This window comes from Streptomyces camelliae (assembly GCF_027625935.1).
Taxonomy (GTDB): domain Bacteria; phylum Actinomycetota; class Actinomycetes; order Streptomycetales; family Streptomycetaceae; genus Streptomyces; species Streptomyces camelliae.
In genome coordinates this window covers 684901-800243 of sequence record NZ_CP115300.1, presented here as the reverse complement: position 1 = coordinate 800243, position 115343 = coordinate 684901, and the positions used below count along the sequence as shown (strand labels likewise).

Annotated in this window: 92 protein-coding genes and 11 pseudogenes (1 of these 103 running past the window's edge); 51 read left to right on the top strand and 52 right to left on the bottom strand. The window is 70.8% G+C overall.

Annotation, left to right across the window (positions count from 1 at the left end; all coding sequences use genetic code 11):
• Window positions 1-703: the 3' portion of a formate dehydrogenase accessory sulfurtransferase FdhD gene (fdhD, locus tag O1G22_RS03850; protein ID WP_270079975.1), read on the top strand. Its footprint begins 134 nt before the window's first position; 703 of the gene's 837 nt are visible here — the last part of the coding sequence; its start codon lies beyond the left edge, outside the window; the stop codon is at window positions 701-703.
• A 288-nt stretch (window positions 704-991) separates the two neighbouring features.
• Here fdhD and O1G22_RS03845 read toward each other — a convergent pair whose 3' ends face one another.
• Together O1G22_RS03845 and O1G22_RS03840 are read right to left on the bottom strand one after the other, a co-directional pair.
• Window positions 992-1945, bottom strand: coding sequence for an IS481 family transposase (locus tag O1G22_RS03845; protein ID WP_270079974.1), 954 nt, complete (start codon window positions 1943-1945; stop codon window positions 992-994).
• A gap of 124 nt (window positions 1946-2069) precedes the next feature.
• Complete coding sequence (locus tag O1G22_RS03840) at window positions 2070-2987, bottom strand: LysR family transcriptional regulator (RefSeq protein WP_270079973.1); 918 nt, start codon at window positions 2985-2987, stop codon at window positions 2070-2072.
• A 184-nt stretch (window positions 2988-3171) separates the two neighbouring features.
• Here O1G22_RS03840 and O1G22_RS03835 point away from each other — a divergent pair, with 184 nt between their 5' ends.
• The gene (locus O1G22_RS03835; RefSeq protein ID WP_270079972.1) at window positions 3172-5670 is read left to right on the top strand and encodes an ATP-dependent Clp protease ATP-binding subunit; all 2499 of its coding nucleotides are present in this window, start codon (window positions 3172-3174) and stop codon (window positions 5668-5670) included.
• 27 nt (window positions 5671-5697) lie between these two features.
• Here O1G22_RS03835 and O1G22_RS03830 read toward each other — a convergent pair whose 3' ends face one another.
• Window positions 5698-6183 carry a GreA/GreB family elongation factor gene (locus tag O1G22_RS03830; RefSeq protein ID WP_270079971.1) on the bottom strand — a complete coding sequence of 162 codons (486 nt, stop codon included), beginning with the start codon at window positions 6181-6183 and terminating at the stop codon, window positions 5698-5700.
• Between the two features lie 108 nt (window positions 6184-6291).
• On the opposite strand from O1G22_RS03830, the gene O1G22_RS44755 reads away from it, so the two are divergent.
• Window positions 6292-6369 carry a 50S ribosomal protein bL37 gene (locus O1G22_RS44755; protein ID WP_373305753.1) on the top strand — a complete coding sequence of 26 codons (78 nt, stop codon included), beginning with the start codon at window positions 6292-6294 and terminating at the stop codon, window positions 6367-6369.
• 130 nt (window positions 6370-6499) lie between these two features.
• Window positions 6500-7963, top strand: coding sequence for a phytoene desaturase family protein (locus O1G22_RS03825; protein WP_270079970.1), 1464 nt, complete (start codon window positions 6500-6502; stop codon window positions 7961-7963).
• Window positions 7964-8053: 90 nt separating this feature from the next.
• Here the strand turns inward: O1G22_RS03825 and O1G22_RS03820 are convergent, their stop codons facing one another.
• Window positions 8054-9208 (bottom strand): sensor histidine kinase, encoded by a 1155-nt coding sequence (locus O1G22_RS03820; RefSeq protein ID WP_270079969.1) that lies wholly within the window; start codon window positions 9206-9208, stop codon window positions 8054-8056.
• A 168-nt stretch (window positions 9209-9376) separates the two neighbouring features.
• Between O1G22_RS03820 and O1G22_RS03815 the strand changes: the two genes are divergently transcribed.
• Complete coding sequence (locus tag O1G22_RS03815) at window positions 9377-9742, top strand: hypothetical protein (RefSeq protein WP_270079968.1); 366 nt, start codon at window positions 9377-9379, stop codon at window positions 9740-9742.
• Window positions 9743-9750: 8 nt separating this feature from the next.
• Here O1G22_RS03815 and O1G22_RS03810 read toward each other — a convergent pair whose 3' ends face one another.
• Both O1G22_RS03810 and O1G22_RS03805 read right to left on the bottom strand, forming a co-directional pair.
• Entirely contained in the window at window positions 9751-10341 is a 591-nt protein-coding gene (locus O1G22_RS03810) for a YdeI/OmpD-associated family protein (protein WP_270079967.1), read from the bottom strand.
• 210 nt (window positions 10342-10551) lie between these two features.
• The gene (locus O1G22_RS03805) at window positions 10552-11301 is read right to left on the bottom strand and encodes an SDR family oxidoreductase (RefSeq protein ID WP_225100135.1); all 750 of its coding nucleotides are present in this window, start codon (window positions 11299-11301) and stop codon (window positions 10552-10554) included.
• A gap of 295 nt (window positions 11302-11596) precedes the next feature.
• On the opposite strand from O1G22_RS03805, the gene O1G22_RS03800 reads away from it, so the two are divergent.
• Entirely contained in the window at window positions 11597-12889 is a 1293-nt protein-coding gene (locus tag O1G22_RS03800) for a hypothetical protein (RefSeq protein WP_270079966.1), read from the top strand.
• A 225-nt stretch (window positions 12890-13114) separates the two neighbouring features.
• Here O1G22_RS03800 and O1G22_RS03795 read toward each other — a convergent pair.
• Window positions 13115-13452 (bottom strand): annotated as a pseudogene (locus O1G22_RS03795) (alpha/beta hydrolase fold domain-containing protein); the annotation flags it as partial.
• A gap of 304 nt (window positions 13453-13756) precedes the next feature.
• Window positions 13757-14410: a hypothetical protein gene (locus O1G22_RS03790; protein WP_270079965.1), complete on the bottom strand. Its 654-nt coding sequence runs from the start codon at window positions 14408-14410 to the stop codon at window positions 13757-13759.
• A 562-nt stretch (window positions 14411-14972) separates the two neighbouring features.
• Here O1G22_RS03790 and O1G22_RS03785 point away from each other — a divergent pair.
• Window positions 14973-16034: a cobalamin-independent methionine synthase II family protein gene (locus tag O1G22_RS03785; RefSeq protein WP_270079964.1), complete on the top strand. Its 1062-nt coding sequence runs from the start codon at window positions 14973-14975 to the stop codon at window positions 16032-16034.
• 122 nt (window positions 16035-16156) lie between these two features.
• Here O1G22_RS03785 and O1G22_RS03780 read toward each other — a convergent pair whose 3' ends face one another.
• The 3 genes from O1G22_RS03780 to O1G22_RS03770 form a co-directional block, all read right to left on the bottom strand.
• The gene (locus O1G22_RS03780; RefSeq protein WP_270079963.1) at window positions 16157-16846 is read right to left on the bottom strand and encodes an SAM-dependent methyltransferase; all 690 of its coding nucleotides are present in this window, start codon (window positions 16844-16846) and stop codon (window positions 16157-16159) included.
• Window positions 16847-16908: 62 nt separating this feature from the next.
• Window positions 16909-17622 carry an LmeA family phospholipid-binding protein gene (locus tag O1G22_RS03775; protein WP_270079962.1) on the bottom strand — a complete coding sequence of 238 codons (714 nt, stop codon included), beginning with the start codon at window positions 17620-17622 and terminating at the stop codon, window positions 16909-16911.
• Between the two features lie 636 nt (window positions 17623-18258).
• On the bottom strand, window positions 18259-19410 hold the full coding sequence (locus O1G22_RS03770; RefSeq protein ID WP_270079961.1) for an erythromycin esterase family protein: 1152 nt from the start codon (window positions 19408-19410) through the stop codon (window positions 18259-18261).
• Window positions 19411-19502: 92 nt separating this feature from the next.
• Here O1G22_RS03770 and O1G22_RS03765 point away from each other — a divergent pair, with 92 nt between their 5' ends.
• Window positions 19503-20219, top strand: a complete 717-nt coding sequence (locus O1G22_RS03765) for a TioE family transcriptional regulator (protein ID WP_270079960.1) — start codon at window positions 19503-19505, stop codon at window positions 20217-20219.
• 158 nt (window positions 20220-20377) lie between these two features.
• Window positions 20378-21394 (top strand): hypothetical protein, encoded by a 1017-nt coding sequence (locus O1G22_RS03760; RefSeq protein WP_270079959.1) that lies wholly within the window; start codon window positions 20378-20380, stop codon window positions 21392-21394.
• 156 nt (window positions 21395-21550) lie between these two features.
• Here O1G22_RS03760 and O1G22_RS03755 read toward each other — a convergent pair whose 3' ends face one another.
• On the bottom strand, window positions 21551-22465 hold the full coding sequence (locus O1G22_RS03755) for an SDR family oxidoreductase (RefSeq protein WP_270079958.1): 915 nt from the start codon (window positions 22463-22465) through the stop codon (window positions 21551-21553).
• A gap of 82 nt (window positions 22466-22547) precedes the next feature.
• Here O1G22_RS03755 and O1G22_RS03750 point away from each other — a divergent pair, with 82 nt between their 5' ends.
• The 5 genes from O1G22_RS03750 (at window position 22548) to gap (ending at window position 29223) form a co-directional block, all read left to right on the top strand.
• Window positions 22548-23114 (top strand): TetR/AcrR family transcriptional regulator, encoded by a 567-nt coding sequence (locus O1G22_RS03750; RefSeq protein WP_270079957.1) that lies wholly within the window; start codon window positions 22548-22550, stop codon window positions 23112-23114.
• 133 nt (window positions 23115-23247) lie between these two features.
• Entirely contained in the window at window positions 23248-24906 is a 1659-nt protein-coding gene (locus tag O1G22_RS03745) for a penicillin-binding transpeptidase domain-containing protein (RefSeq protein WP_270079956.1), read from the top strand.
• A 500-nt stretch (window positions 24907-25406) separates the two neighbouring features.
• Entirely contained in the window at window positions 25407-26858 is a 1452-nt protein-coding gene (argG, locus tag O1G22_RS03740; protein WP_225100120.1) for an argininosuccinate synthase, read from the top strand.
• Window positions 26859-27146: 288 nt separating this feature from the next.
• The gene (locus tag O1G22_RS03735; protein WP_270079955.1) at window positions 27147-28103 is read left to right on the top strand and encodes a GlxA family transcriptional regulator; all 957 of its coding nucleotides are present in this window, start codon (window positions 27147-27149) and stop codon (window positions 28101-28103) included.
• Between the two features lie 121 nt (window positions 28104-28224).
• Window positions 28225-29223: a type I glyceraldehyde-3-phosphate dehydrogenase gene (gene gap / locus O1G22_RS03730; protein ID WP_270079954.1), complete on the top strand. Its 999-nt coding sequence runs from the start codon at window positions 28225-28227 to the stop codon at window positions 29221-29223.
• Between the two features lie 778 nt (window positions 29224-30001).
• Here the strand turns inward: gap and O1G22_RS03725 are convergent.
• Window positions 30002-30313: pseudogene (locus O1G22_RS03725) on the bottom strand (TIM barrel protein); the annotation flags it as partial.
• 3 nt (window positions 30314-30316) lie between these two features.
• On the opposite strand from O1G22_RS03725, the pseudogene O1G22_RS44750 reads away from it, so the two are divergent.
• Together O1G22_RS44750 and O1G22_RS03715 are read left to right on the top strand one after the other, a co-directional pair.
• Window positions 30317-30439: pseudogene (locus O1G22_RS44750) on the top strand (LacI family transcriptional regulator); the annotation flags it as partial.
• A 155-nt stretch (window positions 30440-30594) separates the two neighbouring features.
• Window positions 30595-32025: a cation:dicarboxylate symporter family transporter gene (locus O1G22_RS03715; protein WP_428986475.1), complete on the top strand. Its 1431-nt coding sequence runs from the start codon at window positions 30595-30597 to the stop codon at window positions 32023-32025.
• Between the two features lie 39 nt (window positions 32026-32064).
• Here O1G22_RS03715 and O1G22_RS03710 read toward each other — a convergent pair whose 3' ends face one another.
• Both O1G22_RS03710 and O1G22_RS03705 read right to left on the bottom strand, forming a co-directional pair.
• Window positions 32065-33141 (bottom strand): fatty acid desaturase family protein, encoded by a 1077-nt coding sequence (locus O1G22_RS03710; protein ID WP_270079952.1) that lies wholly within the window; start codon window positions 33139-33141, stop codon window positions 32065-32067.
• Window positions 33142-33282: 141 nt separating this feature from the next.
• Window positions 33283-34157, bottom strand: a pseudogene (locus tag O1G22_RS03705) (LysR family transcriptional regulator).
• Window positions 34158-34312: 155 nt separating this feature from the next.
• Between O1G22_RS03705 and O1G22_RS03700 the strand changes: the two are divergent.
• A complete protein-coding gene (locus tag O1G22_RS03700; RefSeq protein WP_270079951.1) occupies window positions 34313-34732 on the top strand; it encodes an SRPBCC family protein in 420 nt (139 codons plus the stop codon).
• 34 nt (window positions 34733-34766) lie between these two features.
• On the opposite strand, the gene O1G22_RS03695 is transcribed toward O1G22_RS03700, so the two are convergent.
• The 4 genes from O1G22_RS03695 to O1G22_RS03680 form a co-directional block, all read right to left on the bottom strand.
• The gene (locus O1G22_RS03695; RefSeq protein ID WP_270079950.1) at window positions 34767-35822 is read right to left on the bottom strand and encodes a maleylacetate reductase; all 1056 of its coding nucleotides are present in this window, start codon (window positions 35820-35822) and stop codon (window positions 34767-34769) included.
• A 65-nt stretch (window positions 35823-35887) separates the two neighbouring features.
• Window positions 35888-36802 carry a dioxygenase family protein gene (locus tag O1G22_RS03690; RefSeq protein ID WP_270079949.1) on the bottom strand — a complete coding sequence of 305 codons (915 nt, stop codon included), beginning with the start codon at window positions 36800-36802 and terminating at the stop codon, window positions 35888-35890.
• Between the two features lie 149 nt (window positions 36803-36951).
• The gene (locus O1G22_RS03685; protein WP_270079948.1) at window positions 36952-37611 is read right to left on the bottom strand and encodes a response regulator; all 660 of its coding nucleotides are present in this window, start codon (window positions 37609-37611) and stop codon (window positions 36952-36954) included.
• The gene (locus O1G22_RS03680; RefSeq protein ID WP_270079947.1) at window positions 37608-38783 is read right to left on the bottom strand and encodes a sensor histidine kinase; all 1176 of its coding nucleotides are present in this window, start codon (window positions 38781-38783) and stop codon (window positions 37608-37610) included. The genes O1G22_RS03685 and O1G22_RS03680 overlap by 4 nt, the downstream gene beginning before the upstream one ends.
• A gap of 190 nt (window positions 38784-38973) precedes the next feature.
• On the opposite strand from O1G22_RS03680, the gene O1G22_RS03675 reads away from it, so the two are divergent.
• Together O1G22_RS03675 and O1G22_RS03670 are read left to right on the top strand one after the other, a co-directional pair.
• The gene (locus O1G22_RS03675; protein ID WP_270079946.1) at window positions 38974-39894 is read left to right on the top strand and encodes an ABC transporter ATP-binding protein; all 921 of its coding nucleotides are present in this window, start codon (window positions 38974-38976) and stop codon (window positions 39892-39894) included.
• Window positions 39891-40736, top strand: a complete 846-nt coding sequence (locus O1G22_RS03670) for an ABC transporter permease (RefSeq protein ID WP_270079945.1) — start codon at window positions 39891-39893, stop codon at window positions 40734-40736. Before O1G22_RS03675 ends, O1G22_RS03670 begins: the two co-directional genes overlap by 4 nt.
• A 30-nt stretch (window positions 40737-40766) precedes the next feature.
• On the opposite strand, the gene O1G22_RS03665 is transcribed toward O1G22_RS03670, so the two are convergent.
• Entirely contained in the window at window positions 40767-41423 is a 657-nt protein-coding gene (locus O1G22_RS03665; protein WP_270079944.1) for a hypothetical protein, read from the bottom strand.
• A gap of 46 nt (window positions 41424-41469) precedes the next feature.
• A complete protein-coding gene (locus tag O1G22_RS03660) occupies window positions 41470-42627 on the bottom strand; it encodes an SMI1/KNR4 family protein (RefSeq protein ID WP_270079943.1) in 1158 nt (385 codons plus the stop codon).
• Between the two features lie 281 nt (window positions 42628-42908).
• On the opposite strand from O1G22_RS03660, the gene O1G22_RS03655 reads away from it, so the two are divergent.
• From O1G22_RS03655 to O1G22_RS03635, 5 genes are all read left to right on the top strand, one after another.
• On the top strand, window positions 42909-43802 hold the full coding sequence (locus tag O1G22_RS03655) for a polysaccharide deacetylase family protein (protein WP_270079942.1): 894 nt from the start codon (window positions 42909-42911) through the stop codon (window positions 43800-43802).
• A gap of 111 nt (window positions 43803-43913) precedes the next feature.
• The gene (locus O1G22_RS03650) at window positions 43914-45365 is read left to right on the top strand and encodes a purine-cytosine permease family protein (protein ID WP_270079941.1); all 1452 of its coding nucleotides are present in this window, start codon (window positions 43914-43916) and stop codon (window positions 45363-45365) included.
• Window positions 45366-45551: 186 nt separating this feature from the next.
• Window positions 45552-46223 (top strand): acetate uptake transporter, encoded by a 672-nt coding sequence (locus O1G22_RS03645; RefSeq protein ID WP_270079940.1) that lies wholly within the window; start codon window positions 45552-45554, stop codon window positions 46221-46223.
• An 84-nt stretch (window positions 46224-46307) separates the two neighbouring features.
• A complete protein-coding gene (locus O1G22_RS03640; protein WP_270079939.1) occupies window positions 46308-47045 on the top strand; it encodes a hypothetical protein in 738 nt (245 codons plus the stop codon).
• 120 nt (window positions 47046-47165) lie between these two features.
• Window positions 47166-47747 (top strand): TetR/AcrR family transcriptional regulator, encoded by a 582-nt coding sequence (locus tag O1G22_RS03635; protein WP_270079938.1) that lies wholly within the window; start codon window positions 47166-47168, stop codon window positions 47745-47747.
• Between the two features lie 34 nt (window positions 47748-47781).
• On the opposite strand, the gene O1G22_RS03630 is transcribed toward O1G22_RS03635, so the two are convergent.
• Together O1G22_RS03630 and O1G22_RS03625 are read right to left on the bottom strand one after the other, a co-directional pair.
• On the bottom strand, window positions 47782-48111 hold the full coding sequence (locus tag O1G22_RS03630; RefSeq protein WP_270079937.1) for a TfoX/Sxy family protein: 330 nt from the start codon (window positions 48109-48111) through the stop codon (window positions 47782-47784).
• Between the two features lie 86 nt (window positions 48112-48197).
• On the bottom strand, window positions 48198-48782 hold the full coding sequence (locus O1G22_RS03625) for a TetR/AcrR family transcriptional regulator (protein WP_270079936.1): 585 nt from the start codon (window positions 48780-48782) through the stop codon (window positions 48198-48200).
• Between the two features lie 131 nt (window positions 48783-48913).
• On the opposite strand from O1G22_RS03625, the gene O1G22_RS03620 reads away from it, so the two are divergent.
• Window positions 48914-49345: a tautomerase family protein gene (locus O1G22_RS03620; protein WP_270079935.1), complete on the top strand. Its 432-nt coding sequence runs from the start codon at window positions 48914-48916 to the stop codon at window positions 49343-49345.
• Window positions 49338-50348 carry a zinc-dependent alcohol dehydrogenase gene (locus O1G22_RS03615; protein WP_270079934.1) on the top strand — a complete coding sequence of 337 codons (1011 nt, stop codon included), beginning with the start codon at window positions 49338-49340 and terminating at the stop codon, window positions 50346-50348. Before O1G22_RS03620 ends, O1G22_RS03615 begins: the two co-directional genes overlap by 8 nt.
• Window positions 50349-50773: 425 nt before the next feature.
• Here the strand turns inward: O1G22_RS03615 and O1G22_RS03610 are convergent.
• The 3 genes and pseudogenes from O1G22_RS03610 to O1G22_RS03600 all read right to left on the bottom strand — a co-directional run.
• Window positions 50774-50884: pseudogene (locus O1G22_RS03610) on the bottom strand (IS982 family transposase); the annotation flags it as partial.
• 77 nt (window positions 50885-50961) lie between these two features.
• Complete coding sequence (locus tag O1G22_RS03605; RefSeq protein WP_270079933.1) at window positions 50962-51828, bottom strand: trypsin-like serine peptidase; 867 nt, start codon at window positions 51826-51828, stop codon at window positions 50962-50964.
• A gap of 133 nt (window positions 51829-51961) precedes the next feature.
• A complete protein-coding gene (locus O1G22_RS03600) occupies window positions 51962-53455 on the bottom strand; it encodes an RICIN domain-containing protein (RefSeq protein WP_270079932.1) in 1494 nt (497 codons plus the stop codon).
• Between the two features lie 311 nt (window positions 53456-53766).
• Between O1G22_RS03600 and O1G22_RS03595 the strand changes: the two genes are divergently transcribed.
• The 5 genes and pseudogenes from O1G22_RS03595 to O1G22_RS03580 all read left to right on the top strand — a co-directional run.
• Window positions 53767-55692, top strand: a complete 1926-nt coding sequence (locus O1G22_RS03595; RefSeq protein WP_270079931.1) for a glycoside hydrolase family 97 protein — start codon at window positions 53767-53769, stop codon at window positions 55690-55692.
• A gap of 56 nt (window positions 55693-55748) precedes the next feature.
• Window positions 55749-55989 (top strand): annotated as a pseudogene (locus O1G22_RS44745) (IS1634 family transposase); the annotation flags it as partial.
• A gap of 406 nt (window positions 55990-56395) precedes the next feature.
• Window positions 56396-59086, top strand: coding sequence for an RICIN domain-containing protein (locus O1G22_RS03590; RefSeq protein WP_270079930.1), 2691 nt, complete (start codon window positions 56396-56398; stop codon window positions 59084-59086).
• A 142-nt stretch (window positions 59087-59228) separates the two neighbouring features.
• Window positions 59229-60788 carry an alpha-L-arabinofuranosidase B gene (locus tag O1G22_RS03585; protein WP_270079929.1) on the top strand — a complete coding sequence of 520 codons (1560 nt, stop codon included), beginning with the start codon at window positions 59229-59231 and terminating at the stop codon, window positions 60786-60788.
• A gap of 68 nt (window positions 60789-60856) precedes the next feature.
• Window positions 60857-61831 (top strand): annotated as a pseudogene (locus O1G22_RS03580) (arabinofuranosidase catalytic domain-containing protein); the annotation flags it as partial.
• A 404-nt stretch (window positions 61832-62235) separates the two neighbouring features.
• Here the strand turns inward: O1G22_RS03580 and O1G22_RS03575 are convergent.
• The 8 genes and pseudogenes from O1G22_RS03575 to O1G22_RS03540 form a co-directional block, all read right to left on the bottom strand.
• Window positions 62236-62505: pseudogene (locus O1G22_RS03575) on the bottom strand (SDR family NAD(P)-dependent oxidoreductase); the annotation flags it as partial.
• Window positions 62494-62967 (bottom strand): annotated as a pseudogene (locus O1G22_RS03570) (alcohol dehydrogenase catalytic domain-containing protein); the annotation flags it as partial. The pseudogenes O1G22_RS03570 and O1G22_RS03575, both read right to left, overlap by 12 nt.
• A gap of 140 nt (window positions 62968-63107) precedes the next feature.
• Window positions 63108-64004, bottom strand: coding sequence for an amidohydrolase family protein (locus tag O1G22_RS03565; RefSeq protein ID WP_270079928.1), 897 nt, complete (start codon window positions 64002-64004; stop codon window positions 63108-63110).
• Complete coding sequence (locus O1G22_RS03560) at window positions 64001-64390, bottom strand: L-rhamnose mutarotase (RefSeq protein ID WP_270079927.1); 390 nt, start codon at window positions 64388-64390, stop codon at window positions 64001-64003. Before O1G22_RS03560 ends, O1G22_RS03565 begins: the two co-directional genes overlap by 4 nt.
• Window positions 64387-66399, bottom strand: a complete 2013-nt coding sequence (locus O1G22_RS03555; RefSeq protein WP_270079926.1) for a DUF8034 domain-containing protein — start codon at window positions 66397-66399, stop codon at window positions 64387-64389. The genes O1G22_RS03560 and O1G22_RS03555 overlap by 4 nt, the downstream gene beginning before the upstream one ends.
• Window positions 66400-66471: 72 nt before the next feature.
• Entirely contained in the window at window positions 66472-67374 is a 903-nt protein-coding gene (locus O1G22_RS03550; RefSeq protein ID WP_270079925.1) for a carbohydrate ABC transporter permease, read from the bottom strand.
• 55 nt (window positions 67375-67429) lie between these two features.
• Complete coding sequence (locus O1G22_RS03545) at window positions 67430-68344, bottom strand: carbohydrate ABC transporter permease (protein WP_270079924.1); 915 nt, start codon at window positions 68342-68344, stop codon at window positions 67430-67432.
• Window positions 68341-69702: an ABC transporter substrate-binding protein gene (locus O1G22_RS03540; protein WP_270079923.1), complete on the bottom strand. Its 1362-nt coding sequence runs from the start codon at window positions 69700-69702 to the stop codon at window positions 68341-68343. The genes O1G22_RS03545 and O1G22_RS03540 overlap by 4 nt, the downstream gene beginning before the upstream one ends.
• A 338-nt stretch (window positions 69703-70040) precedes the next feature.
• Between O1G22_RS03540 and O1G22_RS03535 the strand changes: the two genes are divergently transcribed.
• The 3 genes and pseudogenes from O1G22_RS03535 (at window position 70041) to O1G22_RS03525 (ending at window position 71681) form a co-directional block, all read left to right on the top strand.
• Window positions 70041-70838, top strand: coding sequence for a FadR/GntR family transcriptional regulator (locus O1G22_RS03535; protein ID WP_270086312.1), 798 nt, complete (start codon window positions 70041-70043; stop codon window positions 70836-70838).
• Between the two features lie 56 nt (window positions 70839-70894).
• Window positions 70895-71106: pseudogene (locus O1G22_RS44495) on the top strand (fumarylacetoacetate hydrolase family protein); the annotation flags it as partial.
• Window positions 71107-71120: 14 nt separating this feature from the next.
• On the top strand, window positions 71121-71681 hold the full coding sequence (locus tag O1G22_RS03525; RefSeq protein WP_270086311.1) for a beta-galactosidase trimerization domain-containing protein: 561 nt from the start codon (window positions 71121-71123) through the stop codon (window positions 71679-71681).
• Window positions 71682-71877: 196 nt separating this feature from the next.
• On the opposite strand, the gene O1G22_RS03520 is transcribed toward O1G22_RS03525, so the two are convergent.
• The 12 genes from O1G22_RS03520 to O1G22_RS03465 form a co-directional block, all read right to left on the bottom strand.
• On the bottom strand, window positions 71878-72585 hold the full coding sequence (locus tag O1G22_RS03520; protein WP_270079922.1) for a FadR/GntR family transcriptional regulator: 708 nt from the start codon (window positions 72583-72585) through the stop codon (window positions 71878-71880).
• Window positions 72576-73589 carry an aldo/keto reductase gene (locus tag O1G22_RS03515; protein ID WP_270079921.1) on the bottom strand — a complete coding sequence of 338 codons (1014 nt, stop codon included), beginning with the start codon at window positions 73587-73589 and terminating at the stop codon, window positions 72576-72578. Before O1G22_RS03515 ends, O1G22_RS03520 begins: the two co-directional genes overlap by 10 nt.
• Before the next feature lie 61 nt (window positions 73590-73650).
• The gene (locus O1G22_RS03510; RefSeq protein ID WP_270079920.1) at window positions 73651-74739 is read right to left on the bottom strand and encodes a sugar kinase; all 1089 of its coding nucleotides are present in this window, start codon (window positions 74737-74739) and stop codon (window positions 73651-73653) included.
• Entirely contained in the window at window positions 74736-75368 is a 633-nt protein-coding gene (locus tag O1G22_RS03505) for a bifunctional 4-hydroxy-2-oxoglutarate aldolase/2-dehydro-3-deoxy-phosphogluconate aldolase (RefSeq protein ID WP_270079919.1), read from the bottom strand. The genes O1G22_RS03510 and O1G22_RS03505 overlap by 4 nt, the downstream gene beginning before the upstream one ends.
• Window positions 75365-76126 (bottom strand): SDR family oxidoreductase, encoded by a 762-nt coding sequence (locus O1G22_RS03500; RefSeq protein ID WP_270079918.1) that lies wholly within the window; start codon window positions 76124-76126, stop codon window positions 75365-75367. Before O1G22_RS03500 ends, O1G22_RS03505 begins: the two co-directional genes overlap by 4 nt.
• Window positions 76123-77166 carry a zinc-dependent alcohol dehydrogenase gene (locus tag O1G22_RS03495; RefSeq protein ID WP_270079917.1) on the bottom strand — a complete coding sequence of 348 codons (1044 nt, stop codon included), beginning with the start codon at window positions 77164-77166 and terminating at the stop codon, window positions 76123-76125. The genes O1G22_RS03500 and O1G22_RS03495 overlap by 4 nt, the downstream gene beginning before the upstream one ends.
• Window positions 77163-77600, bottom strand: coding sequence for an RbsD/FucU domain-containing protein (locus tag O1G22_RS03490; RefSeq protein ID WP_270079916.1), 438 nt, complete (start codon window positions 77598-77600; stop codon window positions 77163-77165). The genes O1G22_RS03495 and O1G22_RS03490 overlap by 4 nt, the downstream gene beginning before the upstream one ends.
• Window positions 77591-78493, bottom strand: a complete 903-nt coding sequence (locus O1G22_RS03485) for an amidohydrolase family protein (protein ID WP_270079915.1) — start codon at window positions 78491-78493, stop codon at window positions 77591-77593. The genes O1G22_RS03490 and O1G22_RS03485 overlap by 10 nt, the downstream gene beginning before the upstream one ends.
• Entirely contained in the window at window positions 78486-79811 is a 1326-nt protein-coding gene (locus tag O1G22_RS03480) for an L-fuconate dehydratase (protein WP_270079914.1), read from the bottom strand. The genes O1G22_RS03485 and O1G22_RS03480 overlap by 8 nt, the downstream gene beginning before the upstream one ends.
• Before the next feature lie 94 nt (window positions 79812-79905).
• On the bottom strand, window positions 79906-80946 hold the full coding sequence (locus O1G22_RS03475; RefSeq protein ID WP_270086310.1) for an ABC transporter permease: 1041 nt from the start codon (window positions 80944-80946) through the stop codon (window positions 79906-79908).
• Between the two features lie 4 nt (window positions 80947-80950).
• Window positions 80951-82516, bottom strand: a complete 1566-nt coding sequence (locus O1G22_RS03470) for a sugar ABC transporter ATP-binding protein (protein WP_270079913.1) — start codon at window positions 82514-82516, stop codon at window positions 80951-80953.
• Between the two features lie 47 nt (window positions 82517-82563).
• Window positions 82564-83622, bottom strand: a complete 1059-nt coding sequence (locus O1G22_RS03465) for a sugar ABC transporter substrate-binding protein (RefSeq protein WP_270079912.1) — start codon at window positions 83620-83622, stop codon at window positions 82564-82566.
• Window positions 83623-84088: 466 nt separating this feature from the next.
• On the opposite strand from O1G22_RS03465, the gene O1G22_RS03460 reads away from it, so the two are divergent.
• The gene (locus O1G22_RS03460; RefSeq protein WP_270079911.1) at window positions 84089-86320 is read left to right on the top strand and encodes an alpha-L-fucosidase; all 2232 of its coding nucleotides are present in this window, start codon (window positions 84089-84091) and stop codon (window positions 86318-86320) included.
• Between the two features lie 174 nt (window positions 86321-86494).
• Window positions 86495-88438: an RICIN domain-containing protein gene (locus tag O1G22_RS03455; RefSeq protein ID WP_270079910.1), complete on the top strand. Its 1944-nt coding sequence runs from the start codon at window positions 86495-86497 to the stop codon at window positions 88436-88438.
• A gap of 221 nt (window positions 88439-88659) precedes the next feature.
• Here the strand turns inward: O1G22_RS03455 and O1G22_RS03450 are convergent.
• Window positions 88660-89664, bottom strand: a pseudogene (locus tag O1G22_RS03450) (RICIN domain-containing protein); the annotation flags it as partial.
• 448 nt (window positions 89665-90112) lie between these two features.
• On the bottom strand, window positions 90113-91090 hold the full coding sequence (locus tag O1G22_RS03445) for a quinone oxidoreductase family protein (RefSeq protein ID WP_270079909.1): 978 nt from the start codon (window positions 91088-91090) through the stop codon (window positions 90113-90115).
• A 174-nt stretch (window positions 91091-91264) separates the two neighbouring features.
• On the opposite strand from O1G22_RS03445, the gene O1G22_RS03440 reads away from it, so the two are divergent.
• From O1G22_RS03440 to O1G22_RS03380, 13 genes are all read left to right on the top strand, one after another.
• Window positions 91265-91609, top strand: a complete 345-nt coding sequence (locus tag O1G22_RS03440) for an ArsR/SmtB family transcription factor (protein WP_225100090.1) — start codon at window positions 91265-91267, stop codon at window positions 91607-91609.
• A gap of 195 nt (window positions 91610-91804) precedes the next feature.
• Entirely contained in the window at window positions 91805-94021 is a 2217-nt protein-coding gene (locus O1G22_RS03435; RefSeq protein WP_270079908.1) for an MMPL family transporter, read from the top strand.
• A gap of 355 nt (window positions 94022-94376) precedes the next feature.
• Window positions 94377-95582: a sensor histidine kinase gene (locus O1G22_RS03430; protein WP_270079907.1), complete on the top strand. Its 1206-nt coding sequence runs from the start codon at window positions 94377-94379 to the stop codon at window positions 95580-95582.
• Window positions 95579-96259: a response regulator transcription factor gene (locus O1G22_RS03425; RefSeq protein ID WP_270079906.1), complete on the top strand. Its 681-nt coding sequence runs from the start codon at window positions 95579-95581 to the stop codon at window positions 96257-96259. The genes O1G22_RS03430 and O1G22_RS03425 overlap by 4 nt, the downstream gene beginning before the upstream one ends.
• A gap of 286 nt (window positions 96260-96545) precedes the next feature.
• A complete protein-coding gene (locus O1G22_RS03420; RefSeq protein ID WP_270079905.1) occupies window positions 96546-96854 on the top strand; it encodes an isocitrate lyase/phosphoenolpyruvate mutase family protein in 309 nt (102 codons plus the stop codon).
• Window positions 96851-97192 (top strand): isocitrate lyase/phosphoenolpyruvate mutase family protein, encoded by a 342-nt coding sequence (locus O1G22_RS03415; protein WP_270079904.1) that lies wholly within the window; start codon window positions 96851-96853, stop codon window positions 97190-97192. Before O1G22_RS03420 ends, O1G22_RS03415 begins: the two co-directional genes overlap by 4 nt.
• Window positions 97193-97335: 143 nt before the next feature.
• A complete protein-coding gene (locus O1G22_RS03410; RefSeq protein WP_270079903.1) occupies window positions 97336-99000 on the top strand; it encodes an alkaline phosphatase family protein in 1665 nt (554 codons plus the stop codon).
• A 387-nt stretch (window positions 99001-99387) separates the two neighbouring features.
• On the top strand, window positions 99388-100164 hold the full coding sequence (uppS, locus tag O1G22_RS03405; protein WP_270079902.1) for a polyprenyl diphosphate synthase: 777 nt from the start codon (window positions 99388-99390) through the stop codon (window positions 100162-100164).
• Between the two features lie 238 nt (window positions 100165-100402).
• Window positions 100403-104560, top strand: coding sequence for a bifunctional nitrate reductase/sulfite reductase flavoprotein subunit alpha (locus O1G22_RS03400; protein ID WP_270079901.1), 4158 nt, complete (start codon window positions 100403-100405; stop codon window positions 104558-104560).
• A gap of 390 nt (window positions 104561-104950) precedes the next feature.
• Window positions 104951-106297 carry a magnesium transporter MgtE N-terminal domain-containing protein gene (locus tag O1G22_RS03395; protein WP_270079900.1) on the top strand — a complete coding sequence of 449 codons (1347 nt, stop codon included), beginning with the start codon at window positions 104951-104953 and terminating at the stop codon, window positions 106295-106297.
• The gene (locus O1G22_RS03390) at window positions 106294-107586 is read left to right on the top strand and encodes an NRAMP family divalent metal transporter (RefSeq protein WP_270079899.1); all 1293 of its coding nucleotides are present in this window, start codon (window positions 106294-106296) and stop codon (window positions 107584-107586) included. The genes O1G22_RS03395 and O1G22_RS03390 overlap by 4 nt, the downstream gene beginning before the upstream one ends.
• A gap of 135 nt (window positions 107587-107721) precedes the next feature.
• Window positions 107722-108747 (top strand): cytochrome c oxidase assembly protein, encoded by a 1026-nt coding sequence (locus tag O1G22_RS03385; RefSeq protein WP_270079898.1) that lies wholly within the window; start codon window positions 107722-107724, stop codon window positions 108745-108747.
• A gap of 65 nt (window positions 108748-108812) precedes the next feature.
• Window positions 108813-109457: a class I SAM-dependent DNA methyltransferase gene (locus O1G22_RS03380; RefSeq protein ID WP_270079897.1), complete on the top strand. Its 645-nt coding sequence runs from the start codon at window positions 108813-108815 to the stop codon at window positions 109455-109457.
• A gap of 115 nt (window positions 109458-109572) precedes the next feature.
• Here O1G22_RS03380 and O1G22_RS03375 read toward each other — a convergent pair whose 3' ends face one another.
• The 3 genes from O1G22_RS03375 to O1G22_RS03365 form a co-directional block, all read right to left on the bottom strand.
• Complete coding sequence (locus O1G22_RS03375) at window positions 109573-109959, bottom strand: VOC family protein (protein ID WP_270079896.1); 387 nt, start codon at window positions 109957-109959, stop codon at window positions 109573-109575.
• A gap of 140 nt (window positions 109960-110099) precedes the next feature.
• Window positions 110100-110450 (bottom strand): antibiotic biosynthesis monooxygenase family protein, encoded by a 351-nt coding sequence (locus tag O1G22_RS03370; RefSeq protein ID WP_270079895.1) that lies wholly within the window; start codon window positions 110448-110450, stop codon window positions 110100-110102.
• 524 nt (window positions 110451-110974) lie between these two features.
• On the bottom strand, window positions 110975-111925 hold the full coding sequence (locus tag O1G22_RS03365; RefSeq protein ID WP_270079894.1) for an SGNH/GDSL hydrolase family protein: 951 nt from the start codon (window positions 111923-111925) through the stop codon (window positions 110975-110977).
• A gap of 181 nt (window positions 111926-112106) precedes the next feature.
• Between O1G22_RS03365 and O1G22_RS03360 the strand changes: the two genes are divergently transcribed.
• A complete protein-coding gene (locus O1G22_RS03360) occupies window positions 112107-113303 on the top strand; it encodes a PucR family transcriptional regulator (RefSeq protein ID WP_270079893.1) in 1197 nt (398 codons plus the stop codon).
• Here the strand turns inward: O1G22_RS03360 and O1G22_RS03355 are convergent.
• The gene (locus O1G22_RS03355) at window positions 113274-114266 is read right to left on the bottom strand and encodes a LysR family transcriptional regulator (protein ID WP_270079892.1); all 993 of its coding nucleotides are present in this window, start codon (window positions 114264-114266) and stop codon (window positions 113274-113276) included. The genes O1G22_RS03360 and O1G22_RS03355 overlap by 30 nt on opposite strands.
• A gap of 139 nt (window positions 114267-114405) precedes the next feature.
• Between O1G22_RS03355 and O1G22_RS03350 the strand changes: the two genes are divergently transcribed.
• Window positions 114406-115326 carry a zinc-binding dehydrogenase gene (locus O1G22_RS03350; RefSeq protein WP_270079891.1) on the top strand — a complete coding sequence of 307 codons (921 nt, stop codon included), beginning with the start codon at window positions 114406-114408 and terminating at the stop codon, window positions 115324-115326.
• Window positions 115327-115343: the final 17 nt, after the last annotated feature.

Sequence of the window (115343 nt, the reverse complement as noted above, 5' to 3'; positions counted from 1 at the left end):
CACCCCGGGCGACGACTTCGACCTCGCGGCCGGGTTCCTGGTCGGCGAGGGCGTCGTCCACGCCGCCGGCGACGTGACCGGGATCCGCTACTGCGCGGGCGCCACGGCCGACGGCGGCAACACCTACAACGTGGTCGACGTGGGCCTCGCCCCCGGGGTGGCCCTGCCCACCGCGTCGCTGGAGCGGAACTTCTACACCACCTCCTCGTGCGGCCTGTGCGGCAAGGCCAGCCTGGACGCGGTGCGCATGGTGCGGAGATGGTCGGTGGCCGAGGACCCGCTGAGCGTGGGCCCGGAGCTGCTCGCCGCGCTGCCCGAGCGGCTGCGGGCGGCCCAGCGGGTGTTCGACAGCACCGGCGGACTGCACGCGGCCGGCCTGTTCACGGCCGACGGCGAGCTGCTGTGTCTGCGCGAGGACGTGGGCCGGCACAACGCCGTGGACAAGGTCGTCGGACACGCCCTGCGCTCGGGGCTGCTGCCGCTGCGCGGAACCGTGCTGATGGTCAGCGGGCGTGCCTCGTTCGAGCTGGTGCAGAAGGCCGTACTGGCCGGGATCCCGCTGCTCGCGGCCGTCTCCGCGCCCTCCTCGCTGGCCGTGGACCTGGCTGCCGAGAGCGGGCTGACCCTCGTCGGTTTCCTGCGCGGCACCTCGATGAACGTCTACACCGGCGCCGAACGCCTCGCGGCCCAGCCGGTGAGCTGACCGTTCCCCGCGCAGGCCGGCGGTCCTAGGGCCTGTCCGGCGGATCCTGTCGGAGAGGCGGGGGCCGGCACGCACATCTGCGGCGTTGTCGTCGATCGCCGACTCCCTCACGCGCGAAGGGTGCTCGCGCGGGGGACCCCCAGCTCGGGGGGACCCCCATCGCGTCGCCCGCCGCGGCAGCGGCTGATGTCACGGCGTCCTCCGCCTTGCAGCTGCACGCACCAGCCCCCGCTCGGGTCGGCCGGACGGAGCCGCGCGTTTCCTCCGACCTGATCCGCCGGACAGGCCCTAGTTGTACTGACCCGTGAGGTTGGGGACGCGGCTGGCGGGTGGTTGCCCTTTCAGCGCGGTGTGGCCGCGGTGGTGATTGTAGGTGTGCAGCCAGCCGGGGAACGCCTCGCGTCGTTCGGTCCCCGAGTGGTAGGGGCGGGCGTAGGCCCACTCCTCGAGCAGGGTGCGGTTGAAGCGTTCCACCTTGCCGTTCGTCTGGGGCCGGTAGGGCCGGGTTCGCTTGTGGGCGATCCCGGCCGCTGCCAGCACGTCGCGCCAGTCCCGGGAGCGGTAGCACGCTCCGTTGTCGGTCAGGACCCGTTCGACGGTGACCCCGGCCTGGGCGAAGAACGTTTGGGCGCGGGTCCAGAACGCGGTGGCGGTCTCCTTCTTCTCGTCGGTGTGGATCTCGCTGTAGGCGAGGCGGGAGTGGTCGTCGACGGCGGTGTGGAGGTAGCTGTAGCCGCTTGCGGAACGGGTTTTGCGGCCGGCCTGCCGGCCCAGCACCTTGTGTCCGCCGCCGTCGGGGATGTTGCCGAGCTTCTTGATGTCCACGTGCACCAGTTCGCCGGGCCGTTGGCGCTCGTAGCGGCGTATGACACGGCCCGTTGCCCGGTCCAGATGCGTCAGGCGGGCCAGTCGGTAGCGGGTCAGCACGCGGTGCACCGTCGAGGGCACCAGTCGGAGCAGGTGCGCGATGCGGGCCGGCCCCCAGCGGCGCAGGAGGCGGACCTTGATGATGCGCCGTTCGGTACGGGTCGGGGTCTGGCGGGGGCTGGTGCGCGGGCGGCTGGAACGGTCGGCCATGCCTGCCTCGCCGAACGCCCGGTAGCGGTCGGCCCAGCGTTGGGCGGTGGTCGGGGAGACCTGGAAACGTTCGGCAGCCCGGCGCAGGGTCCAGCCGTCCTCGACGACGCAGCGGGCCGGACGCAGGCGACCGGTCTCGGTCAGGGGTGCATTACGGTGAGGCAAGAGGGCCTTCTCGGTGCTCGGTGCAGATGTCGCAATCCACACCGAACCCGGAAGGCCCTCACCCGTTCAAGATCCCTCAGCCGAGACCTGGCTCACCCGTCCACAACCTCCCCGGACAGAACACCTAGTCCCCCGGGATGCGGTCCAGGGCCGTGGCCACATCGGTGCTGCGGGCCATGTCCGTCAGGGCCCTGGCCATGACCGACTCAGGCTCCCGGGCGGCGATCACCAGGCCCACCGGTACGGAGGCGGCGGGCTCCACCAGCGGCACCGCCCGCATGCCGTGCGGCACACCGAACACATGCAGCCAGGCGTGCGCCACGATGCTCGCCCACCGGCCCGTCCTGACATGGGCGAACAGCGCCGCCACGGAGTCGGTCTCCAACCGGGGCGAGGCCTGCGCCCCCGCCTCGGCGAACAGCTCGTCCAGCACCCGGCGCCCCTGCATCGCCTGGGTCAGCAGACACAGCGGCAGCCGCGCCGCCTCCGCCCACGTGGCCGTCGTACGCCGGGCCAGGCTGTCGGCGGCCGGGAGCAGCAGGACGTACCGCTCCTGGTACAGCGGAACCGTGTGGAACTGTTCCGACACGTCCGCGCGCAGATAGGTCACCCCCGCGTCCAGCTCGAAGTTCTGCAGCTGCCGCAGGATGTCCACCGACTGCATGTCCGCGATGACCTCCACCGTGACCAGCGGGTGCGCCGCGCAGAACGGCCCGGTCAGATGGGCTACGGCGCCGGACGCGGTCGGCACCGAACCGATCCGTATCCGGCCGCTCAGGCCGCTGCGCAGGGCGTCGACCTCGTCCTTGAGGGCGTCGCGGTCGGCCAGGATCCGCTGCGCCCACACGACGATGCGCTCCCCTTCCGGGGTGAGACCCTCGTACTTGCGGCCGCGCCGCACCAGCGGCACATCGAGTTCCTCCTCCAGCTTGCGCAGCGCCTCCGACAGGGCGGGCTGGGAGACGTAGCAGGCCTGGGCGGCACGGGCGAAATGCCGCTCCCGGGAGAGCGCGACGAGGTATTCGAGCTGACGAAAGAGCACGCCACGGGTGTACCCGACGGCACCCCGGAATGCCAAGCGCCCCTCCGTTTGCGGTGCCGTGCGCGGCGGGGTTCAGTGATTACTGACTCCGGAGCGAGTACCGGTTCGCGTACTGCCCCCGGATCGCCGACCCCTGCGTTACGGACCCCCGCGGATCGCTGGTTCTCCGCGCCCAGGAGCTGTCATGTCGATGTCGTTCGGTGCACCCTTCGGTTCGTCGGATCCGTTCAGCGAGATGTTCAACCGGTTCTTCGGGATGTCACCGGCGTCCTCGCCTCCCGCGGTGCAGCGCGTGCCGATCGGACGGCTGCTGACGGAGTCGTCGCAGCAACTGCTCAACCTCGCCGCGCAGCGGGCCGTCGAGGACGGGACGACCGACCTGGACACGGAACATCTGCTCTGGGCGGCCACCCAGGTCGACCCGTCCCGGCGGCTGCTCTCCCAGGCGGGCGTCGACCCCGACACCCTCGCGGCCGAGATCGCCGAGATCTTGCCGCGCGAGTCCGGGGAGCCGTCATCGCAGCCGGGCCTGACCCCGGCGGCCAAACGCACGCTCGGCGCCGCCTATGCCCAGTCCCAGGCGGCCGGTGTGTCGTACATCGGCCCGGAGCACATCCTCGGCGCCCTGCTGAGCGACAGCGACGCCGGTGCCGCCAGGCTGCTGCGGGCCGAGGGCACGGACCCGCGGAAGCTGGCGGGCCTGGCCGAACAGGCCGCCCGCGCCGACGCGGCGCCCGCCGAGCGCCCGCAGCCGGCCACGACGCTGGACGAGTTCGGCCGGGACCTGACGGAAGAGGCCAGGGCGGGCAGGCTCGACCCGGTGGTGGGGCGCGCCGAGGAGATCGAGCAGACCGTCGAGATCCTCTCCCGGCGCTCCAAGAACAACCCCGTCCTCATCGGGGAACCCGGCGTCGGCAAGACCGCCATCGTCGAGGGGCTCGCCCAGCGCATCGTGGCGGGCGAGGTCCCGGACACCCTGAAGGACAAGCGGGTCGTCGCCCTCGACCTGTCGGGCATGGTGGCGGGCGCGCAGTACCGGGGCCAGTTCGAGGAACGGCTGAAGAAGGTCATCGGGGACGTCCAGGCCGCCAAGGGCCGGATCATCCTGTTCATCGACGAACTCCACACGGTCGTCGGCGCCGGTGCCACCGGCGAGGGCTCCATGGACGCGGGCAACATGCTCAAGCCCGCGCTCGCGCGCGGCGAACTCCGTGTGGTGGGCGCCACCACCGTCGACGAGTACCGCAAGTACGTCGAGAAGGACGCGGCGTTGGAGCGCCGGTTCCAGCCCGTGATGGTCCCCGAGCCCACGGTCGAGGAGACCGTCCAGATCCTCGAAGGACTCCGCGACTCCTACGAGGCCCACCATCAAGTCCGCTTCGACGACCGGGCGTTGGCCGCGGCCGCCGAGCTGTCCGACCGCTACGTCACCGACCGCTTCCTGCCTGACAAGGCCATCGACGTCATGGACCAGGCCGGTGCCCGGGTACGGCTGCGCAGTGTGAGCCGGTCCACCGAGGTCGTCAGCCGCGAGGACCGGATCGCCAAGCTGCGCCGGGAACTCGAACAGGCCGTCTCCGCCGAGGACTTCGAGCGGGCCTCCGAGCTGAAGCGGGAGCTCTCCGAGGTGGAGGCCGAACTCGCCGGGATCGAGGAGCGCCGCGAGGGCGTCGTGTCCGTCACGGCCGCCGACATCGCGGATGTCGTCTCCCGCCGCACGGGCATTCCGGTCGCCCAGCTCACCGCAGGCGAGAAGGAGAGACTCCTCAGGCTGGAGGAGGAGTTGCACGCCCGGATCGTCGGCCAGGACGAGGCGGTCACCGCCGTCTCGCAGGCCGTGCGCCGCAATCGCGCGGGCATGGGCGACCCGGACCGGCCCGTGGGATCGTTCCTCTTCCTCGGCCCCACCGGTGTCGGCAAGACCGAACTCGCCAAGACCCTCGCGGCATTGCTGTTCGGCGACGAGGACCGGATGATCCGCTTCGACATGAGCGAGTTCCAGGAGAAGCACACCGTCGCCCGGCTCGTCGGCGCCCCTCCCGGATACGTCGGCTTCGAGGAGGCGGGCCAGCTGACCGAGAAGGTGCGCCGCCGGCCGTACAGTGTGGTGCTGTTCGACGAGGTGGAGAAGGCCCACCCCGATGTGTTCAACACCCTGCTGCAGATCCTGGACGACGGACGGCTGACCGACGGGCAGGGCCGCACCGTCGACTTCCGGCACTGTGTGGTCATCATGACGTCCAACATCGGCGCGCACCGCATCCTCGACCACAAGGGCGATGTGTCCGAACTGAAGGACGAGTTGATGGAGGACCTGCGGGGAAGGTTCCTGCCGGAGTTCCTCAACCGCATCGACGACATCATCATCTTCCACGGTCTGACCGAGGACGACCTGAGCCGGATCGCGGACCATCTGCTGGACCGGAGCAAGCGCCGGGTGCACGCCCAGGGCATGCGGCTCGACGTCACGGAGTCCGCGAAGAAGCTGCTCATCGCGCACGGCCACCAGCCGGAGTTCGGCGCCCGTCCGCTGCGCCGCACCATCCAGGCGGAACTCGACAACCGGATCGCCGACCTGCTGCTGAGCGGTGAAGCCGAGCCCGGGGAGACGATCGTCGCCGACGTGGTGGAGGACTCGCTGCACTGCTCGGTGCGGAAAGGCACCGACGCCGACGGCACGTGACCAACCACCGCTACCGGCAACGGCCGTTCAGCCCTGCTTGTCTTGGTCACCTTGCTCGCCGATCGACACCACGACCGCGCTCGCCGGCCCGCCCGGTGTCCTGAAGCGGACGGTGTCGCCGGGACGGTGGCCGAGCAGGGCCTGGCCGAACGGGCTGTCGACGGTGACCAGGTTCTGGTCCAGGGCCTCGGCGACCTCCCCGACCTGCAGGGTCTCCACCGAGCCGTCCGGGAAGCGGACGGTGACCGTGCTGCCCACCCCCACGGCATCGGTGGGTGCGGGCCCGGCCACGGCCGCCTGACGCAGCCGTACCGTGATGTCCTCGATACGGCGGTCCAGGCGGTCTAGCTGGTCGGCACGCCGCAACTCGTCGGCCTCGTCGGCGCTGTCGCCCACCTCGGCGGTGTCCCGCACGGTCCCGGCGACGAGTCGCCGCTCGTCACGCAGGTCGGCCAGCTCCTGCTCCAGCGCGCGCCGGGCCGTGGCGCTGATCGGCTCCGGGTCACCGGTCATGGCGGCTCCTTCACTCCAAAGGGTGCATATGGTTCAAGATGCTTTGAAAGGTGACAAGGGATATTTTTCGTAGCGTATATCGAATCGTTTCCTCGGCAGGAGGTTGCCATGTCCTCGAAGCGACGCCGGAAGAAGAAGTCACGGCGCGGCCACGCCGCCAACCACGGCAAGCGGCCCCAGTGCTGACCTGGGGCGGGCAGCCGAGGACGGAGCGGTGCTGAGCTGAGCCGGGGCGGGCAACCGAGGACGGAGCGGCCGAGGATTACGATCACCGCGGCCATCTGATTCCTGCACGAGTCACCTCGGGGGGCACGGCATGACGTCCGCGGTCGTGGTCGGCGCCGGGCCCAACGGGCTCGCCGCCGCTGCCTTTCTCGCCAAGGCGGGGCTGGAGGTGACGGTCCTGGAAGCGGCGGACGAGATCGGCGGCGGCACCCGCAGCTCCGAGGCCCTCCTGCCCGGCCTGCTGCACGACCACTGCTCGGCGATCCACCCCACCGCCGTCACGTCCCCGGCCCTGCGCGCCCTCGGCCTCGACCGGTACGGGCTGCGCTGGCGGACGGCCGACGTCGACTGCGTACACCCGCTGGACGACGGCAGTGCCGGGGTGCTGCTGCGCTCCGTACCGGACACCGCCCGCCTGCTCGGCCCCGACGGGGACCGCTACCAGGCCCTGTTCACCACCCCCGTACGGCACTGGGACGCCCTGGCCCACGATGCGCTGGGCCCCCTCCTGCGCCTCCCCTCCCACCCGCTGCTGCTCGCCCGCTTCGGCCTGCCCACCACCCTGCCCGCCACTGTTCTCGGCCGCCTCTTCCGCACGCCCCAGGCGCGGGCGCTGTGGGCCGGCGTCGCGGCGCACGCCATGCGCTCGTTGTCCCGCCCGTTCACCTCGGCGATCGGACTCGGCATCCTCACCGCGGGCCACGCGGCCGGCTGGGCCGTGGCCGAGGGCGGTTCGCAGTCCATCGCGCACGCCATGGAGCGCGTACTGCGCGAGCACGGAGGCACCGTCCACACCGGCGTCCGCGTCACCGACCGCCGGCAGCTGCCACCCGCCGACGTCACCCTCCTCGACCTCGACCCGGGCCAGGTCGCGGCCCTGTACGGCGACCGGCTGCCCGCCCGGGTGCGCGACGCCTACCGGCGCTTCCGTCGCGCACCCGCCGTCTTCAAGCTCGACCTGGCCGTCGAGGGCGGTGTGCCCTGGACGAACGCGCACGCGCGCCGGGCGTCCACGGTGCATCTGGGCGGCCCGCTCGCCGAGGTGGCACGGGCGGAGCGGGACGTGGTGGCCGGCCGCATGCCCGAACGCCCCTTCGTCCTGGTCGGCCAGCAGTACCTGGCCGACCCCGCCCGCTCGGCCGGTGACGTCCACCCCGTGTACACCTACGCCCATGTCCCGCACGGCTACGACGCGGACGCCACCGAGGCGATCCTCGGGCAACTGGAGCGGTTCGCCCCCGGCGCCCGCGACCGCATCGTGGGCCTGCGGGCCACCCCACCCGCCCGGTTCGCCGCCGCCAACCCCAACTTCACCGGCGGCGACATCATCACCGGAGCCAAGACCGCCCCCCAGCTCCTCCTGGGCCCCCGCCCGGCCCTCGACCCGTATGCCACCGGCCTGCCCGGGGTGTTCCTCTGCTCAGCGGCCACCCCGCCGGGCCCCGGCGCCCACGGCCTGTGCGGCGCCGGAGCGGCGGCGGCCGCACTGCGTCAGCTGGGGCTCCGGGCAACTCCCGGGTCGGCGACGCCGCAAACGGCGGATCGTGACTGGTGACGCGTGCCTAGGCATCGAGCGTGCCCGAGGCATGTGTGCTGTGACGGTCGTGCAGTCCGGGATCGTGATCAAGACCCTCGGCGCGGGCCGTCACCACACGCAGGGAAGCTCCACCTCGATCACGGTCGGGCCGCCGGCGGGGCTGGTCACCGTCAGCTCGCCGTCCAGGGCGGCGACCCGGCGCCGGACGCCGAGCAGGCCCGTGCCGCCCCGCTCGTCGGCGCCCCCGTGGCCGTCGTCGCCGATCACGGTCCGCAGCCCGCCGCGCAGGCGCTCCAGCCGTACGTCCGCCCGCCGGCCGCCGCCGTGTTTGGCCGCGTTGGTCAGCGCCTCGGCCACGGCGAAGTACGCGGCGGCCTCGATCGCCGCCGGAGGCCGTGGTCCCTCCTCCAGGCCGCCCGTCACGCTCACGGTCACATCGAGCCCGCTGCTCGCCGCGAGGGCCCGTACGGCTCCGACGAGACCCCGGTCGGTGAGCACCGGCGGGTGGATGCCGCGCACCACGTGCCGCAGCTCGGTCAGTGCCTCCTGGGCGTGGTGATGCGCGTCGACGAGGAGCGCGCGGGCGGCCTCGGGGTCCCGGTCGTAGGCACGCAGGGCGAGCCCGAGCCGCATCGAGAGGGCCACCAGGCGGGCCTGGGCGCCGTCGTGCAGATCGCGTTCGATACGGCGCAGTTCGGCCTCGTGGGCGATGATGGCGTCGGCACGGGTGGCCGCCAGCCGCTCGACCCGGGCGGCCAGCAGCGCCTGCGGAGCGGGCCTGAGCAGGGCCTGTGACCAGCGGGCCTCCAGGTCGGCGAGCCGGGTGATCAGCGGCAGGACGACCGGGGCGCGCCGCAGCAGCCCGCACCACACCCCGTCGGCCACCAGGCCGAGCGGCCACAGCGGCAACGCGACCAGGACGAGGGTGCCGTAGCCGTACGAGGCGAACATCCAGCGCAGATCGGTGCGCGTACCGGGGTCGCGGACGGCGGTGCGCAGCCGCTGCCGCAGCGGACCGGTGACCGGCTGGTACGCCTCGGGGATCTCCCGGCCCGTCCACACAGCCGTCATGGCGCGCTTGGCCCCGGCGATCCGCCGGATCAGCAGCACGGTCTCGGGCAGCAGCCAGGCCCCGACCACCGCGAGCGTGCCGACAGCGGTGATCAGCAGCACGGTGACGAAGAGGCAGAGGCCGAACACCATCGCCCCCGCCAGCACCAGATGAACCGTGGCCCGCCCGGCCTGCCGCATGGTTTTCCGCATACCGACCACGCTAGGTGCCCGGCTGCCCGATGGCGGGGGAGCGGCCCACACCAACGGGGTGTAGTGGGCTACACCCCCGCTTCGGGAGCGCACACCCTCGTGGCCGCGACCGGGTGACGAGACGGTGGAACCACACGTTCCCGCCCCTCCCCGGAAGGCAGTTCCCTCATGAAGTCCCTGCTCACCACGGCCACCCTCTGGATCACGTTCGTCGCCGGACTCTCGGCGGCGGCGGCCTCCGGCACCGTCCTCGACGGCACGGCGAAGAGCGTGGCCACCTACGGCGGCATCGCCCTCTCGCTGGTGGCCGGTTCCCGGATCGCCCGCAAGGAGCCGGTCAAGTCCTTCCTGTCGCGCCGGCCGGTGCTGTGGTTCCTGTTCCTGTTCAACGGCACCGTCGCCGCGTTCTGCGCGGTCGCGGTGGACGGCACGCAGGGCGCCATGGCCGCGGTGGGGATGGGCCTCGTCGCGCTGGGGGCGGGGTTCGGACTGCTCCCGAAGCGGCGCGGCAAGCCGCAGACCGGGCGCGCCTGAGCCACCGGTCAGGGATAGATCTTCCGCTGCTCGGCGAGCATGGCGACGAACTTCTCGATGCGGTCCGCCCGGGTCTGGGGCCTCTTCGCGTCCTGGACCCGGTACAGGATCGCGTACCGGTTGCGGCTGTCCAGGGTCGCGAAGAAGGCCCGCGCCTCCGGGACGGCGTCCAGGGCGGCCTGGAGATCATCGGGCACCGTCGCCGTGCTCTGAGCGGCGTACGCGGCCTCCCAGCGGCCGTCCGCCCTGGCCTGCTCCACCTCCCGCAGACCGGCCGGTCGCATCCGGCCCTGCTCGGTCAGCTCGACCGCCTTCTGCCGGTTCACCTGCGACCACTTGCTGCCCCGTCGGCGCGGAGTGAAGCGCTGCAACCAGTGCAGCTCGTCCAGCTTCTTCTTCTGCCCGTCGATCCAGCCGAAGCAGAGTGCCGACTCCAGAGCCCGCGCGTAGTCGACGCCGTCGATTCCCGAGCCCTTCTTCGGGATCTTCAGCCAGACACCCGTGACATCCGTGTGGTTCTCCTCCAGCCACTGCTCCCACGCGTCCTGCGTGGAGAAGAGGAGAAGCGGCTCCGCCCCGGCCTGTGCGCCACCCGACATGGCCCCCATCCAAAGCCATCCCTCGGTCACGGTCAACCGGCACGCGAAACACCGGTCCATCGGCCGGTCGGCCCGAGCCGGGGCGGGCAACGGACACACCGCCTGGTCGACATGGCCGAGTCGGGGCGCACCATTTGGTGGAGCGGGTGGAGCGGGTGGAGCGGGTCGCGTCGGGGCGCGCCGGGCCGAAGTCCGATGCGCCCCGCCCGCTCATGCCGCGTGCCCGCCGTCCACCGACAGCTCCGCCCCCGTCATGTACGCCGCCTCCGGGCCGGCGAGGTAGGCGACGGCGGAGGCCACCTCCTCGGCCGTGCCGTAGCGGCCCAGCGCGGTCATGGCCGCCTGGCCGGCCGCGAAGGGCCCGTCGGCGGGGTTCATATCGGTGTCGGTCGGGCCCGGGTGGACGACGTTCGCGGTGATCCCGCGCCCGCCCAACTCCCGGGCCAGCGCCTTGGTCAGCCCCACGACGGCCGACTTGCTCATCGCGTACAGCGTGCCGCCGGGGGCGGGCACGTGCTGGGTGATGCAACTGCCGACGGTGACGATCCGCCCTCCGGGTGCCATGAGCGCGGCAGCGGCCTGGGAGGCGAGGAACACCCCGCGCACGTTCACGGCGATGAGCCGGTCCACGTCGGCGAGCGACATGTCCTCCAGTGGCTGCATCAGGCCGAGGGCCGCGTTGTTCACCAGCACGTCCAGGCCCCCGAGCGCCTCCGCCGCACGGTGCACCGCGCCGGCCGCCTCCGCCGCGTCCGCGGCATCCGCCCGCAGGGCGACCGCCCGCCGCCCGAGCGCCTCGATGTCGCGTACCACCTCCTGTGCTGCCTCCTTGCCGTGCACATAGGTCACGGCCACGTCCGCGCCCTCCTGCGCCAGTCGTCGTGCCGTCGCCGCGCCGATCCCACGGCTGCCGCCGGTGACCAGTGCCTTTCTGCCGTTCAGGGGTGCTTGTGAAGTCATGACTCCATTTCAGGGGCGGGAGGCGAGACACGCTGGCGGTGAACGGACCTCGACCTGATGGCGAGCCCCGGCCGCCCGCCGCGGACGGGCGCCACACGGTCACACCGTCAGAAGAGAAGGGGCACGAGATGCTTCGTCCGCCTGCGACGGCCCGCGTACGCCGGTCCGAAGGCCGCTGTCGGCAGCCGCTCCGACGCGCTGTTGCGCCAGGGCGTTGTCAGTGCCGGGCCGTAGTGTGCCGGGCACGGCTCGCTCGGGGAAGCGCGGCCCGGTTCCGTGAGCGGGGGGGGCAGTGATGCGCAGGCCGGTCGAGGGAGAGGTGTTCGTCCACTACGGTCAGATCTATGTCGAGAGCGATCCCGACAGTTTCGGCCCTGATCTCGCGGAGGCGTTCGCCGGCCAGCCCACCGGGCTCTGCGGGGCTGCCGTTCCGGGCGCACTGTGGCTGACCACCGGACTGCACACGGGCGATGTGGGCTTCACGGTGGAAGTGCACGAGGAGGCACCGCCGTTGGACGAGGGCTGGGAGGACGTCGTGGAGGTGTCCTTCCGCCCCGTCTCCGACGGGACGAGGCTCGTGCGGTGGGCGTGGGAGGACACCTGGGAGCTGGACCTGGCCGAGACCGACTACCGGGTGCGGTACTGCGCCAAGGGCATGGACGCGGCCCACCGGAAGGACACCCGGCTGGACGAGGAGCCCCGACTGGACTGCTGTCTCCTGCAGTTCTGGCCCGGCCCGCCCGCACCGGACCGCGTCGTGCGGCAGACCTCGCGGATGGCGGCCTACTGGCACGGCTACGCCCGCGAGCTGCCACCGCCGCCCACACCGGCCGAACGCGCGGCAGCCGAACGCCGGGCCCGTCTTGCACAGGAAGAAGCAGAAAAGGAACGCGAGTTGGCCTATGAGCGGTGGGCATGGGGCGGTCGGTCGCCGAGCCCGGCGCTGCGCGAGGTCGACGGCAACGTGCTCGGTCTGATCGACTTCGATGCGCCTCTCGTGCACGCCATCGACGCGGCCGGCCCCGAGGTACAGCGTGCGGTGGCCCTGCTGGCCGCGCGTCGCGCGTGCGAGGCCGCGGGGCTGGCGGAGCTGGACTGGATCGCAGCCGGACTCACCGCTGTGGCGGAGGGACGGCCACTGCCGCCGCCCCTCGACGACTCGGAGCGGGCCTGGCGGGCCTTTGACGCCGATCCGGATGTCCCGCACCGGACCGTGAGGCGGGCCGTCCCACCTGAGCGTCCGCCGTTCCAGGCGCCCGCCGGTGACGAGGTGTGCCTGCCGGTTCCGGCGCCCGAACCGACCGTATGGATCGTGGGACCGGCTGCCGACCGGGCGAAGGAGCCGGGGCGCTCCCAAGAGCCCGCGCCGGAGCCCACCCGAGCGACGGGCTACAAGCTGTGGGCCACGATCGGCGCGCCCGGCCCGTCCCCGCCCGTCTCCCAGCCGCACATGGCTCTGCCCGCACTGCTGGGCGCCGGGGAGAGCGATCCGTTGCGGGCGGCCCTCGACGCGGTGTTCGCGGCCGTCGCCGCCTGCGGAGAGGCTTATCCGGCGCTGTTGCGGGAAGTTCGGTCCGCCTGCGAATGACGCTGGTAATTCTGTATGAAATGTCGCGGCGGAATCATTTCTGCACGGCGACCGCAGATAATCATCGCGAGCGAGGGTACGTCACGGGAGACCGAATTCCTGACAAGCAGCCGGCGGCGGTCTCAGGGGGAGCGGACCGCCGCCGGCACCCCGTCACCCTCTGGGGAGGCCGGCGCCGTGGAGAGCACGTGGGGCACCGGCATACAGGAGACGCGACCTTCCGGCTCAGTCGGTGTGCAGAGCGGAGCGCAGCGTGCGGACGGCCAGGTCGATGGCCGCCCCGGCCGCGTGGGTGCCGCGCAGGACGTTGAGCATCACGAAGTCCTGGATGATCTGGGCGCGCTCGGCCTCGTCGGTCGCCGGGTGACACGGCACCTGCTGGACCAGCGTGGGACCGCCCCGCTCCTTGGCCATCCGGGGGTGAGCGCGGCGCTCATGTTGCCGCCGACGGAGACACCGGCCACGGCCGGCCGGGACCCGTCCAGGGCCTTGGCCGCGCCCTGCCCGACGACCCACTGGGCGACGGCGTAGCTCTGCTCGATGGCGACCGGGTGGCGGGCCTCGGATGGTGTGTGCACCGTCAGGGCGGCGCTCAGCGGCTCAGTCGTACGGTCGCGCATGCTCGGCCGGTCATGCCGAGGGCTTCGTCGTCTTCCACGTCCAGGTGATGGGCGCGGTCTCGTTGCTCCAGGACGGCCGTCGGGCCGGCTTCGGCCCCGCGCGGCCTCCTCGTCCACGACACGGCACGGCCGATCGCCACCTGGAGGACCGGAACCGACACGCGCCGGTGCCGACCACGACCGGTCCCGAGCGGCCGGAGACACTTCTTCGGCGCCCGGGTGGCACGGCCGGCACCGCGGCCACGGGTCACGCGGAGGCGTCGGACCCGGCCTCCGGCTCGCTCGCGGCCGCAGGCTCGGCGGCAGCGGGAACGGTGTAGAAGACGGACGTGCCCTGCTTGGTGCGCTGGGCGCCGTTGCGGGCCACCAGGTTCTCCAGCGTGGTGCGGATGACCTTGGTCTGGATCTCCCGGTCGGGAAGTGCCTTGCCGAGCGCCTCGGCGACCTCGGCCGCGGAACGGGGCTCCTTCTGGTCCGCCAGGTGACGCCGGACGAGTTCGACGAGCGTGGGCTGAGCCGCCTGCGGGGCAGCCTTCTTGGCCTCGGGCTTCTTCGCCGCCGCCTTCTTCGCCACGGGCTTCTTGGCCGGCTGCTTCTTGGCCTCGGGCTCCGGCACGCTCGCCTTCTTCGGCGTCTTCACCGGGCCGGTCGCCGTGGTGGACTTCTTGCGCGGGGCGGGCACCACGACGCCCTCGGTGGCGGCCGGGGGCGTGACACCGAGCGCCTGCTGCATGCTCACGAGGACGCCGTGATCATGCTGCAGACCGGTCAACTGCTCTTGCAGTGCCGCGATTTCGGCCGTGATGCGTTCCTGTTCCTTGACATTGTGTTCGAGGTCATTGGACACCTGGCTGACGTACTGCGAGGTCAACTCGGTGACGGGTGTGATGCTTTCAGACATCTGTTCCTCCGTGTCCGGCGGTGATGTGCCGCTCGCTCCACGAAACCGGTGACGGCAGGCGGTGAGCGGGAGTTGTGCTTCGAAGGTGCACAACACAGGGGATGATACGGGTGGGTCAGCCTGTTTTCTGCTGAGTGAAGCCTGTGCGTTGCGCGGTGACAAGATGGGCGACAGGGGCCGTTCATGTGTCGTGCCTCTCCCGTCCCGTGGTGAGTGCCTGGACCGGAGTCGGGTCATGGCGTTCCTGGGCGGCCGATATCCACGGTCGAGTCCGTGGATGCGGTGGATGTGTTCCTGGTGCGCGAGCCGGCTCCGGCGGCCGGGGACGCCGATCGCCGACGACTGCGATCCGGCGCCGTGCAGGTCAGGGCGTGCCGGCCGTGCGTGCACCGCGGCGGCGCCGCCGCGTCCTGGAGCCGGTCGTAGCTCAATGCCGAACCTCGCCCTCAGCGGCAAGGCCAAGGTCAACGCCATGGGGCGCTCGTGCCCTGTGTGGGTGGAATCAGGGGAGCGGGAGGTGTTCGGACCGCAACGCTGACTGTGTGCTCCCTAGGCTGCCGGCATGATCATCCCTACCGAACCCATCGGCAGCCTTCCCCGTTCTCCTCAGCTGCTCCAGGCCAGGGCCGCGTTCCAGACCGGGGAACTGGGCGAGGATGCTTTCACGAGCGCCCAGCGAGAAGCCGTCCGTGACACCATCGAACGGCTTGAGGCGGCCGGGTCGCCGGTCGTCACCGACGGCGAGCAGAGCAAGCCCAGCTTTCTCACCTATCCCATCGCGGGCTCCCCCAGCCTGTCGTCCGACGGCGTGGTGATCCCCTTCGCCGACGGGCACCAGCGGCAGCTGCCCGCTCTGACGGCCGGGCCCTTCCGCTATCTGGTGTCCGCCGACCAGTACCTGCGCGCCGCCCTGCAGCACGCCCGGGTGCCGGTGAAGCAGGCCGTCGTCGCGCCGTCCGCGCTGAGCCTGCTCTACCCGGCCGCCGGGATCGTGGGGTACCCGCGGGAGGAGTACCTCCACCAGCTGGCCGATGAGGCGGAGGCAGAGATCCGCAGGTGTCTGGACGCCGGTGCGCATGTCGTCCAACTCGACTTCGAAGAGGCCCGTCTCTCCCTCAAGCTCGACCCCAGCGGGCAGGTGCTGGACGATTTCGTCTCCCTCAACAACCAGGTGCTGGCCCGCTTCACCGAGAGCGAGCGGGCCCGCATCGGTGTCTACAGCGGGCCCGGCGCCGACCAGAACGCCACACACAGCCTCGATGTCGACTACGCCGAGCTGCTGCCCAGGCTCTTTCGGCTCACCGCGGGCAACTTCTATCTGCAGCTCGCGAGCGAGGCCGACCCGGACCGTGTTCTGCGCCTGATCGCCGACGAGCTGCGCCCTGGAACCCGGGTCTTCGTCGGTGTCACCGACCCGACCGATCCGCGCGTGGAGACGGCTGAGCAAGTCCGCGACCGGGTGCTGCGGGCCGCCAAGCACATCCCCGTCGACCAGCTGGGCACCTGCGACGACGCGGGCTTCGCCCCGTTCGCCGACGACACCTCCACGTCACGTGAGGTGGCGTTCGCCAAGATCCGTGCCCGTGTCGAGGGAACCGCGCTCGCCGCGCAGATCCTCGGCTAGATGCGGTGTTCCGCCCCTCGACGGGCCTGGACGAGGCCCGGCCGAGTGGGTGTGCGGTCATCGCGGCCGTTGCGCGCCGGTGTGTCACCGGTGTGCACAGCCGAGGCCCATGGGCAGGCCGCTCAACGGCGCCGGGCGCGGACCAGCTGGACGACCACGGGATTGTCCGCGTCTGGGGCGGCGAGAAGCTCGGACACCTCCACGTCGAAGCCGTGGGCGGCCAGCAGCTCCTCCCACAGCACCGGTGACAGCACCCACATCCGCACCGCGATGGGCTCCTGGTCACGCAGCCGGACGTATCCCTGACGCACCACCGGCTCACTCGACGGCCCCTGTCCGTCGGCGTCGGTGTGCAGGGCCGAGAAGACCAGCGGCGCGCCCCGTACGAGCCCGTCGCACAGTGCCGGCAGCAGGTGCAGTGGATCGACGCAGCCGAAGGTGCGCAGGGCGTACGCGGCTTCGTACGACCGCTGGGTCCGGCGGAGATGCTCGGCGACGTCGGCGCACAGGAAACGGACACCGGGCTCTGTGCCGTGGTCGTTCAGCGCGCGTCGGTGCTGCGTGGGGGACAGATCGACGCCGTCCACGAGGGCGCCGTAGGTGCGGGCCAGGTGCACGGCGTGATGGCCGGGGCCCGAACCGATGTCGAGCACCCGCTTGCCCCGGATGTCTCCGATGATCTCCGCCCCCGGACCCACACCCGGCCAGAAGCCCCAGTCGATGCGCTCCGGGACCGGTGGCGAGTATCCCCGGTCGAGCTGCTGTTGGCCGTAGATCGTCCAGGCCTCTTCGTCTGCGGAGTGCGGCGTCACAGGTGTGTCTTCTCCGGTCGGTGTGTCGGGACGGTGCCGGTGTTCGGGGGTGTGGCCGGCGTTCATCTCGTGAAGCGCGATCTGCCCAGCGTCACCTGGTGGCCGACCATGGTGATCTCGACGCCGTCCGAGGTCGAGCGTGCCGCGGTGAAGCCGACGCCCTCCGGGAGCGTGACCCGCCACGCGGGCGCGGGCTGCCGGGCACCAGGAACAGTGAGGGTGATCTCGTCGCCCTGGGCGAGGAGCGTGCCCGTGCCGTCCACGTTCCGTCCGCCGACCGCGCCCGTGATCCTGACCTTCGCCGCCTGCTCGGACGAGCCTGGGGCCTGGGACACGCGTATGGGGCCGCCGCTGCCGGCCAACCTCGTGACGACGCCGGACAGTTCGTCGTACGACAGGGTCAGGGTGCCGGTGGCGAGGTTCACCTCGGCGCTGCTCGCCGTCAGCGAGGTCACGTTCACGCCGTGCAGGTCGAGCTGGAACCGCTTGATGGGCAGATAGCCGCCCTGAGCGTTGGTCGTGGTGTCGATGGTGAACTGCCCGGCCGTGAGCCTGACGTGGCCGAAGCTCTGGCTGAACGCCTGTGTCAGGAACGGGAAGCCCTCGATGGAGACGTCCACGTGGCTGTCGGTGGTGTTGCCGTAGTCGTACTTCTCCTTGACGAGGCGCGCGGCCTCCTTGTTCGCGAAGTGCACGGCCACGCGGTCGGCGACCGTGAACAGCACGGCCAGGACCACGACCGTGATCGCCAGGACTTTGACCCATCGACGTTGCATACCGACCCCACCCGTTTGTCTCGGTCTCGTGCCGCACACGATCAGTGCGCGAACCGATCATGCACGGTCCGCAGCTCGGACGACAGGCCTGTGGATAACGCTCTGTGGACAACCGAGAGCATCCCCGCGCACCCGATGTGGCGCGCGGAGTGCGCCTTCGGCGCGTCACGCGCTTTCTGTGCACCAGGCGCAACCCTGTTGCTCATATGACGAATTCCGGGCCGTTTTTCAGGTGGGAGTTAGTGCGGAATTCCCATGACAGGAGCGGAAATTCACTCGATCGCTCCATGGCTGCCAAGGGAAGGACGCAGGTGGAGGTCGAACAGTTGCTGGCCGATTGTCTCCGGGACGCGCGTGACATTTCCCTGGGTACGGTGCCTCTCGTCCCGAGGGGCCCGCCTACGCGGCGGCCCGCCGTACAGCTTCGGCCAGGAGGCCAGAGGACTCCTCGGCGGGGCGGCCGGCGCGTTGAGTGCCCTGCTCACCGCGGGACAGGGTGCCGCACGGACGTGGCTGCCCTGTCTCGGGCTGCGCTGAGCCGCACCCGAAGGGCGCGGCGGCTCAAGGGGGTTCGTGTGCTCGGGTGCCGTCGCGGGTGCGTCGGTCACGGACCTGCGCCACGGGTCCGAGCGAGCCTCATGGGTGTGCCGCGGCCGTGCCGTCGCCGATGTGCAGGACGGCGTCCGCCGTGTCGAGCGTGGCCTGGGCGAGAGGGGCGTAGCCCTGCCGCGGTTCGGTGTCGGTCCGGACGCGGGCGGGAGCGAGTGTGCCGGGCGCGGTCAGTGCCCAGGTGGGGAATCGGGCCTGGAGAAGGCCCTCGTAGGTGTCCGGCGCGGGAGCGCCGAGGCCGAGGGCTTCGCTGCGGCCGAGGCTGCCCACGACGAAGAGATACCGCTCGCCGAGCAGGTGGGCCAGGACAGAACCGGCGCCCCACCAGTCGGCCCCTACGTCGCCCAGGTGCCAGCCGCTCATGGTGCGCTGCAGATGGCCGTTGTTGGCGAAGACCAGGGTGGGTCCCCGTTCCGCCTCGATGTCCCGGATGTCCAGCAGGTTCTGGGCCATGTGGGCGTCCCGGGTGGCGAGCAGCGCGGTGACCCTGGGGCTGGTGTCGAAGGGCTGCCGTGCCGACTCATGGTGGTAGCGCAGCAGGCCGAGACCGGCGGTGAGGTGGGTACGGGCCCGCAGCCACCGCTCGCGTGAGGTGGACTCGATGAGTTCGGGTGCGCGGGTGTAGAGCGAGGTGAGCATGTCGTCCGCGATCAGCCGAAGCTGCCCGGCCTCGGCCGTGGCGCCGGGTGACATGGCCGGGTCCATGACCGCCTCCGCGCGGCTCCACCGTTCGTCGTCGCCGGCGAGGCGGGTGAGGTCGAGGTCGAGGCCGAGATAGGCGCGGGCGTGTTCGAGGTAGGCGCGCGGGCTGGGGGCGCTGTAGTTCTCCGTCGGGGTGTCGAAGCCGTGGAAGGCCAGCCGCTGCTCCGGCGGCCGGTTCCGGTTGTGGTCCCGCATCCAGGCGATCAGCCGCCTGTTGGGCTCCAGCGCGCCCCAGCCGTGGGAGAAGCCCTCGCTGAGCACCGTGTCGAGGCTGCCTGCTCCTCCCTGGACGTAGTCGTTCACGGCGAGCGCGGCCACGCGGTCGGTCTCCAGGGCGATGGACCGGAAGCCGCACCCGACCAGCTGGGCGAACAGCTCGTTGCGGACCCGGCCGAAGGCGGGCTCCTGGTGTGTCGGCTCGCCCAGCGCCAGCAGTTCGCACGAAGGGGTGATGACGTCTCGGATGTCCTGAGTCATGAGCCTCAATCGTATCTTTGAAAGCTCGATTGATACTTTGAGCGAGGTGTCCCCGGAAGCTCCAGGCAGGCTATGGCGTAAAGTCTCAACCGATGAGTACCTTCCGTCCGGCGGACCTCGCGCGTGAGCACGGCATCTCGACCCAGGCGGTCCGCAACTACGAGCGGGACGGATTCATCCCTCCCGCCGAGCGCACCCGGAGCGGCTACCGCATCTACACCGAGACGCACGCGGCGGCGCTCCGCGCCTTCCTCGCGCTCGTCCCGGCGTACGGTCACGCGGTCGCCGGCCAGATCATGAACGCGCTCCACCGGGACGCGCTCGACGACGCCCTGACGATCATCGACCGCGGCCACAGCCAGTTGCTGCGCGACCGGGACACTCTCGACGCGGTGCGCGACGCGGTGACTCACCTGACCGCCGAGTCCGGCGCCGCTCCGGTACCGTCACCGGACGCCGGCACCCGATCCGTCGGCGAACTCGCGCACCAGCTCGGCATCACCCCGGCGACCGTGCGCAACTGGGAAGAGGCCGGCATCCTCGACCCCGCCCGGGATCCTGCCACCGGATACCGCGTCTTCGACGCCGCCGACGTCCGCGACGCCGAGCTGGCGCACCTCCTGCGGCGCGGGGGCTATCCGCTGGACCATATCGCCATGGTCGTCCGGCAGATCCGGACAGCGGGCGGCACCGACGCACTGGCCGCCTCCCTGGCGGCCTGGCAACGCAAACTCTCGGCACAGGGCCTGGCGATGCTCCGGGCGGCTACGCGACTCGACGTCTACCTGGGCCTGCTGAACCTCGCCTGAGTCGTGCCGGCCCGCACCGTCACGCGGAGCGGTGGCCTGCGTCGCATGCGCGCCGGCCGTCGCGGGCCGATCCACGGCTGCCAACTCGCCGTACCCTTCGAGGAGAACCGTGCATCGAGCAGGATCGAGATGTGTGCCGGACCGAAGGGGAGAACGGCGTGACGAACGGGGAGCACGACGCCAGCGCGGACGTGCGCGAGGCGCGGCGGCTGCTCGACACCGAGTGGCGCGTCGACGCCGACGCCATACTGGAGGGCGCGAGGCGGATGATCGCGCTGGGGCCGCGGTACGCCGGCGAGGCGGCGACCCGGCTCGGGCTCGTCTTCACGAGCAACCAGCACGTCGGATCCGCGCGGCGCATCGAGGCCGCTCGTATCCGCGCATCCCTCGGCGGCGACCACGTCAAAAGTGCCGCCGGTTCCCTGCAGCTCGTGGCCAACGAGTACCGGGGCTATGTCGAGCAGTGGGAGAACATCGACGGCGCGTACGCGCTGGCCCGGCTCGCACCCCAGTACGTGGGCGAGGGCGCCGCGCTGCTGCGGAGCTTCCTCTCCTCCTCCGGCCACCACCTGGACGACTGGGACCGGGCCTACGCCCTGCCTCGACTGGCCACGCTGAGAGGGCCCGGGCTCCAGCCCGAACTCCCGTATGAGGGGCAGGAATTCCCCGTTCACGGCCTCGCACACGGGGCTGCGGAGCGCTGGCTCGAAGGGTGGGGCACCGTGGAGGGCAAGCCCGAGAAGCCGTTGTGGTTCGTCAGCCACGGGTACCGTACGGCTGCGGGAGCCACCGTCGTCGTATCGACCTGGCGACCCGTCGACTCCAACCGGTACGGATCTCACGGGCTCCAGAAGGCCTTCGACGAGGCCCGCGTCGAGTGTCTCGCGGGCGCCCTGCACCTGGCGTTCCGGCCGGACCCCGACCGTTTCGCGTTCCCCGCTGGTCCCGACGACGCCGAGGCCGAGGCCGCGTTCCGCGAGGCAGGACGGCTCGGGCCGGAACACAAGTGGCCGACGACGCTCGGCATCGAAGTGGACGGTAGCCGGACCGAGTTCGAGTTCCAGCGGGCCGGTGACGCCTGGGCCGCCGTCGGGGAGGTCGGCCCGTTCGTGATCGGCGTCTACGGCCGGGGCGGTGAACCCGGCGGCGAGCCGCTCGCCCGCGCCCGGCCCTAGGCACACCCACGGCGGTCCCGTCCGGCCCGTGACCGGCGCGGGGCGGGACCGCCGTGTCCGGCGTCAGAACCCGTCGGTGCCGTTGCGCAGTTCGTACGTCCTTTCTGCTGGACGATCCTGGAAATGGCCCGATCGGAGGGCTGGGCCGGGCGGTGATCAGCCCGTGGTGTGGAAGTAGTGCCCCTTGTCGAGGTCGTCCAGGAGGCCGGGGTGGGTCGGCTGCCAGTCGAGCAGGTCGCGGGTGAGGGTGCTCGACACCGGGGCGTCGAGGCCGACGAAGCCGCCCATCCAGCCGAAGTGCTCCGCCGCGGCTTCGGGGGCCACCGAGGTCACCGGGACACCCAGATGGCGGCCGATCACCTCGGCGATCTCGCTGAGGGCGACGCCCTCCTCGGCGGCGCCGTGCAGCACCGCGCCCGCGGGCGCCTTCTCGACCGCCAGACGGAACAGCCGGGCGGCGTCGAGGCGGTGCACGGCCGGCCAGCGGTTGGTGCCGTCGCCGAGATAGCCCGAGACGCCCTTGGCGCGGGCGGTGGCGATCAGGGTCGCCATGAATCCGTTGTCCCCCTCGCCGTGGCAGGTCGGGGAGAGCCGCACCACGGACGAGCGGACGCCGCGCGAAGCGAGGCCGAGCGCGGCCAGGGAGGTGGCCGCCCGGACGGAGAGGGGTGAGCCGTCGACGGTCGGCATGTCCCGTTCCGTCGCCCGCCGGCCATGCGTGAGACCGGCCACGCCGGAGGCCAGGACGAAGGGCCGGTCGGTGCCGGCGAGCGCCTCGCCGAAGGCGTCGACGGCGCGGCGGTCGGCCTCGGCCGCGCCCTGGAAGTCGCCGGAGAAGGCGATGTCGTGCTTGAAGGCGAGATGGATCACCCCGTCGGAGGCGGCGGCCGCCTCCCGTAGGACGTCGAGGTCGTCGACGGTGCCGCGGACGACGTCGGCGCCGGCCTCGGTGAGCGCGGCGGCGGAGGCGTCGGAGCGGGCGAGTCCGACGACCTGGTGTCCGGCGTCGAGAAGCTCGGGAACGACGGCGGATCCGATCCAGCCGGAGGCGCCGGTCACGAAGATGCGCATGGAAGCCCCAGAGAGTCGATGTCAGTGACTGTCATAGACCGTACACCCGATGTCGGTCACTGTCATCACGTAAGATCGGCGCATGGGCAGATGGGAGCCGGACGCGCGCGGGCGCCTCGCGAAGGCCGCGCTGGAGCTGTATGGCGAGCGCGGGTACGAGCAGACCACCGTCGCGGAGATCGCCAAGCGGGCCGGGCTCACCGAGCGGACCTTCTTCCGGCATTACGCCGACAAGCGCGAGGTGCTCTTCGCCGGCTCCGGCGAGCTGGAAGACCTCTTCGTGCGCGCGGTCGCGGGCGCTCCGGAATCCGCGGCACCGCTCGACGCGCTGGCGCTCGGGCTGTACGCCGCCGCCGAGATGTTCGCCGACCGGCGTGACTTCGCCCGCCGGCGGCACGCGGTGATCACGGGGAACGCCGAACTGATGGAGCGCGAGCTGATCAAGCTCGCCTCGCTGTCGGCGGCGCTCGCCGGCACCCTGCGGCACCGCGGTGTACCCGAACCGACCGCGAGCCTGGCCGCCGAGGCGGGCGTCGCCGTCTTCAAGGTCGCCTTCGACCGCTGGATCGCGGCCGGCGAGGAGCGCCCGATGGCGGAGCTGACACGGGAGTCGCTGGCCGAACTGAAGGCAGTGGTGTCGGGCGGTTAGGCCCCTGCCGTCGGCTCTGCCGGTGAACTCCCGTGCCTGCGCGGTGATATGGAGACGCGACGGCTTGACGGTCCGATAACGATCTGTTGACGAACCGCACGCGTCTCCATGGAATGTACATACGATCCGACGCATGAACAGAGCTGTGAAGATCGGCCTCGCCGGTACGTGCACCGCGCTGCTCGCTCTCGGGGGAATCGGTACGTACAACGTTGTCCACGGCCTGACCTCCGGTTCCGCGGGTGACGCCCAGCCCACGCGGGGGAGCACCTTCGACGCGTCGGAGATGTCGGGCACGCCGCCGACGGGCGCCGAGGCGGCGAAGCTGACCCGTGCCTTCCTGGACAGCTGGTCCAAGCAGCACCTCGACGGCGCGGCGAGCGACACCGACGTACCGGACACGGCGTCCCAGGCGCTGCGGAGCTACGCCGACGGACTGCGGCTGAAGAAGCTGTCGTTCGACCACATCGTCGCCGTCGGGCCGTCCCAGGTGACTCCGGGCGCCACGAAGGTCACCTTCGACGTCACCGCCCAGGTGGCGGGCGGCACATGGACCTACTCCAGCGCGGTCGCGGTGCTGAAGAGCACGCACGGTCAGCTGGCGGTGCACTGGAACAACTCGGTGCTCTATCCGGGCATGAGTGACGGCCAGTCGCTGGTCGCAGGAAAGCTGCCGGCCGACCCGGACGCGGCGAAGGTCGTCGCGTCCGACGGCAGGACCGACCTCTCCGGCTTCCCGTCCCTGCGGGACATCGCCGCGACGATCCGCAAGAACGCCAAGGCCACCGGTGGCAGCGCCGAGACGGGCGTGGCCGTGGTCGGCGGCGACGGCGAGCCGGTGGAGACGGTGAAGGTCTTCATCAAGGGGCGGGCTCCGGTGATCCGGACGACCATCGACGCGGACCTTCAGAAGGTGGCCGAGAACGCGGTTCAGGACACCAACCTCCAGGGCAAGCCCGCCGGTACCGTGGCGCTCGACTGGCGCACCGGGCACATCCTCGCCGTCGCACACACCGGCGACGACGGGGACATCGCCGTCAACGGCATCAAGTCGCCCGGCTCGACGATGAAGATCATCACCGCAGCGGCCCTCTTCGACCAGGCAGGTCTCACGCCGGACAGCCCGGCACCGTGTACGGACTCGCTGATGGCCAACAGCCAGCTGTTCCACAACGACCCCGGCGTACGGGCCGATCCCGGCTCCTCGCTGGCCCAGGCGTTCACGGTGTCGTGCAACACCTCGTTCATCAAGGACGGGTTCCACCACCTCGTACGCCATGGTGACGCCTCCGCCCTGCACGACGAGGCCGTGAACGTCTTCGGCATGGGCAGCTGGTCCATCGGCGGCGGGGTCGCCACCACCGACCCGAGCATCCCGGCGGACGCCCAGGGCGGCGACCAGGCGGCCCAGTTCATCGGCCAGGGCAAGGTCACGGCCACCCCGCTGTTCATGGCGTCGGTGGCGGCGACCGTCCGCAACGCCGGCTTCGAGCAGCCGGTCATCCTGCCCGGACAGCACCAGGACACCGCGCCCCGGCCCATCTCGCCCCGTACGGCCGGCTACCTCCAGTCGATGATGCGCAGCGTCGCCACCAGCGGGACCGCGGCTCCGCGGCTCGGCGGACTGGCGGGCGTCGGCGCCAAGACCGGCACCGCGGAGGAGGGGGACCACACCAACGGCTGGCTGACCGCCTACGACTCCCGTATCGCGGTCGCGGCCCTCGTCGAGGGTGGCAGCTCGGGCGTGGACTCCGCGGGGTACGTCGTACGACGGCTGCTGACCGGCAACTGATCGAGTCCGGCGCCGCACCGGGTCACTCGCTCCTGAGGTCGGTCACTCGGTCACGACGGCGAGGGCGAAGCCGGCCGTAGCCCTCTGCGCCGACCGCCCGGAGCGTGGTGGCGGTCCGGCCCGGGACGGGCGAGGGTGCCCGCGGCGGTGGTGGGCGACTGGTGGGCTGCTCATCCTGCGGGAGATCGCCTGCGGGGGATCGCCTGCGGGCATCTGCGCTTCGACCGGCTCGCCGGGGAACCGGGCGCCGTCCGGTGCCCGTCCCGGTGTCGCTCCGGGAGTGGCCGACCCGTGGCTGCTCGGCGACGGCACGCTCACCGGCGGGGACCCGGCGACGGGGCCGAGGCCCGGCGGGTGGCGTCGCTCGTCGGTGCGACCGTCCCCCGCGGGGCTGCGGCTGCCGGCCTTCCGGGCCGGACCGATCACCGGCCTCCCTTCCGGCGTGGCCGATCGCGCCACCCGACTATGCATGGCCATACGGAATGGTGCATACTCTTCCTATGTCCAAGGTCCTCACCTCCCTTCCGGTCGGCGAGCGCGTCGGCATCGCCTTCTCCGGCGGCCTCGACACGTCGGTCGCCGTCGCGTGGATGCGCGACAAGGGTGCCGTCCCGTGCACCTACACCGCCGACATCGGCCAGTACGACGAGCCCGACATCGCCTCGGTGCCGAGCCGTGCGGCGACCTACGGTGCCGAGATCGCGCGCCTGGTCGACTGCCGTGCGGCCCTGGTCGAGGAGGGGCTGGCCGCGCTCGCGTGCGGCGCGTTCCACATCCGCTCCGGCGGGCGTGCCTACTTCAACACCACGCCGCTCGGCCGCGCCGTCACCGGCACCCTGCTGGTGCGGGCGATGCTTGAGGACGACGTGCAGATCTGGGGCGACGGCTCCACCTTCAAGGGCAACGACATCGAGCGGTTCTACCGCTACGGTCTGCTCGCCAACCCCCACCTGCGGATCTACAAGCCCTGGCTGGACGCGGACTTCGTGACCGAGCTGGGCGGCCGCAAGGAGATGTCGGAGTGGCTGCTCGCGCACGGGCTGCCGTACCGCGACAGCACCGAGAAGGCGTACTCGACGGACGCCAACATCTGGGGCGCCACCCACGAGGCGAAGACCCTGGAGCACCTGGACAACGGTGTGGAGACCGTTGAGCCGATCATGGGTGTGCGGTTCTGGGACCCCACCGTCGAGATCCTCGCCGAGGACGTGACCATCGGCTTCGACCAGGGCCGCCCGGTGACGATCAACGGCAAGGAGTTCGCCTCGCCGGTCGAGCTGGTCATGGAGGCCAACGCCATCGGCGGCCGGCACGGCCTCGGCATGTCGGACCAGATCGAGAACCGGATCATCGAGGCCAAGAGCCGCGGCATCTACGAGGCGCCCGGCATGGCCCTGCTGTACGCGGCCTACGAGCGCCTGGTCAACGCGATCCACAACGAGGACACCCTCGCCCAGTACCACAACGAGGGCCGCAAGCTCGGCCGACTCATGTACGAGGGCCGCTGGCTGGACCCGCAGGCGCTCATGATCCGTGAGTCGCTGCAGCGCTGGGTCGGCGTCGCGGTCACCGGCGAGGTGACGCTGCGGCTGCGGCGCGGTGAGGACTACTCGATCCTGGACACCACGGGTCCGGCGTTCAGCTACCACCCGGACAAGCTGTCCATGGAACGCACCGAGGACTCCGCGTTCGGCCCGTCCGACCGGATCGGCCAGCTCACCATGCGCAACCTCGACATCGCCGACTCGCGTGCCCGGCTGGAGCAGTACGCGGGCCTGGGCATGGTCGGCACCGAGCACCCGGCGCTGATCGGCGCCGCGCAGGCGGCCTCGACCGGTCTGATCGGCGCGATGGCCCACGGCGGCGCCGAGGCGATCGCCTCGCGCGGCGAGGCCCCGGAGGAAGAGGACGAGCTGCTCGACCGCGCCGCGATGGAGTCCGGCACGGACTGAGCACGCTCACCCGGTCGTACGCACCCGGACAACGGGCCCCGTCGGTTCACCACCGGCGGGGCCCGCCGTCGTATCAGGGGACGGCGCAGGACGTACGTCGCCCCGGCCGCCGGAATCCGGCTGCGGGCCCGCCTCGCCCATGCCGACCACAGCTGGACGACTACGGGAGGTGGTCCTGGACCGGACCGCGCCGGAGTCCTGCGCCGCACCGCCGACCGACCTCGCCCCCGACCCCGACCCCGACCCGCCCCGCCAGTCCCGACCCGTACCCCTCGTACCCTGGTCGCCGTGCCCCCTTCCCGTCTGCGCCGTGTCGCCGTCCTGGTGCTCGACGGTGCGAAACCGCTCGATGTCGGTATCCCCGCGCAGGTGTTCACGACCCGGGCGAGCATGCCGTACGAGGTACGGGTGTGCGGCGCCGTGCCGGGACTCGTGACCGGTGGCGACGGGCTGTCGTACCACGTCGCCCACGGACTCGACGCGCTCGCGTGGGCCGACATCGTCTTCATCCCCGGCTACCGGTTCCCGGACCGCGAGGACCCGCCGCGGAGCGTCATCGACGCCTTGCTCGCCGCCCACGCGCGCGGAGCGCGGCTCGCCGCCATCTCCACGGGTGCCTTCGCCCTCGCCGCCACCGGCCTCCTCGACGGCAGACGCGCGACGACCCACTGGCACTACTCCCGGGCCCTCGCGGCGAAGCATCCGCTGGTCCAGGTCGACGAGAACGTGCTGTTCGTCGACGCGGGCAGCGTGCTGACCTCGGCCGGCGCCGCCTCCGGCATCGACCTGTGCCTGCACGTCCTCCGCGCCGACCTCGGCGTCGCCGCCGCCAACCACGCTGCCCGGCGCCTGGTCGCCGCCCCCTACCGCAGTGGCGGTCAGGCCCAGTACGTGCCGCGCAGCGTGCCCGAACCGCTCGGCGAGCGGTTCGCCGCGACCCGCGAGTGGGCCCTGCACCGCCTCGGCGAACCCCTCAGCCTCGCGGCGCTCGCCCGGCACGCGGCGGTCTCACCGCGCACCTTCTCCCGGCGCTTCGTGGAGGACACCGGCTACACACCGATGCAGTGGGTGATGCGCGCCCGCGTCGACATGGCCCGCGAACTGCTGGAACGCTCCGAGCGCAGCATCGAGCAGATCGCCGTCGACGTCGGACTCGGCACCGGCGCGAATCTGCGGGCGCACTTCCAGCAGATCCTCGGGACCACCCCGAGCGAGTACCGGCGCACCTTCACCCAGGGCGATTAGCACCGCGAGAGCAGCCTGGCGCGATCCTTGCGAACCATGGCGCTCCGGACACGGCCACGGCCGGACGCGACACGCGACGCTGGTGGCGACCCGCAGTGAACAACCGAAGGGGACACCACCCGTGACGCGCATCGCCATCAACGGATTCGGCCGCATCGGACGCAACGTGCTGCGCGCGCTGCTGGAACGCGACAGCGAGCTGGAGGTCGTCGCCGTCAACGACCTCACCGAACCCACCGCCCTGGCACGGCTTCTCGCCTACGACAGCACGGCCGGCCGGCTCGGCCGTCCGGTGGCCGCCGACGGGGACGACCTCGTCGTGGACGGCCGCCGTATCAGGGTGCTTGCCGAGCGCGAACCGGCTCAGCTGCCGTGGGCCGACCTCGGCGTGGACATCGTGCTGGAGTCGACCGGCCGCTTCACCTCGGCCAAGGCCGCGCGCGCCCACCTCGACGCGGGCGCCCGGAAGGTACTTGTCAGCGCGCCCTCGGACGGCGCCGACGTCACCCTCGCCTACGGTGTCAACACCGACGCGTACGACCCCGCCCTGCACACCATCGTGTCGAACGCCTCCTGCACCACCAACGCGCTCGCCCCGCTGGCCGCCGTGCTGGACCAACTCGCCGGTATCGAGCACGGGTTCATGACGACCGTGCACGCCTACACCCAGGAGCAGAACCTCCAGGACGGCCCGCATCGCGACGCCCGCCGCGCCCGCGCCGCCGCGGTGAACATCGTGCCGACCACAACGGGCGCCGCCAAGGCGATCGGCCTCGTGCTGCCGAACCTCGACGGCAAGCTGTCCGGCGACTCCATCCGCGTGCCCGTCCCTGTGGGCTCGATCGTCGAACTCAACACCACCGTCAGCCGCGACGTCACCCGAGACGAGGTGCTGGAGGCCTACCGCGCCGCCGCACAGGGCCCGCTGGCCGGCGTCCTCGAATACTCCGAGGACCCGCTCGTCTCCTCCGACATCACCGGCAACCCGGCGTCCTCGATCTTCGACTCGGCCCTCACCCGCGTCGACGGACGGCACATCAAGGTCGTCGCCTGGTACGACAACGAGTGGGGCTTCTCGAACCGAGTGATCGACACCCTCGAACTCCTCGCCGCACGCTGACCGAAGGGAGCGAGGCGCGGATGCGCCCGCGCGGCGGCGAGGCCCGACCCCGGGGTGGTCCGGGTGGAGCACGTGTCCCTGGCCGAGCACGACCACATCGACCGGGCCCAGCTGCCCATCGGCACCGACCACGCGCCCGGACCGCGCAGGGGCACGCTACGGAGCGGCCGCCGCGCCGTGCAGGTTCTTCGCGGCCAGGGCGAGTCCCTCGGTCCGGGAGTAGGCGGCGTCCTCGTGCTCGATGTTGACGGCCATGTCGGGGTCGATCTCGGCGAGGGCGCGCAGGAACTCGGTCCAGAACGGGACGTCGTCGCCGAGGCCGACGGCGACGAACTTCCAGGCCGGGTTCTCCGGCCAGGCGTTGCACCAGAAGCCGTAGCCGGTGGGCCTTGCCCCTGGGCGTCGGCGGGCACCCGTGTGAACGAGGTGTCCAGCTCGGCGCCGACGTTCGTCAGGCCGCCCACGTCGACGGGCCGCCTGAGGGTGACGGGGGAGAAGACGAGGTTGTGCGGGTGCATCCCGATGGCCACCCGGACGCCGTTCTCCCGGGCGAGTGCGTCGATCTCCTGCCAGAACGCGACGGCGACGGCCCACTGGTAGTCCAGGACGTCCATGTAGACATCGTCCCAGGGGTTGTAGCCGGCCGCGTGGCTGCGGCCGGCCATGCCGGCCCCGATCACCGCGACGGACAAGGGCTTGGACGTGTTCATGGCGGTGCTTTTTCAAGGGGATCGAGGGAACAGGCGGCGTCTGCGTGTGCCGGAGACATGACGTCGCGTCAGGACCAGTCGGCCGGATACTCGTTGATCTTGTCGCGCATGAACACCGAGGACTCCATCGCCCGTTCCTCCCACGCGAACACACACGCCGTGAGCGTGCCGTCGAAGCCGTTCGCGCGCAGGGCGCGGAAGAGTACGCCGAAGTCGACCTCGCCCTCCCCGATGTTCAGGTGCTGATGAATACGGGCCGGTGTGCCGGGCGAGCTGAGGATGTAGCGGTTGCCCGAGGACGCGGTGTGGTCGGAGGCGTCGGCGAGGTGGACGTGGGGGAGGGGGCCGCCCGCGTACTGGATGATCCCTGGGGCGTCGTTCGGGAGCAGGCCCGGCACGCGGTGGCCGCCGCCGTCGAACGCCTCGACCAGGGCCGCACCGAGCCCCCTGAGGTCGTCCTCGCCCCGCACCTCGTCGTGCGCGGCACCACGGCCCGGCCTTCCTGACGCACCCTTCTGACCCACCCTCTGCTTGGACGAACATCCAAGATTTTCCCGTCTGCTGTCTGTGCACTTCTGTGGAGTCGTGACGTGATCCATAGTTACGGGCATCTCGCGGAAGATGAATTCCGCATGACGGAACCATTGTTCGGAGGATGCCTGTGTCGCTGTCCGTACCGTCCCTGCCGCGACGCGCCATACGTCTCCTGCGCACCTCGTTGTTCACCCAGATCGCCTGTGCCCTGGTACTCGGAGTCGTCGTGGGGCGGCTCTGGCCCGATGTGGGCTCCGCCGTCCAGATGCTGGGCGACGGTTTCGTCCGGCTCATCAAGGCGGTCATCGCACCCCTGGTGTTCTGCGTGGTGGTCACCGGCATCGCCAAGGCCGGGAACCTCCGGGCGTTCGGCCGGATCGGCGTCAAGGCGCTGCTCTGGTTCGAGGTGGCGACGACGTTCGCCCTGCTGATCGGCCTGGTCGCGGGTAATCTCGTCCAGCCCGGCGCGGGCATGCATGTCGACCCGGCCCGGCTCGACGCCTCGGCTGTCGACGCGAAGACGGGCGGCGGATCCCTGCCGTCCACCACCGAGTTCGTGCTGCACGCACTGCCCGAGAGCGCGGTGGGGGCGTTCGCCGAGAACTCCCTGCTCCAGGTCCTCGTCCTGGCCTGCCTGGTGGGCGCCGCCGTGCTGCACCTGGGGCACACCAAGGTGCCGGCGATCCTGCCGGCCGTGGAGCAGGTGCAGGAGGTCGTCTTCGCGGTCGTCGGCTTCGTCATGCGGCTCGCCCCGCTCGCGGTCTTCGGCGCGACCGCGCACCTGGTCGGCCAGTACGGCCTGGGCGTGATGTCGACGTACGGCATGCTCATCGCCGTCTGTTACGGCGCCGCCGTGCTGTTCCTCCTCCTGCTCGCGGCGGCGCTGAAGGCGGTCACCGGGCTGAGCCTGTGGAAGTTCGTCCGCTACACCCGTGAGGAGCTGGTGCTCGCCCTGGGCACCGCATCCAGCGAGACGGTCATGCCGCGCATGATGCAGAGGCTGCGCCACGCCGGCTGCCGCGACGACGCCGTGGGCCTCGTCCTGCCCACCGGCTACTCCTTCAACCTCGACGGCGCGTCCATCTACCTCTCCCTCGCCACTCTCTTCATGGCCCAGGCGGTGGGCGTCGACCTCTCCCTCGGCCAGCAGATCACGGTCGTGCTGATGCTCATGCTGACCAGCAAGGGCATGGCGGGCGTGCCCGGTTCGGCCTTCCTCGCCCTGTCGGCGACCGCGTCCGCGCTCGGGGTCGTCCCCGCCGGGGCCGTCGCCCTCCTGCTGGGCGTGGACCGCATCATGGACTCGATGCGCGTGGCCACCAACCTCCTCGGCAACTGCGTGGCGGCCTTCGCCGTCGCCCGCTGGGAAGGCGCGCTGGACGCCGGGCGCGCGAAGAAGGCGCTGAGCGGCGAGGCCGCCTTCGTACCGGAGGAGCACGACGGTACGGCCGCGCCGGGACCGGACGGCACGGCGGTGCCGGCCGATGCGCTCGGCCGGCACCAGCTGGTTCAGCCCGCGGCGGAGACGGAATCCGGCCGCCCGGTGCGCACCGACTGACCTCGCACAGCCCCGGATGCCCGGTGCCCCGGGTCGTCGTCAGGACGCCTTGCGCTGCCGCCGGATCGGTTCCCCCACCCGATGCATATGGGTGAGGGCCTCGCGGTAGGACCGGATGAGCCCGGTCTCGTGGTACGGCACACCGATCTCGGCGCAGTACTGGCGGACGATGACCTGGGCCCGGCGCAGATGGGGCGTGGGCATGCTCGGGAACAGATGGTGCTCGATCTGGTAGTTGAGCCCTCCGAGCATGACGTCGGTGAGCAGGCCACCGCGTACGTTGCGGGAGGTCAGCACCTGGCGGCGCAGGAAGTCGGGCCGGTCGTCACCGGTGAACGTGGGCATGCCCTTGTGGTTCGGTGCGAAGGTGCAGCCGAGGTAGACACCGAAGAGACACTGGTGCACGGCGAGGAACGCCACCGCCTTGCCGGGGGAGAGCACCAGGAACAGCGCGGACACATAGGCCCCGAGGTGCAGGCCCAGCAGAAGGCCCTCCAGCAGCCGCTTCTTCATCGACGGCGAGCGCAGTGCCCGGACACTGGAGACGTGCAGGTTGAACCCCTCCAGCGTCAGCAGCGGGAAGAACAGCAACGCCTGGTGGCCTCCGATGAGCCGGGCCAGTCCCCGGCTCGTGCGGGCCTGTTCGGTGGACCACACCAGGATGTCCGGGGAGACATCGGGGTCGAGTTCCTCGTGGTTGGGGTTGGCGTGATGGCGGGTGTGCTTGTTCATCCACCAGCCGTAGCTCATGCCGATCGCCAGATTGCCGAACAGCCGCCCCCACAGCTCACTCCTGCGGGCACTGCCGAAGACCTGACGGTGCGCCACGTCATGGGCGATCAGGGCGATCTGACCGAACAGCAACGCCATGAAGGCCGCCACGGCCAGCTGCCACCAGGTGTCGCCGAGCGCGAAGAAGGCCGCCCAGCCCGCCGCCAGCAGCGCGATCACCAGACCGAGCCGCGCCGTGTAGTAGCCGGGGCGCCGTTCCAGCAGACCCGCCTCGGCGATACGACGGGACAGCCGGGCGAAGTCGCTGCCGGCTCCGGAGCCGGACGTACGGGAGCGGGCGGCCGGCAGCGTGGCCGGGACGGAGGTGTCGGTGGAAATCGTCATGCCGACGAGTCTCGGGACGGCGGTCCGGCCGTAACAGCCTGCCAGTTACCCGGCCGGACCGGGGGTTGTCCCTAGGCCGCCCAGGGTGTTCGCACCACCGCATGCGCCCTGAGCTGAGCAGTTGTCCGAGGTGCGGGGGAGTCACCGGCTACGGGCCGCCTGCCGCAGACGGTCACGCACGCGCAGGACGTCCGGGTTGGTGTCGGCGCCGGGGCGCTGGACCAGGAAGAGGGTGTTCAGCGGCGGCTCCTCCGGGTCGTGCGGCAGGGGGTCAGGCGGCCGGAGTCCAGGTGGTCCTGGCACAGTGAGCGGGGCAGCACGCTGTAGCCGGCGCCCGCGGTGATCGCGGAGAGCACGGCGTACAGGTTGGGCACGGTCACGGCCGCGCGGGCGGTGAGCTGCTTGCCGAAGACAGCCCGCCAGTAGCGCCGGACGATCGGCAGATCCTCGGCGTACGTCACCATCGGCACGTCCCGCAGCGCGGCGCACACATCGGCGGACCCGGCGCCGCGCTCCGCCCAGGCGGGGCTCGCGACCAGCACGTACTCCTCGTCGGCGAGCGGCACGGACACAAGGCCCCGGCCGCGCGGCCGCCGAGTGGCGATCACCAGGTCGTGCCGGCCCGCCCGCATCTCCTCCAGCAGCGGCTCGGGCAGCCCCTGCGCAACCCGCAGCTCGACCCCGTCGGCGACGAGCGGGACGAGTGCGGGCAGTACCCGTACGCACAACAGCGCCGACGGTCCGGTCAGATGCACGGGCGCCGCCGCCCGGCCGGGCTCCTCCAGCGCGGCGAGCTCGTCCAGCGGGCCGGCGATCCGGGCGCTCAGCTCGTGCGCGTAGGGGGTGGGCTCCACCCCGCGCGGCAGCCGGGTGAACAGCTCCCGCCCGGTCCGCTGCTCCAGGGTGCGGATCCGAGCGGTCACGGTCGGCTGGGACAGCCCCAGCCGCGGTGCCGCCGCCGTGAACGACCCGGAGCGGTACACGGCCAGGAACGTGTGCAGCAGGTTCAGATCCATGGCAGCCGGCGTAGCCACCGCACCTATCGGTGGTCCGATATCAGAGATCCGCTTTCCTATTGGTGTCCGGATGGGTGTGCTGCCTACGGTCGAGAACGCCGGCAGAGGCCGGCAGGGCGGCAACGCCCCCGACAAAGCCGAGAAAAGGCACGCCCATGACCGTGCAGAACGCGATCGACTGGCCCGAGAAGTACCTGCCCGGCACCGGCGACGACTTCGTCTCCAACGGCGACGGCCCCGAGCTGACGGACGGCACCGTCTTCCGGTTCGGCACGTTCGGCTTCCCGTCGCTGGACGCGCACGTGGTGGCGTTCCAGGCGCCGGCCCGGGGCGTTCCCGGCCGGCTGTCCTGGACGGCCCGGCAGGACGGAACCCCCGAGGAACAGCTCGATGTGCTGCACGCCTGGCTCGTGGAGGACCTGCCCGGCGGCCGCGTCCGCATCCTGACCCAGGAGACACAGATCGGGCAGCCCGCCGCCGCACTGGCCAAGGAACTGCCCACCCCGATGCTCAACGGCCATCAGGCATGGCTGGACGGCCTGGCCCGCGCCGCCTCCGGTCTCCTCGGTGCCTGAGGGGGGATGTGCCTGGAGGAGATGACCCGCTCGCTCACCAGGCGCCGTCGAGCAAGCGCGCCACCGCCTCCACCTCCGGTGTGCGCGGGTTGGGATAGGGCTGGGCCACGACCCGCTCGGCGACGGCCCGCAGCCCCTCCCGCGGCACGCCCAGGGCCTTGAGCGTGGTCGGGCCCGTGTGGCTGCAGGCCAGGCCGCCGATGACCGTCACCGGGTCGCCGCCGGTGATCCGCTCCAGCCGGGCGGCGGCCTTCGGCGCGGCGGGCAGGTTGAAGGCGAGGACATGCGGCAGCAGCAGGGCGTGGAGCTCGGCGTGCGGCAGGTCGAAGGTGCCGCCGAGGGCGTGGGCCAGCTGGTGGTGCAGGCCCATCCGGGTCTGGGCCAGACAGAGCCCGGCCAGCCAGGCGCACTGCTGGAGCCGCTCGCGCCCGGCGAGGTCTCCGGGACGCGCGAGCACCTCGGGCAGGGCGGCGAGGATGCCGTCGGCGGCCTCGGTCGCCAAGGCGTCGCTCGCGGCGGTCGCGTTCGGCGCCCAGAGGGCCTCGACCGCGTGGGCCAGGGCGTTGAGCGCGCTGGTCAGGGTGAGCCCGGCCGGCATACCGAGAGTCAGTTCCGGGTCGTAGACGACCGTACCGGGCGCGATGACGGGGTCTCGGCGGGTCGTCTTCACCCCGTCCTTGGTCTCGCCCAGGACCGGGGTCACCTCCGAACCCGCGTAGGTGGTGGGGACCGCGATCTGGGGCAGGCCGGTGCGCACCGACAGCGCTTTGCCGAGGCCGATCGCCGAGCCGCCGCCGAGAGCCACCACACTGTCGGCGTCCGCCGCGCGCAGCAGCTTCAGCGCCTCCTCGGTCACGGCGACCGGCGTGTGCACCGCGGGCCGGTCGAAACGCACCGCCAGACGGGGACCGAGCGCCCGGACCAGGTCGTCGGCGGCGGCGCGGGCCGAGCCCGACGCGACGAGCAACACCCGGCCCGAGCCGAGCCGTTCGGTCTCCTCGGGGACGGAGTGCCGGGCGCCGGCGCCCAGGAGGACCCGGCAGGGCAGAGTCTCGTGGACGGTGATGCGTCCGCTGCCGCGCTCGGACATGGTCGAACCTCCAGTGGATCTGAACAGAACTGATGCCGAGTCGGCTCAGCGGAGACAGCGAGACGTCACGGCTGGGTGTCGCGCCGGACGACGACCGGGAAGTCGACGTGGCGGAAGGGGTTGGGCAGCCCGTGCTCGGCGGCCCGGACGGGGTCGTCGACCGGGGCGAAGGCGCGGATCAGGCTCTCCTTGACACCGAAGACGGTGTCGGAGTCCAGATACGGCGAGTCGTCGACGAAGATGTGGGTGGTCAGGGTGCGCACACCGGGCGCGGACACCTCGACGTGGATGTGCGCGGCGCGGTAGGAGTGGCGCCCGGTGGCCTTGAGCAGCGTGCCCACCGGTCCGTCGACGGGGACGGGGTAGTAGCGCGGCACGATGGTCCGGAACCAGAACCGGCCGTCCTCGTCGGCGGTGAACAGACCGCGCAGATTGCGCTCCGGGACCTCGCCGGGCCGTTGCACGTCGTAGAAGCCCTCGGCGTCGGCCTGCCACACGTCGATGCCCGCGCCCGCCACGGGCCGGCCGTCGGTGTCCGTGACCCGGCCGGTGACCAGGCACGGCTCACCGCTCAGCCCGGCCTCGTCGATGGTGTCGCCGAGGGCACGCGGCGGCGAGTCGACCATGTGGAAGGGCCCCTCCACGGTCGACTCGGTGACCGGGCCGTCGGCCGGATGGTTCACGGCATCCACCAGCATCGACACCCCCAGCACGTCGGACAGCAGGATGAACTCCTGCCGGGTGTCGTCGCACTTCTGCCCGGTCTCGGTGAGGAAGCGGATGCCCGCGGCCCACTCCTCGACGGTGAGTCCGACCTCCTTGACGAACTCGTGGGTGTGCCGCACCAGAGAGGTGAGGATCTCCCTCAGACGTTCGTCCGTCGTGCCGGCGAGACTCGCGGCGACGATCTCCGCCGACCGCTCCGCCTCGAACCGCCCCGACGACGGGGCCGTGCCCGCTTCCTGGATGTCTTCGGTCATCTCTCGGCTTCCCGGCCGACCGCGACGCGCCGGCGCCACAGCCGGCCTGATGGTGGGGGTACGGCAGGACCGGCGTTGATCAGTATGGGACGCCGGGTCCGGGAGGAGAAGGACGGGTGCCGAAGCCGGCGCAGGAGCGAGGTGACGGCTCAGTACGGCGTGACCAGCCCCGCCTCGTACGCGGTGATCACGAGCTGTACCCGGTCCCGGGCGCCCAGTTTGGTGATCAGGCGGGAGACATGGGACTTGGCGGTGGCCACCGTGATGAAGAGGTCCTCCGCGATCTCGGTGTTGGAGCGGCCGCGCCCGATCAGCGTCAGCACCTCCCGCTCCCGCTCGGTGATGCCGTCGAGGGCGCGCGCGGGGCGCTGCGCGGCGGCCGTGGGGCGGCCGGCGAAGTCCGCTATCAGCCGCCGGGTCACGCCCGGTGCGATCAAAGCGTCCCCGGAGGCGACGACACGTATCGCGGCGAGGATGTCGTCCAGTGCCATGTCCTTGACGACGAAGCCGCTGGCGCCCGCCCGCAACGCGCCGTACACGTGGTCGTCCTCGTCGAAGGTGGTCAGGATGAGGACCCGGGCCGCTGCCGGGCCGGCCGTGATCCGGCGGGTGGCCTCGATGCCGTCCGTGCCGGGCATCCTGATGTCCATCACCACGATGTCGGGATCGACGTCCTCGACCAGCCGCACGGCCTCGTCGCCGGTCGCCGCCTCGCCGACGACCTGGAGGTCCGGCTGATCGGCCATGAGGACGCGCAGCCCGGACCGCACCAGCGGCTGGTCGTCGGCGAGCACGACCCGGATGGTCATCGGGCCTCCGCCCCGGCCGGGGCGGTCTCCGGCAGCGGCAGCCGCGCCACCACCCGGAAGCCGCCCTCGGGACGCGGCCCGGCACTGAGCCGGCCCCGCAGCAGCCCCACCCGCTCCCGCATGCCGATGATGCCGAAGCCATGGCCCGAGCCGGTCTCGGCGGCGCCGCACCCGTCGTCGACGACCTCCACCGTCAGCTCCTCGTCCCCGTAGTCGACGCCCACCCGGCAGTGCCCGGTGCCCGCGTGGCGGACCACATTGGTCAACGCCTCCTGCACGATACGGTAGGCGGCCAGTTCGAGGTCGCCCGGCAAGGTCCGCTGCTCCCCGCTGATGCGCACCTCCACCCGTACCCCCGCGTCCGCGGTCGTCGCCGCAAGCCGTTCGAGATCCCCGAGACATGGCGCGGGCGCGAGCGCCTCCCGCTCCCCGGCCGCCGTCGCGAGGTCGGCCTGACGCAGCGCCACCAGCGTGCGCCGAAGACCGGACAGGGTCTGTCTGCTGGTCGTCTCGATGGCCCGCAGAGCCTCGCGCGCCTCGTCCGGCTGGGTGTCGATGACCCGGCCGGCCACCCCGGCCTGGATGGTCACGATACCGATGCTGTGCGCGATCATGTCGTGCAACTCCCGTGCGATCCGCAGCCGTTCGGCTGTGACGGCCTCCGCCACCTCCTGGGCGCGCAGCGCCACCTCGTGCTCGCGTCGCTCACGCAGCAGCAGCCCGACCATGCCGGACGCGACCAGCGCCAGAAGTCCGATCACACCGTTGAGAATCAGGTAGTCGCCGTGCGAGAAGGCGCCGATGACCAGCAGTTGCACGGTGAACGCCACCGCCACGGCGGCCACGCAGACCCGCCGTGTCCGGGTGGCCACGATGTACCCCACGACGAGATCCACCGCCAGGAACGACAGGAACGCAGCCTGGTACGCCAGCGTCAGCACCGCGTTGGAGGGGTGGTGCGGGAGGACCACTACGGCGGTGGCCCCGGCCAGCGTCAGGGCCAGCGCCGTCAGCGGCCGGCGCCGTACCACACCGGCCAGCAGACTCACCGCCAGCAGCGAGCCGACGGCGTGCAGGACACCCCCGGCCCGGGGCGCCCCCGTCAGCAGGACCAGCACCAGCAAGACGTACAGCACGCCGCACACCCAGTCCGTGAGCGTCGTTCTCCTCATCACCGGTGTCTCCTTCCCAGAACGAGGTCGCCACGGGGCGTGGTCGGTGTGGTGATCATGCTGGGAGACTAGCCAGAAGGCATCCGTCCGGCATCGGTCCGGGGACGTACACCCGTGGGCGAACCCGGCCGCCCGCATTGCCGTCCGCGGCCCCATGCCGGGGCGGGGGATCGCCCGGCACGGTGGTCCCGTGATCGAAATCAGCGAACTCACCAAGCGCTACGGCGACAAGACAGCCGTCGACCAACTGTCCTTCACCGTGCGGCCGGGCCGGGTCACCGGCTTCCTCGGCCCCAACGGAGCCGGCAAGACCACCACCCTGCGGATGATCCTGGGCCTCGACACGCCCACGGGCGGCACCGCCACCGTCAGCGGCGTTCCCTTCCGCGGCCACCGGCGCGGACTGCGGCACGTGGGCGCCCTCCTGGACGCAGGCCACGTCCACGGCGGACGCACCGCGACGGCCCATCTGGCCGCCCTGGCACGCAGCAACGGCATCCCGCCGCGCCGGGTGAGGGAGGTGCTCGACGAAGTGGGGCTGACCGACGCGGCCCGGCGCCGTATCGGCGGCTTCTCGCTCGGCATGAAGCAGCGGCTCGGCATCGCCACCGCCCTGCTCGGCGACCCGCCGGTCCTGCTGTTCGACGAGCCGATCAACGGTATGGACCCGGAAGGCGTGTTGTGGGTACGACGGCTGTTCCGGCGCCTGGCCGCCGAAGGCCGTACCGTCTTCCTCTCCAGCCATCTGATGTCGGAGATGGAGAACACCGCGGACCAGCTCGTCGTCATCGGGCGGGGCCGGCTGATCGCGGCCGAGCCGCTGGCCGACTTCGCGGCTCGCGGCACCCGGCTGAGCGTGGTGGCCGGCAGCCCGCGAGCCGTCGAACTGGCGGCCGTACTCGCCGCGGCGGGCGCGTCGGTCGAGCCGCGGGGCCCGGCGGACGCCGGACGCATCGCCGTGACCGGGCTGCCGGCGGACCGGATCGGAGCGCTCGCCCTGGAGCACCGGATCCAGCTGACCGAGCTGACCACGCAGGCCGCCTCACTGGAAGAGGCCTTCATGGAACTGACCGCCGACAGCGCCGAATACCTGGCAGGACACCGCCGATGAACACGCTCACCTCCGCTCCCGCGCCCCGGTTCGTCACCGAACCCCCCGCCCGCTTCGGCGACTTGACCGCCTCGGAGTGGATCAAGCTGCGGTCCCTGCGCTCCACCTGGTGGACGATCGCCCTCGGCGCCCTCTTCGCCGTCGGATCGGCGGCGGTGGCCGCAGTGGCGGACTACCGCAACCTCGCGGGCTCCGCCACGAGCACGCAAGGGCCACCGGTCTTCCTGCCGTTCGACGCGTTTCCGCCGTCCGGCTACATGACGCTGATGCTCGTCGCCGGCAGCGTCGGCGCCATCACCGCCGTGAGCGAGTACAGCACCGGCCTGATCCGCACCACCACCGTGGCCGTTCCTGCCCGCGGCTCGGTCGTTCTGGCCAAGGCGACCGTCACCGCCGCACTGTGGACGGCCGTGGGTACGGCGGTCTCCCTCGCCTCCTTCTTCGTCGCACAGGCCATCCTGAACGGCCGGCACGCCGGAGTCGGGCTCACCCACCCCGGAGTGCCGCGCGCCCTGGCGGCATCCGTCCTGGTGATGCCCGTCTGCGCCCTGGTCGGCTTGGGACTGGGCGTCCTGATCCGGCACAGCGCCGCGACCATCACCGTGTGCGCCTTCACGCTGCTGATGCTGCCCACGGTCTTCTCCCCGAGGAGGCGGTGGTCCGCCGACATCCAGCACGCCATGGTCCTCACCGCCTGGCGGCGCCTGATCCAGAACTGGCAACCGCAGCCCGGCTCTCTCATGCTGACCGCCACCGTCCCCGGTTCGTGGGTCGTGTACGCGGTGTGGCCGCTGGTCGCGGTGGTACTCGCCGTACTGGTCGTCCGGCGCCGGGACGTCTGATCTCCCCGCGGCCGGCGCAGACCCCGAGTCCTACGTCCGGGGCGTGCCGTCCCAGCGCCAGGTCGTCAGCCGGGGGCGGCCGGGCAGTTCACCGCGTCCGGTCGCCCACAGCAGGGTGCGCCACGGGTCCATGGCGTCAGGGGCGTCGGGAAAGAGCCGGGCGAGCACCCGCGCGCACAGATCGGCGGGCGGGTGCCAGGCCAGCCGGAGTCCTTGCGCCAGGTCGTACGTGTGCACCAGGGTCTCCACGATGCCCATCGCGGCGAAGCCCTCGGGGTCGGAGATGCCGAAGACATGGTGGGCGCGGGTCTGCGCAGGCGTCGTACGCACCATGGCGACCAGCAGCGCACCGCTCGCCTCCAGCACCTGCAACAGGCCCGCGGGACCCGCCTCACGGTTCACGTGTATGACGTTCGCCGGGCCGCCCGGCCGCCGCCGCGCCCATACGAAGGGCACCTCGCCGTCCAACGGGGGTGTTCTGGGGCCCAGTTGGGCCGCGTAGGAGAAGAGGTCGTCACTGAGATGCTCGACGGTCTCCCAGCAGTCCCACTCCAGCGAACCGGCCATGCCGTCCCAGGCGTCAGGGGGTGCCTCCCGCAGGACCGCCACAGCGAGCCGCACGGCGAGGTCGAGATCGTCCGCGGTGACGGAGGACGGGGAGAAGCCGGTCTTGGCTGATCGGGACATGCCGGGACCGTACCGCGCCACCACGGGGCGCCGCCCGGCGTTTTGATCACGAGACACTCACGTCCGGCACACAACGGTCCGCGTAGTAGCTGGAGTTGACGTCGGGATTGCGCAAGGTCCCCCAGAAGCGGTCGTCCGGCATCGGCGGGATCGGCGGGTCGCCCAGGTCGGCGAGGAGTTCCGCGCGCCAGTCGACGCTCAGCCGGCTGCGTGTGATCGCGATCCCGTACACCGCCCGGTGGGGGGACGCGGACCAGATCGTCTCGGCCATCCGCTGCGCGGCCCATCTGCGCAGGTCGTCCCGCTGAGTGTCTGCCTGGGCGAGCACCGAGCGCAGCCGCAGGGCCAGCGGGCCGGCCGGATCGGCCGGCACGGACTCGTTCCGCTCCAGCGCGTCCAGGGCCGCACCGGTCTCGGGGTACTTGGCCGGCCCGGTCTCGGTGGCCAGTCTGCGCAGCTGTCTGCGCGCCGTCACGGCCAGGCGTTCCCGCGGCAGCATGGCGACCAGCGCACCGAGTTCCTCCAGACTGAGCAGGTAGCCGACCGGGAGCGGATCCGTGCCGCTTTCCGGCAGGTCCAGCGGCGGGAGGGGCTCCTTCGGTCCGGGAAGGGGGTCGTCGGCGCTGCCCCAGTCCGGCCGGGGCGCAAGCGCGGACCCCCAGATCAGCCGCCCGTTGAAGGCCGCCGCTCCGGCGTTCATGCCGCCTTCCAGCCGATCTGCCACCCCGGCGAGGTAGGCGCCCAACGAGTCGGCGTGCCCGAAGTCGGTTCCGGACTCGTCGAAGAAGCGGCCGATCGCACCGTAGGACGTCCGTCCCGGGCGGCAGTCGACGGTGAGACCGTCGGCGGTGACCCCGTACGAACCGATCTTGGCGTAGCCCTGGTGCCAGTAAGAGGCGGCCGCCTCCTCATCGAGGTCGGCGGCGAAGCCGCGCATGTCGACGGTCATGCCGGCGATCTCCCGCAGACCGAGCAGCCGGTCGTGCGTCGGGAACCGGAACGCCTCCCGGTCGCCCGTGGCCCCGTCGTGCCGGCGCAGCGACGCGCGCAGGTCCGGCGGGGAGGCGAGGCCCAGCTCGGCTTCGGCCGCGCGTATGTCCTCCTCCGCCGCGGGCGCGCGCAGCGAGGCGAGGGTCCGGGGTGCATGCCGATCCAGCCAACTGTCGATGCGATCCCATGAGTTCTCGACCAGCTCAGTGCTCATAGGGCCGACGGTAGCGGCAGGCACTGACAACGGGCCGGCGGTCGTCGTCCCGCGGCCGTGCGGGAGGTGATCTGACGCACGTGACCTGAGTCCGCGCACGCCGGAGGGCCGTACGGCGACGTCCGGGTGATTCTGGGTGATCTCTTACCCTTGCTTACCGGCGTCTTCACGGTCGAGGCCGCCGCGGTGCGTACGGTTGCCGATGCGGGCGTTCGTCGGCTGTGGCGGCCCGCCACCAGGTGTGCTCCGCCGGGTGCGAACGGGTGTGAGGGAGCGGACGGATGACTGCCGGTCGTCGCGCGGTGCTCGGTGTCCTGGCGGGCGGTCTGCTCGCCGGCTGCGCGGGCCAGAAGAAGGACACGGACACCTCCGCGGCCTCCTCCGGCCCGCAGGGGACCGGCCCCGCCCCCGCCCCGCAGGCCTCCGGCGCCACCCCCTCGACGACATCGGCCGCGACCCGGCCCACCGTCACCCGCGCCCAGGTCGTGGCCCGCTACGGGCACAGCGTGCCGCACACCTGGGGCTTCGACGCCCCCGGCGTGGTGCACTCCCTGCCGGCCACGAAGAAGGAGATCGCGCTCACCTTCGACGCCTGCGGCGGCCCGGGCGGCAACGGCTTCGACCGCGAGCTGATCGACTTCCTGCGCACCCGGCACGTCCCGGCGACACTGTTCATCAACTCCCGCTGGATCGACGCCAACCCGGCCGAGTTCCACCGCCTGGCCGCCGAGCCGCAGTTCGAGATCGCCAACCACGGCACCCGGCACCGCCCGCTGTCGGTCACGGGCCGCTCCGCGTACGGCATCCCCGGCACCCGCAGCGCCGGCGAGGTGTACGACGAGATCGCCGGGAACCGGGCCAAGCTGACCCGGCTGCTCGGCGCCCCGCCCCGCTGGTTCCGGTCCGGCACCGCGTACTGCGACGACGTCGCGGCACGCATCGTCCAGGACCTCGGGGAACGCTTCGTCAGCTTCTCCGTCAACGGCGACGGCGGCGCCACCTTCACCCACGGGCAGGTGCACGAGACCGTCGCGGCCGCGCCGGGCGGTTCCATCGTCATCTGCCACATGAACCACCCCGAAGGCGGCACGGCCCAGGGCATCGCCAGCGCCGTCCCGCACCTGCTGGCCACCGGCCACCGCTTCGTCCGCCTTTCGGACGCGCTCCACGCCTGACACGGGTCCTCACCCGAATCCGCGCACAAACCTGCACCTCAGCACTCGTCACCGGGCCTCCGCGGGATCACAATGTCTCCCACAGACGGACCGGGCACGGGAGGCGTCGTCATGAGCACTGAAGCAGAGCCGAGGGTGTCAGGCCTTGAGATCCGGTCCATCGACTACGTCCCCCTGGACGAGCGGCACGGCAAGCTCTGGCATCTGGGCCCGCTGTGGTTCATGTCCAACGCCCAGATCGCCACCCTGGCCGTGGGGCTGATCAGCATCACCTCCGGCGGGAACCTGATCTGGTCGCTGCTGGCCATCGTCGCCGGCACCGTCATCGGCACGTTCTTCATGGCCTTCCACTCGGCACAGGGCCCGCAGCTGGGCCTGCCGCAGATGATCCAGTCACGCCCTCAGTTCGGCTACGTCGGCGCGCTGCTCGTCTGGCTCTTCGCGTATGTGCAGTACGCCGGGTTCAACGTCTTCAACAGCATCCTCGCCGCCGACTCCCTGCACACCACCCTGCACGGCAGCGTGAAGCTGTGGGTCGTCGTGGTCACCGTGGTCGCGCTCGTCATCGCACTGGTCGGCTACGACATCATCCACAAGGCCGAGCGGATCCTGACGTACACCTTCCTGGTGATCTTCGGGATCTTCACCGTGGGTGTCCTGGTCACCCTGCACTATCCGGCGGGCTCCTTCGACCTCGGCGCCTTCAAGTGGACGCCGTTCCTGGCCCAGTTCGGCGTCGTCGCCGGCTACCAGATCAGCTGGGCCATCTACGTCTCCGACTACTCGCGCTACCTCCCGCCGGACGTCACGGTCCGCAAGACCTTCTACTGGACGTACTTCGGCTCCGCGCTTGGTGGCATCTGGCTGATGGTGCTCGGCTCGCTGCTGGCCGCCTGGGCGGGCAAGGACTTCGACACGATCAAGTCGATCAACGCGGCGGGCGACAAGGTGTTCAGCGGCTTCGGCGCGATCGTCCTGCTCTTCGCCGCGCTGGGCCTGGTGTCCGTCACCGCTCTGAACATGTACGGCGGTTCGCTGACCCTCATCAGCGGCATCGACTCGTTCAAACGGGTACGGCCGACGCTGGGCGTTCGCCTGCTGACCATCGGCCTGACCGCGGCCCTCTCCCTGGTCGGCGCCCTGGCCGCGACCGCCAACTTCCTTGAGAACTTCAATAACTTCCTGCTGCTCGTTCTCTACCTCTTCATCCCGTGGACCGCGGTGAACCTCATGGACTACTACGTCGTCCGCCGTGGCCACTACGCCATCGCCGAGATCTTCAACCCCCGTGGCATCTACGGACGTTGGGGCTGGCACGGCATCATCGCCTACCTGGTCGGCTTCGCCGTCATGATCCCCTTCTTCTCCGTCGGCACCCTGTATGTCGGCCCCGCGGCGAAGGCCCTCGACGGCGCCGACATATCCCTGTTCATCGGCCTGCCGGTCGCCGCCCTGCTGTACTGGTGGCTGACTCGCTCCATCGACGTGGCCGCCGAGACACGCGTGGCCGAGGAGGAGGCGGCGGCCCTGGAGGAGGCGGCCCACGAACACCGCGAGCCCTGAAGAGCGGTCCCTTTGCCTGGCCGGGACATGCCTAACGTGTGGGGCAAACGGGTACGTTTCGTACAGATGGACAGACGTAGGCGACACATGAGTGCCGTCAGCCCGCCTCGGGGGTTCTGACCAGCACGTTCGTGGGCTAGCCAAGCGTCGGCTGCTGGTCCGGCTCTGCTCGAAGGGATGCCGGTCATGAACGAGGACACGAGGAGCCTGCACCCGGAGCGGCCACCGGCGGAAGATCCGCTCCCGGCGGTCAGGGGCGACCCGGCCCCGCTGGGCCTGGCCGGCTTCGCCTTCACCACCCTGCTGCTCTCGATCGTCAACACCAACCTGCTGAAGGAGGCCGGCGCCATCGTGCCGGTCCTGGGGCTGGCCGCGTTCTACGGCGGCCTCGCCCAGTTCGTCGCCGGCCTCTTCGAATTCCGCCGCGGCAACACGTTCGGTGCGACGGCGCTCGTCTCGTACGCCGCTTTCTGGCTGTCGTACTGGTGGATCGCGCAGCGTCTGGCATTCGCCGGTGATGTGCACAACGCGCTCGGCCTGTTCCTGCTCGGGTGGTGCATCTTCACCGCGTACATGGCCGTCGCCGCGTTCCGGGTCAGTCTCGCCGTGCTGATGGTGTTGGTCCTGCTCGCGCTGACCTACCTCTTCCTGGCCATCGGAGCGTTCCAGACCGGGGCGCAGCCGCACGCCATGACCCAGGTGGGCGGATGGTTCGGCATCGCCACGGGGCTCGTCGCCTGGTACGCCTCGGCTGCGGGCGTCATCAACGAGACACATGGCCGTACGGTCCTGCCCGTCGGTCTTCGCCGGCCCGGCCAGGCCCCGGCACGCGTGCCGAGCGTCCCGCCCGAGGCATGACCGACGGGACAGCGCGTCGCCACGAGGTGTCACGACGGCAGCCCGGTTCCCGAGGGGAGGGCTACGCCCGCGACAATCCTCGTCATGAACGACGACATGGATGACGCCGAGAGCCGGCTGGGCCGGATCGAGCGGTTGCTGGAGAGCGGTCAGCGCGAGTTCGTCCCCGCCTGGCGCCGGGCGACCCGGGGCGAGCCGCGCTGGACGGTGACGGCCGTGATCCTCGCGGCCGTCGCCCTGCAGCTGACCCTGCCGCACCGACTCGTCCTCCTTCATCCCGCGTGGGCCATGCCCGTGCTGGAGCTGGCCCTGCTGGCCGGCCTGGTGGCCGCAAACCCCCGCCGGGTGGAGCCCGGTGCCCAGTGGCTGCGGTGGCTGGGCCTGACGTTGATCTGCGCCATCAGCCTGGCCAACGGCTGGTCCGCGGTCCGGCTCGTGGGGGACCTGGTCAACGGCACCGGCGGCGACCAGGCGGTGCCGCTGCTGCTCACCGGCGGCGTCATCTGGCTCACGAACGTCATCGTGTTCGCCCTGTGGTACTGGGAGTGGGACCGGGGCGGCCCGATGGCCCGGGTCCAGGGACAACACCAGTACGCGGACTTCCTCTTCGTGCAGATGCAGAGCCCGGAGATCGCCCCGCCGGACTGGGAACCGGCCTTCCTGGACTACCTGTACCTGTCCTTCACCAACGCCACCGCGTTCAGCCCGACCGACGTCATGCCGCTGTCCCGCTGGTCGAAGATGCTGATGATGCTGCAGTCGTCGGTGTCCCTGGTCACCGTGGTCCTCGTGGTCGCTCGCGCCGTCAACATCCTCAAGTAGCCGCGCTGCGACATCATCCGCGGACCTGTCCCGCGTGATCATTTTATTCGCTCAACGCTTGTTGACTCGCTCACCGTAAAGCTCGCGCGGAAGTTTGGTCAACGATCGTAGAGTGAACTGGTGTCCACGCCGCATGAGTCCCGGCCTCACCGGTCCCGTGCCGACCGCCGTCGAGCCACCGAGGCGCGCATTCTGGAGTGCGCCCGGGAACTGTTCGCCGAGAAGGGATTCGATCGCACCACCATCCGCGCCGTGGCGAGTGCGGCCGGTGTCGACCCGGCTCTGGTGATGCAGTACTACGGCTCCAAGCGTGAGCTGTTCACCCAGGCCGTGCAGGCGATACCGGCGGTGCCGGCCGTCACCGACGCCGGCGCGCTCGTCGACGAGCTGCTGGCCACCCTCGGTCTCGAACTCGGCGGTCTGCCCGAGGGTGCGCTGGCGATGTTGCGCTCCATGCTCACCGACCCGTCGGCGGCCGAACAGGCCCGCGGCACCCTGGGCCGGCAGATCGACGGCATCGCCGCGGCCCTGCCCGGGGTGGAGGATCCCGGGCTGCGGGCCGCACTGGTCGTCACCACCCTGCTCGGCATCACCATCGGCCACCAGCTCCTGGACCTGGCCCCGCTGCGTGAGGCACCGGCCGACCGCGTCGCTGGCATCCTCCGGCCCGCCATCAAGGCCCTGACGGAACAGCCGGACTGATCCGGCCGGTACCGTTTTGCGCGGAACCGGGCCGTCACTTGGGTGGCAGGCTCGCCGCGAACGCCCGGCCCCGCTCGATCCACCCGGCCAGTTCGGCATCCTCCGCGACGGCGTCGCCCGCGACCACGACCCAGCCGCGCATCGGACGGCCGGTCATGTCGAAGAGCCGCGTCCCCGGCCGGGCGAGGGCCGCGTCGGTGGCGTCCGGACCGACGCGGACCATGAGGTCGTCGCCGGTGACGCCGACGGCCATGTTGCCCCGGCACAGGAAGGCGATGCCGCCGAACATCCGCTTCTCGGTGATGCCGGGATCGTCCCCGAGCCGCTCCCGGATCCGCTCGGCGAGACCTTCGTCGTACGCCATCGGGCGCCTCCCTTCGCGCGGGTTCCCCCGGTCATGGTCCTGCCGCATCCAGGATGACCGTGATCGACGGCTGACGCTCGCCCCGGTCAGTCCTTGATCGTGGCCAGGATGAGTGTCCGGAGCTGCTCCGCGGTGTGGTCCAGGGGCTGGATGCTGCGCTTGGCGCGGCACATGGCCACGGTCCCCTCGACAGCCGCGACGGAGAGCGTCGCGAGCTGGGCCGCCTGTTCGGGCTCGGCGCCGTGTGCGCGCAGGGAGTCGGCCAGCAGGCTCTCCCAGGTGGTGAAGACATCGGCGGCGGCCAGCAGGGCCTCGGGTGTCTCGTCGCCCGGGGGCTCCTCGATGGAGACGGCCAGGACCGGACAGCCGGCCCGGAAGTCGCTGTCCACGACGATCTTTCGCCACAGGCCGAGGAAGGCCCGCAGCCCGGCCACCGGTCCTGCCTCCAGCTCCCTGCGCAGGACACGGGCGACCCACTCGCCCGTGTACCGGACGGCCTCCGTGGCCAACTGCTGCTTGCCTTCGGGGAAGTAGTGGTACGTCGAGCCCAGCGGAGCCCGGGCGTGCTTGGCCATCTCGCGGATGCTCGTCGCGTTCAGGCCGCGCCGGCTGATCATGTCGGCCGCACCGGCCACGATCCGCTCGCGCGGAGTCGGGGTGGGCTTGCTCACGTACTCGATCCCTTCTGCCCCTACTGGCTATAACGATCGTCATAGTCTAGCGTGACCGAGGGCTATAACGACTGTCATAGACCCGCCGTCGTGCGATCCGTCGTACGGACCGAAGAGAGAGGTGTGCCCCCATGCCGATGATCCGGCTCACAGCCCCCGCCGGTGCCCTGACCGAAGAAGGCCGCGAGAGCGTTCAGCGGGACCTCGCCGCGGTGCTGCTGAAGTGGGAGGGCGCTCCCGACACGGCGTTCTTCCGCGCCCAGGCCTGGAGCTACCTGCTCGAACTGCCCGAGGGCGCCCAGACCACCGCCGAGGACGACCAGCCCCGCTTCCTGGTCGAGGTCACCGTCCCCGCGGGGGCCCTGTCCGAGCGCCGTAGGACGGGCCTGATCGAGGAGGCGACGAAGACCGTGCTGGCCGCCGCCGGTCTCGGACCGGCCGACGCGCTGCGGGTGTGGGTGCTGGTGCACGAACAGCCCGACGGCACCTGGGGCGCGGGCGGCTCCGTCATCCGCTACGCCGACCTGGTGGCACTGGCGAAGGAGCAGCGCGCCGATGCGTGAACTGACCTACGTCGCCCGGCGCACCGTCGAGTGGCGCGAGGCGCCCGATCCCGAGCTCCAGGGCGCCGGGGAGGCGATCGTCGCACCGGTGGCCGCCACCCCGTGCGACGTCGACTCCGCGATCCTCGCCGGACACGGCTTCGTGGAGCCTCCGTTCGCGCTGGGACACGAGTGCGTCGCCCGGGTCGTCGAGACAGGAGACGCCGTCGCCTCTGTGGCCCCCGGCGACCTCGTCGTCGTCCCCTGGTCCATCAACTGCGGCAGCTGCGACCGGTGCCGGGCGGGCCTGACCGCGCACTGCGAGGCCGTCCCCCATATGGCGATGTACGGCGCACCCATCGGCGGCAGCTGGGGCGGGCTCTTCTCCGAGCTGGTCCGGGTGCCGTACGCCGACGCCATGCTGGTCCCGCTGCCCACCGGACTGGACCCCGTCGCCATGGCCTCGGCCAGCGACAACTGGTCCCTGGCCTGGCGCCTGGTCGCCCCCCACCTCAAGGCCCGCCCCGGCGCACGGGTGCTGGTCGTCGCCCGCGGCAGCATCGGTCTGTACGTGTGCGACATCGCCCGTGCGCTCGGCGCGTCCGACGTCCTCTACGTCGACCCCGAACCCGAACACCGGGAGCTGGCCCGCGTCTTCGGTGCCGCCACCGCCGAAACCCTGGAACCGCTTCCGCAGGGCTTCGACATCGCCGTGGAGGCCACCGGACGCGTCGCCCAGCTCGCCCTGGCCGTCAAGTCCCTCGCTCCGGAAGGAATCTGCGAGTCGGCGGGCAACCACTTCCGCCCCGGCGAACTGCCCCTGCTCGACATGTACCTCACCGGCGTCACCCTGCGCATCGCCCGCGACAACGTCCGCGCCCACATCCCCGACGCCCTCGCGCTCGCCGCCTCCGGCAAGGTCAGCCCCAAGGCGGTCGTCTCCCACGTCATCGACTGGGAGGACCTGCCCACCGCCCTGCCGGAGAAGCACCTCAAGCCCGTCTTCGTCCGCGCCGATGCCTGACCGCACCGCGACCGCACACCACCCTGCACCGAGGAACCGATGCACACCGATGTTCACCGGAACCGGCAGTTCGCTCGCCCCGCCCATGACCGGCACACCTGCCGACGACGGTCTGACGGGCCGCCGCACCCTCGGCATCGCCCACGAGGGCCCGCCCGGGTGGTCCGAGAGCTGCGGATCCACCACTTCGCAGCCGTACGGCGGCCGACCGGGCCTTCTCGGCCTGCTGGGGGCGGTAGACGTTGTAGAGGCTGACTCCGGCCTGGTTGCCGTTGCCGTCCAAGTAGGAACCGCTGCTGAAGTGTGCGGGGCGCTGCTCCTTGCCGTCGGGTACCAGGTGTCGGTGTCCTTGACCGCCAGGAGGTCGCTTCCGGTCGGTGGGTGAGATACCTGGCCGGGGCAGTTGCCAGGTTAGTCCGATGTTCTCAGTGTTCGTAGGCGATCAGGGATCGTTTGACTCGGGCGCCGGTGGTCCAGTTGTGCCAGATGCCGGCTGCCATGGCGCGGAGTCGTCGGCCAGTGCGGGCGAAGACTCCGGCGCTTCACCTCGCTGCGTCCTGCCGTACGGCTGGGGCCACAGCATGTGGCGTTCCCACGAACTGCGGCGATCGGCTCAGTCCTCGTCCTGAGCGTGCCGGTAGAGCTTGGCGATGTCGTCGTCGAAGTACGCGGCGTAGGAGACATCGTCCTGGTCGCCGCCGCCCTCGTGGCCGCCCAGGACGCCGATGACTGTGCCGGTGTGACTCTCGGGGTCGTAGTCGGCGAGCCAGGGGCTGCCGCTGGTCCCGCCCTCGAAGCCTGTGCACTGGATGCGCAGCTGGGTGTTACTGAACTTCGTGGTGCGGTTCTGGCACGAGATCGGGGTGTCACGGCTGGTGGGATAGCCGGTGATTTTGACCTTGTTGTCGAAGCCGCGGTCCATGCCGAGGGTGTTGCCGCCCAGGACGTCCTGGATGTTCTTGCCATCCTTCTGGTCGAGGACGAGGAAGGCGACGTCGAGGTTCTCGTCCTGCGACGTGGCCCAGCGGTCGTCGACGACCACCTTGCTGACCTTCCACAGGCCGGTGGGTTCGTCGCCGTTGCGGTAGCCGGGGGCGAAGACCAGGTCGTTCACCGGCTGTCCGGAGTCGGCGTCGAAGGCGCAGTGGGCCGCGGTGATCAGCATGTCCCGGCCCGGACTCTGCACCACGCTCGCGGTGCAGAAGTGGGCGCCCTGGTCGTCCTTCTCGAAGACCGCGCCGATCCGGGCGTTCTCCTCGGTCCTGCGGGGGGTGTACGCGTTGCCGTCCTTGGCCGGGGTCGTCGCGGAGAAGTCCTGGTCCTGCGGGGACTGGCGCTGGCCCGGCTCGCCGGACTTGCCGAAACCGCTGCGCCCGCTGCTTCCGGCCGTATGGCTTTCCCCGGCGTCGCCCACCACTGCGGCTGCCCCGGCGATGACCAGCGTCAGGGGCAGGATGGATTTCCTGGCAAGCGAGCGCACAAGGTCATTGTCGACGCGGGCCGGGAATTCGGGAGGCGCTTCACCGGGAGGCTCCCGTCACAATCCGTTGCGGGGGTCAGGAACACGCAGCCGGCGTGGTCGTTGATCCGCGTCAGTGGTCCTGGCGCACCCCTCAGGAAAGACTCCACTGCTGGGCCGTCGCGCCGGTGCCCGTTTCCTGGTACACGGCCGCCCCGCTGGTGGTCGAGGCGCTCGCGACACCGATGTCCAGGTCGCTGCCCACGCCGGCGAGCATGTAGGTGCTGCCGGTGTAGCTGCCGACGAGGTCGAGGAACCATTCCTGGTTGGTCCCGCCGTTGCAGGTCCACTGCTCCAGTTGCAGGCCGGCGGCCGTGGACTGGTTCGGCACGTCCAGGCACAGGCCGCTCTTCACACTCTTGAGCGTGTAGATGTTGTCCGCCACCCGCGTGAGCGTCCACTGCTGGTTGGTACCGCCGGTGGACGGCCACTGGATGATCTTGGCGCCGTTCGCCGTGGAGCCGCTCGACACGTCCACCAGCATGGAGCTGTTGACATTCTTCAGGGTGTGGACGCCCTCAGCGGGGATGCCGCTGCCGGCCGTCCAGGTTCCCGCTGCGGTGTCGAGTGACCAGGTGGGGTACTGGCCGAGGTTCACCGTCGTTCCCCTGATGGTCAGGGGCAGCCAGATCAGTTTCGACGCGCCGAGGTCGGAGGTGTTCCAGCGGTCGCCGGCGTAGATGTAGGTGGTGCCGGAGGAGCCCTGGACGGTGATGACGTTCGCCGTCTGGCTGCCATAGGTGTGGGTGCCGGGTGCGGCCACGTCACGGAACGACGACCAGGGGCCGCCCAGTGACGTGGCGGTGGCATAGATGTTGTCGTTGAGGCCCCAGCCCGTCAGGTGCGAGCCGAAGACGTAGTAGGTGCCGTTGACCTTGACCATGGCGGGCGCCTCGACGCTGCCGCTGCTGCCGCTGCTGCCGAGCACCGCCACAGCGCTGTCCACGGACAGGTAGTCGGCGGACAGCTTGTCGATGCGCAGGCCGTTGTTGCGGTCCTCGCTCAGCAGATAGGCGGTGCCGTCGGTGTCCTGGAACAGGCCGATGTCACGGCTGAGGTTGCCCAGCGGCCGGAAGCTTCCCCGGTAGGTGTAGGGGCCGCACGGGGTGCTGCTGGTCGCCACACCGACCTTGGCCTCGGAGTAGTTGGTGCTGTCGATGTGCATGTACATCACGTAGGTGCTGGTCGAGGCGTTGTAGATGACCTTGGGCCGCTCCACGACGCGGCTCGGCCCCAGGTCGCCGCTGCTCTGCTCGGCCAGGGCGACGCCCCGATAGGTCCAGTTGGCCAGGTCGGTCGAGGTGTAGCACGGGATGTCCTGGAACGACGTGTCCGACGACGTCTCGCCGGTCTTGTCCTCCCCGAAGCCGTACCAGGTGCTGCCCACCTTGATGATGCCGAGGCCGTGCAGTTGAAGCACGTTCCCGTTCTGGTCGGTGCGTGCGGCGCCCGTGATGAACGACACCGAGGCCGCGTGCGCCTCGGTCGCCGGAAGCAGGAGCGCCGCAAGGCCTCCCAGCAGGGTCAGGAACGCGGCGGCTGTGCGCCGCCATCGTCCGGCGGGCGTCCGGAGAACTCCCTTGAACATGTGCGTCCCTCTCTGTCGAGGTTGACAATCCCTTGATGTCGGCGGGGACCCATGAGAGACGTGGCATGTACGCGGCGTCAAGGATGGCGTTCGAATTTGTTTAAGCTTGACCGGCTCGCGGCGCTCGCAGTCGGGCTCGCAGGGGTCGTAAGTCACCCAGACTGTCCAGGATTTCGGACATGTGAGAGGCGGATACGAGGGGTTGACCTTCGGGTCAGGGCGGGCGTAGAAACTTCGCGACAGTCAGATTCTGTTACTTGCTGGTTGAGTTTGTTGGAAACCTATCCAAGCGAGGTGGACCGACTGTGAACGTGTCAGGGCGTCAGGAACCCTCCCGCCGCAGGGTGCTCAAGGGCGCGGCGGTCGCCGCCGCAACGGCCGCGCTGGGCATCGGCAGCACATATCCGGCCGAGGCCTCGGACGCCTCGGTCACCGCGACGTCGCTCGACGGCACCACCAGCATCACCATGTCGCTGACGGGCGGCTCGCTCCAGTGGTCGGCCCGGCGCAACGGCGCGACAGTCGTGGCCGGTTCGGCCATGGGCCTGCGGCTGAGCGACGGAACCACCCTCGGCACCGACGCCGTTCTGACGAACTACCAGCACTGGCACGTCGACAGCACATGGAAGCCGGTGTACGGCCGCAACGCGACCGTCGTGGACACCTACCAGGAGATGCGCTGGAACCTCCGGGACAACCGCACCTCCATCAACTTCGGTGTCCAGATCCGGGCCTATGCGACCGGCGTCGCGTTCCGTTACGTCCTGCTGGACCCGGGCACCGCGACCATCGCCGGTGAACTGACGACGTTCGTCTTCCCGGACGGCACACTCGTCTACAGCGCGCGGGACGAGGACGACTACAACCCGGTCGAGCCCGGCTCCATCCCGCCCACTGGAACCTCCTCCACGGACACCGGCCCCCTGACCGACCTCCCCCTCACTGCGACCTACAACGGCGGGCTCATCGCCTGCGTCTGCGAGTCGGCCCGCATCAACTATCCACGGATGATGCTCAGTTCGATCTCGGGGCAGCCCAACGCCCTCGCGGCGTACCTGATGCGGCACACGGCGCGCGGCTCCGGAACGGTCCAGACGACCTCCACCGTCACGACGCCGTTCGCCACGCCCTGGCGCGCGGTGGTGATCGGCTCCACCCACGCCGAACTGGTCGACAACGCGGAGCTGGTGCTCAACCTGGCCCCGGCCGGCGCCCTCGCCGACACGTCGTGGATCAAGCCGGGCAAGGTCTTCCGGTGCAATCTGACCACCGCGGACGGGCTGGCGGCCGTCGACTTCGCCGTCGCCCGAGGCCTGCAGTACATCGAGTACGACTCGGGGTGGTACGGCCCGGAGCACACCTCGACCGACGCCACAAAGCCGATCTCCGCCATCGACCTGCCCACGGTCATCTCCTACGCCACCGGCAAGGGAATCGGCGTCATCCTCTACGTCAACCCCATGGCACTGAGCAGCCCGGACAGCCTGTTCGCCCGGTACCGGAGCTGGGGCGTCGCGGGCGTCAAGCTGGGCTTCATCAACGACGGCACACAGGCGATGACGAACCAGATCACCGCCTGGGCCAGGACAGCGGCCGAGTACAAGCTGCTGATCGACATGCACGACGACGTGCGGCCGTTCGGCTACGAGCGGACCTACCCCAACTGGATCAGCCTGGAGGGCGTGCGGGGCAACGAGCACTTCCCGACCGCCACCCACAACGTCACGCTGCCCTTCACCCGCAACATCGGCGGGCCGATGGACTACACCATCTGCTACGGCCAGTCCCGCGACCGGACGACCAACGCCCACCAGATGGCGATGGCCGCCGTGTACTACCAGCCCCTGGACTTCCTGTACTGGTACGGCACCCCCTCGATGTACTCCACCCCGTCCAAGTGGCCCGGGCTGCCCTGGTTCGATGCCATCCCCACCGTCTGGGACCAGAGCAGGACCCTCGCCGGTTCGATCGGCGAGTACGTCGCCGTCGCCCGGCGCAGCGGCAGCACCTGGTACCTGGGGGCGATGACCAACGAGACCGCCCGGACCCTGTCGATCCCGCTGTCCTTCCTCGGCAGCGGCACCTACACCGCGACGATCTACGCCGACGGAACACCGGGAAGCAGCCCGTACCAGACCCCCGTCGTCGTGAGCACACAGACCGTGACCTCGTCGACCACGCTGAGCGTCGCGATGGCCCCCGCGGGTGGCCAGGCAGTCGTCCTGAGCCATGGATGAGCGGCCGTGACCTGGGATTTCGCCGGATCGGGGCTGGTCCGCCGGGGGGCTGCCCTCTGACCAGTTCCGATCCGCACCTGACCGCCGAGGAGATCGCGGTCGGGTACAAGGTCTCCCGGAAGCCGAGCGCGGATTCCGTGATCTGAAAACGGTGCCGGAGCTGCGGCAGGTCTTCCACCGTCCCGAACACCGCATCCGCGCCCACATGTTGCTGTGCTGCTCGCGCTGCTGCTGATCCGCGTCGCCGAACGCCGCACCGGACAGACCCGGAACCGGATCAGCACCGAACTCGGCCGCAGGCCCGGTCTGAAACCGGCCACAACGCGTCCACGCGGGCACACGCCCGCGCAGCCACCGTCCCGCCGGTTCCACCGCCCGGGGGCAGTGGTTCGCCGTCCCATGCGATGTGGGAGATTGACGGCGACAAGATTCCTGAAATGAGTACTACTTATTTCGGGGAGGGTGATGTCGCTGGACAGGCTGGGTGGGATGCGGTCGGTGGCCGATCGGCACGGACAATTGCATTGCTACCTGGGATGATTCTTCGCTACAGATGGTGCACGCGGTGCCGAGCCCGATGCTTCCGCATGTCCTCTGTGTTGCGCCAGGTGAAAAATAGGTATGCCTATTGTCTTGACTGGAGTGCCTTCTTGCATCGATAAATGCAACTCATAGGAAGCGGGTTTGAGGAGGGACACCACAGATGAGACCCCTACGCATCGGCTCGGGGACGGTCAAGGCGCTCGCAGCGGCGGCTGTCGTCTTCGCGGCCGTGCTGCCCGCTCAACCCGCCTACGCGGCCACGACAAACTTCTACGTCGACCCTGTCCATGGCAGTGACAGCAACTCGGGAAGCAGCACTGCCGCAGCGTTCAAGACCATCCAGGCCGCCCAGGCCGCGGTCCGAGCCGTCAACGCGAACATGTCCGACGACATCGTCGTGAACCTGCGCGGAGGCACCTACCCCCTCACCACGCCGATCACCTTCGGCACCAGCGACTCGGGCACGAACGGCCACACGGTCGTCTACCAGGCCTACAACGGTGAGACGCCGGTCATCAGCGGTGGCAAGGCGATCACCGGCTGGACCCCGGCCGCGGGCGGCGAGTACAAGGCGCCGGTCGGCAGCCTCAGCTTCCGGCAGCTGTACGTCAACGGGGTCCGCGCCACCCGGGCCCGCTTCCCCGACCTCGGCACGGACTTCCAGCTGCAGGGCGGCGACAAGGCCAACAAGCTGCTGAAGGTGCTCAGTTCACAGGTCTCCAACTGGAACCACCTGGACCAGGTCGAGATGATGCTGGAGACGCAGTGGGGCGAGAGCTACCTGCGGCTGAAGTCGATCAGCTCCGCCAACGGCACCGCCGACGTGTCCATCCAGGACCACGAGGCGGGCATCCTGTTCCCGCGCCCCTTCCCGGTCCTCTCGAACGGCTCTCCCCTGCACTTCGAGAACGCCCACGAATTCCTCAACGAACCGGGCGAGTTCTACGTCGACACCGGCGCGCAGACCGTCTACTACAAGCCCCGCCCCGGCGAGGACATGTCCACGGCCACCGTGCAGGCGCCGACGGCGCAGACGCTCTTCGACGTCAAGGGCACGAGCCTCGACTCTCCCGCCCACGACCTGCGCTTCTCCGGGCTCACCTTCACCCAGACCACGTGGATGGAGGCGACGAACAACGGCTACCTCAACGGCCAGGGCGGCAACTACAACCTCTCGGCCGACACCTCCAACAACCAGTACGTGGGCCGCCCGCCGGCCGGGGTCCAGGCCGCGGACGCCGACCGCGTCTCCTTCACCGGCAACACCTTCACGCAGATGGGGGCCACGGCCCTCGATCTGTCCCACGGCGTGCACGACAGCACCGTGACCGGAAACCTCGTCTACGACATCGCCGGCAACGGGATCATGGTCGGCAAGTTCTCCGACCCGACCGTGGAGTACCACACCATCTACAACCCGCCCACCTCACCGGCCGGCGAGGATGCCCGGGAAGTGGTCAAGAACGTCACCGTCAAGGACAACCTGATCACCCGGATCGGTGAGGACTATCTGGGCACGGCCGGCATCAACGCGGGCTTCGTCAACAGCACCACCATCGATCACAACGACATCTCCGACGCCCCGTGGGCCGGCATCTCGCTCGGCTGGGGCTGGCAGTCGGCGGCCAACGCCGAAGGCAACAACAGCATCAGCTACAACCGCATCGGCAACGTGATGAACCGGCTCTGTGACTCCGCCGGCATCTACCACCTCTCCAACGACCCCGGCACGGTCGTCAACGGCAACTACGTCCACGACGTGATACGCACGCCGGCCGCCTGCGGCTCGGCCGTGTCCGGCTTGTACACGGACGAGGGGTCGAACAACATGACCCTGTCGAACAACGTGCTGTCCCACACCGACGGCTTCATCAACCAGAACCGCAACGGTTCCAACGTCACGCTCACCAACAACACGACGTCCGGCGACTCCGTGATCAAGGCCTCCGGTCTTGAGTCCGCCTACCAGGGCCTGGCGGCGAAGCTCAACCTCGCCTACAACAAGCCGGCGTCCGCCTCCTCGGTGAACGGCTCCTCCTGGGACGCGGCCAAAGCCAACGACAACAACAGTGCAACCGGCTGGTCGCCGACCGGAAGCGACACCTCCGCCTGGTGGCAGGTCGACCTGGGACAGGCCTACCAACTCGGACAGTTCTCACTGACAGCCCGTCAGGACCTGGACCAGCCCGAGACGCGCGGCAACTTCGAGATCCGGGCCTCCAACGACCCGTCCTTCGGCACCTACACCGTCGTCGGACGCCAGACGAGCACCCTGCCGCTCGCCTCGACGCTCACGGGCAACATCGACGTCCGCCAGAAGTTCCGCTATGTGCGGGTCGCCAAGACCGACGGCGCGTACTTCTTCATCACGGACTTCGGTGTGCAGCAGGCCGGCGGGGCACTGGAGGACGCGACCGGTACCCCGACCATCAACCCGTCGACGAACTACACGATCAAGAACGTCAACAGCGGGAAGATGATGGACGTGTACCAGAACTCCACCGCCGACGGCGGGAGCGTCATCCAGTGGCCGAGCAACGGTGGTGCCAACCAGCAGTGGAACATCGTTCCGGTCAGCGGCCAGCTCTACAAGATCGTGAACAGGAACAGCGGCAAGGCCCTCGACGTCAACGCCTCCAGTCACTGGAAGGGCACTGCGCTGCAGCAGTACACCTACGACGGTGGCAACAACCAGCTGTGGTACTTCGAGCCGACCAGCGGTGGGTACGTCATCCGCAACTTCGAGAGCAGGCAGGTCCTGGAGGTCGGCGGCGGATCGACGGCCGACGGAGCCGCCATCAGTCAGTGGATGCCGCTGAACCAGTCCAACCAGGCCTGGACGATCCAGTGACAGGGTGACCCGACGCGTCGGCGAATCCGCTCGCCCGGACGCGTCCGCCCGCCGTCAACACCCCGCAGCCCGCCCCCAGCCCCACGACGAACCCGGTTGGGGGCGCGGCTCGCTGTCCCCGTAACCATGAACAAGGGAGTACATGGTGCCTGAACTGCTCATCTTCCGAAGACTGGGCCGGGCGGTGGTTGTCTGCCTGGCTGCGATGGCGCTCGCCCTCACCGGACTTGTCGCCTTCAGCGGCGCTTCGCAGGCCGCCGCGCAGGGGCCCTGCGACATTTACGCGGCGGGTGGCACGCCGTGCGTCGCGGCGCACAGCACCACCCGCGCGCTGTCCGCCTCCTACAACGGCCCGCTCTACCAGGTGCGGCGGGCGTCGGACAGTACGTTGCAGGACATCGGGGTACTGTCCGCCGGAGGGGTCGCCAACGCCGCGGCGCAGGACTCGTTCTGCGCGGGCACCACCTGCACCATCACCCGCGTCTACGACCAGACCGGCGGCGGCAACACCCTGGTCTACCAGGGACCCGGCGGGACCGGCGGCGCCGACACGGCGGCCACCGCGACCACCGAAGCGCTGAGCGTGGGCGGACAGAAGGCTTACGCGCTGTACATCAACCCCGGCAACAGCTACTTCGCCGACAGCTCCAGCGGGGGCGTGCCGACCGGCAGTTCACCCGAGGGCGAGTACATGGTCACCAGCGGCACCCACGTCAACAGCGGCTGCTGCTTCGACTACGGCAACACCGAGACCGACCACCATGCCGACGGCAACGGTGCCATGGACGCGATCAACTTCAGCACGGAATGCTGGTTCGGCGGCTGCAGCGGAACCGGGCCGTGGGTGCAGGCGGACCTGGAGAACGGCCTGTTCTCCGGCGGCAGCAAGGCGTGGAACCCCAGCCAGGTCTCCGAGACCAGCCACTTCGTGACCGCGATGCTCAAGAACAACGGCACCACCCAGATGGCGCTCAAGGGCGCAGGCGCCCAGTCCGGGAGCCTGACCAAGCTCTACAGCGGCTCACTGCCCAGCGGATACAACCCGATGCACAAGCAGGGCGCCATCATCCTCGGCAGCGGCGGCGACTGCTGCCAGACCAACCACAACGCAAGCGCGGGCACCTTCTACGAGGGAGCCATGGTCAAGGGCTACCCCTCCGACGCCACCGAGGCCGCGGTCCAGGCCAACATCGCCGCAGCCGGCTACACCACCGGCACCACCAACCCCTTCACCCCGGGCGCGAAGGTCTCGCTGCAGGCCACCACCTCCTGCTGCACCGGCGCCTACCTGCAGCACGACACCAACGACGACAAGGTCGTGATCGCGCCGGTGACCTCCAGCAGTACCTCCACCGCCAAGGCCGACGCCACCTGGATCGTCAGGCCTGGCCTGGCCAACGGCAACTGCATCTCCTTGGAGTCGGCCAACGCATCCGGCAGTTACCTCAGGCACTACGCCTTCCAGCTCCACCTCCAGCCCAATGACGGCACCGGCCAGTTCGCCGCCGACGCCACCTTCTGCCCCAAGCCGGGAAACAGCGGCACGGGTTACTCCCTGCAGTCCTTCAACTACCCGGCCAAGTACATCCGTCACTACAGCCTCACCGGCTACATCGCAAGCAACGGCGGTGGCAACGCCTGGGACACCACCTCACTGTGGGCCCAGGACACCAGCTGGCTCGCCGCCGCCCCCTGGAGCTGACCAGCAGCCCGCGCCGTCCGCACAGCCGGACACCGGGGGTTCGTCGAGGCTCACACCCGACCCACCCTGTGAAGGAGTTTCTTCATGTCCAAGCCACCGTGATCCGCCGCGTCAGGCGCCCGCTCCAGGCGGCCGGTGCCACCGCCGCGCTCGCCGCCGGCCTGCTCACTGCCACGGCCACCACCTCGCAGGCCGCCACCCAGGGGCCGTGCGACATCTACGCCGCAGGCGGCACCCCCTGCGTCGCCGCGCACAGCACCACCCGCGCCCTGTACGCAGCGTACAACGGTCCGCAGTACCAGATCAGGCGCGCTTCCGACAACACGACCAAGGACATCGGCGTGCTGAGCACCGGCGGATACGCCAACGCCGCCGCACAGGACTCCTTCTGCGCGGGCACCAGCTGCGTCATCACCGTCCTCTACGACCAGTCCGGCAAGGGCAACAACCTCACCCAGGCACCCGCGGACGGCACGCACTTCAACGGCGGCTGCTGCTTCGACTACGGAAACGCCGAGACCAACAGCCACGACACCGGCAACGGCCACATGGAGGCCATCTACTTCGGCAACAACAATCACTGGGGCTCCGGCAGCGGCAACGGCCCCTGGGTCATGGCCGACCTGGAGAACGGCCTGTTCTCCGGCGTGAACCAGCACCTCAACCCGGGCGACCCCACCGTCAACAACCGGTTCCTGACCGCCATCGTCAAGGGCGGCCCGAACCAGTGGGCCATCCGCGGCGGCGACGCCCAGTCGGGCAGCCTGTCCACCTTCTACAGCGGCGTGCGCCCCAACCTCTCCGGCTACAACCCGATGCACAAGGAAGGCGCGATCATCCTCGGCATCGGCGGTGACAACAGCAAGGGCTCCGCGGGCACCTTCTACGAAGGTGTCATGACCTCGGGCTACCCCTCGGACGCCACCGAGAACGCCGTACAGGCCAACATCACCGCCGCCGGCTACAGCAGCGGCTCGACCAGCACCGGCTCGCTGACGCCCGGCTCCCGGATCTCCCTGCAGGCCACCACCGCGTGCTGTTCCCGTCGGGGGCGACATAGTAGGTCGTCCGGGTCGCGGCCGAGGCCGGGGTCGGCGTCGTGAGGGATGTCAGCAGCACCGCGGAGAGAGCCGTCGCAAGCACTGCTGACAAGGTGCGGATGGCGGAGGTGACGGGCTTCATCGTCTGCCCCTCCTGCCGGTTCGGACGGTCGGGAACGCGTTCATGCGGCGGCTCCGGGGTGTTGTCAGTGCGGTTGACGCGGATCTTCACCGCCCCTGGCCCTTGAGCGTCCCGAGGGCTCAGGAGCGTCGGTCAGCGGCACAACCTCGCGGATCGGGGGCGGCTTCGCAGCGACACAGCGGTGCGGGCTTCCCTCGCGACGGGCTCGGCGTAGCCTGTGCAATCGGTCGGTTCGGCGACAGAAAGCGGTCGTGGCGACGACGGGGAGCGCGTGGATCGTGTCGTCTACGCCGTGCCTGGCGGCGGTGCAGCCGGGGACGGTGATGCGGCCCTGGAAGCTGAGCAGCGACGCCGTGAAGATGATCTTCCCCTGACCGCGAGCCACCATCGACGCGCCGACCGCCCGGCGCAGCGCGAACAGCGCGGCGAGGTTGACCTGGAGCACCAACTCCTAGTCGACATCGGTGTGTTCGGCGGCCGGAGCACGGCGGATCATGTCGCGCCCGGCGAGGTCCGCGCCCAGGGCCTGGCCGATGCCGCGGCGGGCACCGGTGACGACGGCAAGCCTGCCGGTCAGGTCCAGGGGCAGGGACTCCGGCAGCCGGATCAGCGTCGAGGCGGGCACCGTCCAGCGCTGCTGCATCGCGCCCGGGGAGTCGATGCCGATGAAGTCCAGGTGCTGGCCGATGTGTTGATGCCCGGCCTGGCAGGCGGGACAGGTGTCGTCCCAGCGCAGCGGCATCACCGTGAGCGTGTCCCCGGGCTCCCAGCCCTCGACGCCGGCGCCGACGCGTACGATACGGCCGGACATCTCGTGTCCCAGGACGGCGGGTGTGGACACCCGGGCGTCCATGTCGCCGTGGAAGATGTGCAGATCGGTGCCGCAGATACCGACGTAGGCGGGGACCGGCTCCACCTCGCCGGGACTGGGCGGCGTACTGGGTGCGGGGGCCGTGTCCAGGGTGCGGGCGGCTGTGTGACGGACGGCGAGAGTCATCGTGTGGTCAGGGTCCCTTCGGCGCGGACACCGATCGCCGGCAGCAGCAGGCTGCGTAGGTGCAGGATGTCGCGAGCGTTTGCCGCGGGTGCCTTCGGTGGAGGTGGAGGAGACGGGTCAGGTGTGCGGGGTGTGGGCGGTCATCTCCAGTTCTCCGGCCTTGCGGGAAGGCTGTAGAAGGCGGTCGCGGTGCCTGCGAGGAGCGCGTGGATCTCGTTCTCGGCGCAGTCGTCGAGCAGTTCGTCCACGGTGGCCGCCCAGCGGTTCCAGCCGCCCGCGAGGTTAGCGACCGGCCAGTCGGATCCGAACATCAGCCGGTCGGGGCCGAATGCGGTGAGCAGGATGTCCCAGACGGGGCGGATGTCGGCGGTGGTCCAGGTGTCGTGGTCGGCCTCGGTGATCAGTCCCGACACCTTGCAGGCCACCTGGGGGTGTCCGGCCAACCGGTGCACCTGGCGTTCCCAGTCCGCCAGTTCGTGCCGGGCGATGGGCGGCTTGCCCGCGTGGTTGAGTACCTGGGGCAGGCCGGGGAAGCGTTCGGCCAGGCGGATCGCCTGGCCGAGTTGGTGGCTGCGGACCAGTACGTCGTAGCAGAGCCCGCGTTCGCCGACCGCCGCCAGCCCGCGTTCCACATCGGGGGTTTGCAGCCACTCCGGGTCCGTCTCACCCTGGACGAGGTGGCGCAGGGAGCGCAGATACGCGCCGCCCGGTCCGGCGAGCAGCCGGTCCAGCACCTCGCCGATGGCTGGAGACGTCAGGTCAGCCCAGCCGACCACGGCCTCGATCAGCGGCTCCTGCTCGGCGAGGGCGAGCAGGTCCTCGGTCTCGGGCACGTCCGGGATGCACTGCACGACCACCGTGCTGTGCAGACGGCGGCCCGCGATGGGCTGGATGGCGGTGGCACGCAGGTCACCGGGGGTGAAGGTGCGGCGGATCGATGCCACGGTGGGGTCGTCCAGCCAGGGTTGCGGACGCCGGTCGAGGTCCCACAGGTGGTGGTGGGCGTCGATGAGGACGGGGGAGGGGGTGGAGGTCACGGCTGGTTCCAAGTCGGGTCGGTCTGGTGCGGGCCGTGACAGGCGGTGGCGTCTTCGCCTGGCGGGTTCAGGTGCCAGATCTCGGTGAGTTCCGTCCACTGGCGGGCGTCGCCCCGGTCGGGCCAGGGTTCCTGGCAGGGGTCGGTGAGTTTCCACCATTGCCGGGTCTCGGGGTCGGCTTCGAGGACGGCCATGTCGGCCTCGAAGTCGTCGCCGTGGTACTCGAAGTAGGCGAACAGCACCTCGCCGTGGAGGAAGATGCTGTAGTTGTGGATGTTCGCCCGGTGCAGGGCGGCTTCGACTCCGGGCCAGACGGCCGAGTGGAGTTCGAGGTACTCCGCGCGGTGCTCGGGTCGGAGCCTGATGGTCTGGGCGACGCGCTTCATGCGGTTTCTCCTTCCGAGCCCGGCGAGGGCCGGCCGGCTGGGGTGTCGAACGGAGTGCGGTAGCTGGGTGTGTTGGCCCGCAGCTGGAGGCACAGGGCGAGCCGGATGCGGGTGGAGGCGGGGAGCCGGACCGTCAGGGAGGTGCTGCCGCAGAGCTGCTCCGACTCGGTGACGACGGGCTCGGCGTGGCCGTAGTCGTACATGTCGCCGATCCAGCCGTCGTCCTGACAGGTGGTGTACCGGACGGCGGTGATGGTGTGCTCGGCGAAGGCGCCCGCCTGGACGATCACCGTGCGCTCGGCCTCGGGAGAGAGGTTCACCAGCTCGACGGTGGTCTCCTCGGGGTCGATGGAGGTGACCAGAGCGGCAACGTCCGGCGGCAGGCCGGCACGGCGGGCCTCGGCGTCGTGGTAGCGCAGCCTGGCCTGCTGCAGGCCGCCGTTGTACATCACCTGGGGGCCGCCCCAGGTCAGCTGGACGAGGGCTTCGGTGACGACCGGGTTGCACTGCTGCCACACATGGATGTCGGCCTCGGACACGTCCAGGTCGCGGTAGCGGTCGATGCGGCGCAGCCGGTGGCGCACCTGGGCCTGCGCCGCGGCGAGGATCCGCTCGGGGTAGCCGGGGTCGTCGCCGGCGAGGAAGGCGAACCACGCCTTCTCGTGCCCGGACTCCTCCTTGGCGCGGAACGGCCGCACGGTGCGCCAGTCGATGCCGTCGGCCTCACGCAGTCGCTCCAGCCGGGCGCGGTCGGCCTCGGAGGCCGTGTGGTGCCACAGGGCCACCGGGACCGGTGGGGTGGCCGGGTTGTAGTCGAACCAGCCCGAGTCGTTGTGGCGGAACGGAAGGTGGAGCGTGGGCGTGTGGATGTCGGGGCCGAGTTCGACCGCCCACTTGGAGGGGAGGCTGGAGTCCGCCTCCGTGTGGGGCATCACCTTGCCGCGGCCGATGAGGGTGTCGAGGGAGGTCGCGACCATGGAGAGGTAGTCGTCGTCCCCGGTGACCGTGGCCGCCGCGAGTGCCGCCACACAGGCCGCGTGGCCCACGCTGTGCCAGCCGTGCGGCCAGGACCAGCCGTAATGGCCGCCGTACCAGCGGCCCTCCAGCAGGCTGCCGACGACGCCGTCCGGGCCGGCGTTGTCCGGGATGAGACCGCCGTTCGCCTCGGTGCGCTCCCGCCACGCGTCGACGTACCCGACGATCCAGTCGCGGTAGCGCTCCTCGCCGGACAGGATCCAGGCGTTGAGCACCAGCCCGGCCGCGGCGAGGTTGACCGCGGTGTCGCCGACGCCCATCCGGTCCCGCATCTGCGCGCCGAGACGCGGGTCCGCGGAGAGCGGGTAGGGGCCGCCGTCGGCCTCGGGGATCCAGTCGAGTGGGAAGCCGTACGTCTGTGCTTCCTTGAGCAGCCAGGGATAGACGTCACCGTCGAACAGGCCCGTGCGGTCGGGGTCGCTGCCGTTGTGCGGGCGGGTGATCACGCGGTGCCCGGAGTCGTAGTTGCCCTTGGCCGGGTCGACGTACAACTCGGCGAAGCGCAGGGCGCGTTCGGACCAGCGGTCGGGAGCGGCCATGCACAGGAAGTAGAGCAGGAGCAGGCTCTCGCCCTGGTGGAACCAGTCGTAGCCGCGCTCGAACTCCTGCTGCAGCATGCCCAGTTCGGTGAGCTGCCGGGTCACGCCCTCCCAGTGCTTCTCACTGGCGGGCAGCAGATCGTCGGCACCGCCGAGGAGGTACAGCTGGGGCCAGTTGAAGAACACCTCGTAGAAGTCGTCCACACCGTCACGAGTGGTCAGCGGGCCGGTGTACTTCAGCCGTCCGTCCGCACCGGTGAAGTCGCGGGCGAAGCGGCGCCAGGCGTGGTCGAGCAGGTCGAACAGGGACCGCTGGGCCACGGCCCAGCCGGGTGGTTCGAGCAGCGGGACCTCCGCCTCGATCTCGGGTGGCGCGACCGGGTGGTCGCAGGGGGCGTCCTCGGCCGAGGTGCGGTCGGCGGAGCTGTGGTGCATGGAAGATCTCCGTTCGGGTGGCGGCAGGACGGCGCACGCCGGGGACGACGGCCGGGCGGTCGGGACGGGCCGCTATTCCTTGGTGGCGCCGGCGAGCATCCCGCTGACCAGGAAGCGCTGGGCGAAGAGGAAGACGATCAGCACGGGCGTGATGGCCACGAGCGTCGCCAGTGCCAGCTGCGGGCGCTGGATCGCCAGGTCACCGACGGTCGGATTGAAGGACGGCACGTTGCTGAGCAGGGTTCCGACTCCCACCTGGATGGGCATCTGGCTGCTCTCGGGGAGCATGACGTAGGGCAGGAAGTAGTTGGTCCAGTTGGCGACGAAGCTGAAGAAGCCCACGAGCGCGACGACCGGGGTCGCCAGCGGCAGCGCGATGTGCCAGAAGACGCGGAACTCCGAGCAGCCGTCCATCCGTGCCGCCGCCAGCAGGTCCTTCGGTACGGCGGTGGTGAAGTAGATGTACGTCAGGTACACGCCGAACGGGTAGAACGAGTACGGCAGGATGATCGACCACATCGTGCCGATCAGGTGCACCGCGTTGATCTCCAGGAACAACGGCACCACCAGGGTGGCGTTCGGCATGAGCATCACGACCAGCGTCGCGAACAGCAGGGTGTGCCGACCGCGGAACTCGGTCATGGCCAGGGCATATCCCGCGGGAATGGCGACACCGAGGGTGATGACCAGCGAGATCACCGCGTAGAGCGCGGAGTTGCCCAGCCACTGCATGACGGCGTTGTCCTGGAACGCCGTGAGCGCGTGCCAGTTGGCTTTCAGCGCGTGCCACGACCCGAAGGACAGCGGGTTGTCGTGGACCAGCTGCTGGTCGGTCTTGGTCGCCGCGAGGACGAGCCACAGCACCGGCAGCACGAAGAAGGCGAGGAACACGGCCAGTACGGATCCGGTCAACAGCCGGGAGGGCAGGTGCCGTACGGGCCGACGGTGCGGCGGCCGGTGGTGAGATCGGCTCATGAGGGGCGCTTCCCGTTCCGAGTTCGCTGTGCCGGTGACTCGACTGCCAGAGGTTCTAGTCGGCATCGAAGAACCCCGACCGTGCGACGAAGACGGCGGCGGCCGACACACTGACGACCAGGAGCTCCACCGAGACCGCGGCGGCGCCGTTGATGTTGTTCATCTGGAAGGCGAAGTCGTACGTCAGCTGGTTGAGCGAGTAGTCGCGTCCGGCCACGCCCACGCTGGCGAGGGAGAGCAACTGCGGTTCGACGAAGAGCTGGGCGCCGCCCGCGAAAGCCAGGATCACCATGTACACGATCCACTTGCGGAGCATCGGGATCTGCACGTGCCAGGCGGTCTGCCAGGCACCCGCGCCATCAATGCGCGCGGCTTCCATCACGTCCGCGGGGATGTTGTTGAGCGCGCCGTACATGACGACGATCCAGCCGCCCGCGCCGGTCCAGAACGCGATGACCGTGAACAGCAGGGGCAGGTTGCCGGGTGCGATCACCTCGCCGAAGGTGTGGAACCCCAGCGCGCCCAGCAGCGAGCTGACCGGGCTGACGGTCGGGTCGAGCATGAACAGCCACACCAGCACACTCGCCGCGCCGGCGAGCGCTCCGGGGATGTAGTAGAGGAAGCGCAGCGCCTTGCTTGCGGAACCCGAGGCCAGGCGGTGCAGCAGCAGCGCCAGGGCCACCACGAACACCACCAGGGACAGGAGCCAGAAGGCGAGGTAGACGGCGACATGGCTCACGGCGTCCAGGAAGCGGAAGTCCTGCGCCGTGGTGACGAAGTTGGCGAAGCCGGTGACCGTGCCCCCGGCGTCGGTGAAGGCGAAGTAGATCGCGTAAGCGGTCGGAAGGACGCCGAAGGCGACGAGCAAGACCACGTAGGCGGCGACGAAGGCCATACCGGCCCGGCTCTGCCGGGCGGCGCCGCGACGGCGCCGGGTCGCAGAGCCTGCCGGGGAGTGGGTGAGGGTCACTGGGAGACCTTGTATCCGTTGGATGTGGCGTACTTGACGATGGAGTCCTTCCAGGCCGGCAGCATCGAGACGACGCTCTTGCCCTGGGTCAGGCCGGGCTTGACGGTGGCGGCCCAGATCGCCTCCTGGCTGAACTGCCCCGAGCCCCAGCCGGGCCAGACCTGGGAGGAGGCGGCCTTGAGGGCGCTCAGGTCACCGTTGAAGTAGCCGGAGGCGTCCTGTCTCTTCAGCCAGGTGCCGGCGGCGGGCGCGTATGCGGGAAAGCCCGGCGCCTTCTCGCCCTGGTAGGCGTTGTCGGTGGTGACCCACTTCAGGAAGTCGGTGGCGGCCTTGATGTGCGCGGAGTGCTGGGACAGCAGCCAGGTGCCGCCGCCGACGTTACCGGTGGACGGCGCGGTCTCCCCCTTCCACTGCGGGATGGGCGCCGCGGCGATCTGCTTGGCCGGCGTCTTGAAGGTGCCCTCGAACAGCGCGCCGCCGTACCAGGCCGGACCCGGCATGAGCAGGACCTTGGCGGCCTCGTTCTTGCCGAAGTCGGTGCTGAAGACCCCGCTGATGGACATGGACCTGTTCTTGATCAGCACGTCCATGAGCCTGGCCATCTTGGTGCAGGCCTCGCTGGAGGTGTTCACCGACACGGCCTTCGGGCCGGTGACGTGGTTGGCGCCGCACTTGCTCGCCCACAGGTAGATCTCGGGGGTGAAGGAGTCGCCCGCGTCGCCCACCAGGTAGCCGGGGTGCTCCTTGGCCACCTTCTCGCCGAGCTGCTGGTAGTCCTCCCACGTCGTGGGGACCGTGTAGCCGAACTTCTTCAGCAGCGGCGCGTTGTACCAGAGCACTGCCTGGGAGAGGTCGTTGCGCAGACAGTAGGCGGTGCCGTCCACCGTGCAGACGTCGTTGGCGCCGCTGGCGAAGTCGGCCAGGGTCGCGGTGGGGATCAGGCCCTTGTTGAGCGGAGCGGCGAAGCCCGCCTCGACCGCCCAGGTCACCTCGTTGTTCTGAGAGCTGAACACGACGTCCGGCCAGCCCTTGCCGGTGCGGTTGAACAGCTGGACCTTGGTCTGGAGGTAGTTCGAGCCGTTGGCGTCGCCGTCGTAGGTGACGATGTGCAGCTTCACGTGCGGGTGCTGCTGCTGGTACAGCTTCGCGGCTTCCACACGGGTCGCGTCCACCCAGACCGTCAACGCACCGTCCTTCTGCGGCACCTGGGCGAAGCCGTCCTTGGTCGTCGTACCCGTGGTGCCGCCGCCGCAGGCAGTCAGGGTCAGCGCCGCGGTGGCCGCGCAGCCGGCCAGCAACGCCGCACGCCTCTTGCTGGACACTCTCTCCGGGCCGGACGAAGGCTTGTCGACGGTCATGTGCCACTCCACTGGTTTCACAAGGCGCCCCGAGCAGATGGGCAGGTGGCGCGAGGATGGGCGGACGGCCGTCCCGCTTGCCGTCGCGGAAGAAATTAGGCGTCTTATCTGAGGATCCGTCAAGGGTGTAAGCAGGCTTCTTCTCAGTGATCTACGACTGATGCCCGTATTTGCACCGGAGAAAGTCCCCTATATCCCTTATTTTGCCCACCGTGATGGCAACTCTACGGTGTATGTCATCGCATGATGAGTACGACTCATTATTGAGTTGGGATACGATGAGCACAGCTCAACAGCGATCAACCGCCCTCGTAGCAGTCATCCCGAAGGCAGGACAGATGAACGACACGCCCGCGACCGAAGCCGCCTGGCCGGCGCAGGCCTCTCCCACTGCGGCAGCAGCGGTGAACGGCTCAGACGAGCGGCGTGACTACCGCCCCGGTTACGAAGTCGTGGCGGAGCGGATTCTTGAGTTCATCGCCGAGGCTCGTCTGGCGGCAGGTGATCGGCTGCCCACGGAGAACGATCTGGCCCAGAGGCTGAACACCAGCAGGGCCGTGGTACGGGAGGCCGTGAAGATCCTTTCGGCGCTCGGCCGGGTCCGGGCACACAAGGGGCGCGGACTGTTCGTCGCGGACGACGAGGGCATGCTCGTCACCAGCCGCTGGGGCGGCTTCTTCCGCCCCGTCGACCTCGATCATGTCCTCATGCTGTTCGAGTTCCGCAGGGTTCAGGAGATGGCCGCGAGCAGTCTGGCCGCCACCCGTGCCACGCCCGCCGAGCTGCGGACCATCGAGGTGGCCGTGCAGCAGTGCCGGCACGGATTCGTCCACGGTCAGGTCGACGAGTTCAACCAGGCGGACGACGACTTCCACGGGGCCGTGGCTGCGGCCTCGCACAACGCCTTCCTCGTCAGCGCCGTGCGTGACGCGCGACGCCTGCAGCGGCAGTCCAGCGCGATCGGGATCCATGACATGTTCGGCGATGGCACCGAGTCCGCGGTCGTGGAGCACGAGGTGATCTACCGGGCCATTCGCGACGGCCGGCCCGACGAGGCGGCCGAGGCTACGGCGGCACATCTCGACAGGACACTCGAAGACTACCGACGGGAGATCCAGCGGCGCCTGTTCGGATAGCGTCGTGTTCGGTTCCCACCTGACCGGCGGGAGCCAGAACGACACTGCGTCCCTCGACCGAGAAGGTGATGGCCGCGTACGCCGCCCGAGGCACCGAGGTTCGGCCCGGAGACCTCCTCGGCTCCGGCACCTGCGGCACGGGTACCTCGCCGAGCTCTGGGGCCGCAGGGGGAGGCTGGATCCGCCTCCGCCGGCCCCCGGAGACATGGTCACCATGACGGTGGAGTGCATCGGCACCCTCAGCACTGGCAAAACCCTCATCGTGGGTGACGGCACAGGTACCTGGGGTGTCGGCGACGCGTCCAGCAAGCGAGCGGATTCGTCGACGAGCGCCTGCACGCCCGGCTGGGCGGCTATCCCGCCGGGCCGCTGCGTGAGGCGCTGGGCATCCGCGTCGAGGAGTACCGGCCGCTGCGGCAGGGGGAGCGGATCGTCCTGTCGGACGGGTCGTACGGCACCGCCTGGAGCGAGTCCGTGCGCGCCGAGGGCGCGGAGACGCTCGCCGCCTACACCCACGGCATGCTCACGGACAGCCCCGCGCTCACCCGGCATCGCTACGGCACCGGGCAGGGCTGGTACCTCTCGATCCGCCTGAAGGAGACCGACTACGCCGCCCTGGTCCGCCGGCTGCTCGACGAGGCCGGTATCGAGCCCGAACTGCCAGGTCTGCCGACCGGTGTCGAGGCCGTCACCCGGCAGGCGTCCGACGGCCGCCGCTGGCACGTCCTGATCAACCACAGCACCACCGCCCTGCACCTGCCGGAGCCCGCCCACGACCTGCTCACCGGGGCCGTGGCACACGAAGTGCCGCCCGGTGGCCGCGCGGTGCTGCGCAAGCCCTGACCTGGAAAGGCCACCATGCGCAAGAAACAGCAGACCATCCGGAGCACGAGGCCCCTTGTCTGGAGATCCTCATCAATGACGACGGCAGCCCGCGCTGGACTCACCTCGTGCACTGGACGCAGATCGGCAATGGCCTGGACCGGCCGAGCGAACTGCGCCTCACCGACGACACGCCCGGCCCGCGCGTCATCGACGTCTACCGAAGGGGAGGGGCCTGGCCGGAGCGCAGGTGTTCTCTGAGCCACTGTTCGGTGTTGCTCACGTGCAGCAGTGCGGCGGCCTGGCTGAGGGAGGCGTCGCGGGTGGACAGGGCATGGAAGATCGCCTCGTGCTCGGCGAGGGTCCGGCCCGCGGCCTGGGTGTCGACCAGGCCGCGCCAGATGCGGGCGCGCAGAGTGCGGCCGGAGATGCCCTCAAGGAGGGTGAGCAGGGTCTCGTTGCCCGTGGCCGTGATGACGGCGCGGTGGAAGGCCGCGTCGTGGATGTTGAGCTGCTCGACGTCGTCGCGGGCCTCGCGCATGGCATCCAGGTGCCGCTTGACCTCGGCAAGCTGCTCGTCGGAGATCCGGGTGGCGGCCAGGGCGGTGGCGACCGGTTCGAGTAGACGCCGCACCTCCATGAGGTCCTGCAGGGCGGCGGAGTCGCCCTGCAGCAGTTCCACCGCTCCGCCGAGCCCTTCCAGGAGCAGGCTCGGCTGCAGGCTGGTCACGTACGTGCCGTCACCTCGCCGGACCTCCAGAACCCGCGCGACGGCCAGCGCCTTGACCGCCTCACGGGCCAGGTTGCGGGACAGACCCAGCTGGGCTGCCAGGTCCGGCTCCGGCGGCAGCTTGGAGCCCGGAGGCAGCGCTCCCGTGCGGATCAGCTCGCGGATCTGCGCTATGGCCTTGTCCGTCAGAGACACTGCGAGCTCCTTCCGGGATCGTTCGCCGTGGGCACGTCCGACCTGATCAGTCCTCGGGCACGGAGATCATCCCAGAGATCTTCAGGGATCCGCTGATCGTGGAGTTCCACGTTTTGTGCAACCTGCTCCGCATTCCGCATACCGAGGGTGATGTTGATGATACTGGGATGGGTGCGCGGAAAGGCGATCGCGGCGGCGGGCAGGGTCGTGCCGTGCGCCGCGCAGACGTCGGCGATCGCCCGAGCGCGGGCTACCAGGGCAGGCGGGGCGTCCTGGTAGTCGTACTTCATGCCCTCGGCGGGGCGGTCGCGGGAGAGCAGCCCCGAGTTGAAGACGCCCACCGCCACGACGCTCTTGCCGAGTTCCCGCGCGGCGGGCAGGACATCGTCCAGAGCCGACTGGTCGAGGAGTGTGTAGCGCCCGGCCAGCATGACCAGGTCGGCTGCGGTCTCGCGCAGGAAGCGGGCGAGCATGGCCGACTGGTTCATACCGGCGCCGATCGCGCCGATCATCCCCTGGTCGCGGAGGTCCGCGAGGGCCGGCATGGCCTCCTCGGCGGCCTGTCTCCAGTGGTCGTCGGGGTCGTGCAGGTAGACGACGTCCAGGCGGTCAAGGCCGGTGCGTTCCAAGGTCGCCTCGATGGAGCGGAGCACTCCGTCACGGCTGAAGTCCCACTGCCTGCGCAGGTCGTCCGGCACCACGAAGCCCTCGGTGTCGATGCCGCGCGGCTGCTCGTTGGGGACGAGCAGGCGGCCGACCTTGGAGGAGACGACGTACGCGTCGCGTGGACGGTCCCTCAGGGCGGCTCCCAGGCGTCGCTCGGAGAGACCGAGCCCGTAGTGCGGTGCCGTGTCGAAGTACCGGATGCCGGACTCCCAGGCCGCCTCGATCGCGGCCTGCGCGTCGTGAGGAGGGGTGACACGGTAGAGATTGCCGATCACGGAGGCCCCGAAGCCGAGGGCCGTGAGCTCGACGCGGGTGTTCGTGATCTTCCGGTGTCCCATGGTCCGATGTGTCAACTGTGCCCCTCTGGTAGTGCGGTTCGGTACGGCGGCCGAGGGCCGGTCATCGTCTGACGGCGGCCGAGCCACCTGCCATGAGCGCCTCGACCTCGGCGAGTGAGGCCATGGAGACGTCACCGGGCGTGGTCATGGCCAGTGCGCCGTGGACGGTGCCGTAGGCCAGAGCGCGTTGCAGGCCGGCGGCATCGAGGGTCGCCGCGGGCCTGGCGCGAGCCGCCGCGCCACCGCCGTCGCCCGTCAGCAGTCCGTAGATCAGTCCGGCCGCGAACGCGTCGCCGGAGCCGATGCGGTCCAGGACGTGCAGACCGGGCATCTCGGGGCCACGCACGCAGCCGGTCCGGGCCGACCAGGCGGCCGAGGACCAGTCGTTCACCCCGGCCGAGGGCACGGTGCGCACGGTCGTCGCCAGCACCTCGGCCTGGGGCAGGTGTCCCGCGACCTCTGCGAGCGCGTCCTGCACCTCGTCCGCCTCGACCCGTAGCGCCCCTGGGTACGGTCCGGCCAGGCCCAGGGCACCCACGACGACGTCGGCGTGACGGGCGAGCCGCAGGTCGACCTCGCGGGCGGCGTTGGCGCCGCCCCGGCCGGCCCAGAGACTGGGGCGGTAGTTGGGGTCGTAGGAGACCGTCACACCGTGCCGCCGCGCGGCCGCCATGGCCTCGTCCGCGACGTCCACGGTGGTGTCCGACAGGCCGGCGAAGATGCCGCCGGTGTGGAACCAGCGCGGCCCCGAGGAGAAGACCGCGTCCCAGTCGACATCCCCTTTGCGTAGCTGCGATACGGCTGTGCCCGCGCGGTCGCTGACGCCCAGTGCGCCCCGGATGCCGAAGCCCCGCTCCACGAAGTTCAGCCCGTTGCGGGAGGTGCGGCCGATACCGTCGTCGGACACCCAGCGGATCAGGGAGGTCTCGACTCCGCCCTGGAGGATCAGGTCCTCGGCAAGCCTCCCCACCGCGTTGTCGACCAGGGCGGTCACGACAGCCGCGCGCAGGCCGAAGCAGCGGCGCAGTCCCCGCACCACGTTGTACTCGCCGCCGCCTTCCCAGACCTGGAAGGTGCGGGCGGTGCGGATCCTGCCCTCGCCCGGGTCGAAGCGGAGCATCACCTCGCCGAGGGCCACCACGTCGGTCACGTCGCGCTCCTCTGTACGGCCTCGGCGGTCAGCCGGCGGATCTCCTCGTACTCGCCTCGTTCCAGATGGGCGGCGGTGGCCATCCAGCTGCCGCCGACGGCGAGGACCGCCGGGTCGGCGAGGTAGGCGGTCATGCGGTAGGCGTCGATGCCGCCCGTCGGCACGAATCGTGCCTGCGGGAAGGGCGCCGCCAGGGCTCGCAGCATCGGGATGCCGCCGAGCGGCTCGGAGGGGAAGAGCTTGACGGTGTCGAGGCCGGCCCGCAGCGCGCGCATCAGCTCGGTGGCGGAGGCGATGCCGGGCACCACGGGTACCCCCAGCTCGCCGCACCTGGCGACGACTGCCTCGTCGAAGCCGGGAGAGACGACGAAACGGGCCCCGGCCGCCACGGCCAGGTCCACCTGCTCGGGCGTGAGGACCGTACCGGCGCCGACCGTCAGCCCGCCGTGGGCGGCCATCGTCTTGAGTACCTGCTCGGCGTCAGGGGTGCGGAAGGTGACCTCGGCGCACCGGGCGCCGCCCGCCGCGAGCGCGTCGGCCAGCGGGCCGGCGGTCGCTGCGGAGGGCACGGTCAGCACCGGCATGACGCGGGCGCCGGCCAGTACGGAGGCCAGGTCGGTGTCACTCATCGGCCGAGCCATCCGCCGTCGACGGGCAGGACGGTGCCGTGGACGTAGGCGGCGGCGTCCGAGGCGAGGAACACCGTGGCGCCCGCGAGGTCGTCGGCGCTGCCCCAGCGCGCGGCCGGGATGCGGTCCAGGATCGCCTTGCTGCGGACGGGATCGTCCTGCAGGGCCTGGGTGTTGTCGGTGGCGATGTAGCCGGGCGCGATGGCGTTGACGTTGACGCCGTGCGGCGCCCACTCGTTGGCCAGGGCCTTGGTCAGGCCGGCGACGCCGTGCTTGGCGGCGGTGTAGCCGGGGACGGTGATGCCGCCCTGGAAGCTGAGCAGAGACGCCGTGAAGATGATCTTCCCGTGGCCGCGCGCCACCATCGCCGCGCCCACCGCGCGGGACAGGGTGAACTGGGCGTTGAGATTGACCTGGAGGACCAACTCCCATTCGTCATCGGGGTGTTCGGCGGCAGGGGCGCGGCGGATCGTGCCCGCGTTGTTGACCAGGATGTCGACCGGCCGCTCGCGCCCGGCGAGGTCCGCGCCCAGGGCCCGGACGGCGGCGGCGTCGGCGAAGTCGGTGCGGATGGCCTCGAAGGTACGGCCCGCGGCCAGGACGTCCTTCTCCACGTCGCTGCCGGACTCCTCCAGTGAGGCGCTGACGCCGATGACGTCCGCACCGGCCTCGGCGAGCGCGCGGGCCATGGCCCGGCCGATACCGCGCCGAGCTCCCGTGACGACGGCGAGCTTCCCGGTGAGGTCGAAGGCGGTCATACGGCGGCTCCCTGGGCGTCGTCGGTGCAGTCCACGAGGATCTTCATCACGTCGCCGCCGCCCTCCAGGGCCTCGAATGCGGCGGGCGCCTCGGTGAGCGGCACGACCTTGCTGATCAGCCGCTCAGCCGGGATCGTGCCGTCGGAGACCAGGGCGACCGCCTTCTCGAAGTCGGAGCGGTCGTACAACCGGGCGCCGACGAGGGTGAGTTCACGCCAGAAGAAGCGGTGGAGGTTCACCTCGCGCGGGCGGGCGTGGATCGCCACCAGGCACAACCGGCCGCGGACGCGGAGAACCTCGACGGCGGTGTCCACTCCGCCCTGCGCGCCGGAGACCTCGAAGGCGACGTCCGCACCGGCGTCGCCGGTCCACTGCCGGACCAGCTCGGGCACGTCGTCGGCGCCCGGATCCCAGGTGGCCAGCCCCAGCTCCTCGGCGAGCCGCCGCCGGTGAGGGCTCAGCTCGACCACCCGGACGTCGGCTCCGGCCGCCCGGGCGACCAGGGCGATGAGGATGCCGACAGGGCCGCCGCCGACCACGACGGCCTTCTCGCCGTCGCGGACCTGGGCCCGGCCGACATCGTGCACCGCGACCGCGGTGGGCTCCACGAGGGCGGCGTGGTCCAGGGGGAGGGAGCCGGGCAGCCGTACGAGGGTCGTGGCGGGCACGGCCCAGCGCTGCTGCATCGCGCCGGGGGAGTCGATGCCGATGAAGTCCAGGTGCTGGCAGATGTGCCGGTGCCCCGCCTGGCAGGCCGGGCAGGTGTCGTCCCAGCGCAGCGGCATCACGGTGACCGCGTCCCCGGGCGACCAGCCCTCCACTCCTGCACCCACCCGCACGATCCGGCCGGACATCTCATGCCCGAGGACGGCGGGCGCGGCGACCCGGGCGTCCATGTCGCCGTGGAAGATGTGCAGGTCGGTGCCGCAGATACCGACGTAGGCGGGGGCGATCTCCACCTGGCCGGGGCCGGGGGGCGGGTTCTCAGCGGGCGCGGTGTCCAGGGTGCGGGCGGCGAGGTAGCGGACTGCGAGTGTCATCGTGTTCTCAGGGTCCCTTCAGCGCGGACGCCGATGGTGAGCAGCAGGTTGGCGTAGGTGCGGATGTCGGCGGTGACGACGGCGAGGGCCAGGTCGGGTGAGCGGGCGGCGTCGTAGAACTCGAAGCGGCCGAGCGTCTCGACGGGGACGGGCGCCAGCATCGAGCGGTACTCGGCGATGGCCGGCGGCTCCGGCTCGCCCTCGGGCGGCACCATCACATGCGCCGACTCGACGGGCAGAGCCCGCAGCAGGACGTCGAGCACGGTGGTGACGTCCAGCAGACCCGGCGCCAGGTTGAGATGGACGGTCCTGGTTCGCGGGCCGGTGGCCGTACTCGCCGGATAGTGGCCGTCGGCGAGCAGGACGCGGGCTCCATGCCCGGCGCCCGCCAGGGCTTCGAGGATGCCCGGGTGCAGGAGTTCGGTCAGCAGCATGGAGTGCCCTCTTTGCTTCGAGTGGGGTCGAGGCGGTAGAACGTGCTGGCGGTACCGGCGAGGACCGCCTCGGTCTCGGCGGCGGAGCAGCCGGCCAGGAGTTCCTCTACGGTGGCCGCCCACCGGTTCCAGCCGCCGGCGAGGACGCAGACCGGCCAGTCCGAGCCGAACATCAGCCGGTCGGGGCCGAAGGCCGCCAGCAGGACCTCCCACACCGGCCGGATGTCGTCGACGGTCCACTTCTCGTGGTCGGCCTCGGTGACCAGGCCCGACACCTTGCACCGCACCTGGGGATGCGCGGCCAGCCGCCGCACGCCCCGCTCCCAGTCGGCCAGGTCCTGCCGGGCGATGGGTGGTTTTCCGGCGTGGTCGAGGACCAGGGGAAGACCGGGGAGGCGTTCGGCCAGGCGGATCGCCTGGGGGAACTGGTGGCTGCGGATGAGCAGGTCGTACCCGAGGCCCCGTTCGCCCACCGCCCGCAGTCCCCGCTCGACGTCCGGGCGCCCGAGCCAGTGCGGGTCGGACTCGCCCTGCACGATGTGCCGTACGGCCCGCAGGTACCGGCCCGCTGACCCTGTCCGCAGGTCGTCGAGAACGTCGCCGATCGCGGGGGACGCCAGGTCCGCCCAGCCGACGACGGCGCCGACCAGCGGGTCGCTGTCGGCCAGGGCGAGGAGGTCACGTGTCTCGGGGACGGATGTGATGCACTGGACGACCACCGTGCTCGTCAGCCGTCGTCCGGCGATCGGCCGGGTCGCGGCCGAGCGCAGGGCGTGCGAACTGAAGTTGCGGCGGAGCGGCTCGTGCCCGGGTTCGTCCAGCCAGGGCTGCGGCCGGACATCAAGGTTCCAGACGTGATGGTGGGCGTCTACGAGGATCTGGGCGTCAGACACGGGCCGTCCAGACGGGGCCGTCGGGGTACGCGTACTCCTTCAGCGAGTCCGGCAGCATCTGCGCGCTCAGCCCGGGCAGGGTCGGCGCGAGATAGTGGCCGTCGATGATGCGGACGGGGTCGACGAAGTGCTCGTGCAGGTGGTCGACGTACTCGATGACCCGGTCCTCGACGGTGCCGGAGACGGCGACGTAGTCGAACATCGACAGGTGCTGGACCATCTCGCACAGCCCCACACCGCCGGCGTGCGGGCAGACCGGCACCCCGAACTTGGCGGCGAGCAGGAGGATCGCGATGTTCTCGTTGACGCCGCCGACCCGCGCGGAGTCGATCTGCACGATGTCCACCGCGCCCGCCTGCAGGAGCTGCTTGAAGACGACCCGGTTGGCGATGTGCTCGCCGGTGGCGACCTTGATGGGGCTGAGCGCCTCGCGGACGGCCGCGTGGCCGAGGATGTCGTCGGGGGAGGTGGGCTCCTCGATCCAGTACGGGTCGTAGGGGGCGAGGGCGCGCATCCAGTCGATCGCGGGGGCGACATCCCATCTCTGGTTGGCGTCGACGGCGATGCGGATGCCGTCGCCGACCGCCGCGCGGGCGGTGCGCATGCGCCGTACGTCGTCCTCCAGGGATGCGCCGACCTTCAGCTTGATCTGGGTGAAGCCGTCGGCGACGGCCTCGCGGGCCAGGCGGGCCAGCTTCTCGTCGGAGTAGCCGAGCCAGCCGGGCGTGGTGGTGTAGGCCGGGTAGCCGCGCTCCAGCAGCCGCGCGATCCTCTCCTCGCGGCCCGGTTCGGCACGGCGCAGGATGTCCAGGGCCTCCGCGGGGGTGAGGGCGTCGCTGAGCCAGCGGAAGTCGACCTGCGCGACCAGGTCCTCGGGCGACATCTCCCCGAGGAAGCGCCACACGGGCTTGCCCGCACGCTTGGCCGCGAGGTCCCAGGCGGCGTTGACCACCGCGCCGGTGGCCATGTGGATGGCACCCTTCTCCGGTCCCAGCCAGCGCAGTTGGGGGTCGTGCACGAGGGAGCGGGAGAACGCTCCGAGGTCGGCGCAGACCTCCTCCACCGACAGGCCGACCACGTGTGGGGCGAGCGCCGCGATGGCGGCGGCCTGCACGTCGTTGCCGCGTCCGGTGGTGAAGGCCAGGGCGTGGCCCTCCAGCCCGTCGCCGGCGTCGGTGCGCAGGACCACGTAGGCGGCGGAGTAGTCGGGCTCGGGGTTCATGGCGTCCGAGCCGTCGAGGTGTTCGGAGGTGGGGAACCGCACGTCCAGGACGTCCAGGGCGGTGATGCGGGCGGATGAGGGCACGGTGGAGGACATGGCGGCAACTCCTGTGAGGGGCAAGGGGCAATCGGTCCCCTCGCGACGAGACGTGAACGCGGCGGAGGTCGGGCGGCCGGTGGGGCCGCCCGGGTCACTCCTGGACCTTGCCGCCGGTGATGCGGGAGATGGCGAGGGCGACCAGGATGATCAGGCCGTTGAGAGCGCCGATCCACTGAGCGGGGACGCCCCCCAGCGTGAGCACGTTCTGGATCATGAAGAGCAGCAGGATGCCGCAGAACGCGCCGAACATGGTGCCCTTGCCGCCGTTCAGGCTGATCCCGCCGATGACGGCGGCGGCGAAGACGGTGAAGATGTAGCCGTTGCCCTGTGCGGAGGCGACCGAGGCCAGGCGTCCGGACAGCATCAGGCCGGCGAGGGCGGCGAGCACGCTGCCGGTGACGATCACGATCCACAGCACCCGGTCGGTACGGATGCCGGCCGCCTTCGCCGCGTCGACGTTGCCGCCGATGGCGTACAGGGAGCGGCCGAAGCCGGTCCAGCCGAGCACCACGATCGCGACCGCGAACAGGGCCAGGCAGATCCAGATGGAGGCGGGCATACCGAACCATTCGGCGGTGCCGATGTAGAGCATCGACTGCGGCAGCTGGAAGAAGGTCTGGCCGCCGGAGATTCCGGTGAGGACACCGCGCAGCACGATCAGCATGCCCAGGGTCACGATGAAGCCGTTGAGGCCGAAGCGGATGATCAGCAGAGCGTTGATCACTCCGACGAGTGCGCCCACGGCGAGGGTGAGGGGGATCGACCAGGCACCGGGGAGCAGGCCGAGTCCGTGTCCGGCGCCGGCCGGGACGACCAGCCAGGCCGCGACGCCGGGCGCGAGGCCCATGGTGGACTCCAGGGAGAGGTCCATCTTCTTGACGATCAGGATCATCGTCTGGGCGAGGACCAGCAGGGCCATCTCGGACATGGTCTGCAGGACGTTGATGAGGTTGTCGGCCTGCAGGAAGACCGGGTTGACGATCTGACCGACGATCGCGATGACGACGATCGCGGGGACGAGGGCGAGGTCGCGCAGGCGGGCCAGGGGGATCCGGCCGCCGAGCAGCGCGGTGCGCCTGGGCTTGGGTTCCGCGGCCTTGGCGGCTGCGTCCGCGAGGACGGGTTCAGGCATTACTTCAGGCATTCAAGTCCACTCCTTCCATCGCGGCCACGAGGTCGTGGTCGTGCCAGCCGCGGGCCATCTCTGAGGTCACCCGGCCCTGGAACATCACCAGGACCCGGTCGCACATGCGCAGGTCGTCGAGTTCGTCGGAGGCGATGAGCACGCCGGTTCCGGACTCGGCGGTCTCCTCGACCTTGCCGAGGAGGAACTCCTTGGAGCGCACGTCCACGCCCGCGGTCGGGTTGATCAGCACCAGCAGGCGCGGGTCGTCCGCCAGGGCGCGGGCCATGACGACCTTCTGCTGGTTGCCGCCCGAGAGCGCCGAGACGGGCAGCTCGGGTCCCGGTGTCTTGATCGCCAGCTTCTCGATCATGTTGTCGGCGAGCCGGTCCCGTCGGTCGCGGCTGAGGAAGCCGTTCTTGCCGAGCCGGTGAGGAACGGACAGCGTGGCGTTGTCCGCGATCGACATGTCGGGCACGAATCCCTGGTGGTGCCGGTCCTGCGGGACGAACCCGGCGCCCGCGGCGAGCGCGGCGGGCACGCTGCCCGGCCGGGGCCGTCGCCCGGCGATCTCCACCTCGCCCGCCTGGGCCGCCCGCAGCCCTACGACGGTCTCGGCGACCTCGGTACGACCGCTGCCGGCGGCACCGGCGAGTCCGACGATCTCCCCGGCGCCCACCTGGAAGGTGACATCACCGTAAGCGCCGTCACTGCCGAGCGCCTGCACGGACAGCGCGGGCGTGGCGGTGCGGTCGAGGGTGCTCGACCGCATCTGCAGCCGGTCGGCCGCCGCCTCGCCGGTCATCGCGGCGACCAGCTCGGTACGGGGGAGCTCCGCGACCGGCGCGGTCACGATGTGCCGGGCGTCGCGGAACACCGTCACCATGTCGCAGATGTCGTAGACCTCCTGGAGATGGTGGCTGATGAACAGGAAGGTCACACCCTGGCGCTGCAGGTCGCGGATGCGGTCGAAGAGCCGGTTGATGGCCGCACCGTCGAGCTGGGCGGTCGGCTCGTCGAGGATGATGAACCGGGCTCCGAAGGACAGCGCCCGGGCGATCTCCACGAACTGCCGCTGCTCCACGCTCAGATCGCCGGCCGAAGTCTGCGGGTCGACGTCCACCGACCACGTCGACAGCAGCTCCTGCGCCCGCCGGCGCACACCCTGCCAGCTGATGAGCCGGCTGCGGCCGTGGTCGTGCCGGTTCAGGAAGAGGTTCTCGGCGACGGTCAGGGTGGGGATGATCGTCGACTTCTGGTAGACGCAGGCCACGCGCTCTCGCCAGGCGTCGCGGTCCGCGAGTCGCGGTGCGGGGCTGCCGCCGAAGGTGACCGTTCCCTCGTCGGGGGCCTGCAGGCCGGTGAGGACCGACACGAGCGTCGACTTGCCGGCCCCGTTGCGGCCGACGAGCGCGTGGGTCTCGCCGGGCCTGATGGTGATCCGGGCGCCGTTGAGGGCCACCGTCGGACCGAATCGTTTGACTATGCCCGTCGCCTCGACGACAGGCGGGCTCACCTGGGACCGTCCGTCGTCCGCCGGGGCGGGCGCGGGGCTGACTGCTCGCTCCCCGTCACTCATCACAACCGCCTTGTACTCGATAGCCGTTGGGTGCCTGACAGGGCAGGTCAGCCGAGGTTGTTGCCCCACAGGGAGGTGTCGGTGCTCTTGACGCTGGACACGCCGCCATAGGTGCCGCCGTCGACGGTGACCAGGGGAGCGGAGAGCTGGTCCTCAAGCAGACCGGAGCGGACCTGGATGATGGTGCTGTTGTGGTCGGTCTTGCCGGGCTTGAACGTCTTTCCGTCGATCGCGGCCTTCAGGTAGTACAGGGCGTACTTGGCGTACAGGTCGGCCGGCTGGGAGACGGTGGCGTCGATGTTGCCGGCCGCGATGTCCTTGAGCTCCTCGGGGATGCCGTCGTTGGACACGATGAAGACGTGCTTCTCGTCCTTCGGGCCGACCAGCAGGCCCTTCTGCTTGAGCACCTGAAGCGTGCCGGACAGGGCGAAGCTGGACTCCATGTAGACGCCCTTGATGTCCGGGTTGGCGGTCAGGTCGGTCTGGAGCTTCTGCGCGGCGGTGGCCCCGTCCCAGTTGGTGGCCTCCCCGAACACCTTGATGCCGGGGTAGTTCGCCTTCATGCACGCGTTGAACGCCTCTGTGCGGTCACGGCCGTTGATGGAGTCGAGGCCGCCCTCCAGCATCACGACCTTGCCCTTGCCGTTCAGCTTCGTGCCGAGGAACCGGCAGGCCTTCTCGCCGTAGGCGCGGTTGTCGGCCCGCACCACCATGAACACCTTGCCGCTGTCGGGGCGGGTGTCGATGGTGACGACGGGGATCTTCTTCGCCTCCAGCTGCGCCAGCGTCGGCGCGATGGCGGCGGTGTCCTGGGGCGCCATCGCGATGCCCTTCACACCCTGGCTGATGAACGTCTGCGCGTTGGCGGTCAGCTTGGCGACGTCGTTCTGCGAGTTCGTCGTCTTCAGCGACAGGCTCAGCTGTCCGGCGTACCTGGGCGTGTACTTGATGTACGAGTTCCAGAAGTCGGTGTCGGAGCGGGGGTAGTCGACGCCGACCAGCGGGGAACTGCTCGACGAAGCGGTGCCCGAGCCGCTGCAGGCGCTGAGCAGCGCCAGGGCGGACAGGGCTGAGGCGGTGGAGCAGAGAGCAGTTCTGAGTCTCATCGGTACTTCCTCGCGCTGGTCCCGGAGCGGGAGTTGGTGTGCTGGGCGGCAGCTGTGTGCCGCCGCATCGAAGACATGGGATGTATGTATACGGCGACCCGAGGGTGCTGTCTAGATGTCGGCAGGAAATGCTGGAAAGGAGGGGGGTTTGGAGCTCGCAGCGGCATCCTGGCCACTAAATCAATCCCATCAATGATGCGTATTCGTGATGCGCTGACGGCTTGTCTGCGGACTCCCCGTGTGACGGTGCCTTCGTCGCCGGCCCTCAAACATTCGATGTCTGGCGCCAGAAAATGGCGTCATAGCGCTCATATTGGACGAAAGTGCGAGTCATGGAGCTGCTTTCATCCCTGCACGCCCGTTGACATCAGTGCGTCACATGGTCGAACTTCGTGCGTAACCTCCGGCGCTCCAGAGCCGTGGGCGTCGTGTGTCCCCCCTTGTCCCCCATTTCAGGGATGTCCTCATGTCGAGCTCTTTCAACAGACGCCAGTTCCTCTCCGCCGCCACATGTGTAGCGGCGGCAGCCGTCGCCGGCGGCGGCCTCGGGGCCGGCGTCGCACAGGCGGCACCGAGTACCTACACACCGGCGTGGCCCTCGGTCGACCAGCACCCACCGGCCCCGGAGTGGTTCCAGGACGCCAAGTTCGGCATCTACTTCCACTGGGGCGTCTTCAGCGTTCCGGCCTACGACAGCGAGTGGTACCCGCGCAACATGTACATAGCCGGCAGCGCGGCCAACCAGCACCACATCGCGACCTACGGCGACCCGTCCGTGTGGCCGTACCACAACTTCATCAACGGGGCGAAGGACCTCGCTGGGAACACCGTGCAGTTCGCACCGAGGCTCACGTCGGCGGGCGGCACCTTCGACCCCGACGCGTGGGCGCAGCTGTTCGTCGACGCGGGAGCGAGGTTCGCCGGACCGGTCGCCGAACACCACGACGGCTTCTCCATGTGGAACAGCCAGGTCAACGAGTGGAACTCGGTCGCCAAGGGCCCGAAGCTCAATCTGCTGCAGCTGTTCACCACGGCGATCCGGGCCAAGGGGCTCAAGCTGCTGGTCGCCATGCACCACGCGTACAACTTCAACGGCTACTACGACCACGTCCCCGCCCAGTCGGACCCGAGCCTGCAGAAGCTCTACGGGCAGTTGGACAGGACGCAGGAGAACCAGCTCTGGTACGACAAGCTGAAGGAGGTCATCGACCTCGCCCAGCCGGACATCCTGTGGCAGGACTTCAGACTGGACGCGGTCGACGAGACGCAGCGCCTGAACTTCCTGTCGTACTACTACAACCAGGCCAACGCCTGGGGCCGCGAGGTCGTCGCCACGTACAAGGACGGGCTCGACAACAAGGGCGAGGTCTTCGACTACGAGCGCGGCGGCCCGGCCGACCTGACCAGCCCCTACTGGCTCACCGACGACAGCATCTCCAGCTCCAGCTGGTGCTACACGCAGGGCATCGGCTACTACAGCACTCAGCAGATGCTGCACTCACTCATCGACCGGGTCAGCAAGAACGGCAACATGCTGCTGAACATCGCGCCGATGGCCGACGGCACCATCCCGCAGGCGCAGAAGGACGTTCTGCTCGGCATCGGCGACTACCTGAAGCGCTTCGGCGAGTCGGTCTACTCGACCCGGCCCTGGACGGCGTACGGCGAAGGCCCGACGAAGATGGGTGGCGGCTCCTTCACCACCCCGACGGCCGGCACGGCGCAGGACATACGCTTCACCCGGGACAAGACCAACACGGTCCTGTACGCCACCGTCCTCGGCTGGCCCGGCAGTTCGCTGACGATCAAGACTCTCAGCTCCGACCGGATCGGCCTCTCCTCGCTGACGTCGGCCAAGCTGCTCGACTCGACGGCCGGCAACTACATCAGTCTCGCCACGCCCACGCAGGACGCGTCCGGTCTGAAGGTGACCCTGCCGTCGTCAGCGCCGTTCAGCGCCGACGCGTACGTTCTCAAGCTCTCCTTCTCCGGGCAGATACCCAGCCTGCGGCCCCTCTCCGGCGCCGTGGTCTTCGGGGACGTCAACTACTCGGGCACGACCGCCGTGCTCCCTGTCGGCGACTACACCGCGGACCAGCTGACGCTCGCCGGCCTTGGCCCGCTCAGCCTCTCGTCCCTGCGCCTGGCTTCCGGCTTCCAGGTGATCGGCTACTCGGGAGACAACTTCTCCGGCACCTCATGGACCTTCATCGCCGACAACCCCGACCTCCGGGTCACGGGCAACAACGACCAGGTCACCTCGCTGAAGGTCCAGCTCAATCCGTCGACGTACTTCCGGATCACCAACGTCACCGACGGCCTCGCCCTGGACAGCGGCGGCACGGTGGCCTCCGGGTCCAACCTCAAGCAGTGGCCCTGGGACGGCAGTCCCAACCTCCAGTGGCAGGCGGTCGAGGTAGGCGGCGGCTACTACAAGCTGGTCAACCGCACCAACGGCATGGTCGCCGACGGCTGGGGGGCCACCGGCAACGGTTCAGCGGCCAGGCAGGCGCCGTGGAACGGCGGCACGAACCAGCAGTGGACGATCACCCACCGCGGCGACGGCCGCCACACGATCGCCAACCGCACCACCGGCCTGGTTCTCGACGGCGGCGGCAACGTGGCCTCGGGCTCCGTGACCAAGCAGTGGGCCTACGGAAGCAGCACCAACCTGCTGTGGACCTTCACGGCGCTGTGACCCTCGCACCGGCACGACACGCGGCTGCGGTGGGCGCGCTCGCGGGGACTGGGAGTTCGAGTCGGCAGATGTCTCGTACCGGCGGAGCTTGGCGCCTTCGTAGCCGTATGCGCCGTCCGCCCCAACCGCCTCACCTCCGACACATCAGAGCCACCCGAAACCGGGAGTGCACCCATGCCGTCAGGAAGAGGACCGTCCCGTCGAACCCTGCTGGGCGCCGCGGGCGCCGCTGTGGCCGCGAGCGCGCTGCCCGTGGTTCCCGGCTTCTCCCGCCTGCTCCCTCAGGCGGCCGCCGCGGACCTACAGACCAACCTCAGCAACCTGGTGAACATGCGGTTCGGCATGTTCAACCACTTCAACATGGGCACGTTCACCAACCAGGAGTGGGCCTCCCCGCACCAGAACCCTGCTCTGTTCGCGCCCACGGCGGTCGACTGCGCCCAGTGGGCGGCGGCCGCTGCGGCGGCGAAGATGAGCTACGGCGTTCTGACCACCAAGCACCACGACGGCTTCTGCCTGTGGCCCAGCGCCTACAACAACTACAACGTAGCCAACAGCTCCTACAAGCACGACATCGTCGCGCAGTACGTGACCGCCTTCCGGGCCCAGGGCCTCAAGGTCGGCCTGTACTTCTCCATCTGGGACCGCACCTACAGCGTGCAGGCCTACGACACCCGCCACAAAGTCGCCTCCGGCCAGGCCGTCCAGCCCGGCGACATCACCTACATCCTCAACCAGATCACCGAACTGCTCACCAACTACGGCACCATCGACATGTTCGTCACCGACGGCTACGCCTGGCAGATGGGCCAGCAGGCCGTCCCTTACCAGCGCATCAGGGAACACGTGAAGTCCCTGCAGCCCGACATCGTGATGATCGACCACGGTGGGCTGTCGGTGCCCTTCCTCGGCGACGCGATCTACTTCGAGGAGCCACTCGGCATCACCTCACCGGCAGGCAACACCTACGCCTCGCTGCAGGGCCAGACGATCAGCAACGGGTGGTTCTGGCATCCGACAACGCCCACGACCGATCCGATGAGCAGGGACTCCATCCTCTCCCACCTGGCTGACCTGGAGCCCAAGTACACCTCGTTCATCCTCAACTGCCCGCCCAACCGCAATGGTGTGCTGGACACCAACATCGTCAACCGGCTCTCCGAGGTCGGCGCCGCCTGGAGCGGCCCCGACACCTCCCGGCCGCCCCTGCCCACCCAGATGCTCCGCGCCGAACACCCGGTCACCCCCGTGGCCGCCTACGCCACCGCATACCTCACCGGGGAAGGCCCCCTGAACGCCATCGACGGCCTCAGTGACCGGAACTTCGAGACCTGTTGGTCCACCTGGAGCCTCCCGCTTCCCCAGAGCATCACCATCGACCTGGGCGGCGTATGGAGCAACATCTCCACCCTCGAATACCTGCCCAAGCAGTGGAACCGCACCAACACCACCGACGGCGACATCACCGCCTGCGCCATCTCCACCAGCACCGACGGCACCACCTTCACCCAGGTCGCCACCGCCCGCTGGCCCGGCGACCGCACCACCAAACTCGTCGAATGGCCGGCCCGCAACGCCGCCTTCGTCCGCATCCAGGTCACCGCCGGCACCGGCGGCTACGCCAACATCGGCAACCTGCGCATCGGCGGCCGCACCGCGACACCCGCCCTGGTCTCCACCCTCTTCCCCGGCGACGGCACCGTGTACCGCCTCGTCGCCCGGCACAGCGGCAAGGTCGCCGACGTCTCAGGTGCCGGCACTGCCAACAACACCCCCCTCCTGCAGTCGTCCTGGCAGAAGCAGGCCGGCCAGAAGTGGACCATCGCCCTGGCCGACAACGGCTACTACAAGATCCGCAACGTCAAGAGTGGCACGCTCATGGAAATCGGCGGACTCTCCCGCGTGGACGGCGGAGGCGCCGACATCTGGGTCGACGCCGACGCACCCCAGCAGCACTGGGCCATCACCCCCACCGGCGGCGGCTACTACCTCCTCACCAACCGGCTCAGCGGCCTGTCCCTCAACGTCGACAGTGGCTCCACCGCCGACGGAGCCGCCATCAACCAGTGGACCTACACCGCCATCCCCCGGCAGCAGTGGCAGATCATCCCCTCCTGACAGCGGATCGTAAGAGACGTGCGTCCGGCGCGCACAGGCGCCGGACGCACGCACTTCTCGGGCGGCCGCTGGGACACCACCGGCGGCGGCACACGATCGAGGGGCGGCCCGGGAAGGGGGACACGGGCCGGCAATCAGAGGCGCGGTGGTTCGTGACTCACCTGATCGAAGTGCGTGCGGCGCCGGTAGTGGCAGTGCCGTGCGACGGCTTGGTGACGTCGGCGCCAGAGGCCGTTCTTGCGGGTGCCCAGGTAGAGGGTGCTGTGGTCGGACGGGTCCACCACCAGTCGCTCGCCCATCGACCGCCCGTCCTCGTTGCCGCCCAGCTTGAACGGCAGGTCGGTGCGCTGGAACGTCCGCCCCTGGTCGGTGGAGCGGAGGATCGCGCCATTGCCCGCCCAGTCGTTGGTGTAGGTGCCGCTCGCCAGGTACAGCCGGTTCGGGTCGACCGGGTCGGTCGCCAGGCTCTCGATCCCCAGCAGGTTCCAGTCGGCACCACCGATCCAGTCGGTCAGCGAGGTCCACTGGCCTGCGGCCGCGTCCCAGCGGTACGCGCCGCCGATGTCGGTCCGGGCGTACAGCAGGTCCTTGCGGGCGGGGTTGAAGACCAGCCCGGTCACGAACCCGCCGCCGACGATCTGCGCGTTGTGCCAGCTGTACCCGCCCCTGCCGGACACCTTCACCAGTCGCCACTGCTGGTTGGTGCTGCCCCGGCCGGCGTACTGGACGAGTGGCACGCCCGCACTGCTGCCGCCGCCCCACACGTCCAGCACCATCCCGCTCCTGCGGGAGACGAACCTCACCGCTCCACCGCCCACGTCCTGCATCCGCCACTGCTGCGCGGGCAAACCGTGGTCGGTCTGCTGCTCGACGGCGGCGAGCGACTTCGAAGAGGCGCCCCGGACTCCGATGACCTTGTGGGTGCTGCGGTTCTCCAGCTCGTCGTAGCCGTCCCCCGCCGGCCTCAGCCGCCACTGCTGGCTCGCGGCACCGGCCACGCGGCTCTCCTGCCGTATCCGGACGCCGTCCGAGATGTTCGCCCCGGGCACGTCCAGCGCCTTGCCGCTGCGGACGGACACCAGCGTGTAGGAGACGTCGGGATCCACCGTCGCGGCGTTCGAATCGGCCTGCACGAACAGCAGGTAGGAGCCGACCACAGCGGGCACGCCCACCGCCAGGCCCAGCGTGGTCCAGCGCCGCCGGTGGCGCCCACGCGAGCGCCGCACGCCACCGGCCGCGTGGGCGCGCCGACTACGGCCGGTTGAAGGTCGTGTAATCGCGTCCAGCGGGTCCGCTCGGGACGAGTCCACAGGCGTTGGAACAGCGCGTCGGCGACCTCGTCGTAGACCTGACGCTGCCGGCCGTCGGTGAAGATGCTGCGCGTTTGGCCGCGCGCCGTGAGGTACGGGATGAAGGCCCGCCGTGTCCGGGTCGGCGGCGAACAACTCGTACGGCAGGGCGTGGGCCAGCGCGCTCTTGCCGGTCATGGTGACGTCGCGGCGGCGCTGCTCGTGGCTGAGCCGGGCCACATCCTCCGGGGGCTTGCGCAGGGTGAGTGTGGCGTGCAGTTCACGGAACAGTGAGCCGGCTGCGGGCGACGGAATGAGCGTCACCCTGTCATCAACCTGCCCACGTCACCACTGGTTTGTCCGGCAGGGCGAGGCGCATGCGCGGTCAGTCCGCCGTGCGCAGCAGCAGCTTGCCCGTCGAGGTGTGTCCGCCCATCAGCCGGTGTGCCCCGGCGGCGTCCGTCAGGGCGAACTCCGCGGTGACGGGCAGTGTCACGGTGCCGTCGGCGACCTTGCGGAAGGAGCGCTCGGCGAGTGCGCGCAGCGCCTCGGGGGCCGACTGCGCGAGATTCAGGATGGAGAACGCGGCGACGGACCGGCCCTGCGCGCCGAGTTCCGCCTGCCCGACGTGCCACGGCTCCGCTCCGCTCGCGTTGCCGTAGGACACCAGACGGCCGAAGACGGCCAGCGCGTCCAGGCCGCGGCGCAGAGTGTCGCCGCCGACGGGGTCGAGCACCAGGTCGACACCCCGACCGCCGGTGGCACGGCGGACGTCCTCGGCGAAGGTGCCGACGGTGAACACCTCGTCGTAGCCGTGCTTGAGGGCGTACTCGGCCTTGTCGGGAGTGGAGACCACGCCGTACACCGCGCCGGCGCCCGCCGCCCGGGCCAGCTGACCGGCCGCCGTGCCGACGCCGCCCGCCGCGCCGTGCACCAGCACACTCTCACCGGCGCGCAGCCGCCCGACCTCGTGCAGCAGGGCGTGCGCGGTCGGCACCACCGTGGGGAGCGCGGCCCCGGTGCGCAGGTCCACGCCCTCGGGCAACGGGAAGACGGTCGCGGCGTCGGCGGCCACGACCTCCGCGTAGGCGCCGCCGCTGACGAACGCGACGACCTCCTGACCCGGTCGCAGTCCCGCCACGCCCTGGCCGACGGCCCGGATCCGTCCCGAGACCTCCAGCCCGGGGCGGAACGGCAGTGACTGCACCCGGTACCCCTCGGCGCGGGCCTTGAGGTCCGCGAAGTTCACGCCTGCGTAGGCGGTGTCGACGGTCACCTGCCCCGGCCCCGGCTCGGGGATGTCGGCCTGGACGACCTTCAGCACCTCGGGGCCGCCGTACTCCTGGAATTCGACTGCACGCATCAGCGGAAACCGCCCTTCTGCACGGTGTGTCAAGGGATGCATCCACAGGGGGATCCCTCAGTGTTCAATGGAAAGCGAACACTGGGACTGTAAGATATCCATCGAACACTCGGCAAGTGGTCCGGGTACCCGGCGGGGTGTCACCCGCGAGGCGCACAGGGCGAGGAGTGGGGCATGGCGAACCAGGCCGCGGGCGCGAGTCACCGAGCCGCGCCGGTGCACACGGATCCCGAGGACGTCTCCGTCCTGACCGCGCTGTCCGCGGTCGCCGATCCCGTGCGTGTCCAGCTGATCCGGGAGCTGGCCGGCTCCGCCGACTGGACGCGCAGCTGCGGCAGCTTCGACGTACCCGTCGGCAAGGCCGCGCTCAGCCACCACTTCTCGGTGCTGCGCGGCGCCGGGCTCGTCGAGCAGCGCGACGAGGGGCCGCGGCGGGTCAACCGGCTGCGGCGCGAGGAGTTCGAGGCGCGCTTCCCCGGGCTGCTCGACCTCCTGCTGCGCGACGACGACGCGGGCTGAGCCGCTGCTCATCTGCGCGGACCCGGTGACGTCATCCCCGCGCAGTAGAGGGTGCTCCTCCCTGAGGCGGAGCTGAGCGCGTCGGCTCGTGCGCTGCCACCAGGCGGTATTGCCAGCACCGGCACGACGCCCCGGCACCCCCGTTCCGGCCAGGCTGGTCAGGTCCCCGACCCCAGACCTGGAGATCCGTTTCCCGTGGCTACCCTGCTCTATCGATGGGGCCGTACCGCCTTCCGGCGGCGCTGGCTCGTGACGTTGCTGTGGGCCCTGATCCTCGGCGCCGTAGGATTCGGCGCCGTCAAGGCTCCGGCCTCCTCCGACGCCGGCACGTCCTTCATGCCCGGCATCGAGGCACAGAAGGCCTTCGACCTGATCGGACAGCGCTTCCCGGGCTCGGACGCCGACGGCGCCACCGCGCGGATCGTGTTCGTCGCACCCCACGGGGAGAAGGTGACCGCGTCCGGACACCGCACCGCCATCGACACGCTGGTCGCGGAGGCGGCCGGCGAGCCCGAGGTCGCCGGCGCCGTGAACCCGTTCACCGCGCGTGCGGTGAGCAAGGACGGCTCCACCGCCTACGCCACCGTGAACTTCAAGGTGAAGGCCGATGACCTCACCAAGGACGACAAGGCCGCCCTGCAGAAGGCCATCGACCAGGCCCGCGACTCCGGCCTCACGGTCGAGACCGGAGGCAGCGCGCTCGCCTCGCAGCCCGCGGCGGGCGGTTCCTCCGAGACCATCGGCATCGTCCTCGCCGCGGTCGTCCTGCTGATCACCTTCGGCTCCCTCGCGGCCGCCGGCCTCCCGCTCCTGACCGCCGTCGTCGGCGTCGGGGTCAGCATGGCCGCCATCCTGGCCCTCGGCAGCGCCCTCGGCCTGTCGCTGACCTCCGGGACCCTCGCCACGATGGTCGGTCTCGCGGTCGGCATCGACTACGCCCTCTTCGTCGTCTCCCGCTACCGCGAGGAACGGGCCGCCGGCCACGCTCCGCGCGAGGCGGCCGGGCTCGCCGTCGGCACGGCCGGCTCCGCCGTGGTCTTCGCCGGCCTCACCGTGATCATCGCGCTGGCCGGGCTGGCCGTGGTCGACGTACCGATGCTCACCAAGATGGGGCTGTGCGCCGCGGGTGCCGTGGCCGTCGCCGTCCTGGTCGCCCTCACTCTCGTCCCCGCCCTGCTCGGCATGTGGCCGAACGCCGTACTCTCCCGGGCCGTACGCAAGCGCGGTCGCATGGCCCGCACGGTCGACAACGCCGGTGCCCGGTGGGCTCGCTTCGTGCTGCGCCGCCCGGTGGCCGTGCTGCTCGCGTGCGTCGCGGGACTGGGCGCCCTGGCGCTGCCCGCCACGCACCTGCAGATGGGCATGCCGGGTGACGAGTCCAAGCCCGTCTCCACGACGGAGCGCCGCGCCTACGACGCCCTCGCCCACGGTTTCGGGGCGGGGTTCAACGGGCCGCTGACGATCGTGGTCGACGCCAAGGGCGCGGCCGACCCCAAGGCCGCCGTCACCGAGATCACCCAGGAGATCCGTGCGACGCACGGTGTCGTCTCCGTCTCTCCCGCGCGGTTCGACCGGGCCGGCGACACCGCACTCGTCTCGGCCGTGCCGGCCACCGGCCCGAACACCGAGGACACCAAGAGCCTCGTCAAGACCATCCGCGCCGAGCGCCCCGGTCTCGAACGGCGGACGGGGGCGACCTTCGAGGTGACCGGCACGACGGCGATGAACATCGACATCGCCCAGGCCCTGCAGGACGCGCTCGTGCCGTACCTGGCCGTCATCGTGGGCCTGGCACTGGTCCTGCTGCTGGTGGTGTTCCGGTCCGTGCTCGTGCCGGTCAAGGCCGCCTTCGGTTTCCTGCTGTCGGTGCTGGCCGCACTCGGCGCGGTCGTGGCGGTCTTCCAGTGGGGCTGGGGCGCCGGGCTGCTGGGCGTGGAGCAGACCGGTCCGATCATGAGCCTGATGCCGATCTTCCTGGTGGGCATCGTCTTCGGCCTGGCGATGGACTACGAGGTGTTCCTGGTCGCCCGGATGCGGGAGGCGTACGTCCACGGGGACCGGGCCCCGCAGGCGGTCGAGACCGGTTTCCGGCACAGTGCGCGGGTGGTCGTCGCCGCGGCGGTCATCATGATCGCGGTCTTCTCGGCGTTCATCGGCTCCGGCGAGTCGATGATCAAGACGATCGGTTTCGGTCTCGCCGTCGCGGTGCTGCTGGACGCGTTCGTCGTCCGCATGGCGCTTGTGCCCGCCGTACTGGCGCTGCTCGGCGACAAGGCGTGGTGGCTCCCGCGCCGGCTCGACCGGCTGCTGCCCCGGGTGGACGTCGAGGGCGCCGGTCTCACCACGTCGCCGGCCCACGGCACCGAACCCACGGACACCGAAACGGCACCACAGGAACCGGCCCGCACCTGACCCGGGCCTCACAACCGGGCGCCTCACCAGGCCTCATGCCCGGGTCCCACGCCCGGGCCTCGCACTCGGGCCTTGCGCCCGGGGCCAGGTCCGGGCCCCGCGTCCGCGGGCGCCGCGTCGGGGCCCCGCACCTGGGCTTCGTAGCCGGGCTGGGCCAAGCCACCGGGCCACGCCCCCGGACCTCGCCCCGGGCCGGGCCCCGCCCCTGGACCCCGTATTCGGGCCCCACGCCCGAGCCCCTCACCTGACCTCAGCCCCGCACCCGGGTCTCACATCCGGTGCCCGCCCGGCAGGCCGCGTCGTGGTGGCCTGTCGGGTGGGAGTATGTCTACGTTCGGTCGTCTCTCGGAGCGTGATGAACACAAGCTGGCAGCGGCGGGCGGCGGCCCGTCCGAGAGCGGTCGAGGCCGCCGGGCTGATCCTGCTGTTCGCGGGCACCGTCGGCGGGGTTTTCCTCACCCGGGCGGTGATGCCCGAGCCGCCGGCCGCGTGGCCCGGCATCGCGCTGTCCGCCGTGGCCTGCGCCGCGCTGTACCGGCGACGTACCCATCCGCTGCACGTCCTCGGGGTGACCACGCTGTGCACCATGGCCGAGGCCGCGCTCGGCTACCTGATGACCCTGCTCCTGATGGGCCCGCTGCTGGTCGCGCAGTACGTCACCAACCTGCGCACACCCCGGCGCACCGCCTGGAACAGCGCACTGGCGGCCGCCGCCGGCATGGTCGTCACCGGCGTGTTCCACACCACCCTGCACCACTCCCTGATCCTCGCCGTCGTCAACCCGGTGGCCTGGGTGCTGCTGTGCGCGGCCCTCGGCAGCTACATCCGGGTGCGCCGTGAGTACGCGGCGGCCCGCGCCGAGCACGCCGACCGGCAGCGGGAGGAGGAGGCACGCCATCGCGTGATCCAGGAACGCATGCGCATCGCCCGCGAACTGCACGACGTCGTCGCCCATCACCTGACCCTCGCCGACGCTCAGGCCGGGACCGCGGCCCATCTCGCCCGCACCCACCCGGACCAGGCCCTTGAGATCATCGCGAAACTGCCCGAGACCACGGCCGCGGCCCTGCGTGAACTCAAGGCCACCGTGGGACTCCTGCGTCAGGACACCGACCCCGCGGACGACCTGGCCCCCGCGCCGGGGCTACGGCACCTGCCGGACCTCGTCGACGCCTGCGCGGCGGCCGGACTGGACGTGACCGTCACCGTCGAGGGCCGGGCGCGCCGGCTCACCCCCGTGCTCGACCTGACCGCTTACCGGATCATCCAGGAAGCGCTGACCAACGCCACCAAGCACGCCGCCACCCGCGCCGCGCGGGTACGGCTCAGCTACACCTCCCGCTTCCTGACCCTGACCATCGCCAACGACACCGCCCCCGGCCGCCCGACCGCCACAGCCGGCTCCGGCGGCGGCTTCGGCCTGCTCAGCATGCGCGAGCGCGCCACCTCGGCGGGCGGCACGTTCCAGGCCGGCCACCGCCCGCACGGCGGCTTCGAGGTCGCCTGCTCCCTCCCGCTCGACCCTCACGACGACAGCCTTGACGAAAGCACCGCCCCATGACGATCCGCGTCCTGCTCGCCGACGACCAGGCCCTGCTCCGGGCGACCTTCCGCATCCTCATCGACTCGGTCCCGGACCTGACGGTGATCGCGGAGGCCGCCGACGGACAGGAGGCGATCGACCTCGCCGTCATCCACCGGCCGGATGTCGTCCTCATGGACATCCGCATGCCCCGCGTCGACGGTGTGACCGCGACCGCCGCCATCTGCTCCCACCCGGAACTGACGGGCACACACATCCTGATCCTGACGACCTTCGAGAACGACGAGAACGTGGCCAAGGCCCTACGGGCCGGCGCCGGCGGTTTCCTCGGCAAGGGCGTCAGCCCCGACGACCTCCTGTCGGGCATCCGCACCGTCGCGGCCGGCGACGCGCTCCTCTCGCCCACGGCCACCCGCGCCCTCATCACCCGTTTCCTGGCGGCCCCGGCCACCGACGAGTTCCACACCCTCCCCGACGCGGTCAGAACCCTGACCGACCGCGAACGCGAAGTCACCGCACTCGCCGCACTCGGCAAGTCCAACGCAGACATCGCCGACCAACTGTTCCTGAGCCCGCTGACCGTACGCAGCCACATCCAACGGGCCATGACCAAACTCGATGCCCGCGACCGCGCCCAACTCGTCGTCATCGCCTATCAGAGCGGGCTGGTGAAACCGCACACGCAACGTCCGTGACGGTGCGGTCGACGAGGTCGGCTCCCACCCCCGGCGCCCGTCGAGGTCAGTCGCTCCCTCGGCTCCGGCTCGGTCACGGTCACGGTGCCCGGCATCATGTCCGAATCCGGCCGGCATCCCGGCCGTTGACCGCTTGGAACCGGGGCATGACGACCTGCTCGGCCGTGGTCACCACCGACGTCCACCGCAGACCGGGCCGCGGGGCGAAGCCGCCCGCGGAGGACGTGCGCACCTTCGCGCCTGGTCGGCCGGGCGGCCCGACGGGCATGGCCTCAGCCGGCAGCAGATGGCCGAGGCCGTGCGGCGGATCAGCGGTGTGGTCGACGTGCTGGTGCGTGCTGGTGTCGAGGGCGGTTACGGTCCTGGCGCCGAGACCGTCGCGGCCACCGTCCACGCGGTGATCGAGGCCGGTGCGGTCGGTGTCGGTCTGGAGGACTCGCTCGGCCCGGGCGGCCCGCTGCACGACGTGCCCGCGCAGGCCGTACGACTGCGCGCGGCCCGTTCCGCCGCCGAGGATGCGGGACTGCCCGGCCTGTGGATCAACGCACGCACGGACGTCTCCTGTTCGGCATCGGCGCTCCGGAGGACCGTGTGAAGAGCGTGCTCTCCCGGGCCGAGGCCTACGCCGACGCGGGTGCCGGCAGCCTGTTCGTGCCCGGTCCCGTGGACCTGGGCACCGTGGCCGAGCTGGTCCGCCGCGGCCCGCTGCCGGTCAACGTGATGACGGGCCCGGGAGCGCCGTCGGTCACCGCGTTCGAGGCGGTCGGTGTCCGCCGGATCAGGGTGGGCACCGCGCTCGCCCAGACCGCGTACGGGGCCATCCAACGCGCGGCCACCGAGCTGCTGGAGGCGGGCACCTACGACGCGACGGCCGGCGCGGCGGACTTCGGCACCGTCAACAGCGCGGTGAGCGCCGCGCGCACGAGTCGGTGACCACACTTGGGGGTGCCTTTGCGCGCGGCGATGGGTTTCTTGGGCTGAACGCGGTGTTCCGGCCTGCTTCCGTACACGTTCCTCCTCTCGGATGTCGGTGCACGGTTCGCGTGCGCTCGCCCAGCACAGTTCGAGGAGAACCCTTGTCCCGACGCCCGGTTCACTCCGTACGCTCCGTCACGGCGGCCGCCGCCGCGCTGGCCGCCGTCGGCGCGCTCACCGCGGCGGCCACGCCCGCCTCGGCGCACGCCCCTGTCCACCCCCGCGCCGCCCGGCATGTCCTGCTGCTGTCCGTCGACGGACTGCACCAGGCCGACCTCGCCTGGTACATCGCCCGCCACCCGCACTCGGCGCTCGCCCGACTCGCCGGTGGCGGCGTGGAGTACACGCACGCCAGAACCACCAACCCCTCCGACTCCTTCCCGGGCATGGTCGGCCAGCTCACGGGCGGCGACCCGGGCACCACGGGCGTCTACTACGACGACACCTACAGCTCGGCCCTCCTGCCGGCCGGCACGACCAAGTGCGCCGGCGTGAAGCCCGGCGCCGAGGTCGACCTCACCGAGGATCTCGACAAGAACCAGGACTCCCTCGACGCGGGCCAGGGCCTGAGCGGACTGCCCGGCAGCATCCTGCAGATGACGGGCAATCCCACCACCCTCCTCGACCCCGCGAAGCTGCCGGTCGACCCGAAGACGTGCAGGCCGGTCTACCCGCACTCCTACCTGCGCGTGAACACCGTCTTCGAGGTGGCCCGCACCGCCGGCCTGCGCACCGCCTGGTCCGACAAGCACGCGGCCTACGACATCCTCAACGGGCCGTCCGGCAAGGGCATCCAGGACCTGTTCACGCCCGAGATCAACAGCAAGGCCGTCGGCTACGCGGCGGGCGCGGACTGGACGAAGGACAACGCAGGGACCGAGCAGTACGACGGCTACAAGGTGCGCGCGGTCCTCAACGAGATCGACGGCTACGACCACAGCCGCACCCACAAGGTCGGCACCCCGGCCGTCTTCGGCATGAACTTCCAGTCCGTCTCGACCGCCCAGAAGCTTCCCGCCTCCGACGGTCTGACCGGCGGCTACCAGGCCAAGGGCGTGCCCGGTCCGCTGCTGGCGAAGAACCTCGACTTCGTGGACCAGCAGGTCGGCGCCCTCCTCACCGAACTGCGCACGCGGCACCTCGCCGACAGCACCACGGTGATCCTGTCCGCCAAGCACGGCCAGTCGCCCACCGACCCCACGGCGCTGAACCGCATCGACGACGGGCCACTGCTCGACGGTCTCAACGCCGCCTGGAAGGCCGCCCACCCCGGAGCCGGAGACCTGGTCGCCCACGCGGTGGACGACGACGCCATGCTGATCTGGCTCACCGACCGGTCCCAGGCCGCCGCCGACTTCGCCAAGGCCTACCTGCTCGCCCGGTCCGGCACGGGCAACGGCATCGACGGCAAGGCCCGGCCGTTCACCGCGAGCGGTCTGCAGACCCTGTACGCGGGCACGGCCGCCGCCCGCTACTTCCACGCCCGCCCGGGCGACGACCGGGTGCCCGACCTCGTCGGCGTCACCCAGTACGGCGTCGTCTACACCGGCGGCAAGGGCAAGATCGCCGAGCACGGCGGCGCCCACGCCGACGACCTCGACGTCCCGCTCGTCGTCTCCGGCGCCGCCGCCCCGCACGGCGTGCGCGTCGACAGCCCGGTGCGCACCACCCAGATCGCCCCGACGATCCTGCGGCTGCTGGGCCTCGACCCGCGCAGCCTGGACGCCGTACGCATCGAACACACCCGGACTCTTCCCGCGCGCTGACGCCCGGCGGACTGCTCTGATCGGCCCACACGCGTTGCTCACTTTCAGGTGGCCGCGTGGGAGGTGACACGGCGTGTGGGCCCGACAGAACGTGAAAACCCGCAATTCACGGTCACAGTGCCGTCCGGCATGACGGCCACGGCAGCTGACCCGCGGTCACCCTCGACGGCCACATGCTCCTGACACCAGCCCCGGACGGCGCCCTCGCCGACCGGGGCTGTCTCTTCGGATGGCGGCTCGCGCGGCTATGACGCGCCTAATGGTACGCGGTATGTAGTACTCGGCATGTACTATCCAGGCCGGTGGCCCTCGGCTTCGCCCACGCCCTCCTCGGCGGAGCTGTCACCTTGGACGGGTCGCTGCTTCGCCGACGAAAGGACCGGACCCGTGCCGCTCACCGGACCGCTGTACGCCCTGTACGCCCGCCGCCTGCGCTGCCAGGTCAAGAGGGGGCCGCTGCCCGAGCACGTGGGGCTGATCATGGACGGCAATCGCCGCTGGGCCCGCCAGATGGGCATGACGAACCCCAGCCTCGGCCACAAGTTCGGCGCCGACCGCGTGGACGACGTGCTCTCCTGGTGCGAGACGCTGGGCATCCGGCACGTCACGGTGTTCGTCTGCTCCACCGAGAACCTGGCCCGCCGCGACGACGGCGAGGTCGCCTTCCTCATGGAGCTGATCGAACGGGTCGTGACCACCAAGCTCGCGCAACCGGCAGCCCGCTGGCGGGTGCACATCGCCGGAACCGTCGACGGCCTCCCCGACACCACCGCCCACGCCCTGAAGCACGCCGAGGAGGCCACCCGGGGCTGTACCACCGGAGCACATGTCACCCTCGCCATCGGCTACGGCGGCCGGCAGGAGGTCATCGACGCCATGCGGGAGCTCCTGCTCGAATGTGCCGAAGCGGGGCATTCGCCGGCCGACCTGGCGGCGAGCCTGACGGTGGACGACATCGCCCGGCACCTGTACACGGCGGGCCGGCCGGACCCCGACCTGGTGATCCGCACCAGCGGAGAGCAGCGGCTGTCGAACTTCCTGCTCTGGCAGAGCGCCTACGCCGAGCTCTACTTCTGCGAGGCCTACTGGCCCGCCTTCCGCGAGGTCGACTTCCTCCGGGCCCTGCGCAGCTACGGCGCCCGGGAGCGCCGGTACGGGAAGTGAGAGCCTTCCTCCGCCACGGCTCCAGCGGCTCGTAGCACAGTGGCCTGCGCCCCAGCAAGCGGGGAGGAGCGAGGGACCCGGTCCGCGAGCGATCCACGACCCGGGCTCACACGCGCCTCCCGGCCCCTGTGCGGCGGGCGTAACCCCTGATGATCAGGTGTGGAGACACCGACGTAATGAGGGGTTCGTACCGTCACGAAGGGTGAGATCAGGTCGAGCAGTGGACAAGGAGGCGCCCGTGGCCGCGCCGGGCTCGCTGAGCGAGGGCACGACGAAGGTGCGGACGGTCTGCTCGTACTGCGGGGTGGGCTGCGGCCTGGTCCTCGACGTCGGCAGGGGGCCGGACGGGCGCCGTACGGTCCTGAAGGCGAGCGGGGACAAGGAGCACCCGGCGAACTTCGGCCGGCTGTGCACCAAGGGCGCGACCACCGCGGACATGCTCGCCGCCCCGGGCCGGCTGACGAGCGCCCTCGTCCGGCCCGAGCGCGGCGAGGAACCGCGGCCCGTGCCGCTGGCGGACGCCGTCGCCGAGACGGCTCGCCGGCTGCGCGCGATCATCGACGAGCACGGCCCCGACGCGGTCGCCCTCTACGTCTCCGGACAGATGAGCCTGGAGGCGCAGTACCTGGCGAACAAGCTGGCCAAGGGCTTCATCCGCACCAACCAGATCGAGTCCAACTCCCGGCTGTGCATGGCCAGCGCGGGAACCGGCTACAAGCTGTCCCTGGGCGCGGACGGGCCGCCCGGGTCGTACCAGGACCTCGACAAGGCCGACGTCTTCCTCGTCATCGGCTCCAACATGGCCGACTGCCATCCCATCCTCTTCCTGCGGATGATGGAGCGGGTGAAGTCGGCGGGCGCCAAGCTGATCGTCGTGGACCCGCGGCGCACCGCCACCGCCGCCAAGGCCGACCTGTTCCTGCAGATCAAGCCCGGCACGGACCTCGCGCTGCTCAACGGGCTGCTGCATCTGCTGCACGCGGACGGGCACACCGATCCCGACTTCATCGCCGCGCACACCGAGGGCTGGGAGGCGATGCCCGGCTTCCTCGCCGACTACCCGCCCGCCACCGTCGCCGAGATCACCGGCATACCGGAGGAGCACATACGGGAGGCCGCCCGGCTGATCGGCGAGGCCGGGGAGTGGACGAGCTGCTGGACGATGGGCCTGAACCAGTCCACGCACGGCACCTGGAACACCAACGCCCTGGTCAACCTGCACCTCGCCACCGGCGCGATCTGCCGGCCGGGCTCCGGCCCCTTCTCGCTGACCGGCCAGCCCAACGCCATGGGCGGCCGGGAGATGGGCTACATGGGGCCGGGACTGCCCGGCCAGCGGTCCGTGCTCGCCGACGCCGACCGGGCCTTCGTCGAGGAGCTGTGGGAGCTGGAGCCCAACACCCTGCGGGCCGACGGGGTCGGCAAGGGCACGGTCGAGATGTTCCAGAAGATGGCCGACGGGCACATCAAGGCGTGCTGGATCATCTGCACCAACCCGGTCGCCTCCGTCGCCAACCGCAAGACGGTCATCGAGGGCCTGGAGGCCGCCGAACTCGTCGTCACCCAGGACGTGTTCGCCGAGACCGAGACCAACGCCTACGCCGACGTCGTCCTGCCCGGCGCGCTGTGGACCGAGGCCGAGGGCGTCCTGATCAACAGCGAGCGCAACCTCACCCTCGCCCGGCCCGCCGCCGACCCGCCCGGCGAGGCGACCGCGGACTGGCGGATCATCGCCGCCGTGGCCCGGCAGATGGGCTACGAGAAGGGCTTCGCGTACGACAGCGCCGAGGAGGTCTTCGAGGAGATCAAGCGCGCCTGGAACCCGGTGACCGGCTGGGACCTGCGCGGGGTGAGCTACGAGCGGCTGCGCACCACGCCCGTGCAGTGGCCGGCGGCGAGCGCCCACGGTCCCGACCGCAATCCGATCCGGTATGTCGGCGAGGACGCAACAGCGGGGGCACCGACCTTCCCGACCGCGAGCGGCCGTGCGGTCTTCTACGCCCGCCCGCACATACCCGCGGCGGAGATGCCCGACGACGACTACCCGTTCGTGCTCAACACCGGCCGGCTCCAGCACCAGTGGCACACGCTCACCAAGACGGCCAAGGTGGCCAAGCTGAACAAGCTGAACCCCGGGCCCTTCGTGGAGGTGCATCCCGAGGACGCGGCCCGGCTGGACCTGGCCGAGGGCGATTCCGTGGAGGTCGCCTCGCGGCGCGGGCGGGCGGTGCTTCCCGCGGTCGTCACCGACCGGGTGCGGCCGGGCTGCTGCTTCGCGCCGTTCCACTGGAACGACCTGTTCGGCGAGTACCTCAGCGTCAACGCCGTGACCAGCGACGCCGTCGACCCGCTGTCGTTCCAGCCCGAGTTCAAGGTGTGCGCGGTGTCGCTGACCAAGGTGGCCACCCCGGTGACCGTGCAGACTCCGGTGCCGGCGGCTCCCGAGGCCATGACCCCGGTGCCCGTCGGGGCCGCTCCGGCTGCCGTCGCGCCGCCTGAGGCGTCCACCGCCCTGCCGACGGCGTCCGTCCCCACCCCGTTCGGGCTGGAAGCCGCACCGCCACCGGTCCTGGCCGACCACGAACGCCGCTATCTCACCGGCTTCCTGGCCGGTATCCCGTTCGGCTCGGCGGGCGTACCGGTCCTGCCGGCGAACGCCCCGTTCAGCCCGGAGCACGCCCTGTGGGTCAACGGCGTACTCGCCGGGATGTACTCCAGGTCCGAGCCGGCGCCCGCACACGGGACCGGCGACTCCGCACAGCCGTCCACCCCGGCCGTGGCCGGCCCCCGCCGCCAGGTCGTGATCCTCTGGGCCTCGCAGACCGGGAACGCCGAGGAGTTCGCGTTCGCCGCGGTGGAGCGGCTCACCGCCGACGGCCACGCCGCCTCCCTCCTGCCCATGGCCGAGGCGGACCCCGCCGCGCTGCCGTCCGACGCCGACCTGCTGCTGATCACGAGCACCTTCGGCGACGGCGACGCCCCCGACAACGGCGCCGGCTTCTGGGACGCCCTCACCGCGCCCGACGCCCCGCGCCTGAACGGCAGGCGGTACGCCGTCCTGGCCTTCGGCGACTCCTCCTACGACGACTTCTGCGGCCACGGCCGCCGCCTGGACCGGCGCATGGCGGAACTGGACGCGACGCCCCTGGCCCCGCGCACCGACTGTGAACCGGACTACGAGAGCGCGGCCGGAGCCTGGCTCGACCAGGTGCGCTCCGCGCTGCAGACCTCCGAACAGCCGGCCCGCACCGTCCCGGCGGCCCCGCGGCCGAGCCGTCCCGCGCCCGTCATCGCCCGCCTCACCGGCAACCGCCTGCTCAGTCTGCCCGGCGCGGGCAAGGAGGTCCGGCGCTTCACCTTCGACACCCGCGACAGCGAGGCCCCGCTGGTCTACGAGGCCGGGGACGCCCTGTCCGTACACCCCGTCAACCGGCCGGAGCTGGTGACCGAATGGCTGGCCGTCACCGGTCTCGACGCGGACACGGCCGTCACCCTCAGGACCGTCGGAGAGGTGCCGTTCGGCGAAGCCCTGCTCCGGCACCTGGACATCACCCGGGTCACTCCCGACCTGCTGCGCTTCGCCGCCGACCGCACCCGCGACCCGCGCGAGCTGCGCAAGCTGCTCCGGCCGGACAACAAGGGCGAGCTGGCGCAGTGGTCCTGGGGACGGCAGGCCGTCGACGTGGTCGGCGAGTTCGGCGTCCGGGCCGGGGCGCAGGAATGGGCGGACGTGCTGGGGCGGCTGCAACCCCGGATGTACTCCATATCGTCCAGTCCCCTGACCGACCCGCACCTGGTCTCGCTGACCGTCTCCGTCGTCCGCTACGAGAACCTGGGCGGCCGCCCCCGCCAGGGCGTGTGCTCCCCCTTCCTCGCCGACGCCGAGCCCGGCACCCCGGTGCCGGTCCGCGTCCAGCGGGCGCCGCACTTCCGGCCGCCCGCCGACCCCGCCACCCCCGCGGTGATGGTGGGCCCCGGCACCGGCGTCGCCCCTTTCATCGGCTTTCTGGAGGAACGCCGGGCCCGCGGTCACCGTGCGCCGAACTGGCTGTTCTTCGGCGAACAGCATCGGGCGACGGACTTCTACTACGAGGAGGAGCTCACCGCGTTCCTCGCCGACGGCACGCTCAGCCGCCTGGACACCGCCTTCTCCCGTGACCAGCGTGCCAAGGTCTACGTCCAGGACCGCATGCGCGAACACGGCCCGCTGCTGTGGTCCTGGCTCCAGGACGGCGCCCACTTCTACGTCTGCGGCGACGCCTCCCGCATGGCCAAGGACGTCGACCGGGCCCTGCGGGAGATCGCCGTCGTGCACGGCGGCCTGGACGAGACGGAGGCCGCGGTCTACGTCAAGCAGCTCGCCGCCGACAAGCGCTATGTGCGGGACGTGTACTGACGAAACGGTCTCCGTTGTGTAGTGCGCAGGTCAAGGACGGGTCATAGGTGCGGAAGGAGGGTTGTGGCGGGCGGTATGGTTCCAGAGCAGCTTCCCCCGTCCCGAGGGGTGACGCGGCCGCGACCGGGAGGAGGCGACATGGACAGTAGTCCGGGCCATAGTCGGCCCCTCATCGTGTTGTCCGCGCTGTCCTTCCGCGGCCCGGAGCAGCCTCCTCTTCCCTGACCCCCGACCGGCCACCGGCACACCGGCCCGGCCGGCCGGTGTGCCGTCGTGCGCCCGGCGCGCCCGGCGCGCGGTCCGGGGGAGGACGTGTGCTGCCGTGGGCCGCCCGTAGCCCCGTCACGCCGGGGCAAGGGGGTGTTCACTTTGGCTGCCCACACTCTGCTCATGTCCACTTCGGCCCGTCTGCGGGACCGCCGGGTCAGTCTGGAGCGCCGCGCCACCGCGTCCAAGGCGGTCCGCACCTCGCTGGTCTCCCTCGCCGGGCTGATCGGCGGCCAGGTCACCAACCAGTCGGGCGACGAGGTCGGCCGCGTCGTCGACGTCGTCGCCCGGCTCTACGGCACCGACTCCTACCCTCCGGTCACCGGGCTCATCCTGCGCATCGGCCGGCGCCGTACCTTCGTGCCGGCCGACGCCGTCGGCAAGGTGCACGCCGGACACGTACGGCTGCGTACCGCCCGCGTCGACCTGCGGGACTTCGTACGCCGGCCCGGTGAGGTGCTGCTGGCCAAGGACGTCCTCGACCACCAGCTGGTCGACGTCGACGGCGTACAGGTCACCCGGGCCGCCGACCTGTATCTGGCACCCCTGGTGGACCAGATCGTCCTGGTCGGGGTGGACGTCTCGCTGCCCACCCTGCTGCGCCGGCTCGGCCCGCGCCGCTGGCAGGCCCGCCCCACGCCGGAGCGGGTGCTGGACTGGCAGTCCGTCGCGCCCTTCGCCGAGCAGGCCACCGAGGGTCCGCCCGAGGTGCGGCTGCGCGCCTCCCGGGCGGCGCTGCACCGGCTGCGCCCGGCCGACCTCGCCGACATCCTCGAAGACCTCGGCCGCGCCGAACGCCAGCAGCTGCTGGGCTGGCTGGAGCCGGAGCGGGCCGCCGACGCGCTGGAGGAGATGGAACCGGCCGAGCTGCAGAACCTGCTGCGCGAGGCCCAGCCGGAGCACGCGGCCCGCCTGGTCGACGAGATGGAGCCCGACGAGGCCACCGACGCCCTGCGCGACCTCACCCGCGAGGAGCGCGAAGCCCTGCTGACCCGGATGCCGAAGGACGAGGCGGCCGAACTGCGCCGGCTGCTGACCCACCGGGAGGGCACGGCGGGCGGTGCCATGACCACGCTGCTGATCACCGCCCGGCAGGACGAGTCCGTCGCCGAGGTGCGCGGCCGGCTGGCCGAACAGGCCGAGCACCGCACCGAGATCGACGCGGTCGCCGTCGTGGACGGCACGGACCGGCTGCTGTCCGACATCCCGCTGTTCGACCTGGCGGTGGCCGAGGACACCACCCCGATCGCCGACCTGGTCGCCTGGCGGGTCCAGTTCGGCCCGCCGGACACCGTGCACGCCGACACCTCCCTGGCCGACGCCGCCGACCAGCTCGTCGCGGCCCGCGCCTCCTCACTCCTGGTGGTCGACGACAGCGACCGCCCGCTCGGCCGGATCCTGGCCGACGACCTGCTCGACGCCCTGCTGCCCGAACGCGGCCGGCTGCACTTCCGGAGGTTCCTCCAGTGACCCGCGACCTCGACACCGCCACCCCGGCACCGCAGGCCCCCGCGCCCGCGCGCCGGACCGGCTGGCGGCGCCTCACCATGATCGCGGCCGTCGCCGGACCCGGACTGGTCGCCGCGAACGCCGGCAACGACGCGGCCGGCATCGCCACCTACGCCTCGGCCGGGTCCCAGTACACCTACGGCACCCTCTTCTTCATGGTGCTCGTCACCATCGCCCTGGTGATGGTGCAGGAGATGGCCGTACGCCTCGGCGCCCACACGGGCAAGGGCCTGGGAGCCCTGATCCGCGAACAGTTCAGCCTGCGCCTGACCGCGCTCGCCGTGTCCTGCCTGCTGCTCGCCAACACCGGCCTGGTCGTGTCCGAGTTCGCCGGCATCGGCGCCGCGTTCGAGCTCCTCGGCGTGCCGAAGTGGGCGGTCATCCCGCCGGCGGCGGTCCTGCTGTGGGCGCTGGTGCTGTTCGGCTCCTACCACTGGGCCGAGCGCATCTTCCTGATCATGTCGCTCGCCTTCTTCGCGTACCCGCTCGCGATGATCCTCGGCCACCCCCACTGGGGCGCGGTCGGCCACAACCTGGTCATCCCGCACGTCGAGGCGAACAAGGACTTCATCCTGCTCGCGGTCGCGCTGATCGGTACGACGGTCAGCCCGTACATGCAGTTCTACGCCGCCGCGGGCGTCGTGGACCGGGGCGCCAAGCCCGCCGACTACCCGCTGATCCGCGCCGACGCCATCCTGGGCGCTGTCTTCGCCTGTGTCATCAGCCTGACCATCATCATCGCCACGGCCTCCGCCATCGGCGGCACCGGCCCGCTGAACTCCGCAGCCCAGGCCGCCGAGGCCCTCAAACCGGTCGCGGGCCAGGGCGCGGAGCTCCTGTTCGCGCTCGGCCTGCTCGGCGCCTCCGCCCTGGCCGGCGCCGTCGTCCCGCTCTCGGCCAGCTATGCCATAGGAGAGGCGGCCGGCGTGGAGCGCTCCGTCTCCCGCAGCTTCCGCGACGCCCCGCTCTTCCTCGGCCTGTTCACCGCCCAGATCGTGCTGGGTGCCACGGTGGCCATGACCCCGGTCGACGTCATCCAGCTGCTGATCGGCACCCAGGTCCTCCAGGGCCTGATCAGCCCCGTCGTCCTGGTCTACCTCCTGGTCCTGACCAACCGCCGCTCCGTCCTCGGCCCGGCGGCCAACGGCCCGCGCTACCGCATCGCCGCCACCGCTGTGGTCGTCGGTGTCGCGGCCATGTCGACGATCCTCCTCGTGCAGACGGTCCTGGGCTGGTTCGATCTTGCCTGATCCTCGCCCTTCACCCCGGCGCGCGGCACCCCGATGCCAGGTGTCGGCCCGCCGGGGACTACCGTCCCGTGGTGGACCCGAGCCGGACTCTTCCGCGCCGAGCCCGCCATACCGAACCGAAGGAGGACGATCCGCATGGATGGCCACGCGCTGACCGCCCTGTCGGCCGGCGAGCTGCCCGAGCTGACCACAGGACGTCTGCTGTCCACCTGGCAGCTGGACCTCCCCGCGCTGCTGCTGGTCATCGCCCTGGGCGCGCTCTACGGCTGGGGCGTCGCGCGGCTGCGCCGGCGGGGCGAGACCTGGCCGCCGGGCCGCGTCGCCGCCTTCGTGCTGCTCGGCCTGGGCGCGCTGGTGGCCGCCACGATGTCCGCGCTGGCCGTCTACGACCATGTGCTGTTCTGGCCGGCCGCCGTGCAGAACATCCTCCTGGACCTGGTCGCCCCGCTGGGCCTCGCCCTCGGCGACCCGCTCCGGCTGGCCGTCCTGGCCCTGCCGGAGCACGCCGGCGGGCGGGTGCGCCGGGTGATGTCCGGCCGCCTGGTACGCGTACTGACCTTCCCCCTGGTCAGCACCGCCCTGGTGCTGGCCACGGAGCTGACGGTGTACTTCACGCCGTACTTCGCCACCGCCCTGCGCGTGGGCTGGCTGCACGAGCTGATGTATCTGCACCTGCTCGTGGCCGGCTCCCTGTTCGTCGTACCGGTGCTGACCCACGAGGAGGCACTGCCCAGCTGGTGCACCCACCCGGTACGGGCGGGACTGGTCTTCCTGGACGGCATCGTCGACGCGGTCCCCGGCGTGGTCGTGATGACCCACGGCACCCTGATCGCGGGCGCCTGGTACCTGCACCACGCGCCGACCTGGTCCCCGGACGTCCGGCACGACCAGCAGATCGGCGGCGGCGCGATGCTCAGCATCGCCGAGCTGGTCGCGCTGCCCTTCCTGCTGGCCCTGCTGTACCAGTGGGCGCGCGCGGAGCGGGTCCAGAACGCCGCCCTGGACCGCCGCCTGGACGCGGAACTCGCCCCCGCCGTCGTACCCGCGGCCACCTCCGCCCCCGTCCCCGAGGCGCCGTCCGCCGAGCGGGTACGGCCGTGGTGGGAGACCGAACAGAACGACGTCGCCGCCAGGATCCGCAGCCAGCACCGGGAGAAGTGACCGGCCCAGCCGGAGCCGGACCCCAGCGGCAACCGGTTGCCGCGCACTGGCTACCGTGACCCGGCATGAGCGCGGACCACTGGCTGGCAGACACCCGAACCTCCTACGACACGGTCGCCGGGAGCTACGCCGACTTCGTGCGCGAGGCTCTGGCCGGGGCGCCGTATTTGCGCGCGTCGCTGGCGCTCTTCGCCGACCTGGTGAACGCTGCCGGCGGTGGGCCGGTGGCGGACGTGGGCTGCGGACCGGGGCATGTCACCGCGCATCTGCGCGCGCTGGGTGTCGACGCCTTCGGCATCGACCTTTCCCCCGCGATGATCGACGTGGCCCGCCGCGACCACCCCGGACTGCGGTTCGAGGTGGGCTCGATGACGGACCTCGACCTCGCCGACGCCTCACTCGCCGGCCTGCTCGCCTTCTGGTCGCTGATCCATGTTCCCGACGAGGCCGTCCCCACGGTCTTCGACCACTTCCGGCGCGTACTGCGCCCCGGCGGACCCCTGCTCCTCGGCTTCCACACCGGCGACGAGTCGGTGCTGAAGACACAGGGCTACGGCGGCCATCCGATGCACGTCCACGTCCACCGCCGCCGGCCCGACCGGGTCGCTGACCGGCTGCGCGAGGCCGGATTCACCGTCGAGGCGCACATGGCACTCGACCTCGACAAGACCGCCTCCGGCGCGATCCTCTTCGCACGCCGCCGGTCCTAGAGCGTGTTTGAGAAGGGGCTTGCTGCCCGTATTCAAGGGAGCGGGGCCTTGGCGGACGGCAGGTCGCCTACCGCCGCCACCAGCGAAGCCATGATCCGCTGGGCCGCCATCGGTCTCACGACCCGGCGCCGCCCGGGGTGAGGAGTTCCATGAGATGGCCGTCGGGGTCGCGGAAGTAGGTGCCCCTGCGGCCCATGGTGCGCTTACTGTGATAGATCTGCCCGATTTCTTGGCATGCGGGATCGCCGTAGTGGGTGATTCCGCCGTGCTGGATGCGGGCGAGGGCGGCGTCGAACTCCTGCTCGCTGACCATGAATGCGTAGTGGTGTGGCTCGAAGTCGTCCAGCTGGTCGTAGTCGAGGCTGACCTGGTTGGCCAGCGTGACCGGCGTGAAGTGCGCCACCGGCGGATCGACCTTCAGGCCGAGGATGTCGGCCAGGAACTGCGCCGAGGCTTGCGGGTCACGGGCGGGGACGATGGTGTGATTCAGTTCCACGGTCATAGTGACTCCTCTTCAGGGGCGGGGCTACGCGTGATGGGTGCTCGGCGGCCTCGGCGACCCGGCATGGTGCAGGGATGCGTGGCTGCCCGGGGGAGGGCAGGGCCTCGCCGGCTGCCCTCCCCCCGGCTGCAGCTGCCGTGTCATACGTCGATCTGCTCGAAGATGTGCGGGTACGACACGATGTCGTCGGGGAACTCGGCCGCCATGCGCTGGAACTCCGGGCTGCCGAACGCCGTGGCGAGAGCCTCGGTCGACTCCCAGACCGCGACGTTCATCAGAAGCTGACTGTCCGCCGTTCCCTTGTGCATCTGCAGGGAGACGAATCCCGGCTGATCCATCATGAACTCCGCCTGCCTCCGAAAGAGAGTCAGGAACGCTTCATTCCTCTCCTTCGGGACGACGAAGGTGTTGGCCAGGACGATGGGTCCGGTCTTCTCCTTGAACTGCGCGAACATCGGCGTCATCGGGTCCAGGCTCTGCAGCTTGGCCATCTTCGGTACTTCCTCTCGCTATCGGTTGTCCCACGGCACCGAGGCCGGACACCGCCGTACTGGATCCGGCGACGCTCACGACTGTCCCCACGGGTGCTGCTTTGTGGGGACCGTTCCATCGTCCCGGCGTAAGCGGGCCGTGAAGTCAGCCGCAGTTCCCGTTCCGATGGGCGACTTCGGTCGCACCGCGCGAAGCCGTGTCAGACCTGGGGATGACACCGGCCCCTGAAGGGGCGCGGGCTCGCGGCCGACACGGGCGGAGGTGAAATACCGTCAATCCGCCGAGACCGGATGCGCCCTGCCATGTTCGACGCGAAGCTGCTCCCGACGGCGGTCAGGACGGCCGCCGGCGTCGTGCCCACACGGCGCAGTCGCAGATCGCCGGGCCCGTACCCCAGACGGGCACCAGTCCCGGAAGCCGGACGACCGCGCGCTGGGCCGCTCGCGCGGTGGCCTCAAGGACTGTGACGACATCTCAAACACGTCCTGGTCCGGCCCGCGCCCCGCGGGCCGGACGGACGGGATCAGCGGCCGAGCGCGCCCAGTACGGCGTCCGCCATGGCGTGTTCACCGGTGCCGTTCGGATGGAGCGACAGGGCGGGAGAGGTGGGGATCAGTCCCTCGATCCAGGGCGACGAGGAACAGCTGTCGTGGCCCAGGGTCGGGGTGAGCGTGTCCACGTAGGTGGCGTCCTCGGCTCGGGCGGTGGTGGCGACCGTGTCGTCGAGCTCGCCGAGAACCGAGCGCGGGAACGCGATGTCCCCGGTCGTGACCGGCATCTTGCCCAGGCACTGCCCAGGGTCGTCGGGAAGCACCGCCGGATAGCCGACGACGAGCACCCGGGCCTGCGGGGCGTGTGCGTGGATCAGCTGGAGGGCACTGCCGAGCTGCGCCGCGGCGGAGTTCAGCCGATCGCTGAGGGTGTTCTGGTAGTAGTCACGACAGGGGGTGCCGAGCGGATCGGTCACGGAGAGGGCGGAGCAGGTGGCGGCCACGTCGCCGAATCCGAAGTCGGACGTGCCGAGGTTGTCGCCCGCGACAGTGAGCGTGACGAGGCTGGTGTCCGGTGTCACGGCGTCGAGTTGCGGGCCGTTGACGACGGCCCCGGCGTCCGTCTGGGCCGTGGTGAGCGCGCTGACCTTCGCACCGGCGCAGGTCACGTCCCGGTACGCCGGCGGTGCCAGCGACTGGGCGACGAGGTGGCCGTAGTCGTGGTCGGAGCGCATGCACAGGCCCGCGGACTGGGCGGGGACGCCGGCGCCGGCGGCGTACGAGTCCCCGAGCGCCACATAGGTGCCGCTCTCACCGGAGTCCGAGGCCGTCGCGTGGGCGGCGGTGGCGGAGGCGGTCGCCAGGAGCAGGCCGCCGGCGAGGGCGGATGTCCATCTCCTGAGCGCCTTGGCGTGGGGGGCGGCCTTGCGTGGGTGCGGGGCTCGGTGGGTGTGATGCGTGCTCGTGGATGCGGCTCGGGGCACGGTTGCTCCTGGGGAGGTGCGACGACGGAAGACCAACTCCGGTACCGGCCGGTAACGTTGCCGTCATCGTCGTAGCCGCCCGCCCCACGGGCCATGTGCCCGCGGACAGCGGAGCACCGGCCCCGTTGTCCCCGTGCACAAGCACCCTGTGCGCCGGGCGCCTCTTTGTAACCTGCCGGTCATGAGCCGCACACCCCCGCCGCCCGCCGCGATCGCCCCCGTCGCGGCCGTACTGCTCGGCCGCGCGTCCGACCTGGGCGCCCGCATGGCCCGCCGCATCCGCGCCGAGGTCGGCTACTACGGCGGCGAAGGACCCGTCACCTTGGAGGAGTTGACAGCCAGCTGCCGACGCAACACCGAGCTGGTCTTCGGGCAGTTGGCCGACGGCTGTACGGGCGGCATGGAGCCGGCCGAGGAGACGGGCCGCAGAGCGGCACGCGAGGGAGCGCCTCTGGGGGAGCTGCTGCACGCCTACCGCGTCGGCTCGGAGTTCCTGTGGTCCGAGCTCGCGGCCGCGGCCCGTGTCGCGGACGCCGTCACCGCCGACACCGTCGTGGCCCTCGCGGCGTGGTGGGTGAACGAGGGCCTCGCGGCGGCGGCCAGCGATGCCTACCGCGAAACCGCCTCGGAACTGCTGCTCCAACGCGACCGTGAGCGGTCCGTGCTGGTCGAGGCCCTGTTCACCGGTGTGCTCACCGACCGCACCACCCTCTGGGAGGCCGCTGACGCGCTCGGCCTGCCGGCCGAGGGGCCCTTCCTGGTGGTGGCGGCCGGTGTCCCCACGCCGGGGCGGGAGGCGCTGCCCGGCATCGAGCCCCGGCTGCTGGCCGAGGGGGTCCGCTCGGCCTGGCGGCTGCTGCCCGACCTTCAGGTCGGCGTCGTGGCGGCCCGCGGCCCGGACGCCGGGGACGCCGCCCTGCGCGTCCTCGGCGGTCTCCCCGCGGCCCGGGTGGGGGTCAGCCCCGCGTACCACGCCCTGCGCGACACCCCCAGGGCGCTGCGGCTGGCCCGTCTCGCGCTGGCCCGGGTGCCGCGGGACGCCACGGGCGTCGTACGGTTCGACGACGCTCCGGTGGCCCTGCTGGTGGCCGCGTCGGTGGACGAGGCCACCAGGATCGCGCGCACCGTCCTCGCGCGCCTACTCGACCTGCCCCGCGAGGAACGCGACCGGCTGCTGGAGACCCTGGAGCAGTGGTACGCGGCCGGCGGCTCGGCGGCCGACGCGGCGCGGAAGCTGTACTGCCATCGCAACACCGTCCGCTACCGGCTGCGCCGGCTGGAGGCCCTGACCGGCCGTTCCCTCCAGGACCCGCGCGCGGTCGCCGACCTCTCGGTGGCCCTCCACGCGCTACGGCTGCTGCCGCCCGATGAATGGTGAGCCGCCGATCGCCTGACTCGACGCCAGTTTCGCGTGATCGGTGTCGGGGAGCCAGTCGCGCTGTGGGGAGTACTCCAGCCAGCGGCGGGCGCGGGCGGTCTCGGCGAAGCCGCGCAGCAGGGTGTCCAGCAGCGGGTGACGGCAGGAGTCGGACCAGGCCAGCGACCAGGCGTACAGCGGGGTCGGGTCCGCCAACGGGATGCTGCGCAGGCCCGCGTGGTCCGGCAGCGGCGCGTCGGCGGGGAAGAGCGTGAAGCCTTCGCGGTCGGCGCGGATGTGCTGGAGGAGGTGGTCCAGGCCCAGGTTGGGGCCGTCGTGCCGCCGGGTGATGCGGAACTCGTCGGCGAAGCGGCGCAGGAAGTCCAGGCGGCTCAGTTCGGCCGGGCTCCACAGGACGCCGTCACGCAGATCGGCGGGCCGGAGCGCATCCGCACCGGCCAGCGGGTGAGACGGACCGAGCACCACGTCGACGGGTTCCAGCCGCACCAGCCGCTGGGTCAGCCCCGCCTCCCGCCCGTCCGGCAGCGGATGCACCCGGCCGAATCCCAGGTCCGTGTCACCGCGCAGCAGTGCCTGGGCCACTGACGGCCAGTCACGTCCCGGGCCCGGCTCCCACCGCACCGGATCGGAGGCCTGGACGGCGGCGGCGACGGTGCGCATCGGCGCGTACAGATGCCCCCACGTGTCGATCCGTACGGCCGCGCCGGTGCCCGTCACCGCCGCGACCGCGCGTTCGCCGGCCGCGAGCGCCTCACGCGCGGCCGGCACGAACTGCTCGCCCGCCGCGCTCAACCGGACGCCGCCCTGGCGCTCGAAGAGCCGGACGCCGAGCAGCTCCTCCAGCCGGGCGATGCGCTTGGACAGCGCCTGCTGGCTGGTGCCGAGCTCCTCGGCGGCACGCCCGAAGTGCAGCGTGCCGGCCGTGGTGACGAAGGCGCGGACCAGGGCGAGGTCGAGATCCATGCCGCTGACCTTATGCGACAACGCGGGGTTGTCGGCCGGCCCGTCCGGTTGTTGGCCGGGTCGGCGCCCGAGCCGGTCAGATGGTCTCCGACGCCACAACCGACCGACGGCCGACAGGCCGGCGAGGAGGACGACACCGATGAAAGCCTTCATACCGACCGGGGATCCCGCCGAGCCCGTCGTGCTCGCCGACGTCGCCGAGCCGACGCCCCGCCCCGACGAAGCCCTGGTGAAGGTCGAGGCGTTCTCCGTCAACCGGGGCGAGACCTTCAAGCTGGAGAAGCCCGTCGCCGGTGACCGCCCCGGCAAGGACATCGCGGGCCTGGTGGTGCAGCCGGCCGCCGACGGCAGCGGACCGTCGGGCATCACCCGGGTGGTGGGACACCCCATGTCCGGGGGCTGGGCGGAGTACGTGGCGGTGCCCACCAGCGCGCTCGCCGAACTGCCCGACAGCGTCAGCACGCTCCAGGGCGCGGCCCTGCCTCTGGCCGGGCTCACCGCACTGCGGCTGCTGCGCACGGCCGGATCCGTCCTGGGCCGGCGGATCCTGCTCACGGGCGCGTCCGGGGGAGTGGGCCACTACGTCACCGAGCTGGCGGCGGCCGCCGGGGCCCAGGTCACCGCGGTGACCCGGGACGCCGAGCGCGGCGCGCGGCTCGTCGAACTCGGCGCCGCCGACATCGTCCACGACGTCGCCGACGCCCAAGGGCCGTACGACATCGTGCTGGAGTCGACCGGCGGCCAGGCCCTCGCCACCGCTCTGGCCCGCCTCGCCCGGCGCGGCACCCTCATCTGGTTCGGGCAGGCCGGCCGCACACCGGCGACGCTCGACTTCTTCGACTTCTTCACCGGCCCCGAATCGGCCGTCATCCGGCACTTCCACTACCTCGACGCCGACACCCGCCTCGCCGACGACCTGGCCGCACTGGTCCGGCTGACCGCCGAGGGCCGGCTGAGTCCCGAGATCGGCCGGGTCGCGGACTGGGCCGACACCGCGACCGCACTCACCGACCTGCGCGACCGCCGTATCCGGGGCAAGGCCGTCCTCACGCTGTCCTGAACCACGCTCAGACCGAC

Coding starts and splice junctions, on each gene's coding strand:
- O1G22_RS03835 (WP_270079972.1), top strand. CDS start 3,172: ATGTCGATGTCGTTCGGTGCACCCTTCGGTTCGTCGGATCCGTTCAGC.
- O1G22_RS03830 (WP_270079971.1), bottom strand. CDS start 6,183: ATGACCGGTGACCCGGAGCCGATCAGCGCCACGGCCCGGCGCGCGCTG.
- O1G22_RS44755 (WP_373305753.1), top strand. CDS start 6,292: ATGTCCTCGAAGCGACGCCGGAAGAAGAAGTCACGGCGCGGCCACGCC.
- O1G22_RS03825 (WP_270079970.1), top strand. CDS start 6,500: ATGACGTCCGCGGTCGTGGTCGGCGCCGGGCCCAACGGGCTCGCCGCC.
- O1G22_RS03820 (WP_270079969.1), bottom strand. CDS start 9,208: ATGCGGAAAACCATGCGGCAGGCCGGGCGGGCCACGGTTCATCTGGTG.
- O1G22_RS03815 (WP_270079968.1), top strand. CDS start 9,377: ATGAAGTCCCTGCTCACCACGGCCACCCTCTGGATCACGTTCGTCGCC.
- O1G22_RS03810 (WP_270079967.1), bottom strand. CDS start 10,341: ATGTCGGGTGGCGCACAGGCCGGGGCGGAGCCGCTTCTCCTCTTCTCC.
- O1G22_RS03805 (WP_225100135.1), bottom strand. CDS start 11,301: ATGACTTCACAAGCACCCCTGAACGGCAGAAAGGCACTGGTCACCGGC.
- O1G22_RS03800 (WP_270079966.1), top strand. CDS start 11,597: ATGCGCAGGCCGGTCGAGGGAGAGGTGTTCGTCCACTACGGTCAGATC.
- O1G22_RS03790 (WP_270079965.1), bottom strand. CDS start 14,410: ATGTCTGAAAGCATCACACCCGTCACCGAGTTGACCTCGCAGTACGTC.
- O1G22_RS03785 (WP_270079964.1), top strand. CDS start 14,973: ATGATCATCCCTACCGAACCCATCGGCAGCCTTCCCCGTTCTCCTCAG.
- O1G22_RS03775 (WP_270079962.1), bottom strand. CDS start 17,622: ATGCAACGTCGATGGGTCAAAGTCCTGGCGATCACGGTCGTGGTCCTG.
- O1G22_RS03770 (WP_270079961.1), bottom strand. CDS start 19,410: ATGACTCAGGACATCCGAGACGTCATCACCCCTTCGTGCGAACTGCTG.
- O1G22_RS03765 (WP_270079960.1), top strand. CDS start 19,503: ATGAGTACCTTCCGTCCGGCGGACCTCGCGCGTGAGCACGGCATCTCG.
- O1G22_RS03755 (WP_270079958.1), bottom strand. CDS start 22,465: ATGCGCATCTTCGTGACCGGCGCCTCCGGCTGGATCGGATCCGCCGTC.
- O1G22_RS03750 (WP_270079957.1), top strand. CDS start 22,548: ATGGGCAGATGGGAGCCGGACGCGCGCGGGCGCCTCGCGAAGGCCGCG.
- O1G22_RS03745 (WP_270079956.1), top strand. CDS start 23,248: ATGAACAGAGCTGTGAAGATCGGCCTCGCCGGTACGTGCACCGCGCTG.
- argG (WP_225100120.1), top strand. CDS start 25,407: ATGTCCAAGGTCCTCACCTCCCTTCCGGTCGGCGAGCGCGTCGGCATC.
- O1G22_RS03710 (WP_270079952.1), bottom strand. CDS start 33,141: ATGACGATTTCCACCGACACCTCCGTCCCGGCCACGCTGCCGGCCGCC.
- O1G22_RS03700 (WP_270079951.1), top strand. CDS start 34,313: ATGACCGTGCAGAACGCGATCGACTGGCCCGAGAAGTACCTGCCCGGC.
- O1G22_RS03695 (WP_270079950.1), bottom strand. CDS start 35,822: ATGTCCGAGCGCGGCAGCGGACGCATCACCGTCCACGAGACTCTGCCC.
- O1G22_RS03690 (WP_270079949.1), bottom strand. CDS start 36,802: ATGACCGAAGACATCCAGGAAGCGGGCACGGCCCCGTCGTCGGGGCGG.
- O1G22_RS03685 (WP_270079948.1), bottom strand. CDS start 37,611: ATGACCATCCGGGTCGTGCTCGCCGACGACCAGCCGCTGGTGCGGTCC.
- O1G22_RS03680 (WP_270079947.1), bottom strand. CDS start 38,783: ATGAGGAGAACGACGCTCACGGACTGGGTGTGCGGCGTGCTGTACGTC.
- O1G22_RS03670 (WP_270079945.1), top strand. CDS start 39,891: ATGAACACGCTCACCTCCGCTCCCGCGCCCCGGTTCGTCACCGAACCC.
- O1G22_RS03665 (WP_270079944.1), bottom strand. CDS start 41,423: ATGTCCCGATCAGCCAAGACCGGCTTCTCCCCGTCCTCCGTCACCGCG.
- O1G22_RS03660 (WP_270079943.1), bottom strand. CDS start 42,627: ATGAGCACTGAGCTGGTCGAGAACTCATGGGATCGCATCGACAGTTGG.
- O1G22_RS03655 (WP_270079942.1), top strand. CDS start 42,909: ATGACTGCCGGTCGTCGCGCGGTGCTCGGTGTCCTGGCGGGCGGTCTG.
- O1G22_RS03650 (WP_270079941.1), top strand. CDS start 43,914: ATGAGCACTGAAGCAGAGCCGAGGGTGTCAGGCCTTGAGATCCGGTCC.
- O1G22_RS03645 (WP_270079940.1), top strand. CDS start 45,552: ATGAACGAGGACACGAGGAGCCTGCACCCGGAGCGGCCACCGGCGGAA.
- O1G22_RS03640 (WP_270079939.1), top strand. CDS start 46,308: ATGAACGACGACATGGATGACGCCGAGAGCCGGCTGGGCCGGATCGAG.
- O1G22_RS03630 (WP_270079937.1), bottom strand. CDS start 48,111: ATGGCGTACGACGAAGGTCTCGCCGAGCGGATCCGGGAGCGGCTCGGG.
- O1G22_RS03620 (WP_270079935.1), top strand. CDS start 48,914: ATGCCGATGATCCGGCTCACAGCCCCCGCCGGTGCCCTGACCGAAGAA.
- O1G22_RS03615 (WP_270079934.1), top strand. CDS start 49,338: ATGCGTGAACTGACCTACGTCGCCCGGCGCACCGTCGAGTGGCGCGAG.
- O1G22_RS03600 (WP_270079932.1), bottom strand. CDS start 53,455: ATGTTCAAGGGAGTTCTCCGGACGCCCGCCGGACGATGGCGGCGCACA.
- O1G22_RS03590 (WP_270079930.1), top strand. CDS start 56,396: ATGAGACCCCTACGCATCGGCTCGGGGACGGTCAAGGCGCTCGCAGCG.
- O1G22_RS03585 (WP_270079929.1), top strand. CDS start 59,229: ATGGTGCCTGAACTGCTCATCTTCCGAAGACTGGGCCGGGCGGTGGTT.
- O1G22_RS03560 (WP_270079927.1), bottom strand. CDS start 64,390: ATGAAGCGCGTCGCCCAGACCATCAGGCTCCGACCCGAGCACCGCGCG.
- O1G22_RS03555 (WP_270079926.1), bottom strand. CDS start 66,399: ATGCACCACAGCTCCGCCGACCGCACCTCGGCCGAGGACGCCCCCTGC.
- O1G22_RS03550 (WP_270079925.1), bottom strand. CDS start 67,374: ATGAGCCGATCTCACCACCGGCCGCCGCACCGTCGGCCCGTACGGCAC.
- O1G22_RS03540 (WP_270079923.1), bottom strand. CDS start 69,702: ATGACCGTCGACAAGCCTTCGTCCGGCCCGGAGAGAGTGTCCAGCAAG.
- O1G22_RS03535 (WP_270086312.1), top strand. CDS start 70,041: ATGAACGACACGCCCGCGACCGAAGCCGCCTGGCCGGCGCAGGCCTCT.
- O1G22_RS03515 (WP_270079921.1), bottom strand. CDS start 73,589: ATGGGACACCGGAAGATCACGAACACCCGCGTCGAGCTCACGGCCCTC.
- O1G22_RS03505 (WP_270079919.1), bottom strand. CDS start 75,368: ATGAGTGACACCGACCTGGCCTCCGTACTGGCCGGCGCCCGCGTCATG.
- O1G22_RS03500 (WP_270079918.1), bottom strand. CDS start 76,126: ATGACCGCCTTCGACCTCACCGGGAAGCTCGCCGTCGTCACGGGAGCT.
- O1G22_RS03495 (WP_270079917.1), bottom strand. CDS start 77,166: ATGACACTCGCAGTCCGCTACCTCGCCGCCCGCACCCTGGACACCGCG.
- O1G22_RS03490 (WP_270079916.1), bottom strand. CDS start 77,600: ATGCTGCTGACCGAACTCCTGCACCCGGGCATCCTCGAAGCCCTGGCG.
- O1G22_RS03480 (WP_270079914.1), bottom strand. CDS start 79,811: ATGTCCTCCACCGTGCCCTCATCCGCCCGCATCACCGCCCTGGACGTC.
- O1G22_RS03475 (WP_270086310.1), bottom strand. CDS start 80,946: ATGCCTGAACCCGTCCTCGCGGACGCAGCCGCCAAGGCCGCGGAACCC.
- O1G22_RS03470 (WP_270079913.1), bottom strand. CDS start 82,516: ATGAGTGACGGGGAGCGAGCAGTCAGCCCCGCGCCCGCCCCGGCGGAC.
- O1G22_RS03465 (WP_270079912.1), bottom strand. CDS start 83,622: ATGAGACTCAGAACTGCTCTCTGCTCCACCGCCTCAGCCCTGTCCGCC.
- O1G22_RS03460 (WP_270079911.1), top strand. CDS start 84,089: ATGTCGAGCTCTTTCAACAGACGCCAGTTCCTCTCCGCCGCCACATGT.
- O1G22_RS03455 (WP_270079910.1), top strand. CDS start 86,495: ATGCCGTCAGGAAGAGGACCGTCCCGTCGAACCCTGCTGGGCGCCGCG.
- O1G22_RS03445 (WP_270079909.1), bottom strand. CDS start 91,090: ATGCGTGCAGTCGAATTCCAGGAGTACGGCGGCCCCGAGGTGCTGAAG.
- O1G22_RS03440 (WP_225100090.1), top strand. CDS start 91,265: ATGGCGAACCAGGCCGCGGGCGCGAGTCACCGAGCCGCGCCGGTGCAC.
- O1G22_RS03430 (WP_270079907.1), top strand. CDS start 94,377: ATGAACACAAGCTGGCAGCGGCGGGCGGCGGCCCGTCCGAGAGCGGTC.
- O1G22_RS03425 (WP_270079906.1), top strand. CDS start 95,579: ATGACGATCCGCGTCCTGCTCGCCGACGACCAGGCCCTGCTCCGGGCG.
- O1G22_RS03420 (WP_270079905.1), top strand. CDS start 96,546: ATGGCCGAGGCCGTGCGGCGGATCAGCGGTGTGGTCGACGTGCTGGTG.
- O1G22_RS03395 (WP_270079900.1), top strand. CDS start 104,951: ATGTCCACTTCGGCCCGTCTGCGGGACCGCCGGGTCAGTCTGGAGCGC.
- O1G22_RS03385 (WP_270079898.1), top strand. CDS start 107,722: ATGGATGGCCACGCGCTGACCGCCCTGTCGGCCGGCGAGCTGCCCGAG.
- O1G22_RS03380 (WP_270079897.1), top strand. CDS start 108,813: ATGAGCGCGGACCACTGGCTGGCAGACACCCGAACCTCCTACGACACG.
- O1G22_RS03375 (WP_270079896.1), bottom strand. CDS start 109,959: ATGACCGTGGAACTGAATCACACCATCGTCCCCGCCCGTGACCCGCAA.
- O1G22_RS03370 (WP_270079895.1), bottom strand. CDS start 110,450: ATGGCCAAGCTGCAGAGCCTGGACCCGATGACGCCGATGTTCGCGCAG.
- O1G22_RS03360 (WP_270079893.1), top strand. CDS start 112,107: ATGAGCCGCACACCCCCGCCGCCCGCCGCGATCGCCCCCGTCGCGGCC.
- O1G22_RS03355 (WP_270079892.1), bottom strand. CDS start 114,266: ATGGATCTCGACCTCGCCCTGGTCCGCGCCTTCGTCACCACGGCCGGC.
- O1G22_RS03350 (WP_270079891.1), top strand. CDS start 114,406: ATGAAAGCCTTCATACCGACCGGGGATCCCGCCGAGCCCGTCGTGCTC.